Raw genomic sequence first — 115,343 nt, forward strand, 5'->3', positions numbered from 1 at the left:
GCAAAAGAGCATAATAGCATAGATGCGCACAAGGCGAGAAACGCTTTATGTTTCATGCGAATTCCTTTCGGATGCCGAATTTGCAAATTTAACTGCAAATTCGGCTTTAAATTTAAAAAGCATTGCAGATCAAATTTAATCTGCAATGCAACGATTTACAAGTATTTCGAGGCGATTTTTAGGGTTGCGCGGCTAAAATTTTGCGCAGGCTAGACAAAATAGTCTGCCAAGCAAAATTTTAGCAAGCTCCGCAAAAAGCGTCCGAAAGACGCCGCAAATTAGCCTATATTCTCACCGGCTATCATACCAAATGTTAAGCAGTCTGCAATCGCCACGCTACCTAAGCGGCTAGCTCCGTGTACGCCGCCTGTGATCTCGCCTGCGGCAAATAGTCTAGGAATCGGCATCTCGGTTTGCAGAGATATAACCTGAGCTTTGGTATTGATATCGATACCGCCCATAGTGTGGTGAAGTTTTGGCGTACCGCGCATAGCATAGAAAGGCGGTTTAGAGATATCTACGCCGTTTGTAGTGGTTTTATCCATCGGTTTGCCAAAGTCTTCGTCTTTGCCTGATTTAACGAAGCTATTGTATCTCTCGACGGTCTTTTTTAGCTCTGCAGCAGGGATTTTATAAGCTGCAGCTAGTTCGTCTAGGGTTTCAAATTTCTTTAGTACGCCAGATTCTAGCGGTTTAGTGTAGTGCTCAGGTATGACCATATTTTTTACGCCATCACTATCGCAGAAGTTGATCGGATAGATATCAGCTTTTGCGTCGATTACTTTAAACATAGCTTGAGAGCGAGTGCGGCGGTCTGCTAGCTCGTTCATGTAGCGTTTGCCGGTTCTTGGATCTACTGAGATACCGTAGCGGAAGCTTCCGTTTACGTTAAACATAGAGCCTACGCCAAAGCCTTTTTCATCAGGGCATGCCCATGGACCAAACTGTATCCAGCTTAGCTGCACCGGAGTTGCGCCGATTCTTAAAGCCTCTTTCATAGCGCCTGCGGTAGCTCCTGGGTGGTTGGTGCTATCTGTGGTAGGTAGGATAGATGGATCTTGGACTTGTCTAAAGAATATGTCGCGGCAAAATCCTCCTGCTGCTAGCACTATGCCTTTTTTAGCTTTTATAGTCTTTTTAGTTCCTGTAGTGTTTTCGGCGTCGTCTTTTTGACTCTTTGAGTCGAATTTATAATCCTCTCTGATGATCACGCCGTCTACGCCGCCGTCTTCGCCTAGAACGAATTCGTCAAATTTAGCTCTTTGTCTTAGCTCGCAGCCTTGTAGGTTTTTAAAGTATTCTACCATCGGCTGAACGATACCCGAACCCGAGCCGTTAGCTGTTTGAAGCGATCTAGGTACGCTGTGTCCGCCTGCGTGAGTAACTTTATCTATGTATTTAGCGCCGCATTTTAGAGTTAGTTTATATGCGTCTTGAGCGCGAGTAGCGATGGTGTCGATGAGATCTACGTGGTTTAGTCCGCGGCCGGCTTTTAGGCAGTCTTTGATAAATAGCTCGTTGCTATCTTTGATGCCTTCTGCTTTTTGTTTGTCGCTGTTTGGAACGGCAAATATGCCGCCATTAATTACGGAGTTACCGCCGACGCGTCCCATCTTTTCTAGGATTAGGACTTTATTGCCCTTTTCGGCTGCGGTGATACCGGCTGCTAGTCCTGCAAAACCGGAACCAACGATAACTACGTCCCACTCCTCGTCAAATTTGACGTCTTTAGCGTTAACAGCTGCTTGTGCATTTACTCCGCCTAGAGCCAAAGCTCCGGCACCTACCATACTTAACTTAACAAAATCCCTTCTTGAAACGTTTGAGTTTTTCATAGCTTCTCCTTAAATTTATTTAGCTATTACCTGTAAATCTTTAATTTACGACTCTACTCTAAATACCTTTATTACTATTGGTGTCTTTTGAGCGTCCTCCTTGGATTAAATTTATTTTAGCTAGTGTTATTATAGGACTTAACTTTAAAGAATAAGCTTAAATGAAGTTGTAATTTATAATTTATTTGTAATATTAAAGGATATATTTGTCTTGAGAGGAGTGATTGTATCGGGCTAAGGATGGTGAAAAATAAAATTCAAATTTACAGGATTAAATTTGAATTGTGACGTTAAATTTGGAGGTAGAGAGCGGCGGTTGGATGGTAAATTTAAATTAATCGGCAAAAATTTGCAGATGAAACGGCGGCAAATTTAACCATATTTGCCGCTTGAAAGCTAAATTTAGCCTAGTCTTTTATGTAAAATTTGAGAAAATCCCCATAGAAGTCTTGCCTGCGCGAGTTCGGTTTTTTCGAGTTTTGCTACCATCATCTCTTCGTTTTTGCCTAGGCGCGAAACCACCTCGCCAAATGGGCTAATCAGCATCGAATCGCCGTAAAAGCTCCACTGCTCGCCGCTTGCGGCCTTGTGATTGCCGACGCGGTTTACGCGCAGAACATAGACGTTGTTCGTAAAGGCGCGGGTTTTTAGCAACTCTTCCCAGCGCGACTCGCTAAAAAACGTGCATGCGGTAGGGACTACGACGGCATCGACCTTCTTGCGCGCCATATACGCCCATGCCGCGTCAAAATGCGCCTCAAAGCCAAACATCACGCCGATTTTAAATTTCTCGTAGCTAAAAACTGGCAAATTTAGCTCGCCCTCGGCCTTGTTGTCAAAAAATTTCGTCTCGTTCCAGTGCAGGTAGGGCATCAAGATCTGCTGCTCGTAAAAGCGCGACGACGCGGGGCTAAATCTCGCCGCAACCTTAATGAAGCCTTTGCCTTTTGGTAACACGAGCGGGGCTAGGATTTCTAGATTGTATTTTTGCGCCATCGCGGCAAGCGCGTGCTTTTTGCGCTCGCTTTGTTCCTTGATGAGACTTTTTGGCATTAGCTCTAGCTCTTTAAAAAAGCTGTTTAGCACGTACTCGCCAAGCACCACGAGCCTGGCTCCCTCATCGGCACAAATCCTAAAATAATAATCAAGCCGCGACTCGCTCATGGGCTGCGTGGGTAGCTGCAGGGCGCAAACGGCCGCGGTAGCGTTATTCATCGTCTGCATCCTTTACCACTAGCTTTGCGTTTTGCAGGATCTTGTCTGCTTCCTCGAGTAGCTTTTTGCCTTCTTTATGTAGCTTGACGCTTTGTTCTAGGCTCAAATTTTCATCGCCTAGCTGTTTTAAAATTTCATTTGCTTTGGCGAGTTTGCTTTCAAAATCCTCGCTTAAATTCTCACTCATCTAAAACCTTTTTTATGATTTTTTCAAATTTATCTACTTCGACCAAAAACGCGTCGTGGCCGTAGTCGCTGTCTATCTCGTGATAATCGCACGCCTTGCCGATACCGCACAGCGTCTCGTGCATTTCGCGCATGCAGCTTGGCGGAAACAGCATATCGCCGCTAAATGCGACCAGCGTAACTTTAGCGCAAATAGGCAAAAGAGCGTGCGCAAGGTCATCGTAGTGGCGCGTGCAGTCAAAGATATTCATCATCTTTACGATATAAAGGTAGCTCAGCGGATCAAAGCGCTTTGGAAAGCTGTGGCCGTTGTACTCCATATAGCGATCGACCTGAAACCGCCCCGTAAGCTCGTAAAGGCCGTCGGTTTCTACGTAGTTGCGGCCAAATTTGGAATCCATGGAGCTAGGCGAGAGAAAGCTGATGTGCCCCGCCATACGCCCTAGCGCCATGCCGGTTAGCCCCTGAGCGGCGATGTCGTTTTCGTCGTATTGTCCGTCTTTGAAACCTGGATCGCGTAGGATGCCCTCGATCGCTATTTTGTTAAACGCGATCGCCCAGGCCTTGCTCTGATAGGTGCTGGCTAGGATGATGACGTTTTTGGCGAAATTTGGAAATTCGATCGCAAAACAAAGCGCCTGCATGCCGCCTAGGCTACCGCCCACGACCGCATGCGCTCGCTCTATGCCTAAGTGCTCAAAAAGCCTCATCTGCGCCTTTACGACGTCGCTGATGGTTAGCACCGGAAAGCGTAAACGATACTGCTTGCCCGTGCTTTTTTCGATACTTAGGGGATTTGTAGAGCCGAAATTTGAGCCGAGGATATTTACGCAGATGACGAAAAATTTGCTCGTATCTATGCCTTTGCCTTCGCCCACTAGCGCGTCCCACCAGCCAAATTTCTGCTCGTTTTCGTATCTGCCTGCGGCGTGGTGGCTGCCAGTTAGCGCGTGACAGACGACTATGACGTTGCTTTTATCTTGGTTTAGCTCGCCGTATGTTTCGTAGGCAAGCTCAAATTCGGGTAAAATTCGGCCGCTCTCCAGATAGAGCGGCTCGTCAAATTTTACTTTGCCGGTTTGTAAATTTAGCACTAATTGACTTTGTAGTTAGGGGCTTCTTGCGTGATGACGACGTCGTGAACGTGGCTCTCTTTTAATCCAGCGCTCGTGATCTCAACGAACTGGGCTTTTTCCTGAAGGGTTTTGATATCTTTTGAACCCATGTAGCCCATCGCGCTTCGTAGGCCGCCAACTAGCTGATGTACGACCTCTTTTATACTGCCGGCGAACGGTACGCGGCCCTCGATGCCTTCTGGTACGAGTTTATCTTGCGCGGTGCCTTCTTGGAAATATCTATCGCTGCTGCCTTTCGTCATCGCGCCGATACTTCCCATACCGCGGTAGACTTTATACTGGCGTCCTTGGAAGGTTATCACCTCGCCCGGAGTCTCCTCGCAGCCAGCTAGTAAGCTACCCGCCATCACGCAGCTAGCGCCTGCGGCTAGGGCTTTGGCTACGTCGCCTGAGTACTTTAGTCCGCCGTCTGCGATGACTGGGATACCGTATTTTGCAGCTTCGGCCGAGCAGCTATCGACGGCGAAAATTTGAGGTACGCCAACGCCCGCTACCACGCGAGTGGTGCAGATGGAGCCCGGTCCTATGCCTACCTTGATACCGTCGGCGCCTGCTTGCGCTAGGTCTTTGACGGCAGCCGGGTTTGCGATATTTCCCGCGACGACGTCCACTTTTAGCTCGGCTTTAACCTGTTTTAGCGTGTCTAGTACGCCTTTTGAGTGGCCGTGAGCGGAGTCTATGACGATGACGTCTACGCCGGCTTCTGCTAGAGCTTTTGCTCTGTCCATTTGACCTACGCCGATGGCTGCGGCTACGCGGAGTCTGCCGTAGGCGTCTTTGTTCGCGTTTGGATACTCTTTGCGTTTTTTTAGATCTTTTATGGTTATGAGACCTTCTAGGTGGCCGTCTTTATCGACGATAGGTAGTTTTTCTACGCGGTTTTGAGAGAAAATCTTCTCCGCGTCGTCTAGCGTGCAGCCCTTTGGAGCCGTGATTAGCGGGGCTTTAGTCATCCTGTCTTTTACGAGGACGCTTCTGTCGTTTTCAAATCTCAAATCGCGGTTGGTTAGGATTCCTATCAGTTTATTTTCCTCATCTACAACAGGAACGCCAGAGATATGCAGATCCGCCATCATATCAAGCGCCGAGCCTACGCTAGCGTTTGGCGAGATGGAGATAGGATCGATGATTACGCCACTTTCGCTTTTTTTGACGCGGCGGACCTCTTTGACCTGGCTTTGTATGTCCATATTTTTATGTATGACGCCAATACCGCCCAGGCGCGCCATCATGATCGCCGCGCGGTGCTCGGTGACGGTGTCCATCGCAGCCGATACGATCGGGATATTTAGCTCCACGTTTCTGCTAAAGCGCGTTTTTATATCTACTTGTTTGGGCAAAATTTCGGAGTACTGTGGGACGAGTAAAACGTCGTCAAAGGTGAGAGCCTTTGTAACTATCTTCATGCGTTTATCCTTTTATAGAGTTTTCTAAACTAAGTGCGCCTTCTAGCAGCGTTTTTTCATCCCACGCCTTTGCGATGAGCTGAGCCGAGACGTTTAGGCCGTCCGCGTCTTTTGCCACCGGAACCGAGATGGCAGGCAAGCCGGCTAAATTTACACTGATCGTATAGATATCTGACAGATAGGAATCTAGCGGGTTTTTTAGCTCGCCAAATTTATACGCGGTGCTAGGGGCGACAGGCATCAAAATGAGGTCGCATTCGCTCAAAATTTGCTCATACTTGGCCTTGGTGTGAGCGCGAGCTTTTTGAGCCTTGATGTAATACGCGTCGTAGTAGCCGCTGCTAAGCACGAAAGTACCGAGTAAAATTCGCTTTTTTACTTCTTCGCCGAACCCTTCCGAGCGCGAGTTGATGTAGAGTTCTTTTAAATTTTTAGCTTCTGCCCTGCGTCCGTATCTCACTCCGTCGTAGCGGCTGAGATTTGCGCTGGCTTCGGCGGTGGCGATGATGTAGTAGGTCGCGATGTCGCATTTTGAGTTTTCTAAATTTTTATAGATTATTTTGTGGCCTGCGGCTTTTAAAATTTCGACCGCTTTTAAAAGCGCCTTTTTGGTCTCTTCCGAGGCTTCGTTTATGTAGTTTTCGATGACGCAGATCGTGAGTTTTTTGTCCGCGTTTAGTTTGTCCGCTACGCTTTCAAATTTGATATCCGCGCTCGTGCTGTCTTTGTCGTCGTGTCCTGCGATGATGTCGTACAGGATCGCGGCGTCCTCGACGTTTTGCGTTATCGGTCCGATCTGATCGAGCGAGCTAGAGTAGGAGCCCAGGCCGTATCTGCTGACGCGTCCGTAGGTCGGCTTTAGTCCCACGCAGCCGCAAAATGCAGCAGGCTGGCGTATTGAGCCGCCCGTATCGCTTCCTAGAGCAGCCACCGCTAACCCTGCGCCGACCGCGGCAGCCGAGCCGCCCGAGCTACCGCCCGGTACTCTCTCGCGGTTTAGAGGATTTAGCGTTTTGCCGTAGTAGCTGTTTTCGGTCGTATTACCCATGGCAAATTCGTCCATATTCGTACGGCCAAACGGCGCCAAGCCCGCTGCTAGCAGCTTTTCTATAACCGTCGCGTTATAAGGCGCGATGTAGCCTTGTAAAATTTTAGACGCACTCGTTACGCTCCAGCCCTTTACCTGGATGTTGTCTTTTATAGCGATCGGTACGCCCGCACCCAGTTTATCAAGCGGCAAATTTGCCAACTGCTCGACGTAGGCGCCAAGCTCTCTATCTGCGAAAATTTTCTTTTCCAGCTCGTTTCTAAGCTCGGTTACTTCGCCGGCGCTTAGCTTTAGAGCCTCTTTTAAAGTTATCATTTTTTATCCTTAAATTTTATTACCGCTACGATACCCGCGGCTGTGACCGCGAGGATGGCCGCGATAGTCGCCGCGACGAACCAAGCGGAGATAGGCTCAGACATTTTTTAGTACCTTTTCGCATCTCGGGCAGGTTTCGCCGTCGTGCTTAGCGGTAAATTTCCAACATCTCGGGCACTTGTGACGCGTTGATAAAACGAGTTTAAATTTATTGTTTCCGACGTCAAATTCAGCTAGACTGTCGCTGCCGTCTAGGCTCTGGACGTCACTAACCATATACCAGTCGCTTATCTCGTTTATATCTTCGCTCAGGATCAAATTTGAGCTGGTTTGTAGCACGAGCTCGAGGGTTGATTTTATCTTTTTGTCTTTTTTGAGTACGTCGATTAGTTCGAAAAATTTCTCGCGGCTAGCGACTAGTAGTTCGTCGTCTACGTTAAACTCAAAATCTAGCGGTGCGTACTCTAGATCAAAGGCGTCCGCCGCACCGTTTTTGATGATCTCAGGTGCATAGTCCATCACCTCGTCCACGGTGTATGTGAGCGTCGGAGCGATGAGCGGTAGGAGCGCTCTAGTAATTAGCGCCATCGCGCTTTGAGCCGAGCGGCGAGTATCGCTGTCTTTGGCGTCGCAGTATAGGCGGTCTTTGCAGATATCAAGATATATGCCGCTTAAATCCGCACTTAGGAAGTTCATCAGCAGGCTAAAGCCCTTTGAAAAGTCGTAGTTTCTAAACGCCGCTTCGGCCTCGTCGAATGCCTTTTTCGCGCGGCTTAGTATCCAGCGGTCTAGGATGTTGAAATTTGATGTTTCGATATCTTCTAGATCGTTTACGTTGGCTAGCAGAAATCTTATTGTATTGCGTATTTTTCGGTATTGCTCGCTTACTTGTTTTAGGATATTTTCGCTGATTTTTAGGTCGCTAGAGTAGTCGCTAAGCGCAACCCAAAGGCGTAAAATTTCCACGCCGTAGGTTTTAGCGACGTCTGCGGGAGCTACGACGTTGCCCTTGCTTTTACTCATCTTTTGACCGTTTTCGTCGACGGTAAATCCATGCGTGAGCACGCTTCTATACGGCGCTCTTCCTTGCGCGGCGCAGCTTAGCAGTAGCGAGCTTTGGAACCAGCCTCTGTGCTGATCGCTGCCCTCTAGATACATATCAGCAGGATAGCTACCCGCATCGTAGTCGCCGCTTTTTAGCACAGCAGCCCACGTCGAGCCGCTGTCAAACCAGACGTCTAGGATGTCCATAACTTTTTCTAAATTTTGCGGGTCATATTTGCAGTTTGCCGGCAAGAGATCTTTTATCTCACTGTCCCACCACGCGTCAGCGCCTTTTTGCTCAAATATCGCTGCGACGTTATCTAAAATTTCATCATCAAATATCGGCTCTTTGGTATCCTTATGCCTAAAAAACGCTATCGGCACGCCCCAGTCGCGTTGGCGCGAGATGCACCAGTCAGGACGATTTTCTATCATCGAGCCTATCCTTTTTACGCCGCTTGCAGGGTAAAATTTGACATTTTCAAGTTCTTTTAGCGCGACTTCTCGTAGCGTTTTGCCCTCGATTTTCGGTTCGTCCATGGCGATAAACCACTGCTTCGTAGCGCGGTAGATGACCGGCTTGTGCGTTCTCCAGCAAAATGGATATGAGTGGACGAATTTGCTAACTTTTAGCAAATTTGAGCCTAGAAGCTCTAAAATTTTCTCGTTCGCTTTAAAGATATGCATGCCGATTAGTTCGTCCGCTACGCCGTCTGGAAATAACTTTTTGGCCTTTAGCGTTTCGTCGTATAGTCCGCCCTCATCGACGGGCATGATGACTTCGATACCGTATTTTAGGCTGACGTGGTAGTCGTCCTCGCCGTGTCCCGGAGCGGTGTGCACTAGTCCCGTACCGCCATCCATAGTGACGTGATCGCCTAGGATAAATAGCGATTTTCTGCCGTTTAGCGGATTAACCGCGTGCAGGTTTTCAAGCTCGGCCGCGGCAAATTCTTTTAAAATTTCGCCCTTAGTTAGACCTTCTTTTTCCAGCTCGCTTAGCATCTCTTTGGCAAATATCAAATTTTCAGCCGTTAAAACGTAAATTTCATTTGGATTTAGCGAGATGGCTTGGTTTGCCGGCAATGTCCAAGGCGTGGTCGTCCAGATGACCGCGCTGGCGTCTTTTGTGCCGATTTTCGCCGCGGCTTCTTCGCCTAGCTTAAACGCGACGTAGATGCTGTAGTCCTCTTTGTCCTCGTACTCGACCTCTGCCTCGGCTAGAGCGCTTCTAGCCGCCCAGCTCCAGTATACCGGCTTACTGCGCTCGATCAAAAGTCCGCGTTTGGCGACTTTGCAAAGCGTTTTGTAAATCTCGGCTTCAAATTTAAATTTCATCGTCAGATACGGGTCGTCCCAGTCGCTAGCGACGCCTAGCTGCTTAAAGCTCTCCCTTTGCACGTCGATAAATTCTCTCGCGTGCTCGCGGCAAAGCTCGCGGATCTGCGTTTTGCTGAGGCTCTTTTTCTTGTCGCCCAGTTTTACCTCGACTTGCTGTTCGATCGGTAGTCCGTGGCAGTCCCAGCCCGGCGTAAATCTCACGTTTTCGCCGAAAAAGTAGTGCGTTTTTAAGATGATGTCTTTTAGGGTTTTGTTTAGCGCGTGTCCGATGTGGATGTTGCCGTTGGCGTAGGGAGGGCCGTCGTGCAGAGTGAAGCTTTTGGCGGCTTTTTGCCTTTTAGCTTTCATTTTTTCGTAGATTTTTCTATCATCAAACCACGATTTTAAGCGTTTGGGTTCGTTTTCGGGCAGGTTGCCGCGCATGGGAAATTCTGTGTTTGGAAGCAATAATGTATCTTTGTAATCCATAGGTTCGCCTTGAAGTAAAAAATTGGTAGATTCTATCCAAACGGCGATTAAATGCTACTGAAAAAACGCTATTTTAAGCTAAATTTATGTAAGATGTTTTTGGTTTTTAAAGGAGAAAACAGTGAAAAACGCACTACTGATCATCGGCGAAGATATCGGCGTAAACGCGCCTTTTTTGGATTATATTTTTTGCGCTTACAAGCGGCATTTCGGCGAGCTTGGCGAGTTTAGGTTCGTTAGCAAAAGCGACAAGGAGCTACCATTTATTATAGAGCATATTCTCGCACGCTCGGATAGTCTTTGCATCTACGCGTCGAGTCAAAACTGCTCCGTCGCGGCTAAAATTTTAGCTACGTTAAGCGGCGATATTTTGGAACTAAAATCCCCGCAAATGCTAGCTCCCAGCAGAGCCGAAAAATTTAGCGACGATGGATTTTTAATTAAACTAAATCAAACTTACGTAAATTTATTAAAGGCGGACGCGAACCAAAAACTGCCTGCCATAGATATCAAAACGCAGCGAGATTTCGACTATTTTCATCTTGTAGATATCGACGAGGAGAGCGCGAAAATCCTGCTCGAACCGCTGGCAAAAACCTATGATGTGCAGATTTATCCTTCTCAAATTTTGTCAAATTTGACGCTACTTAGAGTGGAGGCGAACAAATTCGGTCAAACCAGCGGCTTTATAAACGGCGCGAAAAATCTCTTTTCGGGCAAATTTGTTGAGGGCGAGGATGTTTTTCGTCACGTTGCGAGCACGCTCATTGAAAGCGGGCTAAAGCTTACATTTGCCGAGTCTTGCACGGCCGGGCTTGCCGCAGCGAAATTTGGCGCTTTTGCCGGAGTTTCTGCTGCATTTAACGGCTCGCTAGTGACCTATGCAAACGAGATGAAACGCGACTGGCTGGGTGTTAGCGATGAGATTTTACAAACTTACGGTGCGGTGAGCGAGCAGTGCGTGATGGCGATGCTAAAAGGCGCGCTAAAAGCGAGCGAATCGGACTTTTCTCTAGCTATCAGCGGTATCGCCGGGCCTGACGGCGGTAGCGAGGCAAAGCCTGTGGGGACGGTATTTGTGGGAGCCTATGCAAAAGACGGCGAGTGCATCATCGAGAGGCTAAATTTAAACGGAGATCGCAACTATATAAGAGAGCAAAGCGCGCTGGCGGCGTACGTTTGCCTGCTAAAGCTAAAGCCGAGGCTATTTTTGGCGTAAATTTGGGTTAAATTTGATGAAATTCGTCAAATTTGTGCTTGCTAAAATTTAAAGTAGATGGGTTTTGTTCTATTAAATTTGTAAAAAAGACGCCGACAAATTTAAAATTTACCGCCGTTTTTCACTGGAGCAGAGTGACAAATTAGCTCCGCCAAACTTAAAATTTAGCGTAAATTTAAGCCTGACGGACGAAATTTATAAAGTAAAACCGCGAATTATTTTTGATACGGCGTCGTCTCGTAGCCTTGATTTATGAGGCTGCCCATGCCGCCGTCAAGATTTATTATATTTAGTTCCGGCGAATCTATCATCGCCGCCGCCGCAGCGCTTCTGCGTCCGCTTCTGCATATGAGCGCGACCGGTTTTTTTAGATCGACATTGGCTTTTAACTCGTTCAAAAAACCCTCTTTATCGGTTGCGTTAAAAGTGATAGTCTTTGCGCCCTTTATTACGCCCGTTTCCATCCATTCAGCAGGCGTTCTTATATCAACGATCTGCTCGTAGTTTTTGATCGCCTCGGGACTAACTTGCACCGTAGAAATTTCCGCAAAAGCCATCGCAGCAGCCGCTCCTAAAAGTAAAATTTTTCTCATTTTCTCTCCTTAAATTTGACGGCGTGAATATTAGCACTCAATTTTAAATATTTTGTCATTCTAAAATCACTCCAGCATAAATTTTTCTTTTTTAATAATTAATATTTTCATAGGACAAACGCTATAATCGCAAATCCATATCAATACAAAGGATAAAAATGAAAAAAGTTTTTTCGCGCTTAGCTTGCTTTCAAGCTTTTTGTTTGCCGCGGAGGTAAATATTCTGCGCGCCACTACGACGCCGACAGCGAGCTTTATAAGCTTTTTGAGCAAAAGACGGGTATCAAGGTAAACGCCACGCAGGCAAAAGCGGGCGAGCTAATCAAAAAGCTCGAAGTAGAAGGGGGTGGCTCTGCGGCGGATATCTTTATCACCGCAGACGCTGGAAATTTCTACACCGCAAAGACTAAAGGCGTGCTACAATCCGTCAAATCAGAAACTCTGGAAAAAATCGTACTGGAGTAGTATAGAGACAACGACGGCCAGTGGTTTGCTATCTCAAAACGCGCCAGAGTCATCGTTTATGATAAAAGAGACTTCGATCCTAAAGGCATCAAGGACTACGAGGATCTAACAAAGCCTGAGCTAAAAGGCAAACTGCTAATCAGAAGTGCGACGGCTCCGTATAGCAAGTCGCTACTAGCGGCTATCATCGAGGCCGACGTAAAGACGCGGCTACTAAATGGGCTGAGGGCACGCTAAAAAATCTAGCCCGCGATCCAAAAGGCGGCGATAGGGATCAGGCTAAGGCTATCTACGCAGGGGAGGGCGACGTAGCGGTGATGAACACCTACTACATAGGCCTCATGCTAACCTCTCCGAAAGCCGAAGACGTCGAGGCTGCGAAGAATCTGGGCATCATTTTCCCTAATCAAGACAACCGCGGCACGCACGTAAACATCAGCGGTATCGCGCTAACAAAGGCTGCTAAAAACAAAGAAAACGCCGTTAAATTTATGGAGTTTATGGTGAGCCCTGAGACGCAAAAGATACTTGCGGGTATAAATTTCGAGTATCCGATCAACGCAGAGGTCGAGCCTAGCGACATCGTAAAAGGCTTTGGTAAATTTAAAGAAGACTCCACTCCGCTTTATAAAAGTGTGCAAAACACGAACGAGGCTATTAAAATTTACGACGTAGCCGGCTGGAAAATAATGAAAGTAAAATTTGGGGCGATTTTTATCGCCCTTATCGTTTTTGATCCCCATTTTTAGCATATTTTTCGAGATCGCTTTGGGCGACTACTCCTTGCTCGAGCATTTTTTAAGTATCTTTTTATGGGGTATATCCAAGGTACTTTTGCCGTCGCGGCGGGCGTTTTGGCGCTTAGTCTGGTTATCGCCGTGGTTTCGGCGTGGCTGGTGGCGAACTACCGCTTCGCGCTCTCAAATTTCTTTGAATATGCCCTCATTCTTCCGTTTGCGATTCCTGCTTATATATTTAGCTTTTGCTACGTCGGGATTATGGATTACGGCGGATATTTTCATCAAATTTTCGGCTTTAGGCTAGAGTTTATGAATATCTACGGAGTGATTTTCGTGCTGTCGTTGTCGCTTTATCCGTACATCTATATGTTTGCCAAAACCTTGTTTAAGATGCAGTCCGCGGCTATTTACGACGTTTGTAAAATTTACAAGCTCTCAGGCACCGCCGTGTTTTTTAGGGTCGCGATTTTTCTGTCGCGTCCGGCGATCGTGGGCGGAGCGATGCTGGTGCTCATGGAGACGCTTAGTGACTACGGCACGGCGGCTTATTACGGCGTAGAGACTTTTAGCGCGGGCATTTTTAAGCTATGGTTTGATATGGGCGACTCGTACTCCGCGTCCGTGCTAGCGGGGCTTTTGATGATGTTCGTGTTTATTTTGATGATATTTGAGCACGTTAATAAAAACTCTAAAAAATACAGCTTCTCCACGCACGATACCTCCAAATTTACGCAAAAAAAGAAGCTTGGTAAATTCGGCTCGGCGGCGGCGTTTTTGTGGTGCGCGAGCGTGTTTTGTCTAGCATTTGCGTTTCCTTTTACCTGGCTTTTGTACTGGAGCATTCACGAGCTAGATAGTTTTAAATTTGAGTTCGTGCAGATGGCGGCAAATTCGCTTCTGATGGCTGCTGGCGCGGCGATACTCATCACGGCGATTAGCTTTTTCCTAGTTTTTGCTACGAGGCTTATAAAAAACAAAGCGTTAAATACCTTTTTGCTAAAATCCGTCTCTCTAGGCTACGCGCTGCCTGGCGCTAGTACCGGGCTTTGCGTGATGATAGTTTTTGGCTACATTGACCGAAATTTCGGTACGCATCTGCTCTCATCGAGCTTTGTGGTGCTGATTTTCGGATACGTCATGAGGTTTTTGGCGACCTCGATATATTCTGTTGAGAGCGGATACGCCAAGATCCCGGCAAATATCGACGACGCCGCGCTTTTGCTAAACGGCTCGCGGTTAAATTTGTTTTTCAAAGTTCATTTTCCGCTACTTCGCCACTTTTTCTTTCTCTCGCTCATCGTCGTTTTTATCGACATCATTAAGGAGCTACCGCTTAGTCTCATTTTGCGGCCTTTGGGCTTTGAGACGCTTAGTATTAGGGCGTTTTTCTACGCCGCCGACGAGAGGCTTTACGCTGCGGCTCTGCCGTCGTTTCTCATCGTTTCGATGTCGCTAGTCGCCGTCCTTTGGTTCGAGATAATCTCCAGAAAAAAACAAGAAAGATAAAAATATGGCTGAAATTTTAAAAATCGTAAATTTAAACAAGAAATTCGGAAATTTAGAGGTTTTAAAGGACGTAAATTTAAGCCTTAACGAGGGCGAAATTTTAAGTGTCCTGGGCGATAGCGGCTGCGGTAAAAGCACGCTTTTGCGCATTATCGTGGGACTTGAGACGCCAAGCGGCGGGCAAATCGCCTCAAAGATGGCTACAGTACGGCGATGATGTTTCAGAGCTACGCGCTTTTTCCGCATTTAAGCGTTTGTAAAAACGTAGAATTTGCGCTGTGGCGACTCCCTAGCGCCGAGCGAACCACAAGGAGCGCGCAGCTGCTGGAAAAATTTAAAATCTCCGAGCTAGAAGACAAAACTCCAGATCAAATTTCGGGCGGTCAGGCGTAAAGAACGGCCTTTGCCAGAGCCGTAGCAAACCGCGAAAAGCTACTTTTGCTCGACGAGCCCTTCGCTAATCTCGATCGCAACCTAAAAAGCGCGCTAAGAGGCGAGCTAAAACAGATGATAAAGGCAAACGGCATCAGCGCGGTAATGGTAACGCACGACAAAGAGGACGCCTTTTTGCTAAGCGATAAAATCGCGCTGATAAAAGGCGGCAAGGTTTTGGCTTTCGGCGCGTCCAGAGAGCTGTATTTTAGCCCCGCATCTTACGAGATAGCCTGCTTTTTGGGCGATATGAATTTGATCGATGAGCGGGATGCGCAAAATTTGCCGGATGAATTTAGATCGTGGCTAGAGGAGAGAAACTTTATGTTTCGTCCGGAGCTAATAATAAGCGGCGAGAAATACGAAGCAGACGTGACGGAATCAAAATTTTTAGGCGCATTTTACGAGTTAAATTTGGACTTTTGCAGGGTCAAATTTAAAGCCGTAGTTAGCTCAAATTTGCAGATTTGCGATAAATTTAAATTTGACCTGGCATAAATTTGGACGGGCTTAGTATAGCCGCGCGAATTTTTTATCGTCTAAATTTGCCTGAAACGCAAATTTGGCGAACTCGGCTTAGTCTTGATTGCGATTTTCAACGTAATCCACCCTCGACCAAGCAAGCACGTAGATAAACCCTAACGCTAGATAGATGCCAAGCACCGCAAACTCGATAGGGTATGGATCGCGCAGGGCTTTGGTGAGTGAAAGCTGATTAGCATGCCGACTACGCAAAGCACCGCGTAGCCTGAAAACAGGACGTTTTGCGTGACGGCGCCGAGTTTTAAACTTATCTTTATCCAAAGCAAAAACGCAAGCACCGCCACGGCGCAAATGACGAAAAATAGGACCTTGTGCGTGCTAGCCGGTGTATAGTTTGCGCTAAAGCTTAGCAAAATCATCGCGCTGCTAATAGCGATAAAAAATGTGGTAAAGCTTAAACACTCCTTCGCCGGCGAGTCTGTTTACCTTTGATATCGCGCCGTAAAGGCAGATGACAGAGACAAATAGCATCGCTACGCGTGCGCTCGTTGCGATATCAAAGAGGCTTTTTGGTAAAATTATCTCTTGCGAGAGTAAATTTAAAATAGCTAAAATCCCCGACGTCATACCCAGCGCCCTTGCCGTGCTTATGCGTCTTATAAAGTTTTCTTGCATATTTTACCTTTTGTTAATTTAATAAAAATTTTACACAAACAAGCTTAAAATTTTTATTAAATTTGGTCCAACCGATCCTTTAAATTTGCTTTAAAGGCAGCTTAAATTTAATCCAAGCGAGCAGATATATGAAAATCGGCGCAAAGTATAAAATTAGCGACGCAGCGAAGCTGTATCTGTGGGTGATGAACGCAAACTCGAAGCTAAACATCATTAGCGCGTTAAAGGCTGCTAGTGTAAGCACGCAAATGATTTGCGCCACGACGTAAAGTATAAAATGTAAATTTTTACCCAAACGGCTTAGTTTGACGTTTATGACGATCCAAAAAATAAACGCCGCAAGCGCGCAAATGCCGAATTTTACGGCTAAGGCTCTATCTACGTTGACTTCGGGCAACCTAGCGTAAAACGCCATCAAGATCAAGATAACGACGCACGCTGAAAAAGCCAAATAAAATTTAAAAACATTGCTTTTAAAAATCGCTCCTATGCCTTTGATCGCGATCCAGCCGCAGACGAAAGAAGCGATCTGCATGCAAATCAGCAGCACCAAAAATACCGTCGCAAGGCCATCCGTAATGCTTGAACCGGAGTTTAAGACTACGGTTAAAATAGAAACCGCAAGCCAAAGCGCGCTTGAGACGATACCGTAAAATTTGATGCGGGCTGGGTCATAAAATTTGACGCGAGCGACGCTTTCTTGCGCTAACTCTTGCGTGCCAATATTATCAAGCTTATAAAAAGCGGCCGCTAAAAACGCGTAGCCGATGAATTTGACATAGTCGCCGCATAAAAAATAGTAATAATCCAGCGCGTCGCCAAAGCTATTGAGATTAGTTGCTCTAAGTAACGTTGTTGCTGCATTGAGCGTTACGAAGGCGCAATAACCCCAAAAGAGTTTGTTTGTATTTTTGTGATATCAAACGTGCCTAAAACGAGAAATATGGCGGGAATACAAAGCGCCCAGTTGTTAAAGTCCAACACCAAATAAGCCAGATAGCATAAATACGCCAGAAATTCGCCGACATCGGCCTCAATATCCCCCATAAACATCGTAAACATAACGCCTGCAAAGACGTATAAAACAAAAATAACGCCGTAAGTCGCGGCAAATAGAGTAAAATATCTGCAGGTTTTGACGCCACTCACGTGCAAGGCGATGAGCCTAAAAGCCGCGTATATCGGGGCTATTGCGGCCGCCTCGCAGGCAAGCTTAAGGACTCTGACATCAAAGTAAATGTACAAAAAGGAGATTTCCGTCCTGCCAAAAAGAATAAAGGATATCGCCGTTAGTGCAGAAGCCCAAATACCGAGCCTTCTGGCCTCTGCGGGCGTTGCGGCCATTTTTGAAAAGGCGCTTGAAACCGAGTTTAAAATTTCCAAATTTTTCCTTTTAAATTTTTGATTTGTTTGAGTCGAATTCGGCTGATTTTCGTAGTTAAATTTGCTTATTGTTAAATCATTATTTTAACTTTTTAGCAAGAAATTTGAACTTAAATTTAGGACGATTTTACGAGATTTGGCGGCTTAAATTTAAAATCAGACAATGTTTGGAGTTAAATTTGCGGTAAATTTGATCGTCCAAATTTTGACGCTAAATTTTGGATAATCGTCGCTTTTTTGTAAATTTGTCGTCGTATCTATCGTCAGTGGTTAAATTTAAAACCAAAAGAGCGCGGGCATTTATCTCACCTGCGCGCTGAAAATCTGCGTGATGCTGCTTATCTGCTCGCCCGCGACATCAAATTTCGCCGTTTTCATTCGCACGCGGTAAAGCGCGTTTAAATTTTCCTCGTTCAAAACCTCGGCGCTGCGGCCGTAAACGTAGCTAAGATCGTCCTTTAAAATAAGCGTGCGGTCCGCCACCGCAAGAGCGTGGTTTGGCTGATGCGTGGTAAAAACGATGCTGGCGTTGCTTTTTTGCTTTAGATTTACGATGAGGCTTAGCACGCGGTCTTGGTTTTTTATATCAAGCGCACTGGCAGGCTCGTCCAAAAACAGAATTTCGCTCTTGCTCGCGATCGCTCTGGCAAAGAGCACGAGCTGCTTTTGACCGCCTGAAAGTGAGTTGAAGCGCTTGTTTTTTAGGTGCGAAATTTCAAGGCTCTCAAGCGCGTCCAGGCAGATCTGCACGTCGCGTTTGCTCGGCTTTGAAAATAGCGAAATATCGCGCACGCGCCCCATCGCTACGATGTCCTGCACGCTGTAATCAAACGCCACGCTAAAGCTTTGCGGCAGAAAGCCAAATTTCGCCTGCGTGCTAAGCTGCCCCTCTTTGAGGCCTAAAATTCCCATCATGCACGACATCAGCGTGCTTTTGCCCTGACCGTTTAGCCCCAGGATCGCTAAAATTTGACCCCGCTCAATCTCAAAGCTTAAATTTCTAAAAAGAAATTTGCCCTCTTCGTAGAAAAATCCAGCGTCTTTGATAGAGAGCAAACTACCTTCTGTTCGCATCGGCGCTCCTTTTTAAGAGGACGGCGAATATCGGGCTACCGATGAGCGCGGAGATGATGCTAAGCGGCACTTCGCTAGAGCTTATCGAGCGCGATACGTCGTCGATAGCGAGCATAAAACGGCTCCTGCGACGAAGCAAGCGGGCATAGAGCGCAAGTGGTCGCTGCCAAATATCATCCTGGCGACGTGCGGCACCACGAGGCCGATCCAGCCGATGTTTCCGCTGACGCTGACCTGCGCGGCGACTAGCAGCGTGCAGATGACGAGGATGACCGAGCGCAGCCGCACGATGTTTACGCCGAGCACCTTTAGATCGCCGTCTTCTAGGCTGAGTAGATTAAATCTCCACCGCATCGCGATGAGAGCTACGACGCAAGGCGCCGAAACGGCGGCGAGCATGATTAGCTTGTCGTAGTCTGCGCGCACGAAGCTGCCCAGCAGCCAGTAGATGATGTTTGGTAGCACGTCTTCGTTGTCGGCTAGATACTGCACGAGGCTAGTTAGCGCGGCAAACACGCCGTTTATGACGATGCCCGCTAGGATGAGCGAAAAGACGTCGCTGCGCGAGACGAATTTGGCGATAAAATAGAGCATAAAAAGCGCTGCAAGCCCGAAAAAGAAGGCAAAAGCCACGATAAAATAGGAGCCAAAGCCAAGCATGATGCAAAGCGCGCCGCCGAATGCCGCCGCGGTGCTCACGCCCACGATGTGCGGGCCTACGAGTGGGTTTTTAAACACCGCCTGAAGCGCGAGACCGCTAAGCGCCAGTATCCCGCCGCAAAGGCTCGAAAGTAGGGCGCGCGGAATGCGGATATCAAGCACCACGCTTTTTGCCGTCTCATCGGCGGAGGAGCCGAGTAAAATTTTACCCGTCTCCTCTAGGCTCACAGGATACTGCCCGATGCCCAGCGATACCGCAAACAGCAGAACCCAGAGCAGCAGCAGGGCGGAAAATTTCATTTATAGCTCGTGCGGTAGAATTTTTGATAAAATTCCTCTACTTTTTTGTTAAACTCAGCCTCGTCAAAGTGCTTAGGATAGAGCTTCATCGCTAGCCACCACTCGCCAAGCGCCATAGCTTCGGCCGTCGGATAGCCCCACGCTTTGGCGTATTCGGGCATCATATAAATTTTATCCTCTTTGACTGCGCTTAAATTTGCAAGCTGCGGGTTGGATTTAAGCTCGGCGGGCACCTGAGGGTAGCGATCCTGCACGAAGATCATCTGCGGCGCCCACGCTAAAACCTGCTCTGCAGATACCTGCTTGTAGCCCTTGATACTCTCTGCCGCGACGTTTTGTGCGCCGGCTCGCATAAACATTATGCCCGTGTATTTGCCGCTGCCGTAGGTCGTGAGATCGGGATTTGCCATGTAAATTTTAGGTCTTTTATCGACGATGAAGTCGCTAAATTTAGCCTTTAGTTGCTCTTGCGAGGTTTTAACGAAGCTTATGAGCTCGGCGGCTTCTTTTTCGCGGTTTGTGACCTTGCCAAGAAGCTCGATCCCGTCGTAAAAGCCCTCGGTGTAGGCCGCTTCGTCGTCCTTAAAGGTCGGATTTAGCTTGCCCTTATCGGTGGCGTCGCTGCGCTGAAAGCTAACGGCGACGACTGGGATTTTGAGCTCCGTCATTTTGTCGATGTATTCTTGCGGGATGCAGTTCGTGACGATCACGACGTCGGGCTTTAGCTTAAGCACCGCCTCGTAGTTGATGACCTTTAGATCGCCCGATGTGGGCATATCTTTTAGGCTCGGCGCTAGGCGGATGTAGTTTTTGCCGAGCGACTTTTCCCACGCTCCTGCACGCCGACGACCTTATTCAGCGCGTTTAGCTCATTTAGTGCGTTTAGGCTTTGGTGCTGAAGCACGACTATGCGCTTAACTTCGTCCGGTAGCGTAACATCGCGGCCTAGTTGATCGGTTACGACGCGGTCTGCAAAAAGCGAACTCGCGCACAGCGCAAGAGCCAGCGCGAAAGAGTGAAATTTGCTCATGTTTTTTCCTTAAGTTTTTAAATTATATTTATTTATAGGCTTGAAATAAACATTTTTGGCCTATAAATAAACAATAGTATATTACAAAAACAGCGATGAATTTATTATAAAATTTGAAGTTTATAAATTTTAAGGCTGCACAGGAATGATATTTTTGATCCTAGCCCAAGCTGCTAGTTCGCAAAGCGGGATCAAAAGCGCTATCGTAAGTAGTGTATATGGAGTTACCGAACCGTTAAGGGACGAAATATCGATAAACTGAAGCGCTGTGCACATAAAGGCTAAGCCTGAGTAGATGTAGAAAGCACTGTTCTGCGTATCTTTGCCGAGTAGGTAGTACACAACGCCGAGTATAAGCCAAAAGTAGATAGTAAGAATAGAGTCTATAGTAAGAAATATCGTAAGAGGCGTGCCTTGTATATTTAAAAAATTATTTGCGACTGCTCCGATTATAGAATAAGCATTATCTACAAGAGAGCCTCCGATCTGCGCCGCGGCATACTCTACCACGCTAAAACCGACTTGACTTACCGAATACAATGCCATAGATAGCCATAAAATCGCTAGTAGCGCCGCCGTGACTAGTGCGGAGGAAGTTCTCGTAAAAAGCTTGCTTGCAGAGAGTTTGGAAATTTGTCTAGCGGCAAGAAGCCTAAAGATCATCGACGCTAGAAAGATAAGGCAAACGAAAAACACGGCGGTCAAAAATCCAGCCAGCGAGACGCGGCCACAAAATTTGCACAAAGCCCAAATGGACATACTGCCGCCAATCAGTAAAACATTAGAAACTATGCCGCGGAATTTTATCTCGGCCAGGAGCTCTTGACGCATCTTTTTGCGCTTTTGGATTTTTCTTTAAATTTGGTAGCAGGTTTTATTTGCCGATCGGCTATAAAAGTGAGGGCTAAATTTAGCCCTCGATGTAGTTTTTGAGTTTTCTACCGACTTTTGGGTGTTTTAGTTTTTTGATGGCAGAACTTTCGATCTGGCGGACGCGCTCGCGGGTTACGTTTAGCTCCTTGCCTATCTCTTCTAGCGTGCGGTCGCTCTCGTCGTCGAGTAGGCCAAATCTCATCCTGATGACGGCTTTTTCGCGCTCGTTTAGCTGGTCTAGGACTTCGTCAATCTGCTCTTTTAGGTCGTTTTTTAGGATGTGATCCATAGGGCTTAGAGAGCTTCTATCCTCGACGAAATCTCCAAATTTACCGTCGTCTTCGTTGCCGATAGGGGCTTCTAGACTGATAGGCTCTTTTGTGATTTTGATGACCTGTTTTATCTTGTCCGCGCTTAGTCCGACCTCGGCTGCGATTACGTTTATATCCGGCTCTTTGCCTTCTTCTTGTAGGTATTTTCGGTTGATTTTGTTGATACGGTTTATCGTTTCTATCATATGGATAGGGATACGTATCGTGCGTGCTTGATCGGCGATGGCGCGGCTGATAGCCTGACGTATCCACCACGTCGCATAGGTAGAAAATTTATACCCTTTTTTATATTCAAATTTATCGACCGCTTTCATTAGTCCGATGTTACCCTCTTGAATCAAGTCTAAAAACGGTAAACCGCGGTTCGTGTAGCGCTTGGCGATACTTACGACTAGGCGTAAATTTGATTTTGCCATCCTGGCTTTTGCTTCGTCGGATATCTTTTTGCCGCGTTTGATCTGCTCTAAAATTTCCTTTAAAAGTATCGGATCGAGGTTAAATCCGCTCTTGCTCGCTTCCTTGGTCGCAAATAGCTTTTTGATCTCCACGTAGGTTGATACCATCGTAGCCTCGGGCACTCGCGCGATTATATCTTCTTTGCTGAGCTTGATGATATCTTTTAGGATCGACTTGTGATTTTTCTTTAGCTCGTCGCTAAACATAGGTAGCTTATACTCGAGTCTTTTTAGCTCTCTGTCAAATTCATCATCGCTCTTTAGCGCCGTTTCCATAGACTTTACGATCTCGGTTATGAGCTTGCTCGTCGGACCTAGATCCATTAGTTTGTCTTTTAAAATTTTCTTTTTAAATGCGAGCGTAAGCTTGGCTAAAAATTCATCCTCTATCTCGGCGTCATTTTGTTTATTTGCCGTCTTTAACCACTCTTTTTTGGCCTTTTCGAGCGCTTTAAAACTCTCGATCACTTTTTCAGCTCGTTTGTCGTCTTTTTTATTGTGTTTTTTTGGCTTGGCTTCTTTCTCTTCGCCTTCCTCGACATCATCCTCGACTTCTTCGTTTTCTTCCTCTTCTTCGACCTCTTCGCTACCTTCCTCACCTTCGTCGTCAAAGCTTCTAAAAAGCTCTTTTACGCGGCGTTCGCGGTTGATGAGAGGTTCTTTGTAGTCAAGAATAAAATCGATAAGGTATGGTACCGAGCAAAACGCGTCGATGATGATATCTTCGCCAAGCTCGATTTTTTTGCTGATTTCTACTTCTTCCTCTTTGGTTAGTAGTGCGATTTGACCCATTTCGCGTAGGTACATACGCACGGGACTATCCGAGCGCGACCACTCGAGTAGATCCGTTTCGCTGGCGAGATCAAATTCTTCCTCTAGATTGTCGTCGGCTAGTTTTGCTAGCTCCTCGCGACGCTTCTTAGCATCTTCGATGTTGCGCATTTTTGCGATTTCAGCCGAGGTTATGAGCTGGACTTTATTTTCTTTTGCCAGCGATTCTAGTTTTTTTGCTATCGCTGCCGTCGGCGCTTTGTCTAGAAATTTAACAAGTTTTTCGTAAGTGATATAGCCTTTGGCATTTTCTTTGAAAAGCTCTTCTATGAGCGACAATGCCTCTTTTTTTGCGGTACTCATTCGGGATTCCTTTTTTTTGTAGAAAACGAGGATTATACCCAAATTTTTTTAAACATTAATAAAAAGGCGATCATTTGAGTATTTTTTAAGTAAGCTAAATTTGCTGAAAATTTTATTAAATTTGAGTTGGAACGGAAGTTGCTATTTAATGCTCAATAAAGCAAGCGGAAGTAGCTTGTGACGCAGACGAGGCGGGTTTTTGCGAGGCGAGGGCGCGTATATATGATACGTAACCGAAGCTGAGCAAAAAACCAACGAAGTATGCGTTTAAGATACGACGCGTAAGATAAGGAAAAGTAAATGAACAACGGCTACTACCAAGCAACCGGCGCTATGGTGACGCAGTTTAACCGCCTAGACGTCATCGCAAATAACCTAGCAAACATAAACACGATCGGTTTTAAACGCGACGACATCGTAGTCGGGGACTTTGAGAGGATTTTTAAAGAGTACCGCGACGAGCTACCGATAGAAAATCACACCAAAGATGCGGCGAAATTTCTAAACAGAACTATCGACAGGGTGCCGCAAATCTCTGAGCAATACGTCGATTTTAGCCAGGGCGGACTTAAATTTTCAAACAACGACCTTGACTTTGCGATGAAGCGTGAGGATCTGTTTTTTCTAGTCGAAGTAAAACCAGGCGATGTGCGCCTAACCAAAAACGGCTCGTTTAATCTCGACGAGGATGGATTTTTGGTAACAAAAGAGGGCTATAAAGTGCTACCGAGCGATTATTTTACGAATAATTTTCAAGGTATCCAAATCCCGCAGGGAGAGCGCTTCTCCGCTGATAAAAACGGTAATCTCTACTCAAACGAGGAGCCGCTAGCTAGGCTTTATATCGCGCAGCCAAAAGAGATACGAAATCTAACAAAAGAGGGCGATAATCTCTATGTTTTGCCGAATTTAAAGGAGCTTGAGGACGTGGGCGGCGAGATAGACGCGGTCGCGTGGAAATACACTCAAATCTCCAACGTAAACGCCGTGACCGAGATGGTCGGACTGATCGAGACGCAACGCTTTGTCGAGATGTATCAAAAGGTGATGACGTCGCATATGGACGATCTAAATCAGGAAGCCATAAGTAAGCTTGCTAACACGAAAGTCTAAATTTAGCGTCATCTCTTTGACGTATTTGCGAGAGATTTAATTTTACTCGCGGCGACAGGCTACGTGCCTAGTCTTGCTAGTAAAAATTTGCACGACTCGCAAATCCGCTCAAAGATATTTCCGCTAAGGTTTTTAAATTTTAATAAACACAAATCGCTATGCATTAAAACCCTGCCGCTGATATAAATTCAAAATACTTCCGCCAAAATATTTTCAGTTTTTCCCAAAATTGCAAATTTGGAACGCCTTTTGCTAGACAGTTTAAGAAATGCGAGAAATCGCGCCGAATTTGCGAATTTTAGACGTTTGTCCGACATAAAAACAGTCGGCAACGGTTTTACGCAGAAGCGTAAAATTTAAGACTGCAAATTTGGAATATTTTTTGCAATGGTAAAAAGTGATGAGCTGCTTATTAGGTGCATAAAGATAAGCGGCAGTAGCTTGAGATGGAGACTAGGCGGTTTTTTGCGAGGCGAGGGCGCGTATATATGATACGTAACCGAAGCTGAGGAAAAAACCAACGAAGTATACGCTCAAGATACAACGCGCTAAGAAAGGAAAACACGAGAATGATGAGGTCTATTTATTCTGCCGCCACCGGCATGATCGCCCAGCAAACCCAGATCGACGTTACGTCGCACAACATCGCAAACGTAAACACTATCGGCTATAAGAAAAACCGCGCCGAGTTTGCCGATCTGATGTATCAGGTCATGGAGTATGCTGGCACGGCAACCAGCGCCACGACGAAAAGCCCGACCGGTATCGAGGTGGGTCTAGGCGCGCGTCCGACGGCGATAACGAAGATATTTTCGCAAGGTTATTTTAAAGAAACGAGTAACAACCTCGATATGGTTATCGCTGGTAACGGCTTTTTCCAGGTGCAGCTTCCAGACGGCACGACGGCGTACACTAGAAACGGCGCCTTTAAGCTAGATAGCGAAGGCACGATCGTAAACTCCGACGGCTATGTGCTTCAGCCGCAGATGACTATCCCGGCTGATGCCACGCAGGTTTCAGTCGGCACTGACGGCACCGTCTCCGTGCTGCAGCCTGGCAACACCGAGATGACGCAGGTAGGCCGCATCGAGCTAGCAAATTTTATCAACCCAGCAGGCCTGCACTCTATGGGCGACAACCTCTATCTGCCGACGGGCTCTAGCGGCGAGGTCGTGGTCGGTACGGCGGGTCTTGATGGTCTTGGTACGATCAGGCAGGGATTTGTCGAGATGAGTAACGTGCAGCTAGTCGAAGAGATGACCGACCTCATCACGGGTCAGCGCGCGTACGAAGCCAACTCAAAGGCGATCACAACGAGTGATGATATGCTCTCGATCGTAAATAGCCTAAAGAGATAGCCTAAAGTAGGCTAAATTTGAGCCGCTCGGTCTTTCAAATTTACAAATTTGACTGACTAGGCGGCTTTTTAAATTTGAGTTAAATTTAGAGCTTTTTGTCATATTTTGGCTTATCAAACTTGCTCGTTTAGTATTTTATAACCATCGCAACCTCTTTGATCCCCTAAGTCGCAAGCTTTACCAAAGTATTCTTTTGCTATTTTATTATCTTGCCTTATACCATGCCCACTAGAATATAGATTTCCAAGGTCAATACAATCAATACTGCTTTTCATGTCACATGCTTTAGTATATAGTTCTATGGCTTTTTTATAGTTTTGTCTTACGCCTTTCCCCTCTTTATATAAATCGCCAAGAGCTCCGCAGCTTAAGTTGTATCCTAAATTGCAGGCTTTAGAGTATAATAGTCTTGTGTTACACCCCTTCCGTTGGCATATAAAACACCAAGATAGCCACAGCTGGTAACAATTCCAGTATCGCATCTGCTTTTCAATGCTTGTATATCCTCGCCCGCTCCAAACAAAACCGCCGCGCACGCTACCGCTATGACTACTTTTTTCATAAATTTACTCCTATAAAAAGATTAGAGCTATTTTATAAAATTTAGGATTAAAAGGCGGGTAATTTTATATTAAACGCTAAATTTGATCGGGTTAAATTTGCCCACCGCATGTTGGCTCAAATTTGCTCAAATTCCCGGTCTTTATCCTAAATTTTTAAATTTTTAGCTATCATCGCGCTTTTATTAAGGAAAATTTTTGCATTTTAGTTACGTTTTTAAGCTCAGCATTCCCATTTTTATGGGCTATTTTCCCCTCGGCGTCGCCTTTGGGATACTGGCTAAAAGCATGGGTGTTAGCGCATTTATCGCCATAGCGCTCAGCACGCTAGCATACGGCGGCGCGGCGCAGTTTATGATGCTCTCGCTTTTTAGCGCTGGCACGGGGCTTTTAGAGGTTTTTATCGTGAGCTACCTTGTAAATTTACGCCATACTTTTTATGGACTCGCGCTTTTAAAAGAGTACAAAGATCTCAAATTTCGCCTTTTTAATATCGCAACTCTCACGGACGAAACTTTTGCGATATTTAAGGCGCTTAATATCTCGGACGCGGCGGAGCGTAGCTATGTTTTTACTCGGCTAAATTTGCTCTCGTGGCTCTACTGGGCGGCAGGAACGGCGGTCGGATGTTTAGCCGGCGAGCTGATAAAGGTCGATATGAGCGGGCTTGAGTTTAGCCTAACCGCGCTTTTTATCGTGATCGTGATGGAGATGTTTAAAAACGATAAAAACTATAAAGTGCTGGGTGCTGCGTGCTTGTTTGGAGTCGCCGGCGTAGCGCTCATGCCTGCTAAAGCGATGCTGGTAGGCTCGATGGCGCTTTGCTTTATTTTTATTTTAGTTTTTAAGGATAAGCTTTGATAAGCGTGAGTTCTAGCGAGTGGGTGATATTCGCCGCCGTTTTGCTAAGCGCGTTTGCGACCTTTTTGACGCGCGCTGCACCGTTTTACGTCATCAAAAACTATAAGCCTCGTCCGTGGCTAACGGCCGTGGAGCGACACATGGGACTGATGATAATGGTCATCTTAGTGTGCTACGGGCTAAAGGACGTCAAATTTTACGTCTATCCGTACGGACTAAACGAAGCGCTAGCTGTTTTTAGCGCGGTTTTGATTCATCTGAAATTTAAAAACACCTTGCTTAGTATCGCGGCTTCGACGGCGATATACATGACGCTTATTAGAATTATTTAACTGAAAATAAAAATTAAGAATTAATAATAAATTTAAGTAATAAACGCTAAAATCCTCGTAACATCTCAATACAAGGAGCAAACATGCGTTTTGCAGTAAAGGCGGTGATTTTCATGCTTTTAGGAGCGACTTTGGCTTTTGCAAAGCCGACGATTTACATTTTAGCCACGGGCGGCACTATAGCCGGCAGCGGCTCGGGGGCTCTTGATACGAGCTATACATCTGGAACCGTTACGGTCGATAAACTGATCGCCGCGGTACCTGATATCAACAAGATAGCGACCATCAAAGGCGAGCAGATCTCAAATATCGGCTCTCAAGAGATGAACAACGAAGTTTGGTTTAAGCTAGCAAACAGAGTAAATGAACTGCTAACTAGCGGCAAGGCCGACGGCGTAGTCATCACGCACGGAACCGACACGATGGAAGAGACGGCGTATTTTCTAAATTTAGTCGTCAAAAGCGATAAACCTATCGTTATGGTCGGCGCAATGAGAAACAGCGGCTCGCTAAGCGCGGACGGCCCTCTAAATATCTTTAACGCCGTAAACGTAGCTATGAACAAAGAAGCAGTAGGCAAGGGCGTAATGGTCGTGATGAACGACGAGATCCACGCAGCTAGAGAGGTAACTAAAACAAACACTACCGCCGTCGACACATTTAAATCTCCAAACAGCGGAAAGATCGGCACTGTGTTTTACGGCAACGTCAAATTTTACATGAATCCTACGCGCAAACACACCGTAAATTCGGCATTTGACATCACAAAGATCAAAGAGCTTCCAAGAGTCGATATTATCTATAGCCACTCAAACGGCAACCCTGACTTCGTAAACGTAGCCGTGAAAAACGGAGCTAAAGGCATCATAAATGCCGGCATGGGTAACGGAAATCCATTCCCAAACGCGCTTGAGGCTCTAGGCGAAGCAGTCAAGGCCGGCGTAGTAGTCGTGCGTGACTCCCGCGTAGGTAGCGGCGAGACCACGCTAAACGGCGAAGTGGACGACGGCAAATACGGCTTTTTAGCCAGCGACAACCTAAATGCGCAAAAAGCCAGAGTGCTTTTGATGCTTGCGCTTACGCAGACTACGGATAAGGCAAAGATCCAGGAGCTTTTCCTAACTCACTAAAATTTGAGTTTGAGCGGATATCTCGTGAGCGCTTTTAAAAGAGTTAGTAAAATTTTGGCTCGATGAACTATGTGTTCTATCTGCGCCAAAATTTTACGTCGCAACTCTCTTCGCTTTGGCGTTACGAGCAGGCGGCGGAAACCTGGCTAAAAGCGCGATTTTCAAGCGTAAATTTTAGCTATCGTTGGGTATAATCGATTATTTTAATTTAAGGAGCAAAAATGGGAATGAGCGCGCACTACTACGCCTATGCGCAAGACGTTATCGAGGCGATCAAAAACGGCGGCGGTGACGATGCCTGGGCGCTGGATGAATACGACCTGGATAAAATGTGGGACGCGATGCATAAAACGCTAACTGGCAAAAATATGTTTGAGGCGATGAGTGCGGGCGAGATTTTCGCTACGCCAAACCCGCTTAGTTGGGCGATTTTCGGACGCGGCATGGCGGGCGAAGAGGGAAGCGAGGCGATATCTTACGTGGACGCAGATGACGTAAAAGCCGTAGCCAAAGCGATGTCTGATACCGATATCGACGCGCTTTTGGCAAACGTAGATTTTGCAGAATTTGGCGCTGCAGGCACCTATCCCGAGATATGGGAGTATGAGAGCGAATTTGAAGATATTAAAGCCGAGCTAAAAGAGCATTTTAACGGGCTTTTGAGCTTTTATCAAAATGCCGCCGACAAAGGGCTTGGCGTGCTAATCGTAATAGCCTAAATTTTGCGGTAAATCCCGTTAGGCGCTTGGCTACGGCGGAGCCGCTTTTGGGATAATTTTAAACCCGCATCTATAAAGTTAAATTTGCGGGTTTAAATTTGTGCGCTCAAAAGATAAGCTTGTTAAATTTACGCTCTGCACCTCAAAAACGCAAGCAAAATGCCGCCGCCAAATCCGCTAAATTTCCGCACCCGCGCATAACAAATCAAATTTCCGCCTCGATATAAAAACAAAAACGACGACTGAAGTAAATTTTGCTAAATTTCCACCGCACGCCTGCCGTTTTTATTTTAAATTTATCAAATTTGATTTACTATTTCTTCAAAATTTAAGGCCCGCCATGAACTATCTGCTTTTTATCGTCACATTTTTTCCGATTAGCCTGATGCCGGGTATCAACATGACCTACGCGATGAGTATCGGCATGAGCCTGGGCTACGTGCGCGCGCTACCGATGATGGCAGGACAGCTCACATCTTTAGCATTCGTTGGGATTTGCTGTATGCTGGGCGTTGGCGCAGTTTTGGCGCATTATAGCTTCGCGTTTAAGGCTCTAAATATCATCGCGGGGCTTTATCTGCTATATCTTGGCGCTATGCTGTTTTTTAGCAAGGGGCAGCTTAGTATCACGAAGGTCTCGCAGCTGCCGAGCAAAAAGCAGATGTTTTTAAACGGCGCCGTGGTCTGCATCTCAAATCCTAAGGCGTGGATTTTTCTATCGGCTTTGCTGCCGACTTTTTTGGACGCGAACGATCCTTTTAGCTTGCCGCGCATGCTCTCTATCACGGTTACGCTCGTTTTTATCGAGTTTTGCTCGCTTAGCCTCTACGCGCTGGGCGGAGCGATACTAAAGAAATTTTTGCAAACTCACCTGCGACTTTTGGAGATTTTTACGGCCGCCATCATCTGCGTCATCGGCATTTTGATGATGCTTCGCTAAATTTACCCGCCCATTTCTCGTTAAATTTGATAAAATAGGACAAAATTTATCGCCTTGCCCGTTAAATTCGGGGCAAATTTAAGGAAAGTAAATGTTTAAAATTTTAGTCGCCGAGGATGACGAAAATTTAAATAAAATCATCTGCCTAAAGCTAGCTCAGGAGGGCTTTTCGCCTCTTGCGGCTTTTGACGGAGAGCTGGCTTTGCAGCTACTAGAGAGCGAGCACGCCGATCTTGTCGTCACCGATATCATGATGCCCGGACTTAGTGGATACGAGCTAACCAAACAAATCAAACTGCTAGACGAGTCGCTGCCGGTGCTGATGATAACGGCAAAAAGCGGCATGGAGGGCATGGAGAAGGGCTTTGTCACGGGGGCGGACGACTACATGAGCAAGCCTTTAAATTTAAAGGAGCTGATCTTACGCATAAACGCGCTTTTGCGCCGAGCCAAGATCGCTAGCGGCAAGCGGCTGAGGTTTAAAAACTCCGAGCTCGACTATACGGCCCTTAGCCTAAAAATCGGCGGCGAGGCCGTGGAGCTCGCACCAAAAGAGTTTTATTTACTCTTTTTACTGCTCTCAAACCCGGGCAAAATTTTCACTCGTCTTGAAATCATGCAAGAAATTTGGGGCTACGACACGGATAGCGACGAGCGCGCGGTCGATACGCACGTAAAAAAGCTACGCCGCAAGCTAGAAAGCTGCACGGACTTTGAGATAGCTACGGTGCGCGGCATCGGCTATAAGGGCGAAATTTACGAGTGAGGGGCGGGGAGACAAAGTGAAAATTTTAAAAGCTATTTTAGCGGCAGCATCGGCGGTTTGTTATCTAAACTCGGCCGTTTTACCAGAAAGCGACTGGAGCAAAAAGGATCTAAAAAGCGAGGTCAAAAGCATGACGGCTACGGAGTACGAATACTCTATGGATGGCTCTGGAGTGCTAGAAAATACGCGCGTAAAGCGGACGGAGTTTAACGAAAACGGCTATATACTGCAAGAAACCGAGCATATAAACGGTGTGCCAAACAGCTCGGTATCGTTTGAGTACGGCAAAGACGGGCTAATCCGCAAAAAATACCAAGACAGCGCCGTTTATCTCTACGAATACGAATTTGACGGCGAAAATTTAGTCGCGACGGCCAAAGAAAAGTATGTCGAGGATAGATTTTACCCCCGAACGGAGAAAACCACCTACGGCAAGGACGGCAAAATGATCGCTCGGGCTGTGTATTCGGGCAGGGAACTAGTGATAGACGATAGCTACGTCTACGACGAAAAGGGCGTTTTAACGCGGATAGAAGATAATATGGAGCCGCGGCACGGCATAGAGATAAGCTTCGAGCGCAAGCCAAACGGCGAATATGAAAAAATCACGCAAGCCCCAAACTCAAAATGGGTTTATTACTACGCAGCAAATGGTGATGAAATGGAGTATACGTCGGTAAATTACTTCGGCTCTGAGGCAAAAATCTGGCAAATTTTGCAGTTTAAAGACATAATCAGGGACGAGCGGGGAAATTTGACGCATAAAACCTCGGTCAAATTTAAGCCCGCGGACAAATACTACGAAAACGGCGACATAAAAGAGGTCGGTTTATACAAAAAAACGGAAATAAAATATGAATACTACGCAAAATAAGAAAAAATACCTAATCAGTCTAAAAACCTACACGGCGGCGATGTTTATCTTCGTCTTTTGCGTACTTTGCGTCGCGGCGTCGGCGGCGATCATAGCTTACGAGCGGATATTTGAGATGAAGCTTGGGATGTTTTGGGGCATTATCAGCTTTTGCGCGATCGTGATGGGCGCGGGCGGAGCGATATTTTACGCGGTATCGGCGTATTTTTTGCGGTATGTCGAGAGCTTTAGGCTAGCAGCCGGAAAGATCGCTAGAGGCGACTTTGCCGTTAGGGTCGCGCGCAAGAACTGCAAACGCGGCGCAGATAGCGAATACCTGCACGAGCTAGACGAGCTGGCGGCAAATATAAATTTGACCGCGGCGGCGCTGGAAAAAATGGACTACATGCAAAAGGACTTCGTCTCAAACGTCTCGCACGAGCTAAAAACGCCTCTAAGCGTCATCAGCGGCTACTGCGAGATCGCGCAGGACGAGACGGACGAGGCACGCAGAAACGAGTATCTGGACCTCATAAAAGAGCAGGCAAAATCGCTAAGCAGGCTGTGCGAGGATATGCTGCTGCTCTCGCGATTAGATAGCCAGGCGGGCGTAAATTTAGACGAAAACGTGCGCGTAGACGAGCAGCTACGAAAGGCTGCGGCGATGCTAATGCAAAAGTACGACGGGCGGGAGTTTGATCTGGATCTAGCCGCCGTAAGCGTACGTAGCAACGCCTCGATGCTAGCGCAAATTTGGATAAATTTGATGGATAATGCGCTAAAGTACTCGGCCGCGGACGTCGGCGTGAGCTGCCGCGAAGAGAGCGGTCGGCTCACCGTGCGCATTAGCGACGAGGGTGCGGGTATCGAGGCAAAAAAGCTGGGAAAAATCTACGATAAATTTTATCAATGCGAGGAGTCGCACAAGGGCAAAGGCAGCGGTCTAGGGCTATCTATCGTGCGGCGCATCGTTCATCTTTTAGGCGGGGAGATAAGCTACGAAAGCGAGCCAGGACGCGGTACGACCGTGAGCGTAAAGATCCAAAACGCACGTAAAATTTGAGGCAAAGCGCGGCTAAATTTGATTAAATTTGTGCTTTTGCGGCGGGTAAATTTGACTCTCAGGCTCGGCTGATTGTGCGGCAAATTTTACTTGCGGGCGCGAAATTTGACGGAATAAGCGTAAATTTCAAGCGAAATTTTAAAAAGTCATACAAAGGACACATTGAGGACACAAAAGGTCATTATAATTCTCCAAAAATAAAGGAGAAAAAGATGAAAGATTCTGCAGTAACTCACGTAACTATGGCTATCGGAGCCGTGCTTTGGGGCTGTCTAACCGCAGCGGTGGTTTTGTTTTAACGGGAAAAAACGTAAAAACAAAAATCTACGGATGAGTATCGCGGCAAGACGCTCGCAAGTACGGCGATAACTCGTCCAATCTCTAAATTAAATTTAGCCGCAGTCTCCGCATCAAAAAACTCAGCTAGTTTTCGTCTCGGCGAGCTTGTTTTTATATAAAATTTAAAATTTGACTCGCAAGCCGAACCGTTTAAATTTAACCTCAAATTTACCCGCACCGACCGCTACCCTGCGCGCTTTGATTGTTTATTTAGCTTCTTTTGGATAAAATCGCCCAAATTTAATCTTAAGGCAAATCATGAAACAAGCAAAAGTCTGGAAATTCGGCGACAATATCGACACCGACATCATCATAGCCGCGCGCTATCTCAACACCTCGGACGAAAAAATCTTGGCCACTCATATCATGGAGGACGCAGATCCTGAGTTTAGCAAAAAAATCTCCGCGGGCGACGTCATCGTAGCTGGCGAAAATTTCGGCTGCGGCAGCTCGCGCGAGCACGCTCCTTTGGCGCTTAAGGCCGCAGGCATCGGCGCTGTGATAGCTAAGAGTTTTGCTAGGATTTTTTATAGAAACAGCTTTAATACGGGACTTTTGATACTAGAAATCAAAGAAACAGACGAGATAAACGCGGGCGACGAGCTAAAAATCGACGTGGATAACGGCGCGGTCGTAAATTTGACGAGCGGCAAAGAGTATAAATTTAGCCCGATACCGCCGTTTATGCAAGAGCTTTTAAAAAGCGGCGGCCTCATAGAATACGCGAAAACAAGGATATAAAATGGCTAAAATTTATAATATCGCAGTGATAAAGGGCGACGGCATCGGTCCTGAGATAGTGGATGAGGCGATAAAGGCGCTAGATGCGGCTAGTGCGGAGTTTGGTTTCGAGCTTAGCTATAACTATTACCTGATGGGCGGCGCTGCAATCGACGTGTTCGGCGAGCCTTTGCCTAGCGAGACGCTAAACGGCGCGCTAAACTCGGACGCTGTGCTTTTTGGTGCTATAGGCGGGCCTAAATGGGACGGCTTGCCGCGTCATCTGCGCCCTGAAAGCGGGCTTTTAAAACTACGAAAAGGGCTTGGCGCGTACGCGAATTTGCGCCCTGCGATGATATTTGACGAGCTAGTAGATGCTAGCACGCTAAAACCATCAGTCCTTCAGGGCGTCGATTTTATCGTAGTTCGCGAGCTAACCGGCGGGATATACTTCGGTCAACCGCGCGAGAAAAAAGAAAACAGTGCCTACAACACTATGACCTACACGAGCGAGGAGATCGAGCGTATCGCAAAGGTCGGGTTTGAAACCGCGATGAAGCGCAAAAAACGCGTCTGCATGGTCGATAAGGCAAATGTGCTTGAGACCAGCCAGCTGTGGCGCGAGGTCACGAGCGAGGTCGCAAAGAGCTATCCGGAGGTAAGTTTGGAGTTTATGTACGTCGATAACGCGGCGATGCAGCTCGTGCGCGCGCCTAGTAAATTCGACGTGATTTTGACGGAAAATCTCTTCGGCGATATCTTAAGCGACGAGGCTAGTATGGTGTGCGGCTCGATAGGGCTCCTGCCAAGCGCCAGCATCGGGGGCAAGGTAGGTATCTACGAGCCTATCCACGGCAGCGCGCCTGATATCGCGGGGCAGGGCATCGCAAACCCGGTCGCTACAATACTAAGCGCTGCGATGATGCTTAGGTATTCATTTGGCGAAAACGAGGCGGCAAAAGCTATCGAAAACGCGGTAAAAGCCGCGCTCGCACAAGGATACAGGACGAAGGATATAGCGCAATTTGACGCTAAAGAAATTTGCACTACGAGCGAAATGGGCAGTATCGTGGCCTCGCTCGTAAAAAAAGCGTAAAGATGAAAGATACGATTACCGAAGCCCTAATCTACGAGGCTCAAGGGCTAAAAGACGACGCGCTGATAGTTTATAAAAACATCCTAAAGCGCGAGCCGACAAACGCCGCCGCGATCGCCGCGATAAGGCGTCTAAGCGGCCTTAGTAGAAAAAAAACGGGCGTAAACGAGCAGATGAAAGATTTTTTCATCAAAATGAAAACCGACGAAGAAATAACCGAATTTAAAAGGTGGCTGATAAAACTATGAAACTAGAAGAAATAGCAAAAATGGCGATAGACGAGGTGGCGATGGAGCTAGAGCGAATGGGCACCACGCAGGAAAGCTTGGTCTCGGAGGCTGAAAATGCGGCAAATTTGACGAGCGTTCCGACCTCAAGTGGCGACGTAAATTTAACCAACGCCGCGGGTCTTGCAAATCTAGTTAGCGAGATCAGCATAGACGAAGCTAGCGAGTTTGAAGCCGTTTTAGAAAGCGCGGCAAACTCGCAAAACATCGCACCCGAATTTGACGGAGTGGGGGAGATCGCCGCGACTGCTGCGCCGCAAAAGGCCTTTGAGGTGGAGGTTGCGAATTTTACGGGCGAGGAGATATTTCTAAAAAACCTAAAAGAGCGCATTTTGGTGCTTTTTGAGGGGCTTAACGCGACGAGCGAAGAAAATCTGAAAGACAGGCTCTCGCTCACGCTTAAATTTTTAGAATTCGTGCTGGCAAATGTCGAAAATCGGCTCGAAAATCTGCAAAAATAAAAATCTAAAATGGGTGCGAGATTTTCTAGCACCCCACACCAAGCGCGCGTATATCGTCGGTGGCTGCGTTCGCGATGCGATGCTAGGTAAAAAAATCTCCGACTTTGACGTTGAAATTTACGGTATCGACCCTGCTAAATTTGACGCTCTGATGGCGCAAATCGGCGCTTGCGGCGTGGGCAAAAACTACTTCGTTTATAAATTTAAAAACTTCGACCTTTCTTTGCCGCGAACCGAAAACAAAACGGGCGAGGGTCATAAAGCATTTGAGGTCGCCTATACGGACGACGAACGTGCGGCATCTTTGCGCCGAGACTTTACTGTAAATGCGATGATGATAAATATTTTTGACGGCTCGTTTTTGGACTTTTACGGCGGCGAGAGCGACCTAAAGCGAGGCATCTTGCGCCATATCGACGATGAAAAATTCGCCGAAGATAGTCTGCGCGTACTGCGGGCGGTGCAGTTTAGCGCGCGGCTAAATTTCCGTATCGCGCGCGAGAGTTTGCGGCTGATGAAGCGCCTAAGTATCAGAGATCTTAGCCGCGAGCGCATAAACGGCGAGCTAATGAAGCTTTTTGGCGCCAAATTTCAAGAGGTCGGCTTTTTGTATCTTTATAAACTAGGGCTTTTGGGCAAAATTTTTGGGCTAAATTTGAGCCGAGTCGAGGCGGAAAAATTTGCCGCAAAACTAAAAAGCGCGGTCAAATTTCTACCCAAACAAAACGGCAAAAAAGACGAGCGCGAGTTTTTGTATCTTTTAAACGGCTATTTCGGCATTAAAAATTTTTACGATTTAGGACTGCCTAAAAGCTTTGAAGCCTGCGTCAAAGAGCCGTTTTTTGCTGGTCGTCCGAGCGACAAAGACTTGCTAAAAATCGCCCTAGATAAACCGCTAAAAAGCTGGCTCGGGCTTAACTTGCCTAGCCTAATAAAAAGAGCTAAAAATTTAGGCGTTTATGAGGCTAAATTTGAGCCCGCTATCGATACGGCGGAGATTTTAAAGCAAGGCTTTAAAGGAGCTGCGATCGGTGCTGAGATAAGGCACAGGCAGGATCTAGCGATAGATAAATTTTTAAACGAAAAGTCAAGCTCGGCTAAAAATTAACCTAGTTAAAAGCGCAAATTGGCTAAAATCAAGCCCTATTTTAAAGAGGCGAAAGTGGAAAAAATCTCAAATATAAATTTTCAAAATAAAAGTATTCTTTTTAGTATAAGTTTTGCAAAAAGCCTAAATTTGAGCGACTTGGCAAGTGCTTGTGCGGCTGTTAAAACGCAGGCTAAGGCGGCTTTTTAAATGTTCAACATCGTCCTCGTTCATCCTCAAATTCCCCAAAATACGGGCTCGATCGGGCGCATGTGCGTAAATGCTAATCTTAAGCTTCATATAATCAAACCGACCGTTTTTGACATCAGCGAAAAGGCCGTTAGGCGCGCGGGGCTTGATTACTGGGCGCGGTTAAATCCCGTTATTTGGGAGAGTTTGGACGAGTTTTTACGCGCAAACGCCGCTTACGAGGATAGATTTTTTTACGCGACGACGAAGGCGCATAAATTTTACTTTGAAGCGGAGTTTAAAAAGGGCGACTTTTTGTTTTTTGGCGGCGAAAGTACGGGCCTACCTATGGAGCTGATGGAGCGAAATTTCGCAAACGCGATCAAAATCCCGATGGGCGAGCAGGGCAGAAGCTTAAATTTAGCCACGAGTGCGGGCATCGTCGCGTATGAGGCTATCAGGCAAAATTTCGCCGAGTCAGGTTTTGGAAACGCGATATGAAATTTACGGCAAATAGGCTCTTTGCCCTCATTTTTGCGGCTCTGTTTTTTGCTGTTTTTGCGGCGGGTGCCGAGCTAAAGATCGCTACGTTTAACGTGCAAAATTTATTTGACGCCAAAAACGACGGCAGCGAGTACAAGGATTTCATCGTCGGAAAATCAGAGTGGAGCGAGAAAAAAGCGAGCGCCAAATTTAAAGCCGTAAGCGCAAAGATAAAAGAGCTAAATGCCGATATCATCGCGCTTCAAGAGATAGAAAACGAGCAAATTTTAAAAGAGCTGATGAAGGAAGCGGGCTATAAATATTTTGCCTTTTCTAAAGGCAAAAACGGTCCCGTAGGCCTAGCCGTGCTGTCTCGCATAAAGCCTGAAAAAACGCAAATTTTCAGCGTGCCAAACGTAAAAACAAGAGATATTTTAAAGCTTGATTTTGAAGTGGATGGGCAAAAATTTAGCCTCTTAAATTTGCATTTTCCCGCTAGAAAAAATCCTCTAAAGCAGCGAAAAACAGCTTTTATCACGCTAAAATCAGCTTTAGCGGATACCCAAAAGGTCGTGGTTTTGGGCGATTTTAACACGCCTTACGGAGATAAAGAGCTGCTGGGCGATTTTGAAACTAGTAAAAATTTGGCTAATCTTTGGGCGTTTTTGCCAAAGCACGAGCGCTACTCGCACACGAGCCTAAACGCGCTCGATCACGTCCTGCTCTCAAAGGACGCGCTTAGTCAAAACTATGTCTTAAATAGCTTTAAGGTTGAGCGAGACGGGGCGCAAATTTCGGATCACTTCGCTCTGGTTTTTAGGCTAAATTTTGATAAAAATGCTAAAAATACGCTGCAAAATATCGCCGAAGCGCGGGTCGGCGAGCTATCAAAGAAGTCAAATTTGCCTGTTTTGCTAAAACGCGCTACGGTCGTTCAAAAAGATAAAAAGGGCTTTACGCTAGCTAAAGATAAGCGCGGTATCTACGTATACGAGCCAAAAAACGACGCAAAGCCCGGCCAAATCATGGACGTAGCGGTAAACCGCCTAGACGAGTTTAAGGGAAATCTTGAGATTAGCTCGCATTATGCGGTAAAAATTTATGACGAAACGCAAGATCCGCATGAGCAGATGCTGGAGGCTAAAAACCTAAAACAAGCGCGCGCGGGCGACGTGTTTGGTCGTATCGGCGGCGAAGTGCGAAACGGCAGGCTCTATACGCCGTACGGAGATATCAAAATTTACGGCGCTAAGGGCGAACCGCGCAACGAAAAAGAGGCGATTTTTACGTCCGTTCGCGTAGTGAATTATAAAAATGAACCTCAAATTTGGATAGAAAATGAGAATAATTGACGCGTTGGTGCTGGGCGCATTCGTGCTTTTCGTGATATTTTTGATGCGCGGATTTGTCACGCAGACGCTTGAGAGAAGCAAAAGAAGACAAAATTTAAAAAAGGATAAAAAATGAACGAAACAAAAGAACTGATCGTGGAGATCGGCGTCGAGGAGTTGCCGGCGATCCCGTTTTTAAAAGAGTGTGGCAACGTCGCGGCAAAGTGGCGCGAGACTCTAGCGCAAAACGGCCTAGATAGCGAGTGTGAGTTTTACTATACGCCGCGCAGGATAGCGTTTTACCACCCGAAATTTGCGGTGCGTCAGGAGGACGGATTTAGCGAGTTTATCGGTGCGCCCAGGCAAGTCGCACAAAAAGACGGCGCCTGGACGCCGGCTGCGCTGAGTTTTGCTAAAAAATGCGGTATCGAGGAGTCTGAGCTAAAATTTGAAACCGTCGGCGGCAAAGAGGTGCTCTACTACAAAAAGCCAGTCGCGGGCAAGCCTAGCTCTGAACTTCTTGGCGATATGATCGAGAAGTTTTTGATGAGCTTAAATTTTGGCAAATCTATGCGCTGGGGCGATGGTAAATTTGAGTTTATCCGTCCGATTCGCTCGTTTTTGTGCCTACTTGGAGACGAGGTTGTTAAATTTAACAAATTTGACGTTGAAAGTGGCGATACGATTTTTATGCACAGAAGCATCGGCTACGATAAATTTACCGTCAAAAACGCGAAAGATTATTTCGCCGCGATGCCTAAAATCGGCGTAATCCTCGATCAAAACGTGCGCAGAGAGAAAATTTTGAGCGAGTTTAAGCAAATCGAAGCCAAAAACGGCGTAATGGTCGAGGTGGACGAGGCGCTGTTAGACGAAGTCGTAGCGATCACCGAGCATCCGACCGCGCTGCTTGGCGGCTTTGAGCGGGAGTTTTTGGAGGTGCCTAGCGAGGTCATCATCACCTCAATGAAGGAAAATCAGAGATATTTCCCGGTTTTTGAGGGCGGCAAGCTCGCCAATCGCTTCGTAGTCGTTAGCAACGCCATCTCTCCCGAGCCGGCGCTCATCGTAAAGGGCAACGAAAAGGTTTTGCGCGCTAGACTTAGCGACGCGATGTTTTTCTGGCGCAGCGACCTGGCGCATGAGTTTGGCCCCGAAAAGCTAAAAAACATCACCTATCTAAAGGAGCTAGGCAGCACATACGACAAAAGCGTACGCGAGCTAGGCGTCGCAAAACGACTAGCTAAAATCTGCACCGATAGGCTAAAAGAGTGCGCGGGAGAGGACTACGAGGCGCTACTGGAGCGCGCCGTGATGCTGAGCAAGGCTGATCTAACCACGCAGATGGTGTATGAGTTCACCGAGCTACAGGGCGTGATGGGCGGCTACTACGCGGCGGCTAAGGGCGAAAACGAAAACGTCGTAACCGCGATCAAGGAGCAATACTTGCCAAGCGGCGAGGCCAGCGCGCTACCTAGCACTATCTTTAGCTCCGTCGTCGCGCTCGCGATAAAGCTTGAGACGCTAATAGGGCTCTTTAGCGCGGGTAAGATCCCAAGCGGCAACAAGGACCCGTATGCGCTGCGCCGCGCGGCTAACGGCGTCATCAAGATCATTCAAAACGAAAATTTAAACCTTGATATCGCGGCGTTTTTGCGCGAGACGGCGGAGGGGTATGCTAAATTTGACGTCGAGGCGCTGATAGGATTTATATTTGATAGGCTTTATACATTTTTTGACGTGAACCCGTCCGTCGTAAAGGCTTGTCTAGCTAGCAAAAAAGGCGATATACTCGCACAGTGCGAGGCGATCGAGGCTCTGGGCGCTATATGCGCGGCGGATGACTTTAGGCAAAATTTTAGCACGTTTAAGCGTCTGGCAAATATCATCAAGGATGAAAATTTCGGCTCGGTCGATGAAGCTAAATTTGAAAACCAGAGCGAGATAAAGCTAAACGATGCGTTTAAGGCTGCGGTAAAAGCTGGCGGCTCATACAGTGAACGCCTAAAAAATCTTTTCGGACTAAGAGCCGCGATAGACGAGTTTTTCGACAACGTAATGATAAATGCCCAGGACGAGCTCGTGCGTAAAAACCGCCTTGCGCTTGTTGGGCAAATTTACGCGGAATTCCTCAAGATCGCCGATATAAAAGAGATAAGCTTGTAAAGGCTAGAAGCGGTGCTGCCGCTTCTAACTCGGCTATACTCTGGCTTGGCATAGGAGCTAGCGGTCTAGGATACTTTTTATGGAACAAAGGCGCATGCGAGGTAGATAGCGGAACTCTAGCCATCATGAATAACGCTCTCATACCTGCAGCCATCATCGTAAATTTAGTATTTTGGCATAAGGATGCGGACATACTAAGACTATGCCTTGGCGGCGCAGTGATTTATATATCGCTACTTATTCACAACAAAATCATCGCACACTACGAGCGAGCAAGCGTAACTGCAAAATAGTCAAATTTGAACCAAATTTAGCTAAATTTAAAACTAGCGCGACGTTTAGGCTTGTTGTCATACAGTTGTTTAGTGGTTTGATTTGCAACCGTAAATCCATTTTCTTTAATTTAAAAAATATAATTTAACGAGTTTGTGGATTATTATGAAATAGCCTTGAAGCTTGCAAAAGAGTTTTAAGGCTCTAAAACTCTAGCCTCAAATTTTCTCTCTTTTCTGAAATATTTAAAATACACGTAAATACAAAATAGCGGGATAGAAATATACCAAAAAGCGCAAACTAAGACATAAAAAACCGCAAACCCTATCAATCCTATACCTATCACTAAGGCAAGCAGCAAATCGTCCATCTTTGGCGCCTCCATTGTATAAATTTGCACTTCAATTTTAATAACATCAAGATAAAAAAAGGCTGAAATATGGCAAAATTAGCAGGACGCTTTTGCATAGCGAAAGATTTCTAAAGGAGCGTAGCGGGATGGCAAAAAATGCAACTCTGACCTTTTGGAATAGACTTAGAGCTATATAAACAATTTTACGGCAATAAAACATAGGTAAAATGGCTTTATGATAGTTAAAATCAAATAGTATATACGTTGTGGTTTATGAAAGCACAAAAAAATTATACTTCGTCAGCCGGCAGTTAGCATAGAATGTTCTATTTTATTTTTAAAGATACTTTTTTAAGCATTTATATGTCGGAGATAGTGGGCTTTTTAGATATTTGTGTTTCATATGGTGCCCGAGGTCGGACTCGAACCGACACAAGGTTGCCCTTACCAGATTTTGAGTCTGGCGCGTCTACCGGTTTCACCACTCGGGCTAATTAAAGAATTGAGATTTTACCCTGAAAGATATAAAAAAGAGATTAAAAACATGAAAGCCCATAATAGAGCTTTCATAAAAAGGTATTATTTCTTTTTGCCTTTTTTTACAGCACTAGCTACTACGGCTTCTTTTAATTTTTTGCCTACTTTAAATTTAACCGCTTTGCTAGCAGGAACATCGATAACTTTAGTGGTTCCAGGCACTCTTGCTTTTCTAGCGGCTCTTTCGGCTGTACCAAATGTACCAAAGCCTATAAAGCTAATGCTGTCGCCGCTTTTAAGAACCTCTTCGATAGTCTCTAACGCGGCATCAACTACCTTTAGAGAATCTTTTTTAGAAAGACCGGCCTTGTCGGCAACAGCTTGAATAAAATCAGCTTTTTTCATAGAACCATCCTTAATAAGAAGTGATATGCGGGCATTTTACAACGTTTTTATAAAAAATACAATAGTTTTTAGCCGAAAATTTAATGATTTTTACGCGAATTTGACGAAAAAGCTCGAATTTTAGACTATTTGCACCAAAAACTCGCTTTTTAGTCCAGTTTTTTTGATGTCTATAAGGCGCAAATTTTCTATATCAGTTTTGCAAAGTTCGCTGAAGTTTTTTACCCCGTTTTGCGCTACTTGCCTCAAAACTATCCCGCGGTATGCTTTGGCATAGTGACTGACGACTTTGCCGTTTTTTAGAAATTTAAATGTCGCAAACGGTTTTTGTATGCGGTAAAATTTCTCGTAAAACTCGGCTCTAAGGTCTAAAATGTCGTCATCCCACAGCCACTCATCTATCTCGTCGCTAAAATTTTGCCTATAAAATTCCTCCAAATTTAACCCGTTTATGCGCTCGCCTTGCTTTAGTTTGTATTCAGGTAGCGCATCCGCTGCCGTCACGGGGCCGAATAAATTTGAAAAAATCAGCGTATTTTTATCTATAAATTCCTGCGCCGTGCTATCAAGGCTGCGGTAATCAAGGTGCTTGTAGGCTACTCCGTCATATCGCAGGATGGCTTTTACCGCGCCTTTTTTAAATAAGCTTTCACGCAAACTCGGCTCATTGGTTAAATTTTTTACGCCGAAAAGTTTTGAGATTTGCTCTAAGTTTGCCGTTTGTAGAAAATCATCATAAATTTTTAAAATTTCACACCGCTTTTCATATAAATCCGGAAAAATAAAGGCGTCCTTATCTATAAATTTATTTGGACTCACGGCGGTTTTGGCTTCGCTCGGCGAAAAGAGTATTTTCATTTATTCTCCTTAAATTTGTCAAAATAATATCTAAAACTAAATAAATTTTGAAATTTGACGATATAACGAGTGGAACTTTATTTGCTTGCAAGAGCTCAATTAAATTTAAGGAAAAATGCGATGAGAATGACGAATCAGCTGATGAAATTTACGAATAACTACGACTATCAGACCAATATGAAAGCGCTTTACAAGCTAAATACGCAAATTTCAAGCGGCCTAAAAATCCAAAATTCTTTTGAGGATAGTAGCGTCTATAACGATGGCATGAGGCTTGATTACGAGGTTGCGACGCTTGAGCAGGTGCAAACGGCGACTTCAAAAGCGCAGCACTTTTCAAAAAATACCGATAAGGCTTTGGGTGAATTTAAGCAGCAGCTTGAGACTTTTAAAACAAAGCTAGTTCAGGGTGCAAACGAAATCCACTCGCAAACTTCGCGCGAAGCCATCGCAAACGACCTTCAAGGTATCAAAAATCATCTAGTAAACATTGCAAACACCTCGATAAATGGACAGTTTTTATTTTCTGGAAGCGCTATAAACACAAAACCTATAAATGGCGACACGAATGAATATTTCGGCAATGCGCAAACAATGAAAGCAGTAGGCGGAGCTCAGGTAAATTTGACCTACAACCAAAACGGGCAGGAGCTATTTTTGGGTAAGGACGGCGACTATAATAAAAAAGTCACCTCCAACACAATGCTAAAAGCGCAAAATTTAGATGATAGAAATAAGACCGTTTATATCGATAGCGAGCATAAAATGCGCGATCTAATCGGTTTTAAATATGTAAAAGACGAAAAAACTTTGACTAATCAAGACTTTACCGGTACGGGCGTGCGAGAGTTTCAAAAGACTACATTTTTCTTGCAGGGTAAAAAGCCAAACGGCACGAGCTTTACGAGTAAATTTAAGATGACGTCAGACGCTTCGATAAACGACCTACTAGAAAAAATCGGCACCGAATACGGCAACACTCCGACCAATAAAGTCGTCGAAGTAACGATAAATAACCAGGGTCAAATCAACGTAAAAGACCTAAGCAAAGGCAATCAGGTTATTGATTTTCACATGATAGCGGCGACGAAAAAGGTTGCGGACGCAGATGCTCTAGCGGGCGGTATAGCAGGAGCATCTAGTGCGTTTGATGCGATCAATAGTCTAAAATCACTAGAAACTTTAGTAAATGCAACGCCTACTTCTCATAAAGATTATGAAATCACGGAATTTGTTAAAAGCAAATACGAAGACTTAGGCGGAGCCGCCACTAACGCATATGATTATGACAAGATAAATTTTAACCAAGATGGCAGAAATCTAGTTGGAACCGTATCACAAGTAGAGCGCGGTAGCGGTAAATTTGCCGATGATAACACTACTCTAAGCCAAGTGGTTGGCGCAAAAGAGTTGTATCAAGGCGAAAGAGATAAATACAATATCGACGGACAGCGCATAAGAATGGAAATCAAGTCAAAGAGCGGCGGAAAATATACGGCTGTAGTAAATTTTGATGATACCACTGTTCCGAGTACCGCCAAGGTAAAAATAACTAGACCTGATAATTCCACTTATACAACAAACGTTTGGGATAGTTTTTATAACGACACCACAAACCCGCCGACCACCGAAGGTATTGATACGCAGTCAAAAAATATGACTTTTAGACAGCTAAACGACATCATCGGTATGGTAGCTAGTGACAATGTTCCTGCGGGCGCCGGCGGTAATACGCAAGCTGATTATGTCGCCTACAAACAAGCTATCTCAAAATCGCAAGGTAGCGTTGAGGCAAATATGGATCATAGGGGTCGCATAAAAGTAACCGACAAGCAAAACGCCGTCACGCCGATAAAAGTAGGTATATACGATAGCGGAAATGCCGATAAATTTGCGGGCGACAGTACGGGTACGACTCCTGCGACAAGGCAAGGAGAGGGTTCGCTATGGAGTTTTTCCGCAAACAACGGTATCGAGATAGATAGTCCGAGCGTGGATATTTTTGAGGACTTAGATAGGATGATAGAGGCTGTAAGAAGCGGTCAATACCGCGCCGATAGCGAGGGCGAATATCCGCGCAATTCAGGTATCCAAGGCGCGATAGAGAGGCTGGATCATATCGCAGACCACGTAAATAAAATCCACACTAAAGTGGGCAACCAAACAAATACGCTAATACAAACCAATACTCACGCTAGCGTCATGGAGGTAAACGTAAAAACCGTCAAGGCCGATATCACAAACGCCGACTACGGCGAGACCTATATGAACCTCATGCAAAAAATGATGTCGTATCAGGCGATGTTGCAGTCCGTGGCTAAGATAAACCAGCTCTCGTTATTAAACTATATGTAAAAACTCGCTATAATCTACGGTTTTATTAAAGTTTCGTTATCAAAGCGGGCGGAGCAAAACGAGGCCGAATTTTACGAATTCGGCCTTAAATTTAGTGCTCTCCCGTAAATTTAAATTTACTCAATTTAAAAGGACGCGCCATTTTAAGAGAATCGGTTTTAGTAGTAGTCGTTTGCTTTTTGATATTTTTCGGGATCGCTACCGTCGCGCCTGCGGCAAATTTCGTCGGTAGTTTTGGCAACGCGATAGGACTTTGGAACTTCAAACTTTTCGGCTTTATTGCTTACGTTTACCCTTTTGTTTTTATATTTTTTGCGTATTATATTTACAAATATTTTAACGGCTTTAACGCCGAATTTGCCCAGACGACACTTGGAGCGACGCTACTGTTTTTGGCGTTTTTGATGTTTCAATCAGGCTCTAACGCTAACTACGGCGGACTGGTTGCAAACAGCATAAATGATGCGCTAAAAGACGTGGCCGGCGTGATAGGTATGTGGGTATTTATCTTGATGCTTTTTGTGCTGAGTTTTGGTCTTATCGCACAGGATAACATCGTAGCTATCTTAAAAAAGGCTTTCGTTGAGCCCAGCTCCAATGAGGATAAATTTGAAAACCCAGCCGAGATTAAGCCAAAATCGCAAAAAAAACCTAGACAAATCAAAAAGCCCAAAGCTCAAAGCGAGTCAAATTTGAGCGAGGAAAACGGCGAAAAGCTAGAGGATGAAGACGAGCCGGACGATGAAGACGATGCGCAGGATGAAAGCGAGTCAAATTTAGAAGAAAAAAGTACTACTATAAACGGCGTCGAGATCCTAAATGAAGTCGCCGAAAATAAAAAACTGCTCGAACAAATGGAAAAAGGCAAGGTCGAAAAACCTAAGGATTTTGCGTTGCCGCCGCTTAAATTTTTAGCCGATCCGCCGAGGCGCTCAAACAGCGTAAATGAGGCTGAGATCGATCAAAAGATCTCCGATTTGCTCGATAAACTGCGCAAATTTAAAATAGACGGCGATGTCGTGCGAACGTACACGGGGCCGATCGTTACGACGTTTGAATTTCGTCCTGCGCCGCATATCAAAGTAAGTAAAATTTTAACCCTGCAAGACGATCTAGCGATGGCTCTGCGCGCGCAGACTATCCGTATCCAGGCGCCGATACCGGGCAAAGACGTCGTAGGCATCGAGGTGCCGAATCAAAATATCGAAACCATCTATCTAAAGGAAATTTTAGATAGCGAGGTTTTCAAAAACTCGAGCAGTCCGCTAACTATCGCGCTAGGCAAGGATATCGTCGGCGCACCCTTTATCACCGATCTAAAAAAGCTACCTCATCTACTAATCGCGGGCACGACGGGATCTGGCAAGAGCGTGGGCATAAATGCGATGCTACTAAGTCTGCTGTATCGCAACAGCCCGCAGACTCTGCGCCTGATGATGATAGATCCCAAGATGCTTGAGTTTAGTATCTATAACGACATCCCGCACCTGCTCACGCCCGTCATCACGCAGGCTAAGCAGGCCATAACCGCGCTATCAAACATGGTTGCCGAGATGGAGCGTCGCTACAAGATCATGAGCCACACGCGTACCAAAAATATCGAAAGCTACAACGAAAAGATGAAAGAGGAGGGCGGCGAGCAGTTCCCGTACATCGTCGTGATCATCGACGAGCTGGCTGATCTCATGATGACTAGCGGCAAGGACGTGGAGCTATATATCGGGCGTCTAGCGCAGATGGCGCGCGCTAGTGGCATACATCTCATCGTAGCCACCCAGCGCCCGAGCGTAGACGTCGTGACGGGGCTCATAAAGGCAAATTTGCCTAGCCGCATCAGCTACCGCGTCGGTCAGCGTATCGATAGTAAGGTGATCCTAGATCAAATGGGCGCGGAGAGCTTGCTAGGACGCGGCGATATGCTATTTACGCCTCCTGGAAGCCCGGGCGTTATCAGGCTGCACGCGCCGTTTGCTAGCGAAAAAGAGATCGACACGATAGTAAATTTCCTAAAAGCGCAACAAGATGTGGTCTACGACGAGAGATTTTTAGCCGAGGAGGGCGCTAGCGGCGGTGGTGGAGCAGGCTCTGGCGTGGTAGCGGGCGAGCTAGACGAGCTCTACGAAGAGGCTAAAGAGATCGTGCTAAGCGAGCAAAAAACCTCGATCAGCTATCTACAACGCCGCCTAAAAATCGGCTACAACCGCGCAGCTACGATCATCGAACAGATGGAGCAAATGGGCGTGCTAAGTCCGATGAATACAAAAGGGCAGAGGGATATTTTGTAAATTTGGCTCAAATTTACTAGCGAATGCTGGCTGTATTTATTTTTAGCTTAGCGCCGTTAAACTTGAAAATAGGCGTCCGTTGGGGGCGACAGGCTTTGCACGGCGTTGCGAAGTTTTGCGCGTTTAGCTAAAATCTATATTTACGCTCAAATTTTAAGTTCATCGTTGGCGAAATTTACCGCCGAAAAAGCAAAATCATTTATTTATAAACGTCAATGCTCAAATTTAGCTCGTCTATGACGCGTAATAGCCGCAAGACCTCGTCTTTTATGGCCTGCGCATCAGAAAGGCTTAGCGGCGGGTCTAATAGTGAACTTTCAAAACGGTTTTTTGCACCGTTTAAAAAGAGATAGAATTTATCATCCATAAACACCGCGCTTAGCGATACGGCACTGTCAAAACCCTGCTTAACCTCGCGTAGGCGTTGCATAAAACCAGGGCTTAAAAGATAGCGCGCTTCTATCTTATCGTCGGTAAATACGCGAAATTCGTTGTTAAACTCCGTATCGTCCAGCACCTCTTTTTCGCCAGATATTTTCGTATTTAGCACCTTCTTATCGGCTAGTATCGTTTGTCCTTTGAAATTTTTATAAAACTCGCAGACTAGTACTGTACCGTTAAAGTCCATATATTCGTCGTATATGACTTTGCTTACTCTCAAAAGCGCTAGATAAGGGTTTTTTGAGCCGTTTGAGTCATATGTTTTTTCTATTTTTATAGCCTCGCTTAATTGAAATTTGACATTAGCATAAGTACCGCTTATTTGGTCTTCGCCGTAAAAATTTACGCGCCTGTATATTCCGCTTTTATAAAATTCGTTTGCGCTGATGCCTTTTTGAGGCTCGTATGTAAAATTGCTATCTATATCGGCAATTACCGTGCTAACAAAAACATTTTTGTAGAAGCTTCTATACTCTTCCAGCGTTTTTTCTACTTTTTGGAATCCTTGGCGTGACGTATATTGGGATGACTGCAAATAAAAGAAAGAATATTTCAAAGCGTCGCTCCATAATAATAAAAATTAGTATCGGTGCGACAAATGTCGTTATAGTCATAAATGTAGCGTATTTTTTGACTATTTTTTTACACTCATTTTGCTTTTGCGTTACGGCAGCGATGGCTTCTTTTATTTTTTGATTTCTCATTCGTAAAAAACTCGGTTTAGATAAAGACCATTTGGCGGTGCGGGGATTCGCGTGAGCGGCTTTTGCTCGTGGATAGCTTGGCGCAAAAGCTCTTTTGCTTTGAGGAAATTTGCATCGCAGCAGTTGTTTGCGACTTTGTTTAAATTTGAGTTTTTAGCGTCAAATTTTGAAGCGACGCACTCTGCACGTTCGGCGGTTAAATTTGCATTATTTTCAAATTTCGCCAAATTTACGCTTTCGTGACTTTTTGTCAGGATATTATCGTGGCTTTTTTTGTTTAAATTTGTGTCCAAATTTGCCACCTCTGCGCGCTCAAATTTAAACTCCTGCGCCTGCATTTGTCTAAATTTACCGCTTTTAGCAAGCTCAAGCGCCTTTAAAACGCTAGCGACCATGAGGCGAACCTGGGCGCGCAAAAAGCCGTTTGCTTTAAAAACGATAATCGTTCGTTCGCCGCGCTCGTAGCAAAAGGCCTTTGAAACGTGCCGCACCGGGCTTTTGATGTCGCTACCGAGCTTCATAAACGCACTAAAATCGTGCTCTCCGACAAAAAGCGCGAGTAGTTCGTTTGCTAAATTCAGGTCAAATTTGGGTAAAAAAGTCTCGTAAGGCGACAAAAAAGGCGAAAACTCGCCGTGATTGATGACGTATCGATATGCACGCACGGTAGCGTCGTATCGCGGATGAAAGTCGTCTTTAACGCTGCTTATAAATTTGACATGAATGGCCGGATGAGCGTGGCGGTTGATGAGAGCTTTTAGACGCGTAAAGTCTTTAAAATGCTCGCCGCACTCCACGCAGGCGACTTGATTGTTTGCGTGCACGCCCTTGTCTGTGCGCGAGCTGGAGATTATCTTGCTAAAAATACCCACGTGCGCTAGAGCCACACCCAGAGCGTCCTCGACGCCGTTTTCGTGCGGCTGGGTCTGCGAGCCCTGAAATTTCGACCCGTCGTAGCTAAAAACGAGTTTAAGCCGCACTTAGTATCTTTTTAAAATTTTAGCCCTAAAGCTAAAAATCGAGGCGATAAAAAATAGCGAAAATATCGCCGCAATCGCGATAAAAACGCGCGAACTAAAGAGCATAATGAGTGTAAAATACCCGAATAGTACGCCAAATATCCCAAAATACACAAAGCCCTTTTCGTAGCGGTAGGTCACAATACCTAGGCTCAAAGCAAAAAGCGTCGTCGCTAGTGGGAAAAGTGCTATGAGAACGTAGGTTGCGAAGTCTTTGGCGCGCTTTTTATCCTCGCTCATCGCTTGCCAATACTGTACAAACGACTTCGTCTGCGCGACGCTGTCCTCTTGGGCGGTGCTGATTTTCATCGTGCCAAAGTCGGTTTTATGCCACGAGGCGTCTCTTATATCGTAAATTTTGCCCTCCGATAGCGTAAACTCAAGCACAGCGTTGTTGTTGGTTAGGCGAGCGTTTTTAGCAAGGACGAATCGGTGCGCGTCTTCTTTTGGTGAATAAAGCGTCACACCCTCATAAAGAGTGCCGTTCTCGTCGTTTTTTTCGTTTTGAATAAAGACCATCCAGTCGGAAAATTTTTGCCCAAATTCGGTTGTTTTTAAATTTAGCTTGGCGACGGTTTTTTTGTACGAGACGAAATTTGAGTTTAGCTCTGCGGCCGTAGGGATCAGCACTATCGCGGTGACGATTAAAAAGGCCGAAACCGCGCCGCTAACGATGAGGAAAAATTTAGCGATCCTAACGGGCGAATATCCGAGCGTAAAAAGCACGATGCTCTCGTTTTCGCGCGAAAGTCTGAAAAACATGAGCGCAAGCGATGCGAAAAACGCGATAGGTACGGTAAAAAGCAGCACTCTAGGCAGCATAAACATATAAAGTTTAAAAAGCTCTATAAAGGTGATCTCGATGTACGACGTGATGCGCGCTATCTGGATAAAAAACACGATCGACATGATGAGAAAAAGCGTCGCAAATAGCGATGCAAACGTACTTAGGAAGTTTGAGAAAAGATAACGCGCTGTCCTATCCATAAATCAGTCCCAATATGTAGATAAATTGCTCCTTAAACGCGTAAACGATGAGCGTAGCAAGGCTTAAAAACGGCACGAAAGGCAGCTCGTATCCGTACTTTCGCACTATGAGATATGCAGGCAGCGTCAGTAGCGCCGAGACATAGATCGCCATGAGGCCAAGCTTGATGCCCAAGATCGCGCCCATAACGCCCGCTATAAAAATATCCGCAGAGCCCATGGCTTCGCGCTTGAGAGCCAGACTGACGACCGCGCGAAGTAGCCAAAATGCAAACATAAAAATCGCAGCGTTTATAAACGAATCAAATGCAAATAAAAGCCCATCCGAGTCAAAAGAGGCAGGTAGATTAAAGCCGTAAAGCAGCGAAAATGCGACGCTGGCAAAAAGTAACGGATCCGGAACGGCTTTGTAGCGAAAGTCGATCAGGCTAAGCGCTAGCAGCAAGATAAAGCAGATACCAAGCATCGCCGCCTTGAAAATAGCGGCGTAAAAGCCGTCCGTAAAAGGCTCAAGTCCGTGCATCTCAACGCAATACGCAAGCACGCAAAGCAGGCCGCTAGCAAGCTCAACCAAAGGATACTGAAAGCTGATTTTTTCGCCGCAAAACGCGCACTTGCCGCGCAAAAACAGCCACGCAAAAATCGGGATGTTATGATACGGTTTTAGCGGTGTTTTGCAGCTTTGGCAGTGCGAAGCGGGAAAATTTACGCTCTCGCCGCGCGGCATGCGGTAGATCAGGACGTTGCTAAAGCTGCCTACTACGGCGCCCAAGATAAAAAATAATAAAATAAAAAATACAACGGCGAAAATCATAACTCTCCTAATTTAATTTATAATGCATTTGGCTGCTGCGATTGTTTTGAGCTAGCGGCGACGTTTTTAAGCAATATTTGCGCAAATTTGCCGCGCTGATTTGAACTAAAATTTGACTAGTTTTAGCGCCTCAAAAAGCATAAAACACAAAATTTAAAGGCGATTTTAGCGAAATATTGCCTTGAATGATTTTAAATTTAAAGATTTCGGCTCAAAATTTATGGAAAACGGCGTTGCGGCAAGATTTTTATTTATCAAATTTAAAAAGCTTTTTGTCGCAAGCGGATAAACAAAAACGACGTAAATTTAACAAGACGACGCCAGTTAAAAATGTCAAATTTAAAGTCCGCCAAACCTTCTATCTTTTTTCTTAAACTTAGCCGTTATCAAGGCTAGCTCCTCGCGCGTAAAATCGGGCCAAAGCGTGGGCGTAAAGGCAAGCTCGGCGTAGCTAGCTTGCCAAAGCATGAAATTTGACAGTCTCTGCTCGCCGCCGGTGCGCACGAGAAGGTCGATGGGTGCGGGCTCATCGAGGCACTCTTGCAAGCTATCTTCGCTCAAATTTTGAGCTAGGTTTTTGGCGTCAAATTTGCCACCGTTTTTTTCGCAAAATCTCCTAAAAGCTCTTAAAATTTCATCTTTTGCGCCGTAGTTTAGGGCTAAATTTAGCTTTAGCCGCGAGTTTTGCGCGGTCGCGTTTTTGATATCATTTATCTCGCTTTTTAGCTTATCGCTTAGCGGGCTTTCGTCGCCTATGACGTTAAATTTGATGCCATTTTTGATAAAGCTCTCGCGTTTTGAGAGTAAAAATTTATGTAAAAGCTCCATCAAAAACGCCACTTCACTCTTTGGGCGCTTCCAGTTTTCGGTGCTAAATGCATAAAGGCTCAGCACAGCCACGCCCTCGTCGATGCAAAACTCGCACATTTGCTCCACGACGTTTGCGCCCGTTTCGTGCCCTTTGGTGCGTAGCAAACCGCGGCGCTTAGCCCATCTGCCGTTGCCGTCCATGATGATCGCGAGGTGATTTAGCTCGTTCATTTTATCCCTTAAAATCAATTATTTTTCCGCTTGGATCAAAGAAAGCGGCGATGTTTTGAGTCGTTTGCACTTCGCTGCTAAACTCGTCCCGCAAGAGCCTGGCAACCTTGTCAAACGGCGTTTGAGCATTGATTATTTGAGCGCCTTTTAGTGTAAAAATAATCGGAGAGAAATTTGAAAAAACAAGGTAAATTTGACTCGTTTTAGCGCCGTCAAATTTCATCTGAAAAACGCCTTTTACACCGTTATAAACAAACGAAATATTAATGATGTTTTTTTGTAGCGCAAGCAGCATTTGAGCTAGATTTTCAAAGGTTTCTCGCGAGTCTGCCGCGCTAAGACCGTTAAATATATATTCATAAAACCAGTTTAAATCTGGCTCGCTTATCAGTCTTTCTATGAGTGCCAGCCCGTCAGGCGCGGCGTAGGCTAAACTTGGCTTTTTAAAGAGATTTCTTATCACGATATTTTCGGTGCCGCTTGCGATCTCGCCCCAGTATTCACCCTCCACGTCGAGGCTTTTCATGCTTTTGGTGCTTAGGATTTTGTTGCCCATTTTGAGATTGTATCGATTGTAGCCCGTCTTTTGCGCGACTTTGATACTGATGGGCAGGCTCGCGTTTAGAGCCGTGCCTGCGCCGCCGCTTGCGATTTTTTGCACTCGTGAGACGGGATTTATCATAGCTTGGTTGCTAAATTTACGATTTGCCGCGCCGCGTCCTCTTTGGATGTTAGCGCGATATTTTGCGCGTCATGGCGCGTGATAAAGGTTATTTGCGTGCTATCCGAGCCGAAATTTATATCGCCGCCAAGCACGTTTAGGCAAACGGCGTCAAGGCTCTTTTTCTCAAGCATATTTTTTGCGTTTTGTATAGCGTTTGCGGCGTCCATTTCCATTTTAAAGCCGATTTTTTTTACGTTTTTAAAATCCGCCAAAGAGGCCAAAACGTCATCGTTTTGAGCGAGCTCCAACGTCCAAATTTCGCCTAAATTTTGCTTTTTTAGCTTGCCTTCAAATTTGGTTTTTGGGGTGTAGTCGCTAACCGCAGCAGTCATCGCGAGTAAATTTGCGTCCGTCAAATTTGCGTGTAGCAGCTCTTTTAGCTCCGCCGAGCTTTGAAATTTTAGCGTTTTATAAGGAGCGTTTGCTGTCTCAAAGCTAGCTATCAGCGTCACGTCCGCGCCCGCGTAGTAAAATGCGTTGGCAAGCGCTCGCGACATCTTGCCACTAGAAAAATTCGTGATCGCCCGCACGTCGTCGATCTTTTCGCTCGTAGCGCCACCCGTTACGATCACCTTTTGTCCTTTAAATTTTGGCTCCGTTAGCATTCTTTTTGTTTCGTAGATGATCGTAGAAACGTCTGCCAGCGCGCCTTTACCCATGTCGCCGCATGCTAGGATTTTTTCTACCGGCTCGATAAAACTCGCGCCGTTTTCCGCTAAAAACTCGAAATTTTTGCGTGTGGCGAAGTGATTTATCATTTTGTCGTTGGCCGCTGGCGCGATGAGTAGGGGAGCCGGGCTAGCGATCAGAGTCTGCATAAATACGTTGTCGCAAATGCCGCTTGCAAGCTTGTTTATCGTATTTACGCTCGCGGGCGCGATGAGGATTAGATCGGTTTTGGCGTAGGCGATGTGATTTAGTCCGTCCTGCCAACTCTCCGTGCGCGAGGTTAAAATTTTATGCTCGCACAGCGCTTCAAAGCCCGCTTCCGAGCAAAATTTGAGCGCTCCTTCGCTAAGCATAACCCGCACGTCCGCGCCCTCTTTTTTTAGCGCGGATAAAATTTCATAAGCTTTATAAAACGCGATACTGCCGCAAACCGCGAGCAAAATTTTTTTATTTTTTAGCATTTTCGTCGCTTTTCGCGTCGTTAAAAAATTTATAAAAAAAGCCTTCTTTATTTACCTGTTTCGTGCGGCTGATGGCTAGCGCGCCGCTTGGTACGTCGCTAGTTACGGTGCTTCCCGCCGCGATTAGCACGTCGTCGCCGACTTTTACGGGAGCTACTAGCTGCGTGTCCGAGCCGATAAAGACGTTTTTGCCGATTATAGTTTTATGTTTGGCTTTGCCGTCGTAGTTGCACGTGATCGTGCCGCAGCCTACGTTTGAGCCAGGGCCTATCTCGCAGTCGCCCAGATAGCTTAAGTGGCCTGCTTTAACGCCGTTTAGCCTGGCTGCCTTTAGCTCGACGAAGTTTCCTATGTGGGTGTTTTTGATCTCGCATTTTGGGCGCAGGTGCGCTAGAGGGCCTATGTTGGAGTCCTCGATGACGGAGTTTTCTACGACTGAGCCGCTTTTGATGACGGAGTTTTTGATTACGCACTCTCCGATGACACTTACGTTTTCTTCAATGACGCATTCGCCTTCAAATTTGGCTCTAGAGTCGATGTAAATGCTATTTGGTAGCCGCATTAGCACGCCGCTTTTCATCAAATTTTTCTTGATCTCGTCCTGCATCAAATTTTGGGCGATACTAAGCTGAAATTTATCGTTTATACCCATGAAATTTTGCTCTTCGACGTTGATTGCCCAGCATTTTAGACCGCGCTCGTTTGCGATTTTGATCGCGTCGGTTAGGTAAAATTCTTTCTGCGAGTTTTCGTTGCCGATGAGAGGCAAAATCTCGCGCAAAACTTCGCTTTTAAAGCAGTAGCAGCCGGCGTTTGCGCTTTTTATCATTTTTTGCGTCTCGGTTGCGTCTTTTTGCTCTACGATGGCCTCTACTTTGCCGTTATTTATGATCACGCGGCCGTAGCCGTACGGATCTGCCGCCTCAAAAACGCTAAGAGCAATGTCTGCGTTTCCCGCGCTTAGGCGGATTAGGTCGTTGGTTTTGATAAGCGGCATATCTCCGCACAAAATCAGCGTTTTTTCGCTATTTAGCGGGATGTTTTTTAGCGCGCCCGCAGTGCCCGGGAAATCCTTTAAATTTTGCTCGTAAATTTTAGTTTGAGGGAAAATCTCTTTGATTTTGGCTCCTACTAGCTCTTTTTGATAGCTCAAAACTACGCTCACGTCGCTACTGATCTCGTAAGCTTTGCGCAAAATATGGATAATCATCGGCTCTCCGCAAAGCTCGAAAAGCACCTTTGGTTTGGTTGATTTCATCCTCGTGCCAAGCCCCGCGGCAAGCACCACTACGCCGATATCGCTCATCTTTTTTCCTTATTTAAATTTGAGCGATTTTATCTCAAATTTGCTAAATGCGCGATTAATGCTTTTTGGACTTAACAATTTCTTAAGTATTAATCAATATAATCACGAGTTTTAAAAATAATCAAAATCAAAATATAAAGGATGCGGCTTGCTTTCGTTTGTTAGAAAACTCTTAAGAAGAAATCAATTTTTGTTTAACCTTCACCTGATTTTATCGATTATTTTTGCCGTTCCGCTACTCGTTATCGGCGTTACGGGAGCGATTTTATCGTATCAGCACGAACTTGAGGAGCTTATAAATTTAAACGCCGCCAAGGTCGAAAAAACCGGTGAAATGCTAAGCGTTGAGAAAATCTTGCAAAGCTTTAGCGAGCAAACGGGCGTTAAGCAGCCAGCAAGGCTCGTGCTACCAAAAAGCGAAAACGAAGCGATCAAAATTTATGCTAGCAATAGCGATGCTTATCTGGTCGATCCATATACCGCGCAGATCATCGGCAAGGACTACGGAGTCGCCTTCGTGCGCGTGGCGATGTCGCTGCACCGAAATTTGGGCCTTGCGCTAACTGGAAATAAAACCGCGGGCGAAGTGGGCAAGCAGATCGTGGGCGCTAGTACGGTTGCGATGATAGTGCTCGTGATAAGCGGCGTTTGGCTGCATTTTCCTAGGCTAAAACGTAAATTTGCCGAGGCGGTGAAGCCAAATTTTAAACTCAAAAAATACGCCCTTTTTCATAACCTGCACACGAGTTTTGGCGTCCTAAGCGCAGCGATCTATCTCATCATCTGCTTAACAGGGCTCATGTGGTCGTATCGCTGGTATAACGGCGCTGTGACGGGGGTTTTTGTTAGCGAGCAAAATTTGCCAAAAGAGACCGCGCAAAAAGACGGAGCGCCCGCAAAAGCAGAGGGTAAAAAGAGCGCCGAGTATAAATTTAGCGATGTGCAGAAGGCTTATGAGATATTTAGATCAAGCGGCATAGAGTATAAGGAATTTAGCCTGATGCTCGCGGCCGGAGATAAGATAAACGTCAGATACTACGAACCTGACGCGCCAAACACCGCTCGTCCGAAAATGACCGCCGTGAACGTAAAAGATGGCAAGATGGCCGAGCAAAAGCAAACTGAGGGCATAACCGTAGGCATGGTAAAGAGCACGAACTATCAGCTGCATACGGGATATTTTTTTGGGATTGCGGGTAAAATTTTGTGGTCGGTCGTTTCGCTTTTGATGGCGCTATTTATCTTTAGCGGCTTTTATATGACGGCAAAAAGGGCGTTTAAGCCGAAAAAGGCCTAGTTAAATTTGCCCTTTACGCGTGCGAGCTATAAATTTATCAAAATTTGCCCTCGCCGCAAGACGCTGCCTTTTGTTTTTGTTTAAAATTTTGCTTCGCTTTTTAAATCAAATTTTAGTAAAAGCAAGCATTCAAAATTTGGTCAAGAAAAGTGCCAAAAAACGAAATTTGAACAAAAATACAAAATTTGAAAAAATTTATGCCGATTTGGAACGCCTTTTGCAAAAAGCTAATCTAAATTTAACTGTTTTTTCAACTAAAAAAAACTAAAATACAAACTAAAATTTTTAAATAGAAAGTTGCAAGATGGATTTAGGTAGCCTCGTCGGTTGGATAGTTATTATGGTGCTTTTGCTAGGTTCCATGCAGATGGGCGTCGGAATCGGAGCTTACATCGATATTCCCTCTGTTTTGATCGTTTTTGGCGGTACGATTTGCGCGCTGATGATCGGCTTTAAGATGGAGCAGATAAAAAAGCTAGGCACGTTTTACGGCATCGCGGTAAAGCCAAAGACCTACAATCTCCCAGAAATAGTAAAAAAAATGGTCGAATACTCCACAAAAGCTCGCCGCGACGGTATCTTGGCGCTTGAGAGCGATGCAAATAACGAAACCGATCCGTTTCTAAAAAAAGGCCTATCTATGGCGGTTGACGGCAATGAACCAGACGCCATCAGAACGCTACTTGAGATAGATATGGAGCAGTCTAGCTCGAGGCATGGCGATAATATCAAAATTTTCGAACAAATCGCGGGTTTTGCGGGCTCGATGGGTATGATCGGTACGCTCATCGGCCTGGTTGCGATGCTTATGAACATGTCAGATCCCTCAGCTATCGGTCCTTCGATGGCGGTCGCGCTCATCACGACGCTTTACGGCGCGATGATAGGAAACATCCTTGGCTCGCCCGTGGCAAATATCCTAAGCATCCGCGACAAGGACGAAGGCACGGCGAAAGTGCTGATGCTAGAGGGCATAATGGCGATCCAGGCGGGCGACAACCCTAGGACGCTCGAGATGAAGCTGCTATCGTTTTTACCGCCTAAAGACCGCGTCAGTCAGTTTGATAAGTAGAAAAAATGGCTAAAAAGTTAATCGATCCAAGCGACTGCCCCAAATGCTTGCCCGAGTGGCTCGCGGCGTTTGGCGACTTGATGTCGCTGTTGCTTTGCTTTTTCGTACTGCTTCTTTCTATGAGTACGATGGACGCAAAAAAGCTAGAAGCTGCGATCGGCTCGCTAAGCGGTGCTTTGGGTGTGCTTGAGGGCGGCACAAAACCCGACGTCAGCGCCGAGCAAAACCAAGATGATCACGCCACCTCAAATAAAGAACGCACGGGCGTAAAGTCAAATTTCGAGCAGACGCTACGCTCTATCAACGAGCTTTTGCACGCTAGCGGCTCGCCTGAGGTTACGTTTGAGGAGAGCGAGAGCGGATTTGTGATCAGGCTACCTGCAAATTTACTCTTTGCAAAAGATAGTGCCCAGCTGCAAAACGACGACGCACTGCTGTTTTTAAAACGTATCGCGATGGTGATAGCCAAGCTACCGCCAGATGTCGTAGCAAACGTGATCGGACATACCGACAGCGAGCAGCCGGGCTCTGCCGAGTTTAAAGACAACTGGCAACTATCATCGGCTAGAGCTATCAGCGTGGTTAGCGAGCTCATCAAAGACGGAGTTGATCCTAAAAAGCTAACTGCATCCGCAAAGGCTGAATTTGAGCCGTTTGCAACGAATTTTACCGAGCAGGGCAGGGAGAAAAACCGCAGAGTCGAGATACACTTCGTTTCGTTAAATTTAGACGACAAAGCCAAAACGCAAAAAAGCATACTGGACGCGCAGGAGTAAATTTGAAAAAACTGACGTTTTTGCTGTTTTTTATCTTTGCGGCGGTCGCGATCGGCGAGGATAACGTCACTATCCCGACCGTAAATCTCAGCCTAAGCGCGCCCACTACGCCCACCCAGCTAGTTAGCTCGCTAAACGTCCTACTCGTCTTAACCGTCCTCACGCTAGCTCCTTCGCTAGTTTTTATGATGACGAGCTTTTTGCGGCTCATTATCGTTTTTTCGTTCTTACGTCAAGCGATGGGCACGCAGCAGATGCCGCCTTCTACGGTGCTTATTAGCCTTGCGATGGTACTTACGTTTTTTATCATGGAGCCTGTGGGCAAGCAAGCCTACGAAGCGGGCGTGCAGCCGTATCTCAGCGAACAAATCGGCTATCAAGAGGCATTTGAGCGCGGCGTGAAGCCGTTTCGCGAGTTTATGATAAAAAATACGCGAGAGAAGGACCTAGCGCTATTTTTACGCATCAGAAATATGCCAAACCCGCAAAGCTTCGACGATATTCCGCTCACGGTCGTGATGAGCGCGTTTATGATCAGCGAGATGAAAACGGCGTTTGAGATAGCGTTTTTGCTCTATCTGCCATTTTTAGTCATCGATATGGTCGTTAGCTCCGTGCTCATGGCGATGGGCATGATGATGCTACCGCCGACGATGATTTCACTACCGTTTAAGCTACTTATTTTCGTGCTCGTCGACGGGTGGAATTTGCTCGTCATGAATCTCGTTAAAAGCTTTCATTAGGTTTTTTGTCGCTATAATCTTAAAAAAGCTCCGCGCGCCGCTTAAATTTTCATTTTATTTTACCTACGGCGCCAGACTTCAGACGGCGCAAACCCGCTCAAATTTAGCCCGCGCCGCCCAGAGCTAATAGGGAAGGCTTTAGATGAAAAAAGTTTATATATTTTTGAGTTTTTGCGTTTTTTTAGGCGGATCGGAGGTTAAATTTGACGGAAATTTACACGAGCTGATTTTGGCCGCACAGAGCTCAAATTTGGCTCAAATCTCAAACTACGAACCGCAAAAAGCGCAGCTGCAAAAAGATGCCGTAAAAAGCGCATATATGCCAAGCCTTACGGTTGAGGGCGGATACAGCTTTTTAAGCGGCGACATAAACGTCCTGCGCCCGCAAAGAGCCGCCACGGCAAGGGCGATTTTGGAGCTTGCAGTTTATGACGGCGGCAAGCGCGAAGCCCTTCTAAGCTCGCTTTCGCATCTTGGCGCGGCTGAGATTTTAAAAAACGAGGATTATCAAAACCTGCTCGCGTTTAACGCGACCAAGCTTTATTTTAGCTTTTTGTCGCTGGGTGAGCTCGCGACCGCAAAAGAAGGCGAGATAAACTATCTAAAAAACGCGCTAAATAGGTTGGAAAAATACTACCGCGCGGGACTTAGCGACGAGAGCGAGTATGAAGCGGTAAACGCTAGATACGCCATGGCGCTAGCCGAACGCCTCGAAATCACGCAAAATCAAAACGAGATAAAAAATCAAATTTACGCGCTAACGGGCAGAGATATAGAGCCTGTGGCTGGCTCTAGGATCGCGTTTGCAGACGACGACTTCGCACCGCAAAAAAGCGCAAAGCCAGAGCTTGAGGCGCTTAGGCTAAATTTCGCCGCGGCTTTGGAGGATGAAAAAATAACCGCGTCCGAGACGAACCCGCAAATTTTCATCAAAAACACCTACACCTTTATGCGCACTCACTACGATAGAAATTTGCTGCCGGCACATTATAGAAGCGTGCTGGAGCCCTATTTTGACGACTTTTTTAAGCCGAATTTAAACACCAACGAGCTGATTTTGGGCTTTAGCTGGAAGGCGTTTGATTTTGGCGCGAACAAAAAGCGGCGTGAGATAAAGCGCATAAACGCGCTGCAAGCGAAGCTAAATTTGGATCAAAAGCGATTGCAAAATGAGCTAAATTTGACGAATATCAAAAACGATCTAAAGACGCTCGAGCAAAAGATCGCCGCAGGCGAAAGCGCGGTAAATTCGGCGCAAACCTCGCTAAAAGCCGTCAGTAAAAAGTACGAGGCTGGACTGCTTGGATACGTCGAGTTTTTAAACGCGACCGCGCAGAGCTTTAGTGCAGGCAGCGCGCTGGAGCTAAGCAAGAGTAAATTTGAGATCAAAAAGGCGGAGTATCTGTATGAACGCGGCGGCAAGATCGCCGAAAATATCGAAAAAACGGAGCGCAAATGAATAAAATTTTACTTTTTTTACTGAGTGCGGCGGTTGCGCTTTGCGCGCAGGATAAAATTTACGCGAGCTTTGACGTCACGGCCGCAAAAGACGCGCAGCTCGCGCTAAAGGCCGTGGGTATCATAAAGACCGTAAACGTAGAAATAGGCTCCGCGGTAAAGCGTGGCGACGTGCTGCTAGAGCTTGAAAACGAGAGCGAAAAGCTAGCCGTCAAGCTCGCTCAAAACGACCTAGAGAGCGCGCAGACGGCAAAAGCCCACGCAAAAAGCGTGCTGGATAAATTTAAGCTTGTTCAAAGCGTGAGCTCCAAGCAGACTTTTGAAAATGCGGAATTTGATTTTAAAAACGCGGCGCTAGCCGAAAACAGGGCGCATCTGGCGCTAAATTTGGCGCAAAAACGGCTCGAAGACACGCGGCTACTCGCGCCTTTTGACGGGACGATCTCGAGCAAGAGCATCGAGGTCGGCGAGGGCGTGGGCGGCGTAGCGCAAAAGCTGATGTCTATATTTTCCTATCCAGAGGTTAAGCTCAAGCTTAGCTTTGATGAGAAATTTAAAGACCGCGTAAAAATAGGTAGCGAATTCGTCTATAAAATAGACGGCGAAAATGAGGAAAGACGCGGTAAAATCAGCCTCATCTACCCGACTATCGACACGAAAAACGGCAAAATTTACGCCGAAGTGCAGGCGCGAAATTTGACGCCTGGGCTTTTTGGCGAGGGATATATCGTCCCAGACTCGCAGGTTGAAACGGAAGCCGAGCCTAAAAAAGAGGACGCAAATAAAACATTTGGGCTTAAATTTGACGGCTTTAAAAACGGCGGGCTTGCGAGCGCGAAATTTGACGCAGAAAAAACTAGCCTTGGCGTAGCTTGGTTTTCAAATTTGACGCTGCAAACAAAATGCAAGGTAAATTTGAGCTCAAATTTAGCGAATGTAGTTAAATTTGACGCCGTCGCGAAAAAAGCAAATTTGATGAAAGAGGCGGACGACGGATTAAATTTAGCGCACAAAAAAGGCGACATAAATTTAAACGCCGAATTTAACTTGGCGAAAATTTTGCTCACCGCTAAATTCCAAACGCTTTTTGCAAAGCAGGGCGGACGGGTAAATTTGACGCAAAAGCCCGTTTTAGCGAAGGCGCGAAATGTATAAACTAGCCATAAATCGCCCGATTACGACGCTGATGTTTTTCATCGCGCTCGTATTTTTCGGCGCGATGTCGCTTCTTAGGATGCCGGTAAATCTCTTTCCCGAGGTCGTCATCCCGCTGATTAAGATCACGACCTACGCACCGGGCGACATGAGCCTCATCGAGAGCAGGGTCACTAAAAAGATCGAGGACGAGGTCTCGACGATAGACGGTATCAAAAAGATTAGGTCTTATACATTTAACAACCTCAGCATCGTCACGGTCGAGTTTAATCTCAAGAAAAACATCGACGTTGCCGCAAACGACGTGCGCGACAAGGTCGCAAAGGCAAAGCTGGACGTCCAGCCCGAGATAGAAAAAATCAACAGCGACAGCGGCAAGGTGGCGAGCTTTTTTGTTAGCCGAAAGGACGAAAATTTAACCGCGCTCATGCAAACGGTAAAAGACGAAGCAAAGCCGTTTTTACAGCGCGTAAAAGGCGTGGGCAAGGTCGATGACAAGGGCTTTTTGGAGCCTGAGATTAAAATTTACCTAGATCCGTTTAAGCTCGATAAATACGCCCTAACCGCGGCCTCGGTCATAAATATAATCAAATCACAAAATTTAAAAGCGCCTTTAGGAAAGCTGGAAAACAGCAAGTTTGAGATATTTTTAAAGAGCGAATTTGACGCTAAAAGCGTGCAGGAGCTAGAGGAGATACGCCTGCAAAAAGATGTGTTTTTAAAAGACGTCGCGCGCATAGAGCTATCTCATCACGACACCGACGCCGTAGCGATGTATAACGGCAAGCGCGGAGTGCTACTCGACGCTATAAAAGTAAGCGGCGCAAACACTATCGAGACGATAGACGCGCTCAAGGCTAAAACGGACGATCTAGCGGCAAGACTAGGCGAGAACTACGAAGTAGAGCGGGTTTATGAAAAGAGCGAAAGCATCCTAAAGCACATAAATCAGGTCAAATTTGACATGATGCTGGGCGTCGCGCTCACGGTCGTCATCGTCTTTTTCTTTTTGCGAAGCTTTAGCGCGACCATCATAGCCGCGCTCGCGATCCCAGCTAGTATCGTGGGGACGTTTTTTATCATCGACGTTTTGGGCTTTGATCTAAACCGCCTCACGCTGCTGGCTCTCACGCTTGGTATCGGTATATTTATCGACGATGCGATCGTGGTCGTGGAAAATATCTCCAAAAAGATGCAAGAGGGCGATAGCAATCCGCTAAAAGCTAGCTTTGAGGGCGTGCGCGAGATCGCCTTTAGCGTGCTTAGTATTAGCGCGGTGCTGCTTTGCGTGTTTGTGCCGATTGCCTTTATGGAGGGCATCATTGGGCAGTATTTTAACTCCTTTGGCATGAGCGTGAGCGGCGGTATCGTGGTGTCGTTTTTGGTTTGCATTATGCTGATACCTAGCCTCGCGGCGAGGTTTTTGAGTGAGGGCGAGAGTAAATTTTACCGCGTGACGGAGCCATTTTTTGAGGCGCTTGAGAGCGGTTATGAGCGGCTTTTGAAGCTTATTTTGAGGTTTAAAACTGCGTTTGTTATACTCACTTTGGGCGTGCTGGCTCTTTGTATGAGCCTAGCCGGCAAGGTCGGCATGGACTTTTTACCCGTCGAGGACGAGGGCCAGTTTGAGATATTTTTAAAAGCAAGCCCGGGTATCTCGGTCGAAGCTATGAGCGCGAGAGCTAGCGAGGTCGTGCGCGAGGTAGATAGCGATCCGCGCGTCGAGTACTCCTATATGATCGCTGGCTACACGGACTCAAAGGACGCGTACAAGGCTAAAATTTACGTCCGCTTAAAGGGCTTTGAGTCGCGAAAAGAGCGCCAAACGCAGATAATGGACGAGTATAGAAAAAAGCTTAAATTTGACGATCTCTCGGTCAAGGTTCTGCAGATACCATACGTCGATACGGGCAGCGACAGCGAGCCGGTGCAACTAACGATCACGGGAGATAGCCTAGAAAAGCTAGACGAAATCCTGCCAAAAGCCATCGCCATGGTGCGCGCGATAGAGGGTACGACGGATGTGGGCAGCGATAACGAAGACAAGATAAACGAGCTGCAAATCAGCGTAAACAAAGACAAGGCCAAGCGCCTAAGCGTCGATCCTAGCGCGGTCGCGCAGGTGATATATGCGTCCTTTGGGCAAAATAGGCTAGGTAGCTTTGATAACGGCGACGCGCAGTACGATATGATACTGAGGTTTGACGACGAGTACCGCAAGGACGTGCAGGCGCTACAAAAACTAAAGATCAAAAACGCCCACGGCGAGAGTATAAGCCTAAGCGCGGTGGCGGAGTTTAAGACGAGCAAGACCTTTTCTGTGATAAACCGCTTTAACAAACAACGTCAGATCAGGATCGTCGCAAACGTAGATAACGTCCCGCTAGGTGCCGTGCAAAAGGGTATCGACGAAAATATCGGTCAAATTTTGCCTGAGGGCTATGACTACGTGATGACGGGCTTTATCGAGATGATGAACGACACGAACGCGGCCTTTGTCTTTACGATCAGCCTTAGCGTCGTGCTCATCTATATGATCCTAGCCGCGCTTTACGAGAGTTTTATTTTGCCGCTCATCATCATGATCTCGATGCCGCTTGCCTTTGGCGGCGTAGCGGTCGGGCTGTATCTTAGCGGCAACTCGTTTAGCTTGTTCGTCATGGTCGGCGCGATCTTGCTTTTTGGTATGGTGGGTAAAAATGCGATTTTGGTCGTGGATTTCGCCAATCGCTACGCAAACGAGGGCGTGGAGCTAAACGAAGCCATTGTGCGCGCGGGCGTTAAGAGGCTACGAGCGATACTGATGACTACTTTTGCGATGATATTTGCGATGCTGCCGCTAGCGCTTAGTAGGGGTGCTGGGTACGAGGGCAACTCCCCGATGGCGATCTCGGTGATCTCGGGGCTTATTAGCTCGACACTGCTAACGCTACTTGTTGTGCCTGCACTCTTTGGTGCGGTATATAAGATAGATAAATTTGTGAGTAAAATTTATAAAAGGGAGGAAATTTAGGGCCCAAATTTGAGCTTGCCTTGGGCGAGACCTGCGTAAAATTTGCGCTCGGCAGTTGCTCGACCGTTGGGCGCTAATTTTGCTTTGAGACCACATTAAATTGATTTCCGTAATTTAACGTAACAAATTTGTCGTTTTGCATTCGTCTGCCTCTGCTAAACCCTGTTTTTAAATATCTAGCGCAAAATATAGATTCCTTATTTATTTGATAATGGTTTTAGAAATTATTAACTTTTAAAATGTTAAAATCCGCGCCGATTTAGAGTAAATTTTAAAAGGGCAAATTTTAAACGTGAATATACTTGACAAAAAGGCAATGTATAAAATTCATACCTATATTTCGCTGATATTTTGCATTCCGCTAGTTATCGTTTGCTTTACGGGCTCTGTTTTGGTTTATAAAGACGAGATAAATAATATCTTAATGCCAGGCGTCATCTACGTCGTAAAAAATAGCGACGAAAACGAGCAGAAAAGTAGATTAAAATTTGACGAGCTAAGAGAAAAAATAGAAAAAGAGTATCCGCATCACGAGATCGTAGGGTGGAATATCGACGCAGATCCCCAAAAAACGGACAAAATTTGGCTGTTAAAGCACGGAGCGGGCGAAAAAGAGTGGGCGTGCGTGTATCTGGATGCTTTTAGCGGAGAGATAAAAAGCGACCTCGTGCCGCACGATAGCGGATTTATCGGCGTTATAACCGAGCTTCACGAAAATTTGCTTCTTGAAAAAAGCGGTCAAATTTTGCTTGGGCTAACGGCGATTTTTGCTTTTATTATTTCGATCAGCGGCTTTATCGTTTACCGAAACTTTTGGGCAAATTTGCTGCGTCTTCGGTTTGCGCGCATGACTACTTTTATGAGCGATTCGCACAAATTTATCGGCGTTTTTTCTACGCCCGTTATCTTTGCGGTCGCGCTTAGCGGGGCTTGGTGGGAGCTTAGGTTTATGTTTATGCCACCTTTTGATAATTCAAAATTCGTAATCGGGCCGGAAATTTATGACAAAAATATCTCTATCGACGCCCTGGTACAAAGAGCGGCCTCGGATATGCCCGGATTTAGGACGCACTACGTTAGCTTTCCGTTTTTTGATGGCGCAAATATCACGCTTTACGGGCAAAAACCGAGTCAAGGTTTCCTGCATAGCCAGTACTCAAGCACCGTTACTTATGATAAAAATAGCGCAAATTTAATCGATGTAAAAGATATAGAGCTAGCAAGCAAAACGGATAAATTTTTATCGACGTTTAGGCGAGCTCACTACGGCGACTATAACGCCGCGACCAAGTTTATCTGGTTTTTGTGCGGTTTAGCGCCGCTTGCGCTTAGCGTTTCGGGGATTTATTTATGGATAAAAAGATCAAATTTTAAAAGGGGAAAAAGATGAAAAATAAAATTTTACTTTCGGTTGCGGCGATAAATTTGCTCGCGTCCGTTCAAATTTTAGCCGCTCAAAACGGCGAGAGTTCAGCCGGCAAAGAGACGCTACAGGCCGTCGAAGTCACTAGCGAACAAAGGCGCGACGACATCAAATACAACGCAAAAGAGCTTGTAAAAAGCACCACGAGGCTAGACCTCACCTCGCGCCAAACGCCTCAATCGCTAACCGTCATCACCGAGGCCAGACTAAAGGATCAAAATATCAACGACTATCAGGTGCTTTTACGAAATATCCCCGGCGTCACGCTTAGCAAGTGGGATGAGCGCGTATATCCTACGGCTAGGGGCTTTAAGATAGATTATTATTTGCTTGATTCGATGCCTAGCTTTGGCGGATTTAGCCTAGGCGCAAACGATATGAGCTTGCTACCATATGAACGCGTCGAAGTCGTAAAGGGCGCAAACGGCCTGCTAGCGGGTGCCGGCAATCCGGCGGCTAGTTTAAATTTTATCCGAAAAAGAGCAAATTCTAAAGAATTGACGGGAAATTTCAAACTAAGCGCGGGCTCGTACGATAGATACGGCGTATCGGGCGACGTGCAGACTCCAGTGACTGCTGACGGCAGCGTGCGGGCTAGAGCGTCGTTTATGCATGAAAAGTCGCATTCGTATATGGACTACTATAACCGTAAAAACACCGCTATCTACGGCGTTGTTGATGCGGATATCATGGATAGCTCGTGGCTAAGCCTAGGCGCTTTTTATCAGGAGCTAAAGCGTCACGGCATACGCTGGGGAGGAATGCCGGCATTTTACAAAAACGACGCTAGGCGCGAGTTTAGTAAAAATGAAATTTTCTCTCAGCCTTGGACTAGGTGGGATATCAAGACTTTTGACGTTTATGCCGATTTTAGGCACTACTTTGAAAACGAAGCCAGCCTAAATCTCTCCTACTCCTTCCGCCGCGCAAATACGGACTCAAATCTACTCTACTACGGCGGCAAGGTAAATTTAGACGGTACGGGCGATGTTAGCGGACTTAGCGTCTATGCAAACAAACGCGAAGAAAATATCCATAACATAGACGCTTACGTAAATCTGCCGTACGAAGCGTTTAGCTTGCCTCACGAGGCGGTTTTTGGCGCTATGTACAACAACTATAAAAAAAGCTCCGACAACGTCAGCAGCTACTGGAATAGCCGCACGACTCCGGCAGGCCTAGCCTATGCGGCGCGCACCAGGATAGATTTTAACAACCTACACCTAGACGACCCGAAGCTACCTTACGCCGATCAAAACAACGCCGATAAAACGGTGCAAAAGGCGGTCTATTTCGCTAATAAATTTTCTATCACGGACGAGCTTAAGTTTTTGCTAGGAGCCAGAATGAGCTACTATAAGTACCGCATCACGGGTGGCAACGGAAATAGAAATTTCACTCAAGAAATCACGCCGTATCTAGGTATCACTTACGATATCGGCGAAAACCACACGCTTTATGCTAGCTATACAAGCATCTTTAAACCCCAAACCGTAAAGGATATCAACGACAAATACTTAGACCCGGTCCAAGGCAAAGACTATGAGCTCGGCATAAAGGGGGATTATTTTGACGGCGCGCTTTCGGCTTCGTTTGGCGTATTTAAGGTTGTTCAAGATAAACTAGGCGCAAGAACGGGGCAAAAGATCCCAGGCACTACGACCGATGCGTACGAAGCTAAAAAAGGCGTGACGAGCAAGGGCTTTGAGGTAGACGTAAATGGCGAGATAAATCAAAACTTAAGCCTAGGTCTTGGTCTCACGCACTTTAACGCAAAGGACGCAGACGGTAAGAAATTTGACACCGAAAGCTCGCGCACTACGGCAAATCTCTTTGCTAAATACTCTATAGCGGACTTTAGAGCGGGTGCGGGAGTGCAGTATAAAAGTAAAATTTACGTCGGTAGCGGCGCAAATGAAATCACGCAAAAGGCCTATACGCTGGCAAATTTGATGTTTGGCTACAAGATAAGTAAAAATTTCGACATCCAGCTAAACATCGATAACGTATTTAACAAAAAATACTTCGAGGGCATCGGAAACAACAAGATGGTTTACGGCGATCCGCGAACGTTTAATCTAGGCTTTACGTATAGTTTCTAAGTGATTTTTGGATTTTGCCGCGCGGCTTGGTTTGCGAGCATGATATAAATTTGGCGCTTTTTGTCGGTATTAAATTTGTAAATTTATGAACTACGATAGGCGCCGAATTTAGATATAAAATTAAGCGTAAATTTATCTTAACGTGCTAGAAATACTCTTTTAATGAGCAATAAATTTGTTACAAACTCGGTACAGTTTGATTGTAATTAAGTTTTTAAAGTTTATTTTAAGCATTATTTTGGCGAACGTAAGGTAAGATTAAGGCAAATTTCTCTTAAGGCTAAATTTTGAAACGCGCTCTTGTTCAAGCTATCTCGCATGTTGTCGTTTTTGCGCTGGTTGCGGCGTTTGCTAGCGGTTGCGCCGCTCAAAAAAAGGCGACTCCCGCACCCCAAAAGCCGGTTACGCAAGCTGAAGTTAAGCACATCTGCGACGCCAAAACTCCAAAAGAGTGCAATGATACGGGCGTAAAATTTGAAAACAGTAAAGACTACGAGCGCGCGAAGCTCTACTACCAAAAGGCCTGCGACGACAACGAGGGTATCGCCTGCTCAAATCTAGGTTCGCTACATCAAAAGCTAAAAAGCAAGGAGGAGAGCGAGATTTTGACGATATTTGCGAAATCCTGCAAGCTCGGTAACAAGTACGGTTGCTATAACGCGGCTAACTTTTACCGCCTCGGACGCGGTACGGAGCACGATTTTGCCGCAGCGCGTAAGCTATACGAAAAGTCGTGCTTAGAGCTAAATCACGCGCAAAGCTGCTCAAATCTGGGCGGTATGTATCAGTTCTCGCTAGGCGTAAAAACCGCCGATTCTAAAATGGCAAAAAAATTTTACAAAATGGGCTGCGAGATGGGCGATGAGATAGGATGCAGGAACCTTTCTCTTGTCGGCGGTGAGTAAAATTTATTTATACTTTCTTGATTTTACCGCCAAATTTGACGATTCTACAAGTATCCTAATCAAAATTTGACTGAGAGTGTTTGTGATTTGAGCCAAATTTGCCAGTTTGGAGAAAAGCACCGTCGCTTTTATGACGCAAAATCTAAATTTAAGACTTCCACCTAAGCGTGAAGGTTGTTTCTTTACCAGGCTCACTTTCGCAGGTTACGGATATGGCGTTGTTTTCACAGGCTCTTTTTACCAAATTTAGCCCTATGCCAAAGCCGCCTTGGTCTTCGTTAAACCGCGTGTATCGCTCGAAAATTTTATCTTGCTGCTCTTTACTTAGCCCCTCGCCGCTGTTTGATATTTTTAACTCGCCGTTTTTAAGGCTAACGGCGACGTAGCCGTCTTGGTTTGCGTATTTTACGGCGTTGCTTAGTAGATTATCCACCGCTCGTTTTAGCTCGTAGCCGTTTGCATTTATGAGAGCGTCATTTAAATTTAACCTTAGACCAAGCCCTCGCTTGGCAAAAAATGGAGCGAAAAACTCGAGCCGCTCGTTTAAAATATCTTTCAAATTTAGCTCTTCTTTAGGCGCGCAGCGCTCGGCGCCAAACGATAAATACGTGAGATCCTCATAGGTGCGGCTTAGCGTTTTGGCGGCGGTTTGGATGTTGTTTATGCGTTTTAGATTGCGCTCGCTTAGGCTGCTTTTATCCGCCGTTTCGATGCTCATGAGTATCACGCTAAGGGGCGCGTTTAGCTCGTGGGTTGAGTCTTTGATAAAACGATTTAGCGCGGCGATCTTGGCGTGAAGCGGCGCTAGTGCGGTCTTTGCTAGATAAAAGGCGATTATCATGATGACGCCTAAAACGATGAGCGAATTTAATGCCGTTCGCAGCCGTAGTAAATTTAGCTCGCTCGTGACGTCCTTGCCGCTTAGTGCGATTTTTGCCGTCGCTAGCTCGTCCGCGCCGCCTTCGTCCATGTTTTGCAAGGCTTCAAATATCGTCACCTTGCCGTCTGCTGCGACCGAGCTACTCTGTGCGTCGTCAAATTTAGCGCAGCCCGCCTCGCCGTATAAAATTTGACCGCTTTTGGCTACGATGCAGGCTTTGACGTCTTTTTCTGCGGTAAAGCTTTCTACCGCGCCAAGCCCATCCATACGCGCTTTCATATAGATACCCATCTTGATCTCTTTTAGGTTTTTGACCTCGTTTGAGACGAGGGATTCTTTTTTCATCTTATAGTCGTTCGTGAAAAAATATCCTAAAAATAGGGTGCTAGTGATGAGATAAAGCGAGAGAATTTTGGCTATAACGGCGGAGCGCTCAGCCATAGATATAGCCGTCGCCTCGCCTGTTTACGATCGCGTCCTTGCCTAAAATTCGGCGTAAGTTTTTAACGTAAACTCGCAGGCTTAGCTCGCTAGGCTCCTCGCCGTAGTTCCAAATTTTCTCAAATATCGCCTCTTTGCTAAGCAGCGTGTTTTTGTTCTCCAAAAATAGCGCCAAAAGTTCGCTTTCTTTGTTTGAGAGGCTTACGATTTGCCCGTTTTGCCGGAGCGTTTTGGAGCTTGGATAAAATTTATATCCGCCATTAAGCTCGATAAATTCGTCATTTACGTGAGAAAATTTGCGCTTGATTAAAATTTGAATACGAAGCAAAAGCTCTTTTAGCTCGTACGGCTTTTTAAGGTAGTCGTCGCAGCCGCTTTTGTAGCCGATCTCTAGGTCTTGCAGTGCATTTAGCGAGGTGGTAAAGATCGCAGGCGTGTCGTCGCCAAGCCGCCTAAGTTCGCGCAAAAGGGAGAAACCGTCGCCTTTAGGTAGCTTGACGTCAAGGATGAGGATATCAAAATTTCGCTCGTAGGCGGTATCTAGAGCTGCTTTAGCATCGGCGCGAACGGTCACGTCGTAACCTTGTTCGCTCAAATACTCGCTGATGAGTTCGCTTAGCGTCTCATCGTCCTCTACGAGCAAAATTTGCGTCATTACATCTTATCCTTTTTCATATCTTTCATATCGTCTTTCTTTTTACCCATATCGTCTTTCATCTCTTTCATGTCGCCCTTCATTTCGTCCTTTTTTATCATCATATCGTCTTTTTTCTCCATCATGGCGTCCTTCTTTTCCATCATGGTATCTTTTTTCTCCATCATATCGCCTTTCATCTCGGCGGCAAAGATAGAACCTGTAACGAACAACGCGCTAAGCGCAACTAAAGCTAACTTTTTCATAGCATCTCCTTTGGGAAAATTTATGATGGAAGTTTAGCTAAGAAATGTGAAACGAGCGTGAAATTTAAGCCATCAGGCTAAAAACAAACGATAAAAGCGGCAAACTAACGAAGCTAAACGCGACTCCGACGGCCACTGCGGCGACAGCTAGCTGGCTATCTAGCTCTGCTTTCATGATCATCGCGCTTGCTAGCACCATCGGCGGCATGGCGCACTGCAGGATGCCTATCATCCAAATTTGACCGAAATTTACGCCAAAAACTATCGTGGCTAATATAAAAATAAAAGGCGCTAGCAGCATCTTGCCGATGATAACGACGGCGGTTGATTTATAGCAGCTTTTGATACTGCGAAAACCAAGCCCGATGCCGATCGCAAAAAGCGCGACTGGAACGACGCTCTGAGCAAAAAGAGTAAGCGCGTCAAATAGCACGCTTGGAAGCGGAACGCCGCGGAGTAAAAAGCCTAAAATAAGTGCGACAAACGGCGGAAATTTGACCACTTTCATCACGTTTTGCACGATCGAAACCTTTGCCGGAGCACCGAAAGCTAATACAAAAGGCCCAAAAATGCTAATCGGGATCGAGGTAGCTAGCTGATCGTAAAAGATAACTTCGTTCATCGCATCCTCTCCGAAAAAGCCCTTAATGATAGGCATGCCCATAAATACGGTGTTTCCAAACATTCCTAGCAGTACGGCGCTCACGGTCGTGGCTTTGTTAAATTTTAAAAATTTGCACGCTAAAAATATCGCCGCAGCGCCCAGCATCGAACAGGCAAAACCCGTGGCGATGACGTTTATAAGCGTGGTGTCGATGTTTACGTGGTAAATTTTATCGAAAATCAGCGCCGGAAGCGCGAAGCAAAGCGCGTAGTTTATGAAAACGGAGGCGTTTTTTTGCTCAAAGACCTTAAATTTTTTCGCCCCGTAGCCGGAAGCGATAATGATAAAAATGGATAATAATTGCGTAAACATTTGCGTAATCCGAGTTATAAATTTTAAAAAACCGATTATACGGCGGCTTGCATTAAAGAAAAATAAAATTTAATTGAATTACTTAACATCGCCTTAACGGGTTTTTGTATATAATCTCGAGTTAAATTTAAAAAAGCGAGAAATAATGAAAAAACTTATCAAATTTATCGCGGTTTTCGCCGTGCTAGCAGGGGTTGGTTACTATTTTTACGATAAAAATTTTAACATCCCGCAAGTCGATCAGTTTATCACCTCAAAAGCCGTTCGTGGCGAGCTGGTAAAAAGCATCGAAAGTAACGGCGAGATCTACGCTACCGAGTTAATCGACGTTGGCGCGCAAGTCGGCGGTCAGATCAAAAAACTATACGTCAAACTAGGAGATGTCGTAAAGGCTGGCGATATGATCGCTGAAATCGACTCGGCGACCCAGCAAAATAACGTAGATACAAAAAAAGCGCAGCTTGGAATTTATGAAGCGAAGTTAAATTCGGCCAAAGTCGCGCTTGAGATTTCAAAGACCAAATTTAAGCGTGAGCAAGAGCTTTTTGCCAAAAACGCAACCTCGAAAGAGGAGTTTGAAAACGCCAAAAATACCCTAGCCGCAAACGAAGCCTCGCTAAAAGAGATCGAGGCGCAAATCGTGCAGGCTAAAATCTCTCTAAACACCGCTCAAATCGACCTTGGTTATACTAAAATCACCGCTCCAAAAGGCGGCGTCGTGGTCTCCGTGCAGGTTGAGGAGGGGCAAACCGTAAACTCAAACCAAACTACGCCAACTATCGTAAATATCGCCGATCTAAGCAAAGTCCAGCTAAAAATGGAGATCGCCGAGGGCGACATAACTAAAATCAAGGTCGGCTCGAAAGTCGAATACTCGATACTCTCCGAGCCAAACCGTAAATTTCACGCTCATATTAGCTCGATAGACCCTGGCCTAACCACGCTAAGCAATGGCAAATACAAAACTACCTCAAGCTCGGGCACGGCCACCTCTAGCTCCAGCAGCTCGGCGATCTACTACTACGCTAAGGCCGTTGTAGATAATCCTGACGGCACGCTAAGGATCGGCATGACTACGCAAAACACAGTCATCCTAGATAGCGTTAAAGACGCCGTCATCGTACCATCGATCGCTATCAAAAAAGAGGACGGCAAAAGCGTAGTTTACGTATTAAAAAAAGGTAAAGACGGACTAGATACGGCTGAGCGAAGAGAGGTACAGACGGGACTAATAGATAGCCTAAAAACTCAAATTTTAAGCGGAGTAGAGGAAGGCGAGGAAGTCGTGACGAAGCGAAATTCGGCGGCTGAGATCAGCGAAATGCTTGAAAAAGAGAAAAGAAAAATGGGCTTTTAAGGTAGTATCTTGAAAAATTTGATAGAACTTAAAAATTTAAGTAAGAAATTTAAACTCGGCGATAACGTGTTTGACGCGCTAAAAGACGTAAATTTAACCATAAAAAAGGGCGAGTTTATCGCTATCATCGGACAAAGCGGATCTGGTAAATCCACGCTCATGAACATCCTTGGCTGCCTAGATAACCCAAGCGGCGGACAGTATCTGCTAGAAGAGCGCGACATATCTAAATTTGAAGGCGACGAGCTGGCGCGTCTGCGCAGAGAAAAATTCGGCTTTATCTTTCAGCGCTATAACCTTCTATCTACGCTAACTACGCTGCAAAACGTGGCTTTGCCTAGCGTATATGCGGGCGTTTCTAAAAAAGATCGCGAGAAAAAGGCCGGCGAGCTTTTAGAAGGACTCGGTCTTGGCGAAAAGCTGCAAAACTTACCCAGCAAACTTAGCGGCGGACAGCAGCAGCGAGTCTCGATCGCTAGGGCGCTCATAAACGGCGGCGAGATCATCCTGGCAGATGAGCCAACGGGTGCGCTAGATAGCAAAAGCGGCCTCATGGTCATGGATATCTTGACAAATTTACACAAAGACGGACACACGATCATCATCGTCACGCACGACCCAAATATCGCCGCATACGCAAACCGCGTCATCGAGATAAAAGACGGTAAAATTTTGAGCGATACGGTAAAAAGCGAGGAAATTTTCGCCTCCGAAAAGCCAGCCGTAAAGCAAAAAAATATCTTTAGCTTTTACAAAGATCAGTTTATCGAGAGCTTTAAAATGTCGATAAACGCGATCCTTAGCCACAAACTGCGCTCGGTGCTAACGATGCTTGGCATTATCATCGGCATTACCTCCGTTATCTGTGTAGTGGCGCTAGGGCAGGGGTCGCAGGAGCAGATACTCTCCGATATACGAGGTATCGGCACAAATACGATCGACATCTACAACGGCAAGGGCTTTGGCGATAGATCAGAGCGCATAAAGGCTCTAACAATCAGCGACGCGACGCTACTATCAAAACAAGACTATCTTGATAGCGTCACGCCAAACGCTTCAACCTCCGCGACTCTGACATATAGAAACAAATCCGCTAGCGCGACCGTAAGGGGCGGCAGCGAAGATAGCCTCGATGTCATGGGTTACAAAATGGAGTCTGGGCGTGAATTTACCGCTGATGACGTGAGAGACTCAGCCTCTGTCGCGATCATCGACCAAGCTACAAAGAATGAATTCTTTAAAAATGCCGACCCAGTTGGAGAGACACTACTCATCAACCGCCGTCCGTTTAAGATAATCGGCGTCTTGCAAAAGCAAGAAAAGGGCTTTGACGATGGTAGCACATTAAAGGTCTATACGACCTACACGGCGATCATCAATAAACTAACTGGCGACAAGCACATAGCCTCGATCACCGCAAAGGTAAAAGACAATATAAATGCCCAAATAGCCGAGCAGAGCATAACTGAAATTTTGACCGCAAAGCACGGCAAAAAGGACTTTAAAACAAGAAATTCTGACAGCATAAAAGTAACGATAGAAGAAGCGACAAAGACGATGACGCTACTGATCTCTTGTATCGCGTTTATCTCGCTGCTAGTTGGCGGTATCGGCGTGATGAACATCATGCTGGTCTCAGTCACCGAGCGCACCAAGGAGATCGGCATCCGTATGGCGATCGGCGCGCGTCAGGGAAATATCCTGGAGCAGTTTTTGATCGAGGCCGTGTTGCTGTGCCTGATCGGCGGGCTTATTGGCGTCGGGTCGGCGTTTAGTATCGGCTATCTAACGGAAAATTTCGCACCCGATATCAAGATGATATTTTCGCAGACCTCTATCGTGGTCGCACTCGTCGTTTCTAGCGCAATAGGCGTGATATTTGGCTACATGCCGGCTCGCAGCGCCTCAAAGCTAAATCCGATCGACGCTCTTTCAAGGGAATAAAAATGAAAAAAATCTCCATAATCCTAGCCGCTTTTTTGCTCGGCGGCTGCGCAGTAACGCAGATAAACGAAAACTACGAGCAAATTTTGCTAAAAGACGATGCAAATTTGACGGCGAATTTTAGGCTGGAACGCGAGTGGTGGCGAGGCTATAACGAGCCCGCGCTAAACGAGCTAATCAGCCTCGCGCTAAAAAATAATATAGATCTGGCAAAATCAGCCATCGTCGTAAATAAAGCCCTCGCGCAAGCAGGCGTCTTGCAGGCCGATCTCGTGCCTAGCTTTAACGCAAATTTGGGCGCGGAAACGGGGAAAAATATAAAAACGGGCGGTAGCTGGAGTGAAAGCTATAAAAGCGGCATATCGCTAAGCTACGAGATAGATCTATGGCGCAAGCTCGCAAACTCCGCAGACGCCGCCATGTGGGAAGCAAACGCGACCAAATACGACCTAGAGGCTGCTCGTCTCGCACTCATTAACTCCGTCTCAGATGCGTATTTTGAGGCAAAATATCAAAAAGAGAGCATAAATCTATACGAAAAAACTCTAAAAAACTACGAGGAGCTTGAAGCCATCATAAAGGCTAAATTTGAGCTCGGTAAGGAAGAGGAGCTAAGCTTAAAACAGGTAAAAAGCTCTGTAATCTCGGCTAAAAATAGAATTTTAAACGCAGCCAAGAGCCTTGATGCGGCAGAAAAAACGCTAAGAAATCTGCTAAATGTTAGGCCCGAGTTTGAGTTAAATTTGAGCGGAAATTTGAGCGATATCTCGCCGCAGGGCGTAAATTTAAATGTGCCGCTTTATGTTATCGGCGCGCGCCCTGATTTGCAGGCTGCGATATCGCGTATCAAAGAGGCGCTTTTGGGGGTCAAGGTTAGCGAAAAAAGCTTTTATCCAAGCATCACGGTAGGAGCCGGCCTTAGCGGTAGTGGAGATAGCGCGAGCGAGGGGCTTAAGTTAAATTTTTTAAGCGGAAATATCGCGATAAATTTGCCGTTTTTAAATTACTCCAAGCTTAAATCAAAGCTAAAAATCTCCGAGCTAGAGTTTGAAGCAATGAAGCTAAACTACGCGCAGACGCTAACCACCGCGCTAAACGAGATAGACGCGAGCTATAAAAATCTGCAAAAAGACGAGGCGGTCTTGCGAAATTTAAACGAAAATTTGCGAAATCTAAGCTCTATCAGCGACATATATAAACTCAAATACGACTACGGCAAAACCGAGCTAAAAAACTATCTGGAGGCGCAAAATTCGCTACTTGAAGGCAGGATCGGTGCGCTAGCGCAAAAGTATAAAATTTTGCAAGACGAAATCGGTATCTATAAAGCTATGGCGGGAAAAGCGGAGTAAATTTGACTATGTCGCGCCTGATTTGCAGTTTTGATTTGGGGCGAGTTAAATTTGCAGCGAATTTGACGGTGAGCTAAAATTAGCTAGCTGCAAATGACCTGACAAATTTACTCGCGTCGTTTGCCTAGAAAATAAAACAGTCCCGCTAGCGTCGCAAAAAGAGCAAGCATAGATCCGGCGACTACTGCCGTGCCGTTTTGAAAGCCGTTTAAAAACATCCCGTTCGTGTTCATTCCGAAAAATCCCGTGATCAAATTTAGCGGCAAAAATAGCGCCGAAAGCAGCGTCAGTATATAGATGTTTCGGTTGATTTTGTCGTTTTTTACGCTTTGGATATGCGCGTAGATATCGTCCAGCTCCGCCCCGCACTCGGCAACTACGCTTTTTGCGGCGCCGGTTTCGGCGATGAAGCGTTTTAGCGGTTTTTTAAGCGCGGTTTGCTCGTTGGCGCAGGTTATCAGCGCGTCTTGCAGGCGCGAAATTTTATTATAGAATTTGCTAATTTCGTATTTTAGCTCGGCGTGTCGCTTCATAAATTCAGGATATTCTTTTGGCTTTTTGTAAATCGTCTCGAAACTCTCCAAATGCCCTAAATAGCGTGAAATTTTCTCCTTATGAGAGTTTAAAATTTTTTTGATCGCAGCCGTTAGCTCGTCTATACTCGTGCGCTCGCTTAGCGCTTCGTCGGTAAAAATTTCGCCGTCTTTAAAGAAAAATTTGTAATGCGCCAGCTGCGCGGAAGTGGCGAAATTTAAGTATTCGTAACTCTCGGCGTAAAAATATCCCGTAACCGCTCTGGCGCCGGGCTTTAAATTTTGCGAATTTTCGCTCATTTGGCTTGCCTTTTTGCGTAAAATTCTCTTCTAAATTCGGCGAATTTCCCGTCCTTTATCGCCTCTCTCATTTGCTTCATCAAATTTAAATAATAGTGCAAGTTATGCAAGCTCGCTAGTCGGAAAAACGTCAGCTCGCCTGCGCGGTAAAGGTGACTAAGATATGCGCGCGAGTAGTTTTGGCATGCGTAGCACTCGCACTCGGGATCTATCGGAGCGCGGTCGGTTGCAAATCTCGCGGACTTGATATTTATCTTACCAAAACTCGTAAATAGCGTGCCGTTGCGAGCGTTTCGCGTCGGCATCACGCAGTCAAACATATCCACGCCGCGAGCCACGTTTTCTACGAGGTCTTCTGGGGTGCCTACGCCCATGAGATAGCGCGGACGCGCCGCGTCGATGTATGGCATCACGGCCTGCACGGTGTCGTACATCTCTTGATTGCTCTCGCCTACGCTAAGACCTCCGATAGCAAGCCCGTCAAAGGGCATCTCGCACAGCGCCTCAGCGCAAAATTTACGCGCCGCCTCGTCCGTGCCGCCTTGGATTATGCCGAATATATTTTGCGTGAGCCCTTCGCCTTTGTTTTGCTTAAATTTATGATAGTCTATCGCCTCGCGCGCCCATTTTATCGTGCGTTTGATACTTAGCTCCACGCGCTTTTTTTCAGCCGGAAGCGCGACTAGATCGTCTAGGATCATCATGATGTCGGAGTTTAGGTCGTACTGGGTATCTAGCACCGAGCGCGGCGTGAAATAGTGCGTGCTGCCGTCGATATGGCTTTTAAATTTGATACCGTTTTCATCGGGCTTTGAGATTTTACTTAGCGAAAAGGCCTGAAAACCGCCGCTATCGGTTAAAAACGAGCGGTTAAATTTAGTAAAGCCGTGCAGGCCGCCAAGCTCTTTTACGACCTTGCTGCCGGGGCGCAAGTAGAGGTGGTAGGTGTTGCCTAGGATTATTTGGGCGTCTAAAATCTGCATCATATCCACGGCATCTAGGCTTTTTACCGCACCTACGGTGCCAACTGGCATAAACACGGGCGTTTTTATCGTCGAGTGGGCGGTCGTTAGCGTGCCCGCGCGCGCCGCACCGTCCGTTTTATCTATACTAAAAGTCATTTTGATATAATAGTCCCTTTAAATTTGGAGTTTTAATGAAAAATATCTTGATAGTTGCGGACGGCATTGTAGCGAAACATTTCTTAGAAAGACTATTTGTAAGCAGAAGTAGCACGCATCACTACGTAGTTATCGCTTGCGGAGACGAGGATTACTCGGACGTAAATTTAGAAAATTTTACCTTTTACCGCTTTGATCCCACGAGTCTTGATAGACTGAGGCAAGTAGCCAGCGGTTATTTCAGCCAGTTTATGATAATGCTAAAAGACGGCTTTGATACGGTCAGCGTCTATAATAACCTGCGTCAAATCAGCAAAAAAACAGAAATTTTGATGCTCGATCTTTGGGGGCTAGGCGGACTAGAGGACGACTCGCATCTAACCGTCTTGGACGCGCGAGCGGTACTAACGGCTAGACTCATGGACTTTTTACCCGACATCCCCGTCGTAGCCGATAACGTAGGCCTTGGCAAGGGCGAGATAATGGAAGTAAAAGTACCCGTGGGCAGCTCCTTTATGTACCGCCACATCAGCTCGATAACGCAGAAAAAATGGCGCATAGCGATGATTTATCGCGGTTCAAATTTTATGATTGCAAAGCCAAATTTAATGATCCTGCCAGGCGACGTTTTGCTAATAGTGGGCGAACCAAGCGTGCTTTTAAGCGTGTTTAGAAGCGTAAAAAAAGAAACGGGGCAGTTTCCAAGCCCTTTTGGACATAACACTTATCTGTTTTTAGATATGCGCGCTATGGGCGAAGAGGCTTGTTTGCGACTGCTAGAACAGAGCTTAAAACTGCACGAAAAGCTAAATAGCAAACGCCTCTACGTCAAGGTCGTAAATCCGACGTTAAATTTAGCCTACGAGAGGCTAAAATCGGTCGGAGACGAGAGGGTTGCGGTAACGTTTGATTTTTTCGGCCGCGGCGTAGAACAGATAAAAGACGACGTATTTAAAAACGACGTCGGGTTAATAGTAACCGATAATAAATTTTTCTCGGCTCATAAAAGGATGCTTTTTGAGCTTAAAAGGCCGGTAACTACTATCGGCCGAGGCGACGTGGACGAAATAAAAAAAGGCGTGATATTAAGTAGCGGTTTTGGCGACGAGATAGAAAACCAATCAGCCGTCATTATGGACTGCTGTGCGCAGCTAGATACGCAAATCTCGCTATATCACTTCGGCGCGCCTAGCGGCGGCGAGGGCGCGGAGGAGCATTTTGATAGTCTTTCTAAAATTTTTGGACGTAAGGTCGAGATAGTCGAGGATAGAAATATAAATCCTATTTTAAAGCTAAAAAATGAGCAAAATTTGCTTCAGTTCGTGCCTTTTAGCAAAAAAATAAGCAGGCCCGATCCGTTTGCGGCGTTTTCAAATGATATGAACCGTCTGCACTCGCGCCTTAGCGACAACTATCAGATTTTTATACCGATAAATTAGGCTATTTTGGATAAAATAAAATCGGAGAATAAGATGAAAATAGATATAAAATTTGACGGCAAGCCTGGCTATGGCGTCTATATAAACGAGTTAGAAGAGCTTAAATTTGACGCTAAAGTCGCTATCGTGACAAACGCAAAAGTAGGCGGGCTTTATCTGCAAAATTTACTCTCGCTCATAGACTGTCCGCAAAAATTTATCATCAGCGTTCCAGACGGCGAAGAGTATAAAAATATGCAAACGATAGAGGCGATCTTGGAGCAGCTTTTCGTTAGCCGCCTTGATCGCAGCAGCGTGATCATCGCGCTTGGCGGCGGAGTGGTGAGCGATATGGCGGGCTTTGTTGCGAGTATTTTTGAGCGCGGGATCAAATTTATAAACATCCCCACGACCCTGCTAGCGCAAGTGGATGCTAGCGTAGGCGGAAAAACGGGCGTAAATAACAAATTCGGCAAAAATCTAATCGGCTCGTTTTATCAACCTAGCGCCGTTTACTGCGAGACAGGGTTTTTAAAGACGCTTGAAAAGCGCGAATTTGCCGCGGGACTTGCAGAGGCTGTAAAGATGGCGGTAACCTTTGACGAAAATCTATTTTCATGGATGGAGGGCGCAAATTTGACGGATGAGGCGAATTTGCAAAATTTGATCTACCGCTGCGTGCAGATAAAAGCTGCCGCCGTAGAAGCCGACGAGCGCGAAAAAGGAGTGCGTGCGGTGCTAAACTACGGTCACACCTTCGCTCACGTGATAGAAAACGAAACGAACTATAAAAAATATCTACACGGTGAGGCGGTGGCGATCGGGATGAATATGGCTAATGCGCTAGCGGTGAAGCTTGGCCTTATGAGCGAGGAGCAAAAGGCGCGCGTGGCGGAGCTTTTAGTTAAATTTGACTTGCCAACAAGCTACAAGGTGCCAAACGCAGACGGCTTTTACGAGGCGTTTTTTCTCGATAAAAAGGCGGAAAACTCAGCGATCAAATTTATCTTGCCGCGAGGTATCGGAGACTACGAGATACGAAAAGACGTGCCGCGCGAGCTCGTGATGGACGTTTTAAGAGAGTTTAAATGAGAAAAATTTTATTTATTTTATTTTTTGCGATCTTTGCTTATTCGCTAGATGATATACCTAGCGATTTTAACGGGACAAAAGAAGCTCAGTTATCCGAGCTAAACGCGTCTTTGTCGTTTATCGAGGACGAGTTAGCCGATAACATCTGGGCGACTCGCTACTCAAACTACAACACCTTTCAAAAGCTAAGCGCGGAGCTCGATGAAATCGAAGCAGCGATAAAAAGACAGGCTAAAAATACCGAAAAAGTTCTCGAGCTACAAAAAAAACAAAGCACGCTAAAAGAGCAGATTGAGCTTTTAAGAGAGTTTCAAAAAGCGCCGTTTTCTAGCATGATAACGGCTCCCGAGATAGAAATTTTACAAAAGATAACCAATCCCGTCGCCGTGATCTCGGGCTTTTCGCACATAAAGCAGCTAAAAAGCGAAAAAGACGAGTATAAGCGCCGACTAGATGGGCTTTCTAAGACGACCGACGAGCTAGCTAGAAAAGAGCAAATTTTAACCCAGATCGTAAATTTGAGCGACGACGCGCGCTTTCAAGCCGAGCTTGCCGAGGCCAGACAGGAACTAGCGGAATTTAACGCCGCGGCCGACATCGCAAAAACAACCTACGGCGTGTATGAAAAGCGCGTAAACGAGGCGATAAACCGCACCAGCGAGGATATCAAAGCGCAGATGAAAAAGGCGCTTGATATCGGTATATTTATCGTCGTCGTGATCGGGCTTTCGTTTTTGTTTAAATTTATCATCAAAAAGACGATTACCGACAATGAGCGCCTATACACGGCGAACAAATTTATAAACCTAGTAAATATCACGCTCATAATCATGATCTTGCTTTTTGCTTATATAGAAAACGTGACCTATCTCGTTACGGTGCTGGGCTTTGCGTCTGCGGGTATCGCGATTGCCATGAAAGATATGTTTATGAGTATGCTCGGCTGGACGGTCATCGTTTTTGGCGGTAGTTTTCACGTCGGCGACCGCATAAAGGTGCGCAAAGACGGAGAGGATGTCGTGGGCGATATCATCGATATCTCGCTACTTAGGATGACTATTTACGAGGATGTCACGATCGTCACGGTAAACTCAAACCGCAGAGCGGGGCGCATTATATTTGTGCCAAATAATTATATCTTCACCGATCTGATCGCAAACTACTCGCACCACAGTATGAAGACCGTTTGGGACGGTATAGACGTCGTTTGTAGCTTTGATTCTAATCACAAAAAAGCCGCTCACATCATCAAAGATATCGCGCGAAAATACTCCAAAGGCTACACGGAAATCGCCAAAAAGCAAATGAGCAAGTTGCGAAATCAATACAGCATAAAAAACCCGAACGTCGAGCCGCGCGTGTTTACCTTTATCGAGCCTTACGGTGTGAAAATTTCGGTCTGGTACATGGCAAACACCTTTGCCACGCTATCTTTGCGAAGCACGATAAGTGCGGAGATAATGGAAGCCATCGCCAGCCATGACGACATCGTGATAGCCTATCCGACGCAGACTTTATATATGGATAGACGCGTAAAAGCAGGCGAAACAAAGCCGATGGGCGAAGGCGACAAGGAAAAGCATGAATCCTAACTCAAATTTGACCCAGCAAGAGCCGCGCCGAGAAAAGGTATTTTTTAAAACCTTCGGCTGCCGCACGAACATCTACGACACCGAGCTGATGAAAAGCTACGTCAAAGACTACGATATCGTTAGCGACGAAAACGAAGCTGACATCGTAGTGGTAAACTCCTGCACGGTCACAAACTCCGCCGATAGCGGCGCGCGCAGCTACATAAACGGCATAAAAAAACGCGGCGCTAGAGTGATACTAACGGGCTGCGGCGCGGTGAGCAAGGGTAAGGAGCTGTTTAACAAAAGCGCGGTTTTTGGTGTGATAGGCGCGAGCAAAAAAGAGGATATAAACGCGCTGCTAAAGTCGCAAGATCCGTTTTTCGAGCTGGGAAATTTAAAAAGTATCGACAAAAATATCGTAACAAACTACGAAAATCACACCAAAGCCTTTATCAAAATCCAAGAGGGTTGCGACTTTGCGTGTAGCTACTGCATCATCCCGGCCGTTCGCGGCAAGGCGCGCAGTATGGATGAGGAGGCGATTTTAAAAGAGGCTAAAATTTTAGCCTACAACGGCTACAACGAGCTAGTGCTAACGGGCACAAATATCGGTAGCTACGGCAAGGATACGGGCTCAAGCCTGGGCCGCTTGCTAGGACAGCTCGGTAAAATAGGCGGCATAAAGCGCATAAGGCTTGGTAGTATCGAACCAAGCCAGATAGACGAGAGCTTTCGCGAGATTTTAAAAGAGAGTTGGCTAGAGCGGCACCTGCACATCGCGCTTCAGCATACGAGTGAGGCGATGCTACGTATCATGCGGCGGCGAAATCAAGCCTTTAGGGACTTGGAGCTGTTTTTGGAGCTTAGCCAGATGGGTTTTGCGCTAGGAACCGACTACATCGTTGGGCATCCTGGCGAAAGCGAGGAAATTTGGAGCGAGGCGCTAGACAATTTTAAAAAATTTCCGCTCACGCATCTGCACTGCTTTGCGTATTCGCCGCGCACGGGCACGCACTCGGCGGATATGAAAATGGACGTTAGCGGCGACGTGGCGAAGGCTAGGCTTAAGGTTTTAAAGCAAATCGTAGCGGAAAATAATTTTAAATTTAGGCAAGAGTACGCTAAAAAGGGCGGGAGCCTAAACGTACTCGTCGAGCAGCTAAACGGCGAATTTTACGAAGGTTTCGATCAGTTTTATAACAAAGTAAAAATCAAAACGGATAAGCAAATTTTAAAAGAGTGGGCGGTCATAGATAAATTTGAAGTAAAAAGCGAGGGCGACTATGCACAAATTTAAGCTAAATAAACAAAAGATCATCGTGATTTTGACGGCTATTTTGGCGGTTTTGCTAGCCGTTGCGGTAGGTAGAAGCCAGCCCAAAAGCATAATGTACGAAAGCTACGAAAAGCTGCTAGAAGGCGACATGATCGCAAGCGCGACCGTAAACGGCGGCGAGCTAGAGCTCACGACAAAAGGCGGTAACAAATATATCATCGTGAAAGACGGCGTAGATATGCGTGCTCTAGTGCAAAAAGTGCCAGTCGATCTAAAAAAAGAGACGCCAGTACTGGATGAAATTTTAGCCGTGCTGACGCTGCTTGTTATCTGTTTTGCGGGGCTTGCGGTTTATGCGAGGTTTAAAAAACAAAAGCTCGCTGCTCAAAACGAAAATCAAAAAGCAAACGTCTACGAGTACGATAATATCGCCGCTAGCTCGGTAGCTCCTGCTATCTCAAACGTCAAATTTGACGACGTGGCGGGCATAAAGGACGTCAAATTTGAGCTAAGCGAGATCGTGGATTTTCTAAAAAATCCGACGAAATATAAAAAATTCGGCATCAAAATGCCAAAAGGCGTGCTGATGGTCGGGCCTCCCGGAGTGGGCAAGACGCTAGTGGCAAAGGCCGTCGCGGGCGAGGCGGGAGTGCCGTTTTTTTACCAAAGCGGCGCTAGTTTCGTGCAAATTTACGTCGGCATGGGTGCAAAACGCGTGCATGAGCTGTTTTTAAAAGCTAAAGCCTATGCGCCCTCCATCATCTTTATCGACGAGATCGACGCCGTGGGCAAGGTACGCGGCGGCAACCGAAACGACGAGCGCGAGGCTACGCTAAATCAGCTGCTAACGGAGATGGACGGCTTTGAGGATAACTCGGGCGTCATCGTGATCGCTGCGACTAACCGCATCGAGATGATAGACGAGGCGCTACTGCGCTCGGGGCGATTTGATAGACGAATTTTTCTTTCGATGCCTGATTTTGCCGATAGGGTCGAGATTTTAAAATCCTATCTAAAAGATAAAAACACGAGCGTAGAGGCGCAGGACGTGGCGCGTATCAGCGTCGGTTTTAGCGGGGCGGCGCTTTCTACGCTGGTAAACGAAGCCGCGATAAATGCGCTAAGGCGCGGCGGCGAGATAATCGAATTTAGCGATTTTGAAAGCGTTTTAAACAAAGTCCTGCTCGGTAAAAGAAGGATTTTAAGCTACAACGACGAGGAAAAGCGCATCCAAGCGCTCTATCAGGGCGCAAAGGCTTTGGCTGCGTATTGGTTCGGGATAGAATTTGAAAAAATTTCGCTCGTCGAGGAGCAGTTTATGCGCCCCGAGCGAGAGATAGAGTCGCGCTCGCAGATGTTTGCGCGTATCAAGGTCTGTTTGGCGGGCATGAGCGCGCTAAAGATGGTCAAAGACGATACCTTTTCAAACTCCAACGCCGATATCCAAAAGGCCCGTGAGATAGCGCAAAACATGGTTTTTGAGTACGGCATGGGGCATACTTTTACGCCGAGTGCGGCTGAGGCCGAGGAGCTACTGCAAGAGGCATACGCCGAGGTCGGAACGTTTTTAGCGGGTATGAAAACGCAGCTAGAGCGTATCAGCGAGCATATTGAGATATATGAAAGTATCGACAAAGACGCGCTGGGCAAAATTATCAAAGAGTATTACAACTAAATTTAAGGAGAAAAAATGAAAGCAAAAATAGGCATATTGACGCTGAGCGACCGCGCTAGCGAAGGCAAATACGACGATCTGTCGGGCGCGGCGATAAAAGAGGTTTTGGATGGCTGGATAACGAGCGAGCGCGAGTATTTTTACGAGGTGATTCCCGATGAGATCGAGCTCATAAAAGAGCGCCTAAAACAAATGATAGACGTGCTAGGCTGCGATCTAGTGCTAACGACGGGCGGCACGGGACCGGCTCCTCGCGACGTGACGCCTGAGGCGACCGAGGCCGTATGCGAAAAGATGATGCCAGGCTTTGGCGAGCTAATGCGCGCAGCCAGCCTAAAATACGTCCCCACAGCGATCCTATCGCGCCAAACGGCCGGCATCAGAGGGCACGCGCTCATCGTAAATTTACCCGGCCAGCCAAAGGCGATCAGAGAGTGCTTGGAGCCCGTATTTCCAGCGATTCCGTACTGCATTGACCTCATCGGCGGCGCATTTATAGAGACTGATGAGAGCGTGATGAAGGTGTTTCGCCCGAAACAAAAGAAAATTTCATAATCCACGCGTGCTAAACTTTTTTGAAAATATAAATTTAAAGGCTACAAGGCTGCTTGAGGGCTATTATTCGCTCTTTTGCGGCCTTTTTACGCTTTGCATCGGCGTTTACGCGCTCGCACTCGTTTTTAGGGTCGAGTGGCTTTTGCTTGCCGCTAGCGCTTGTATCTATGCGTGTTTCGTCCTACTTGCGTTTCGTTCGCTTTTTTGGTTCGTCTTGAGTCTGATTTTCTCGCCTGTTTTTGCTATCGTAGTACGCGAGCGTTATGATGAAAATTTGCTTTTAGACGCCGTTTTTGCGCTTATGTGGATATTTTGCTGGCTGTTTTTATCGCTAGCCGTGAGTGAAAATATTTCAAAACTAGGTAACGAAATCGTATCTAAAATTTTACGCATCGCCGCGCTTGTTGCCGTGATCGGCGTTTACTACGTCAGTATCGAAAATAGCCTAAATTTACAAGCTATTTTAAAAGATACCGTTACGCTTCGCATCGTGCTTATTGCCATAAATATCTACATGTTTCCTTCCCTTATCACGCTTTTGGCGCTTGATTTGCGTGGGTATTATTTGGAAAACAAAGACATAAAAAGGGCTAAATTTTCATTTTTTAATTTCACTAAAGAAGCTTTAAAAGTAATCAAATTTATTGCCTTAAGGCGTAGAATTTAAACGCATAAACTTTTTATACAGTCTCTAAAAACGCTATTTTTGTAAATTTGAGAGATAGAAAACTGTTCCGCTACTTTTGATTGGTAGCGGCGAAGTTAAAATTTTAATGTTTTTGCAGTTAAATTTGATAAAGTAGACCTTGCAACGTAAAGCCGTAATTTAAATTTCGGCTTTACTTGCCGGCTTACTCGGCGTCTTACTCTAGCTCTTTTGCGCCGATTTTTGATTTTTTGCTTAGGCGTTTTACGTAAACGATATAAAGCGTAGTGAGCAGGCCGACGACGGCGAGTAGGGCGACAACGATGTGGCTAAACGCACTCTTGTCGTAGTTTTTGCCTAGATACCAGCCCACTGCTAGTAGTATAGCGACCCAGATGCCCGCACCAAGAGTCGTGTAGAGGCTAAATTTAAAAAGGTTCATCTTGGCAAGGCCAGCAGGCAGGCTGATATACTGGCGGATGCCCGGGATCAGGCGGCAGTTAAAGGTCGAAATTTCGCCGTGTCTTTTGAAAAACGCCTCAAATTTTCGCATTTTTACCTTCGTGATGCCGACGTATTTGCCGTATTTTAGTACGAGTTCGCGACCGAAAAAGTAGCATAAATAGTAGTTAAACACTGCTCCTGCGAGACTGCCAGCCGTGCCTGCGCACCATGCCAGCACTAGACTCATCTGCCCTTGGTGCGCAAGGTAGCCCGCGGGTATCATCGCCACTTCGCTTGGAAACGGGAAAAACGAACTCTCTAAAAACATCATCAAAAATATGCCCGCATATCCCCACTCGCCGACGGTTTGGACGATAAAATTTATAAAATCGCCTAGCATTTTTCTCCTTAAATTTAAAATTATGATTTTAGCAAACTACGTTAAATTTTAGCTTTAGATGGGCGTAATTTGGGGTTAGGGCTGTCTGCGGCGATTAAATTTAACGGCATTACGGGCGAGTTTTTAATTTGCTTGGAGGATAAATTTAGAAGATAAAGATTTGGGTTTAACCCGCGCCTTGATAAAGTTATCGAGTTTAAAAAGTGAGTCGCAGTTAAATTTGAACTCTAAATTTAACCGCGTCCGCTTGAGAGTCAAATTTGACGATAAAACCCAAATTTGACTCAAATTTTATCGACCGACTTTAAAATCGGCCAAAAAGCTTCCGTCCTGCGCTAAAACGCAAGCGGCACGTAATCAAAACACCGGCAGTATCGCTCCATCGTATCTTTTTAGGATAAATTCCTTTGTCTCCGGGCTGGTTGCGGCTTTAACTAGGGCTTTGATTTTCGGGCTGTTTTCGTTGCCCGCTTTGACCGCGATGATGTTGGCGTACGGGCTTTCAGTGCCCTCGATGGCTAGCGAGTCTTTTTTGGGATTCATACCGATGTCAAGGACAAAGTTTGTGCTGATGGCGGCTAGATCGACTTCGTCCAGAGTGCGAGGTATCTGCGCACCCTCGAGCTCGACGAAATTTAAGTGCTTTGGATTTTTCACGATGTCTTTTGGTGTGGCGAGTTCGGCGCTTTTATCTAGCTCTATGAGGCCAGCTTTTTGCAGGATGTTTAGAGCGCGGTTGCCGTTAGTCGGATCGTAGGCGATCGCGACTTTAGCGCCGTCTTTTAGCTCGCTTAGGTTTTTTATCTTTTTTGAGTAGAAGCCCAGCGGCTCGAGATGTATCGCTGCGGCAGTTATCAAGGTCGTGCCCTTGGTTTCATTATGATTTTTTAGATACGGCCAGTGCTGAAAGAAATTCGCGTCCAAATCGCCGTCTTGCGTCGCTAAATTCGGGATCGAGTAGTCGTTTATCTCTTTGATGACTAGATCGTAGCCCTCTTTTGCTAGGACGGGTTTGATAAACTCCATGATTTCTGCGTGAGGTACAGGCGAGACGGCTACTACGATAGTGTGATCTTTATCTGCTGCATAGAGGTTAAAGGCTAGCGCCAAACTTGCTAAAATTTTAAAAACTTTCATTGTATTTTCCTTTTTTGTTTTGAAAAACGACGCTAAAAAGGTAAAAGCTTTTACGCCGTTTTGTTTTTGGAGATTTTTCTCGACTATTTTTCTTTATTTAGCCAAATTTGAGCCATAAAATTTAGGTAAAAAACGCCTATGGCGATTTTTAATACTAAAATTTACGATGGCAAACGAGTCAAATTTGACGCGATCAGAAGCTCGGTATAACCGCGCCTTGATAGCGCTTTATGATAAAGTCTTTAACCTCGGGAGTTAGTATCGCTTTATCTAAAGCCTTGATTTTTGGGTTGTTTCCGTTGCCGGCCTTAGTCGCTACATAGTTGGTGTACGGGCTGTCTTTATCCTCGAGGATTAGCGCATCTTTGGTTGGTTGGAGGCCGACGTCTAGGGCGTAGTTTACGTTGATAAAGGCTAGTGCGACGTCATCGAGAGAGCGGGGCGTCTGTGCGGACTCCATCTCTTTAAATTTGAGATTTTTCGGGTTTTCTATGATATCGAGCGGGGATTTGTATTCGTCATCTTTAGCCTTTACGATGCCCGCTTTTTCTAGCAAATTTATAGAGCGGGTCGAGTCTGCGGCGTTGTTTGAGATAGCGATGATATCGCCGTTTTTTAGCTCGCCAAGGCTTTTTATCTTTTTAGAATACGCACCCATAGGCTCGACGTGTACGCCCACAGTTGGTACGATGTGGGTGCCGTTGTCTTTGTTAAACGACTTCATATACGGTAGGCCCTGGAAGTAGTTTGCGTCGAGTTCGCCGTTTTCGACGGCGAGGTTTGGTATCACGTAGTCGTTAAAGATTTTAACTTCGAGCTTGTAGCCTTCTTTTTCTAGTATCGGCTTTACGACCTCTTCTAAGATCTCTGCGTGAGGTACGGGAGATGCGCCTACGGTGATGGTTTTGTCGCTAGCATACAGGCCGCTAGCTAGAAGCGCGCCAAGAAGTATTTTTGAAAATTGCATTATTATTCCTTTTTTGATAAAAAACGGCGCTAAAAAGGTAAAAGCTTTTACGCCGTTTTATTTTAATAGCGGTCTCTAAACTAAATTTGGATTCGTCGTTTTGCTAAATTTGCCCGTGCCGCTAAATTTGAGCGGGCGGAGTTAAATTTGATTAAAACGTCGGGATTATCGCGCCTTTATATTTTTCCTCGATGAATTTCTTTACCTCCGGGCTTGTTACGGCTTTATCTAGAGCTTTGATTTTCGGGCTATTTTCTTTACCGACTTTGACCACGACGTAGTTGGTGTACGGACTATCTTTGCTCTCAAGCACGAGCGCGTCTTTTGTCGGGTTTAGGTTGGCGTTTAGAGCGTAGTTCGTGTTGATAACTGCGATAGTAACGTCATCTAGCGTACGAGGAACTTGAGCGGTCTCGATCTCTTCAAATTTTAGCTTTTTTGGGTTTTCCGTGATATCAAGCGGAGTTTTTAGAGGGTTGTCGTTTAGCTTGATAAGACCTGCGCTAGCTAGCACGTCAAGTGCGCGGCTCTCGTTTGTCGGATCGTTTGGTATCGCTACGGTGCTGCCGTCTTTTAGCTCTTTGATATCTTTTATCTTTTTAGAGTAAACACCCATAGGCTCGAGGTGAACGCCTACGGTTTTAACTAGATGAGTGCCTTTGTTTTTGTTAAATTCCTCAAGATACGGCAGGTGCTGGAAGTAGTTAGCGTCTAGATCGCCGTCTTCGGTGGCTAAATTTGGAGTAGAGTAGTCGTTAAATTCTTTGATCTCAAGAGTAAAGCCATCTTTTGCAAGGATTGGTTTTACGACTTCTAAAATTTCAGCGTGCGGAACCGGCGTAGCGCCTACGACGATTTTCTCGGCTGCATTTGCTGCGACTGTTAGGCTTAGAGCGACTAGAGAGTATTTGAGTAGATTTTTCATTTTATATCCTTTTTAAAATTTGGCTAGCATTTAAAAAAGGATATGAGCGGAGGCTCAAATTTCTTTTTAAATGCTTAGCAAGACTAAGCGCTTAAAAAGAAATTTGCGCTTAGCGTTAGTCTTTCGACGACTTAAGTTGAGTGAAGCGACGCATTTCGCACATATCTGATTTCATTTTCTATCCTTTCTTTGTAAAATTAATTTCGCGCATTGTAAATAAAAAAAGTTTAAAAAAAAATAAATTTTAGGAATTTATCTTAGACTTTTTATGACGCCTCTTGCATTTTCTGAGTTTTTGGCTGCTTTTTCCTCTAAAATATTTTTTAAACATTCCAAAAAATTTGGCAAACAGCAAATATCAACCGAGTAAAAAACATTAAGTCCGGACTTCTCGCTTTTTAAAATTCCCCCATTTTTTAATACCCCAAGATGCTTTGAAACCGTTGTTTGTTCTTTGTTTAAAAGCTCGCAAATTTCACCTACGCTCATCTTTTTTTCACCTAAAATCTCAACTATCCCAATCCTAAGAGGATGAGCTAAAACTCTCATAAATTCGCTTTTTAGCGCAAGAATATCAACATATTGCATTTTTATACCTTTTTTATGATTTTAACTTAAAAGAGCTAAATTTATACTTGACTATATTCCTATATTAGTATATAATCATATAAAAAATTTAAAGGTAAAAAATGCTCGATCTTTTTAATCAACACAATATATTTGAGTTTATCAAATTTTTCATACTTTATTTTACAGAGATTTCACTACTATTTTTTTGCGTCTCTTTTTTAGTATTTATCGTATCTGAAAAATTTAGTCAAAAACTCAAAAAACACCTTATAAGCACAAGAATTTCAAGCTTTATCAAGGCGTTTTTGGTTGGCGCAATTACGCCGTTTTGTTCGTGCTCTACTATACCGCTTTTAAATGGGTTTTTAAAAAGCGGCGTATCGCTTGGCGTTAGTAGCGTATTTTTGTTAAGCTCTCCGCTTGTTAATCCTGTAATTTTAACGCTTCTTTTTATGAGCTTTGGGTTTAAATTTGGCATTATTTATTTTACAGTCATTTTCATCTCATCGCTTGCTTTTGGTCTTTTGTTATCAAAAGCAGATCAAAATCTATTTTTAAAAGATGATTTTTTAAAACCAAAATTTAGCCCAAACAATCCAACTAAAAGTTTTGTTTTTACACCCGTTAATCAGACGCAAGCTTGTTCTTGCAAGGATATAAAAAATAGTAAAAATATTTACAAAATGGCGCTTTTAAACTCGGTAAAAGAGTATAAAAAGCTATTTTATTACATACTGCTTGCGATGTTTATCGGCGCCGCTATGCACGGATTTGTTCCGCAAAAGCTTATCTCAAACTATCTTGGTTCTAGCGACATCACCTCGATATTTATTTCGGCATTTTTTGGAATTTTACTCTATGTTAGAGTAGAAGCGCTAGTGCCAATTGGCTTAGCGCTTCTTACCTCGGGTGCTAGCGCGGCCGCATTTGGAGCGTTTGTAATAACGGCGGCAGGGGTTAGCCTGCCGGAAATCATACTTCTTAATAGGTTTTTTAAGCCAAAATTTATGGCAATTTTTATCGCTTTTATCTTATGTGTAGCATTAGCATTTGCAATGTTTTTAAAATCATTTTTTTGAAATTTTATAGAGATAGTTGCCTAAAATTTGAAAAATTTGCACCATTATGATGAGAATAACCACGGTATAAAGCATGATATCTGGGCGAAATCTCTGATAGCCGTAGTTTATAGCGACAGATCCTAGTCCGCCACCGCCAACTGCGCCAGCCATCGCCGAAAAGCCGATATTTACGATAAGCGTTAGTGTAAATGCCGAGATGATGCCAGGAAGCGCCTCAACAAACATCACGCGAAAAATGATCTGAAATTTTGAGCTACCAAAGCTTTGCGCAGCTTCGATGATGCCTTTATCAACCTCTTTTAGCGCATTTTCAATGAGCCTTGCGACAAAGGGAGCCGCTCCGATAGTTAGCGGAACGATCGCAGCAGTCGTGCCGATACTGGTGCCCACGATCAGGCGCGTGAGCGGGAAAAGCACAATGATGAGGATGATAAAAGGAAAGCTCCTTAGCGTATTTACCGTGATATCAAGCGCGATAAATAGCGGCTTGTTTGGCTTTAGACCGTCCTGCGCGGAAAGAACGAGCAAGATAGCGGGCACTAGACCTATGAGAAACGCTAAAAGCGTCGAAACCACGCTCATATAAAGCGTCTCGCCGATAGCCGGTAGCAAAATGCGCTCGAAAACGTCGGGAAATTTAGAAAAATCTATGCCAAACATCACGCCACCTCCCACAATACGCCGCTTTGCTTGATATACTCGGTCACGCGCGCTTCGTCTTTTGGATCGACGTTGATGACGAGCGAGCCAAGTACGTTTTCGTTTAGCTTTTCAAGCTTGCCCCAGACGATGTTAAAGTCGATGTTTAGCGTGCGCGCCATATGCGTGATGACGCTGTTTTGCGCGACTTCTTTTGGGAAAAAGAGCCTGATATTTACGCCCTCGCTCGGCAAAATTTCATCCTCGCCGAGGAATTCCTTCATCTTTTCATCTGGCTTTAAAAATAGCTCCTCAATCGTGCCGCTACCGATTATCTTGCCGCTTTCTAGTAGCACTGCGCGGCGCGCGATGCTTTTTACGACCTCCATCTCGTGCGTGACCAAAACGACGCTGATATTTAGCGTTTGATTGATCTGTTTTAAAAGCTCGAGTATAGAATTTGTCGTGTTTGGATCAAGTGCCGAGGTCGCCTCGTCGGAGAGTAAAATTTTGGGACTTAACGCAAGCGCGCGGGCGATAGCGACTCGTTGTTTTTGCCCGCCGCTTAGTTCGCCCGGGTAGCTTGCCGCCTTGTTTGCAAGACCTACGAGTTCTAGTAGTTCGCTCACTCTTTTTTTGATATCGCTGTCTGAGTAACCCCAAAATTTAAGCGGAGTCGCGACGTTTTCAAACGCCGTTTTTCTAGCCATCAGCGCAAAGTGCTGAAATATCATCCCCACGTCGCGCCTAAGCTCTCTTAGTTCTCTATCTCTTAGCGCCGAAATTTCTTTGTCAAATACCTTTAGGCTGCCGCTTTGATAGTCCTCTAGGCCGTTTATGCAGCGCAGCAGCGTACTTTTACCCGCGCCGCTGTGGCCGACGATGGCAAAAATTTCGCCCTGTTTCACCTCTAGGCTCACATCGTCGATCACGCATGTCTTGCCGTAAAATTTCTTTAAATTTTCTATCTTTATCACTAATTTTCCTTGTTTTTAAAACCGCTTAATTTATAAAATTTCACGCCGTAGCTCATCGGCGCTCTTTGGCGAAAGAAGCGCCGGAGCGATGTCAAACACACTAAATGCGCCACTCTCACCTCTTTGCGCCAAACGATAGGCTGCTCTGGCGTAGGCAACGAGCACACTAGCGGTAAATTCGGGATTTGAGTCAAGCTTTAGCGAAAACTCGATCAAATGTTTGTTTTCGCCGCGCTCGTCCGTCGCTCCGCTTCGCAAAACAAATCCTCCGTGAGGGATGCCGCCATGCTCCTTTTTGAGCGTTTCAAGACTTACGAAATGCACGCTCGTGTCGTAGTCGGCGAAGTAATTGGGCATCGTTTTTATCTCTTTTTCGATGCGCGCTTTATCGGCGCCCTCTTCGGCTACGACATAGCACTCGCGCAGGTGTTTTTCGCGCGTAGTTAAATTTGGGTTTTCGCCCGCGCGGACTCGCTCCAAGGCGCTTTCTATCGGTACGGTGTATTGGCGCGCATCCACGACGCCCTCGATCCTGCGGATAGCGTCTGAGTGGCCTTGACTCACGCCTTTGCCCCAAAACGTGTAGCTGCTGCCGTTTTCTAGCACACTCTCGCCAAATAGTCTATTTAAAGAAAATAGCCCCGGATCCCAGCCAACGGCGATGATGCCTACGTTTCCGCCTTTTTTAGCGGCGGCGTCTACCGCGGCGAAGTGCTCAGGGATTTTCGCGTGCGTATCGAAGCTATCGACGACGTTAAATTCCTTTGCAAACTCGGGCGTCTGAGTCGGCAGATCCGTCGCGCTACCGCCGCAAAGAACTAAAACGTCAAATTCGCCCTTGTGCGCTAAAATTTCATCCGCGCTAAATACAGGTGCGCCGCATGTTTTTACTTCGATTGGATTTCTGCGACTAAAAACTGCCAAAAGCTCTAAATCCTTGCTATTTTGCGCAGCAAGCTCTACGCCGCGACCTAAATTTCCATATCCTAAAACTGCTATTTTTATTTTTTCGCTCATTTTTTATCCTTCAAATTTTAAAATTTAGCGCGTAAAACGGCGCGCTGCCGATGAATTTTCACTTCATTAGCAAATAATAAATCACGTATATCCAGCTTAAAAATCCGTGAATTATCGCCCACAATATGCTTTTGTTTGCTCCCCATGATAGTGCGACGGCTATGACCGTGCCTAAAGTAAATCCGCCGATACTGCCTTTCATTTTTCTCCTTGATTTAAAATTTAGGCTCAAACGAGCGGACTACTTGCCAAATACCTTTAGTTCGTCGCATACCTTGACGAATTTCTCCTGCGCGCTTTGCAGCCCTTCACGGTTGGCTTCGACTACGGCTTGCGGGGCGGAGGCTACGAATTTCTCGTTATTTAGCATACTTGATAGCTTTGCTATCTCTTTTTCTAGTTTGGTTTTTTGCGACCGCAGTCGCATGATCACCGCACTCATGTCCACACCTTCAAGTGGAACAAATGCCTCTAAATTTTCACTCACGTCGCGCGCGGCGTTTTCGATCTTAGCGTCGCAAAACTCGATCTGCTCGCATTTAGCTAGCAGCGCGATGTAGTTTGTCGCCTCGGTCAAATTTTCGTTTCCGTTTAGCTTGATGAAAGCTTTTGGGATTTTTGAGTTGCCTTGCTCGATGGTCGCCTTTGCGCGGCGGATAGCTACTATGGCCTCGATCACTAGCTCAAAGGTCTTTTCTATCTGCAAGTCGCGCTCGTTAGCTTGCGGATACTCTTCCACCATAATCGAGCTTGCGTTTTCTAAATTTGAGCCGCTAAGCTCGTGGAAAAGAAATTCTGAGATAAACGGCATAAAGGGACTTAGTAGTCTCATCGCCTCTTTAAATATGCTTCCAAGCTCTTTTACGCTGCCTTTGTCTGCTTTGCTAAGCTCGATGCCCCAGTCGCAAAACTCATCCCAAAGGAATTTATAAAGTGTGTTTGCCGCGTCGTTAAAGCGGTAAGCGTCTATGTTTTCTCGCACCTCGCGCACGCACTCGTTAAAGCGGCTTAGCATGTATTTACCAAGCTTAGTTTCGATTTTGACATCGCTTAAATTTGCAAATTTAGACTCGTTTAGCAGTAGATATTTGCTTGCGTTGTAAAGCTTGTTTGTAAAATTTCGCACGAGCTTCATCTTTTCGTCGCTTAGCTTTATGTCGCGTCCCTGTACGGCTAGCAGCGCAAGCGTAAAGCGCAAGACGTCGGCGCTGTACTCCTCGATGCTAACGAGCGGATCGATGACGTTGCCCAGGCTCTTGCTCATTTTTCTACCTTGCTCGTCTTTAACTAGCGCGTGCAGGTAGATGTCATCAAACGGCAGCTTGCCAAGGGCATTTTCACCCTGAAACATCATCCTAGCAACCCAGAAAAATAATATATCAAAGCCAGTTATGAGAAGGTTGTTTGGATAAAACTCAGCGAGGTCTCCCTCAAACCACTTTTCATTTTTTAGCTCATTTTCATTGCCCCAGCCAAGCGTGCTAAATGGCCAAAGACCAGAGCTAAACCACGTATCTAGCACGTCTGGATCTTGGTGGAAATTTTTACTTTTACACTTTTTACATTCACACGGCTCGCCCTCGTCAGCCCACATATGACCGCACTCATCGCAGTAAAATACTGGAATTTGGTGCCCCCACCAAAGCTGACGTGAGATACACCAGTCTCTTAGCTCTCTCATCCACGCATTAAAGCTGTTTATCCAGTGTGGCGGGTAAAATTTAGCAAGACCTTCTGAGACTTTTTGTATCGCTTCGTCTGCGATCTCTTTTTTTACAAACCACTGCTTTGAGATGTATGGCTCGACGACATTTTTGCAGCGGTAGCAGTAGCCCACTTGGTTTTCGTAGTCCTCGATTTTCTCGACATTGCCAAGTTTTTCAAGCTCGGCCACAACAATATCTCTAGCCTCAAGTCTCTCAAGACCTGCGAATTTATCGCACTTGTCGTTTAAAATGCCCTTTTCATCAAATACAGTGATAAACTCAAGGTCGTGCCTTTTGCCAACCTCGTAGTCGTTTTGATCGTGCGCAGGCGTGACCTTAACAAGGCCTGTTCCAAACTCCATATCGACGTGCTCATCTGCGATGATCTCGATCTCTCTATTTATGATAGGTAGCACCACTTTTTTGCCGATTAAATTTTTATAACGCTCGTCGTTTGGATTTACCATTACCGCCGTATCGCCGAAGTATGTTTCAGGTCTTGTCGTTGCCACAACAACAAATTCGCTTGGCTCATCTGCGAAGTAGTATCTTAAATGATAAAGCTTGCCTTTATTTTCTTTGTGCTCTACCTCGATGTCAGAGAGTGCGCCATCATGCGTACACCAGTTTATCATGTAGTTTTTCTGAACTATCAGACCTTTGTCGTATAAATTTACAAAGGCTTTTTTCACAGCTTTCCTTAAGCCCTCATCCATAGTAAATCTCTGGCGTGACCAAGCCGGAGTGATGCCAAGTTTTCGCATCTGATGAACTATCATACCGCCGCTTTTTTCTTTCCACTCCCACACTTTTTCTACAAATTTCTCACGGCCAAGCTCTTCTTTTTTTATCCCTTGTGCTAGGAGCTGCTTTTCAACGACGTTTTGAGTAGCGATACCAGCGTGATCAAGGCCTGGCTGCCAAAGTGTCTTGTATCCGTCCATCCTTTTATAACGAGTCATGATATCTTGAAGTGTGAAGGTTAGGGCGTGTCCGATGTGAAGCGAGCCAGTCACGTTTGGAGGTGGCATCATAATGCAAAATTTACGTCCATCTTTTTGGATATCTTTGTTTGCGTCTATCTCGAAGTATCCGCGTTCTTCCCAAATTTTATAAAATTTATCTTCTACTTCTTTTGCGTCGTAAAATTCCGCCATATTTTATCCTTAATAATTGTTTAAAAAATGTCGGATTTTACTACAGATTTGCTAATAGTATGTTTAAAATAGGTTGTTTTTAAGAATAGGCAAAGAAAGCGAAGCGGCTAAAAAACCGCTTCGCAAAGGATCATTTGACGATAAATTCGTGCTGAGCTAGATCGTAGTCGCTCATACTCTCGTCGTACATGTTTTCCGTGATGACCGCAGGTAGCATGCACTTGCCGCTCATAACGACTCGTAGAGGCGTATAAAGCGTATCTTCATCGTCATTATAGTAAAGACTGTAAAAGCTCAAAACTCTGTCGTCCTCGATGTTTTGGTGCTCGAGCGTTAAAGAGCTTTTTGTAGCTTCCGTTCTTGCGTTTGGTACGATGTTTTCGTTTATCACCTCAAAGCAAGGGCTAATCGTCTCGTTTATCACGCCGTTTCTAATAAATTTATCCGTTCTTAGCGTAAGTTTAGAGTAGATGATGTCGTTTACTTTGAGAGCATTAATATCTATCTCTTTACCGTCTTTATCGACGAAAGTTCTATAGATATCAAGCCCTCTTTTGTCAAATTTATGATTTACGCCTAGCTTTTTGTAGCCTGACGCGCTAACGCCTAGATACACGCTAGCGTTACCCTCCGGCACGATGGTGATTTCAGATTTTTTCGGAGTGACGTTGATAGCGCCTCTACCGCTAAAGTCTAGCTCGTGGCCGTCTGCTATGAGCTTAAATTTATTCTCGCTTGAGACGTCCTTGATATAGGCTCTTAGCGCCCTTAGCGTAAACGCGCGCTCCTGCGTGGAGTAAAGCTTGTCTACGTTTTTTATCAAGAAATCAGCCAAAGAGTCGCTAAATTCATTCTTCTCGAAGTGATTGGCATGAAGAAGCAGGATAAAGGCTTTATTTCTCACGTTTGAGCCAAAATCCGAAGGATCGTCCGACTGCTCGTTAAAGAAATTATCGCTGACCCCTTTTAGCACTTTTTTGCTCTCTTCGGTTAGTCCTTCGTTTTTGAGCGTGGCCGCCATCAAGTAACCCTCTAACGCGCCGCCTTCGTATCGTTTTTGATCGTAAAGCGCGTTTAGTTTTGATCTATCTAGCTTGCCTTGCGTACTTAGGATGTATGCGGCGTATAGCGCTTGGAAATTATTTACCGGATCAAAATCCCTAAGCCAGCCAAGTGCCTTGCTTTTTACTCCGCTATCTAGCGCAAAGCCTGATTTTTCAAGCGTTAGTAGCATATCTATAGCGTAGACGGAGGCAAAGTTGTTCGTATAGCTTAGCTGATTCCAGTAGCCGATGCTGCCGTCTGTTTTTTGCATTTTGATTACGTCTTGCATGCCGGAAAGGACGAATCTTTTCCTGTCGGCCTCTCTTGCTTTTGCCTCTTTAGAGTCGCCGCCCCCAAGCGTTAGGAAATTTAGCTCAAAAAGCTTACTAGAGCGCTGTTCGGCGCATCCGTAAGGGTAATTTACGAGTTTATCGCTATTTGTGCTTAGCACGCCTTTGATAGAGCTTGAAGCGTCTATCGTGATATCGTTTAAACCTTCATCCAGTTTAAAGGTCTTTTTCTCGCTCGCGTAAAATGTCTTAGCGTAGGTGCTTAGCGGATAGGCGCTTATGACGTCTAGTTTTTGCGAGTAGGAGTAGCCCTCTTTGCCGTCATTTGCGGTAAAATTTATATACGCTTTGCCCGTAGCGTTAGCATCGACCGTAAAATTTAGCTTAGCGTTTTCCTCGGGTTTTAGCTCGATACTATCTACGCCTAGTTTCGCGTTCAGGTTGGTATCTAGGCTTAAGGCCACCTTTTTTGGCTCTTTGGTCGTATTTATCACCCTTAGAGAGTAGTTTATCTTATCACCCTTGATAAGATACGCCGTTTGAGTCGGTTTTAGGATGATATCGTCTTTTACCTTGACGGCGTTTACGCTAAAGCCGAGCTTATCGCCGACTACGCTAAGCGCGGCTAAATTTATCTCTGAGTTAAAGTCACTAGGTACTTCTATCTCGAAATTTGCTATGCCGTCGGCACCGGCTTTTGCCGTTTGCATTTTGATATAGGTTTGTATATTTTTCTTATCTACCGGGCTAGCAAATTTAGCCATTCTCATCTCCTTGAGAGCAGCAGCCGCGTCGCCGCCGAAGCTTAGCACCTTGCCGTCTTTTTTAAATCCGCTCAAATTTGCGTAGATGTCGTAGTCAAGCACGCCGTCGTTTAAAATTTTGTCAAAAAAGTCAAGCGGGCTCTTTAGCTTTTGATTTGTTACTTGTAGCACGCCTTCATCAACCGCAAATAGCGTAACCTCCGCATTTGGCTCGGTTTTTACGGTAGTTTTAAATTTGGAGTTTGACTTGACGACTTTTGGCGCTTCGATGCTAACGTTTGTCGCTCGGTATGATTTATCCGCTTTTGCATAGACTTTATCGTAGGTTCTAAACGGCAAGACGTCGTTATCGGCTACGCGCATGATGGATGCAGTTACATAAAGTCCCTCAAAATCGAAGTCAAGGTCAAATTTAGCGTTTGCGACGTTGTTTTCGATATTTACGACTTTATACTTTTTGACGTTTTCGGACTCTACCGTGATGATGCCGATGCCGCTTTTTAGCACGGAGCTAACGTCTACGTTTAGCGAGTCGCCTTTTTTATAGACTTTTTGATTTAGCTTGATTTTAGCTTTTGCTAGCTCTTTTGTCGGTTGCAACGTGCCGCCGTAGTCCCAGCCGCTGACATAAACGTTTAAATTTGCCGAATGGCCGCTAAGGATGTCTGAGACCGTGACGACGTAATCGCCGCTTTGCTTAAAGTCATAGACGAACTCGTTTCCGCTAAGGGTATCGCTAAAGACCTTTTCATAGCGACTGTGCCATCTTAGATAGCCGTCTTTATCGTAGTTGTAGTCCCAGATTTCTTTTTTTATCTCTATAGCTTTTTGCCTGTCTTTTAGCTCCTCGTCTTTAAGCGGATCGACGCTGACGAAATTTAGCGTTAGCTTGGAGTTTGCGTCGATGTAGGTATCGTTTGCTCTTATTCCCACCATCGCGTCAAACGGATAAACGCTAAAGCTCTTGCTAGCGCTTACGTTTTTGCCGTCATCGTTAATGGTAAATACTGCGGTGCCTTTTAAAATGCTTGCGATTTTGGATTTATTTTCCAGCCTAAACACGGTTTCGCCTTTGCCCTCATCGTCTAGTTCTACTTGCTTGACGCTTTGGTCTAGGCCGTTTGCCGCGTATTCGCCGTTGCTAAATTTATACTCTTTAAATTTATCGTTTTTGTAATCTTGCTGATATAAATTTATCGTTACGTCGCCCTTTAGATTTGCCGCCACACCGCCGAAAAGATACGCGCTTTGCAATTTAACGTCCATAACGTCGCCTAGAGCGTAAATTTCTTTTTCGAGACTAACGTCGTTTTTGATGCGTTGCGGAGTAAAGGACTCGACTGAAAAGTCGTAGCTATCGATGATTTTATTTGCAAAGATCACTTCAAATTTAAACGTTCCGGTTAGGCCGGAGTTTACCGGCTCGTCGAAATTTATAACGCCAAGCTCGGTGGTGTTTACGCTTTTATCTAGGATCGTTTTGTTTTGCGGATCTTTGATTTTTAGCTTAACGGGCATATTTGAGAGGCTCTTAAACAGCGCGTTTTTGATGATGATCTCGCCTTTTATGTTTTCCTGCGGGCGGATGATGTTGCTAGCAAAGTGCAAATACGCGCTATACGTTTCGCTTCTATCTTTGGCGTCTAAATTTGATTCCTCGTTTAGGCGTTTGTTTTGTGATAGGGCGATGAAGCTTTGCTCTTTGCCTAGCGTTAAAACTGCGCTTGAGACGTCTTTGCCGATATCTTTTTTGTTAAATTTAAATACGCCTTCGTCGTTTGTGATGCCGCTTGCGATGAGATTGTTTTTAGTGGAGTAAATTTTGACGTCCGCGTTTGCGACTACTTCGTTTTTGCTCAAGCGGTTGGCAAACAAAAATACCTCGTCTTTTGAAACCTTCATGCTTAGGCCGATATCGGTTAGATAGACCGCTTTTTGTACGCTTTTATCTTTGTCGTAGTAGACCGTAACTAGATAAACTCCATCTCCGCCCTCGGCAAAGTCAAGCTTGATCTTGCTTTTTTGCATTTCGTTTTGAGCGCCGCCGATCTCGTAGTTTTTGCTAGCTACTTCCTCGGCGTAGTTATCCAAAGGAGTCTCGATGAAATTTAAAAAGTATCTTAAATTTTGCTCTTTTAGCTTCTCGACGACAACTTTAGCGGTGTTTGTGTTTACGCTTTTTATGCCGATCTCGCCCAGGCTAGACATATACGTGCCGCTATCGGTAAACTCCAAAAACGGCTTTAGATCGCCAAAAGCTACGTTAAATGAGGAGTTTTCTCGTAGCATCGAGTAGTCGTCGCCAAAGCCCTTATAGAAAGTGACTTTGTAGGTTGTCTGCGGTTTGAAGTCTTTACTGGTAATGTCGATATAGTAGTAGTAATACTCGCCGTCGGCGTCTTGGTGGCTAGTGTACTCCATTTCGCCAACTTCAAAGCTATTTACGCCCTCGACCTTGATAAATTTTTTAATATTGTCAGAATCTATCCAATCTTTAAGATAGAGTCTAGCCGCTAGTTTGCCGTTATCTAGGCTGATGCCTTCGACTTCGTTTAAAAACATAGTCTTGGCTTTTGGTTTATCGACGAAATTTTCATCTGGATTTGAGACTTTTTGCACTACTTCAAAATCGTCGGCCAAATTTATACCCGAAGTATTTTTGAGATTTTTTGAGATTGCAAATACTAAATTGTCGCCGCTTTCAAGTAACTTTATCTGAAAGCTTTTAGGCGTTTTGGCTACGATTTTATATTTGATGTTTTGCTTAGCCAAATTTTGCTTGTCGTAAATTTTAAAATTCGCGGCAAACTCATCCTCGCTAACCTCGTCGTTAAATATCGCTAAAAAGGTATCTCCGGAGTACTCGATCATATTTGATAGCACGAAATCTCCGCCGTAAAATTTAACCTTACTATCGCCTTTTTTGCACGAGTAACTTATGCCTTTTGCAAGAGGCTTTTTAGGGTAAAATAAAATCGAGTCTGATCCGTACTCAAAGGCTCCCGTTATCTCGGGCGAACACTCGATTATTTTTTTGTGTGTGACCTTGCCGATGAGAGACTGTTCGTTTTGGGCATATTTGACGCCAATGCTTACCGAGCCATCGTCTAATGCTCTGCTTGAACCGTCAAGTGTAAAGGCGCTTAAATTTGCTACCAAGATGCAGCTTAGGCTTAAGCCGACTAGCTTTAAACGCATTAAAACCTCCTTATTTCGATATTGATTTCGCTTAAATTCGAATTTTCGTCTAGACATCCGAGCTTGTGTTTGCCTTGTGTTAAATTTAAGGTATTTTCGCTCGCGTTGTTTACTTTTTCCCACTCGTTTTCGTCGATCTTGAGATATATCTCATCGCCGATATAAGCGTAGCATTTTAGCATAACTTTAGTTAAATTTTCATCGCTTAGCAGAATTTGATTATTTGACGGCGTTGCAACGAGAGGTTTATAGCTTTTAAATTTATAGTAACAAGGACTCTCTTTGATATCTTCTTGAGTGATCGCGCCGTTTTTTAGTAAAAATCCTACCTCATCGCCTCTGATACTCTCGCAGATATCTTTTAGTGCAACGCCCTCTATCTGCCAGTCGTCCTCCTCGTCTCTACACTCTTTAAATTTAAACGCATCAAGGCATGTTTTTTTGCTCTCAATGCCGCCTGGCGCGCTCATGAAAGACAATTTTTGCTTTTGAGCTAGCAGCTTAAAGACGTCAAAAACCGTGCGCGAAGCGTCGCTAAATCCGCTTAAATTTTGCGTCTTTTTGCCGTTAAAGTTACCAAACCAAACAGCGACCGTGTAGTCGCTATTTACGCCGATCGTATAGATATCGCGCGAGCCGTAGCTGGTGCCGGTTTTAAAGGCGATTTGAGGCGTGTCTTTTGCGTATTGCCACGCGACGCCTAGATAGCTTCTTGACGCGCTTGAGAGCATTTTTGAGGTTAGATACGCGCTTTGCGGGCTGATTAGCCGTCCGTAGCCTAGTATCGTCTTGCCGGCCGCTTCCAGCGGTTTTAGCTCGCCGCCGTTTGCGTAGATCGTGTAGAGGTGGGCTAAGCTTAGCAGGCTCATCTCCGCACTTCCAAGCGCGATACTGTCGGCGTAAAATTCCTTTGAATAACTCACTAAATGCACGCGAGAAAGCAGCTCGTAAAGAGATTTTTCGCCTAATTTGTTGTTTAGGCTAACGGCCGGGATATTTAGGCTAAGTGCCAGCGCCTCGGTCGCTGAGATGATACCAAAAAACTTGCTGTCGTAGTTTTTAGGCGCGTACTCTCCGAGGAAAATTTCTGTATCTATCATCTGGCTTTTTGGCGTGATGAAGCCCTCGTCGAGTCCTAGCGAAAATATAAACGGCTTTAGCGTCGAGCCCACGTTTCTACTCATCGTTACGCCGTCGTTTTGCCCCTGCGGAGCGTACCAGTCGTGCGAGCCCACGTATGCCGCTACACTCATATTTTTGTTGTCGATTATTATTCCCGCTGCGCTGTAGGCGTCTTTTGATTTTAGCGAGGTAGCCGTATTTTTTAGCGCGTTTTCTAGTAAAATTTGCAAATTTAGATCCAAATTTGAGTGCGTAACGCCGTTTTTTAGAGCTTGCGCGGCGTAGTGCCTGGCCTTATAAACGGCGTCGTAGCGTTTGTTTTTAAACGGCTCTCTTTGCGCCCTTTGAAATGCGCTTTGATCTATCACGCCCGCTTTATAAAGCAGCTTTGCGACGCGGTTTTTTAGCGCGTTGATGTTTGATTTTTTATCTAGGCGGTTGGCGTTTGGATTTTTTGGGATCGTGCTTAAAAGCGCGCACTCGGCGATACTAAGCTCGCTTAAATCTTTACCGAAATAAAACCTCGCCGCAGCCGCCGCACCCTCGATATTTCCGCCGTAGGGAGCGAGATTAAAGTAAAAATTTAAAATCTCGTCCTTGCTATAGTGCCACTCAAGCTGAAGCGCGGTAAAGATCTCTTTAAATTTGTTCGCGTAGGTGCGCTCCTCCCGCTTCATCATGCGTGCGACTTGCATCGTGATAGTGGAGGCGCCGATACGGTTTTTGTGCGTGAGGTTGTGCGCGGCCGCGCGGATCATGGCAAAGGGATTTACGCCGATGTGATAGTAGAAAAATTTGTCTTCAAACAAAAGAACGCTATCTTTTAACGTCTGCGGTATGTTTTTAGCCTCAAATCTCCAAATTTCGTCGCTGCTCGGCCGAAGGGCGACGATACGGCCGTTTTTATCAAAAAGTATGAACGAATTTTCCCGCTTTAGCGCTTTGACGTCGAGCGGATAGGCAAAGTCAAGCGCCAAAAAAGCTACAAAGCAAAGCAGGGCAAAGGCGGCGGTAAATTTGACAAATTTAGCTAAAACTCTTTTCATTTCGCGATTATATCGAATTTACGCGTAAAATCTCGAAAGATTAAATTTATGATAATTGATATATAATTTCAAATACTAATTTAAGTAAAGGAGATAAAGACATGGAATATAGAATAGAAAAAGACACGATGGGTGAGGTGAAAGTTCCGAATGAGAAATATTGGGGAGCGCAGACGCAGCGCAGCCATGAAAATTTCGAGATCGGAGTGGGACTGGAGACGATGCCAAGAGAGGTCATAGAGGGTTTTGCCTATCTAAAAAAGGCGTGCGCGCTTGTTAATCGCAAGCTAGGCCGCCTAGACGAGCCTCGCACCGAGGCAATAGCGCAGGCGTGCGATGAAATTTTAAACGGCAAGCTGGACGGAAATTTTCCTCTAGTCGTGTGGCAGACGGGCTCGGGCACGCAGTCGAATATGAATTTAAACGAGGTCGTCTCAAACCGCGCGATGGAGATTTTGGGGCTAAATTTCCGCGATAAGGCGGCGCTGGACGTTAAAGACGCAAAATTCGTGCATCCAAACGATCACGTAAATAAAGGTCAGAGCTCAAACGACACCTATCCTACGGCGATGCGAATAGCTTTTGTGCTAGAGCTTCAAAAAAAGCTACTGCCCGCGATCGAAAAATTAGAAGCGACGCTGGATAAAAAGACCGCCGAGTTTGCGCGGATCGTAAAAATCGGCCGCACTCACCTACAAGACGCCACGCCGCTCACGCTCGGGCAGGAATTTAGCGGCTACGCGCATATGCTAAAGGCGAGTAAGGCGCAGATCCTAGCTACCGTGCCGTTTTTGCAGGAGCTTGCCATCGGCGGTACGGCGGTCGGCACCGGGCTAAACTCGCACCCGAAATTTAGCGAGATGGTAAGCGACGAGCTAAATGCGCTAACGGGCACGGCGTTTAAATTTAAATCCCATCCAAATAAATTTCACGGCCTAACGAGCCACGACGCGGAGGTATTTTTAAGCGGCGCGCTAAACGGCCTGGCGGCAAATTTGATGAAGATCGCAAACGACGTGCGCTGGCTGGCAAGCGGGCCTAGGTGCGGTATCGGCGAGATAAACATCCCCGAAAACGAGCCGGGAAGCTCGATAATGCCGGGTAAGGTAAATCCGACGCAGTGCGAAGCCGTCACGATGGTAGCGGCGCAAGTAATGGGCAACCACGTCGCGATTTCCGTCGCCGCAAGCCAAGGAAACTTCGAGCTAAACGTCTTTAAGCCGGTGCTTACGTACAACCTCATCCAAAGCATCCGCCTGCTAAGCGACGCGATGAACAGCTTCGATAAACACTGCGCTTGCGGTATCACGGCAAACGAGGCTAAAATCGACAAGCTACTGCACGAGAGCCTGATGCTCGTAACCGCGCTAAATCCGCACATCGGCTATGCAAATGCCGCCAAGATCGCGAAAACCGCGCATCATAACGGCACGACGCTGCGCGAGGAGGCGATAAAATCAGGCATACTGACCGCCGAGGAATTTGACGAGTGGGTGGTGCCTGAGGATATGATCGCGCCGAAGGAGTAAATTTGGTTGCTTGACTTTTTGGGCTCGGTGAGATTTGGGCGATTTTGCCGAGCCTAAGTAAAATCCGTAAATTTAAGAGCGAGATTTTACGGTTGCGCCTTAAATTTTACTCAAATTTGCCGATATACTTTTAAATTTAAAGGCGCGGCGATGGATGTAAAACTAAACATAAATTTAAACTCAAATTTGATGAATTTAGGTAAAAGTGGCTCAGCGGTCGTGGCAAATTTAAGCGCTGGCACGCTAAATTTGAAAAATGAAAATCCACAAAGCGGCGATAAGGTCAATATTTTACGTGACGCGTCAAATTTGGCGATCGGCGCAAACGAGGGCGAAAGTAGCGCCGATATCCTAAAAAAGCAGCTAGAAAAACTTCAAAAACGGCTAAAAGAGCTTGAAGCGGCGATAAAGCGGGTAAATGCCAGCAAAAATCCGTACGCAAAAGATATGGCGGCCTCGCTCGAGACGCAAAAGGGAGCGGTTTTTGCGCAGATAATGCAAATAAGCGCGCGAATTTTAGAGATGCAAGTCGGCCAGAGCAAAATTTGACGCCGTAAATTTTCCGTTCGCTAGAGTCAAATTTAAGTAGCGTAAATTTGCTTTTCAAATTTTAAAAACAAAAATCTTGAAGCCTTAAACCTAATTAAGAAATAGGGCGATTTTGATTTTAAAATATCAAAATGCAAAAAATAATTTGTTAAATTTATTTTTTTATACTTTAATTATTTTTAGGACTCTTCTCACAAAAATAACACTAAAATAATAATATACTTAATCATAAAAACTAATACTTTTACTAAATATAGAATTTTAATGTTTAGTTGTAATATTTCAATATTTAAAGCTATTTGATAATAATTAAAAACGAATTTATGCCGTTGTTAAATATGCTAAAAATACACATTTTACCCCAAGGAGAGAGCATGAGAGATGACGTCCTAGTTAGGATAAACGAGAGGCTTAACGTGCTTGCCGCGCTTCCGACTCTAAAAAACGGATCGATCGGTGAAGCTTTGAAGAAAAGCGGATTTAGCAGGCGCGATTTTATGAAATGGGCCGGCGCGATGACGGCGTTTATGGCGTTGCCTGCGTCGATGACGCCAACCGTGGCTAGAGCCGCCGAGCTTAGCGATAGATTGCCCGTGATATGGCTACATATGGCCGAGTGCACCGGATGCAGCGAGAGCTTGCTTCGCACAGATGCGCCGAGTATAGATAGCTTGATTTTTGACTACATCAGCCTCGAGTATCACGAAACCGTGATGGCTGCGGCAGGCTGGCAGGCCGAGGAAAACCTAGAAAGCGCAATCGAAAAATACAAAGACAGATACATCCTGTTAGTCGAGGGCGGCATACCTACGGGCGATACGGAAAACTATCTAACCGTCGGTCCTTTAGGTCTTAGCGGACTTCATCACGCAAAGCATGCGAGCGAAAACGCCGCGGCGATATTTGCCATCGGTACCTGTTCGAGCTTTGGCGGTATACAAGCTGCAAAGCCAAATCCGTCAAATTCCGTCGGTCTATCAAAAGTAACTTCAAAACCGGTCATAAATGTCCCGGGCTGTCCTCCGAGCGAGAAAAATATCGTGGGCAACGTCCTTCACTACATACTTTTCGGTACTTTACCCGCACTTGACGTATTTAACCGTCCAAAGTGGGCTTACGGGCTTAGGATCCACGATCTTTGCGAAAGACGCGGTAGGTTTGACGCGGGTGAGTTTGTGCAGACCTTTGGCGACGAGGGCGCAAAAAACGGCTATTGCCTCTACAAAGTCGGCTGTAAAGGCCCATATACGTTTAATAACTGCTCTCGCGAGAGATTTAACCAGCACACTAGCTGGCCGGTGCAGGCGGGTCACGGCTGCATAGGTTGCTCGGAGCCTGATTTTTGGGATACGATGGGGCCTTTTGAGGAGCCGATGGCAGATAGGCTGTTTAACACCGTTTTAGGCCTAGGCGCCGATAATGTCAGCGATAAAATCGGCATCGGAGTGCTGGCGCTCGCAGGTATCGGTATAGCAGCGCACGCCGCGATAAGCATTTTTGCTAAAGACAAAGAGGAGGCGTAAAAATGAGCGAGCAAAGAATAGTAATAGACCCGATAACCAGGATAGAAGGCCACCTGCGCATAGAAGTCGTCGTAGATGAAAATAACGTAGTTAAAGAAGCCTACTCGGGCTCGACGCTTTGGCGCGGCATAGAGCAGGTCGTAAAGGGGCGCGATCCGAGGGATGCGGGATTTTTCATGCAGAGGATTTGCGGAGTTTGTACGTTTTCGCACTACCGCGCGGGCATCATGGCCGTCGAGAACGCGCTAGGCATCGTCCCTCCGCTAAACGCTCAGCTAACGCGCACGCTGATGAACAACGCCCTTTATATGCACGATCACGTAGTGCATTTTTATCAGCTTCACGGCCTTGACTGGACGGACGTGGTTTCGGCTCTAAGCGCGGACGTACGCAAGGCTAGCGACGAGGCGTTTAAATACTGCGATACACCTTATGCGACCGGCGCAGATAAGCTAAAAGAGGTAAAAGAGCGCGTCGAAGCCTTTGTGAAAAAGGGAAATTTAGGACCTTTTGCCAACGCCTACTGGGGACATCCGACCTATAAATTTACGCCGGAGCAAAATTTGATCGTGCTTTCGCACTATTTAGAGTGCCTAAGGATACAAAGAACGGTAGCGCAGATGATGGCGATATTTGGATCCAAAAACCCGCACCCGCAAAGCCTAACCGTAGGCGGCGTGACCTGCGTCATGGACCTACTTGATCCTGCAAGACTGGGCGAATACCTAACCAAATTTCATGAAACGGCCGATTTTATTAACAGGGCATATTATCCAGATCTCGTCATGGCTGCCAAAGCCTACGGTAGCGAGCCTAGCGTGCTAAAAGACATCGGCGTGTCAAATTTGTTCGCTTATGACGAGTTTTTAGTCGGTAGAAACGAGTATCTGATCCAGGGCGGTGCTATCCTAAACGGCGATATCAGCAAGGTTTACGAAGTGAACGGCGATAAGATCACCGAGGAAGCCACTCGCGCATGGTATAAAAACCCGGCCCCGCTGCATCCGTATGACGGCGAAACTGAGCCAAACTACACCGGCCTAAAAGATATGAAAACTTTAGACGGTTACGGCAAAGAGGTGGATACTAAAGTCTTTGACGAAAAAGGCAAATATAGCTGGATCAAAGCTCCTCGTTATGAGGGCAAACCTATGCAGGTGGGCCCGGTAGCTAGCATCGTGATAAACTACGCCAAAGGCAACGAGCGCGTGGTAAAGATCGTAGATAAATTTTTAAAAGACACGGGGCTTCCGCTCGAGGCGGTATTTTCTACGCTGGGTAGAACCGCAACCAGGATGCTAGAGGCCAAACTAGTAGCCGATCACGGACTAACCGCCTTTAATAGCTTAGTAGAAAATCTAAAAACCGATCAAGAAACCTGCGCGAAGTACGTCATAGATAACGGCAAAGAGTATAAGGGAAATTTCCAAGGTAATGCCCCTCGCGGAGCGCTCAGCCACTGGTGCCGTATAAAGGGCGGCGTGATAACCAACTGGCAAGCCGTCGTGCCTAGTACGTGGAACGCCTCGCCAAAAGACGCCTCAAACGTACGTGGAAGCTACGAGGAGTGCCTCATCGGGCTAAAGATCGCCGATCTAACCAAGCCTCTTGAGATCATACGCAAGATCCACTCGTACGATCCTTGTATCGCATGCGCCGTGCACGTGATGGATGCGCGCGGCAAGCGGCTAGGCGAATACAAAATCAACCCGAATTTGTGAAAGGAGCGACTATGAGCGAGCATAAATTTGACTGCAAAAGCGAGTATGAATTTTCCATCGGGCTTAGAGCGACGCACTGGATCAGGTTTTTTGCCATCACATTTTTAGTCGTGAGCGGATACTATATATCGTATGTTTTTGTTAGCCCCGAGGTCGCGACCGAGCCGGTGCTGTTTATGAACGCCAAGTTGCGCGCGGCTCATCAGATCGCGGGATTTATCTTGATAGCGTGCTTTATTTTCAAGCTCTACCTATTTATATTTGATAAATACAGCCGTAAAGAGGTCGTTAGTATCGTCGATTTTTTTAATCCCAAAGTCTGGATAGCGCAGATAAAATACTACCTGTTTTTAGGCCCGCACCCGCATCTAAGGGGCGTTTATAACCCGCTTCAGTTTGCGTCGTATTTTTTCTTTTATCTGGTGCTTTTTCTGATCTGCCTAACGGGCCTCGTGCTCTATGTCCACGTCTATCACGAGGGACTTGGCGGGCTACTTTACGAGCCGATGAGGCAGTGCGAGGAGCTCATGGGCGGGCTGGCAAACGTCCGCACGATACACCGCATATGCATGTGGATTATCATGGTTTTTGTCGTAGCGCACGTGTATATGGCAGTATTTAACGCTGTAAAAGGCAAAAACGGAGCTATGGACGCCATCGTAAGCGGCTATAAATTCGTAAAAGACGAGCACTGATGCGCGTTTTGGTGCTAGGTATCGGCAACGTGATGTTTGGCGACGAGGGCGTGGGGGTGCATTTTGTCAAAATGATGGATCGAAACTACAAATTTAGCCCTAAAAACGGGGATAAATTTGACTCGTCAAATTTGAGCGGTAAATTTCGCTCGTCAAATTTGGACGTCGCAAACTCAAATTTAAGTAGCGATCTCGCTCGTAGCGACGGCTCTAAATTTAACGCAGACGGCGCAAATTTGGAGCTAAAATTTATTGACGGCGGTACGCTAGCCATGGCGCTCACGCCCGTTATTGCTTGGGCGGATGCTTTGATAGTTGCCGACTGCATCAGCGCCGAGGGCGGCGAGACGGGGGACGTGTACTTTTTCGGTTACGAGCAGATGCCGCCCGCCGTCTCGTGGAACGGCTCCGCGCACGAGGTCGAGATGCTAGAGACCTTGCGGCTCATGGAGCTTGCGGGCGATTTGCCGCGGACGAAAATTTTAGGTATCGTGCCAAAGCGTATCGAGCCTATGAGCTTTGAGCTCTCCGCGCAGGCGCAAGAGGGGGCAAATTTGATGGAAAAGACGCTTTTAAACGAGCTTTCGCAGCTTGGATTTAACTACGAAAAGATCGCAAATTTTAGCGTCTCCGATATCGCTTTAGAGTTTTCAAAAAAGGGCGCGATATGATTTTAGCTTACGAGTTTGACTGTGCGAGCGAAAATTTTGCATTTTTTCTTAAATTTTACGCGCAAAAAAGCGGGTTAAATTTTAACCTTAAAAAGGAGCATGATTTAACGACGCTTTATACTGAAGGCTCGCAAGAGGAGCTTTTGGCGTTTTCTGATTTGCTCTCTAGCGCGCTTCCTCACAGCGTGTTTTTGCGAGGTTCAAAGGTTTGCGCGAGCGAAAATTTGCCCCAAGGCGAAGCAAACGAGCCCGTAAATACTTTCTCAAATATCACGCCAAGCGTCGTTAGCGCCTATCTAAAGGGTGAGCTAAAAGAGTGCGAAAACAGCGTTTTTAGCGACATTTGCGTTTTTGTGGATGGCAAATTTACGCCTGTTACGAAGGCAAATTTTAACGAGCTTTTGGAGTTTGCTTTTAAAAATTTATGCGCGGGCGAAAGCGTTAAATTTAAAGATATTAGCGGCGAATTTGAAGCGTCAAATTTTACTGAACTAAATGAAAATTTTAATCTTTTAATGCCGACGAATCTTAAAAATTTACCTAAAATTTTTATCGCAAATGAAGCTGAGCAGGTTGCCCTAGCAAGCTACGAAAAACCAGTCGTTACGCTAAAAACGACGGCCATTTACCGCGGCAATCACCCGAGCTCGCCTAGATTTTTTGACGCCTGCGCGGCTAGAGACATTTTCATCTACGCGCTTTGCGACAAGCTTTCTAAAGCGGGCGTAAATTTTATTGCGTTAAAGGCGCAAAAGCCGCCGTTTAAGGCCGTAGTGCTTGAAAACGGATATATTTTTAGCGGCTCTAGGATTTATTATGCGCGCTCAAATTTGAGCCAGATAGAGGGCGCTGCGGATAAAAATCTAGCCGCTTTTAATCTCGCAAAAAAAGAATTTGACGCAGACGGCGGGATAGCTAGGATATTTTTAAGCAGGTTTAAAGACGATGAAGTTAAAATTTACCCCAAATTTGATGATTTTAACGTCTTAAATTTCGCCTTGCCTGCGAGCTTTGAAGAGCTTTACGCGCAGATAAAGCGCGAGGAGGGCGGCGAGAGATTGCTTCAAAATTATGGCGAAAACTTTAGCTTGCCGCGCGGCGAGCTTGGCGTACAAAACGGCTTTTTTGGGCTATTTTGTATGGCTGGAGCGCTGCTTGGATTTGATAGCGATGCGCAAAAAGCGGGAGAGATTTTGCTGCAAAACGCGAGCGATTTTAACGGCGCAAAAGGGCCTAGGCTCGATTTTAAAATGCTAAACAAAACGCATTTTGACGTCGTTAAATTTGCCAGAAGCGGCATGAGCTTTAGGCTAGCTGGCGTCGATGCTAGGCTGCTTAGCTACGGATACGCCGAGTCGCTGGCGTATTTTTTGAGCGATTTTGCAGACTCGCTAAAGCAGGATTTTGGCGTGCAAAACGCGCTGCTTTGCGGCTCGCTTTTTGAGAACAAGACGCTTGCAAATTTGACGTTAAAGCATCTAAAAACAGGTTTAAACGCCAAATTTAGCAAAGAGTTTTTGATTGAAGAGATGTTTTAAATATGAAATTTCAGGCCTTGTTCAAGGTGTGGGTTTTCGCCCTTTTGTTTATAATCTAGCCCTTAAATTCGGCCTAGCAGGCGAAATTTATAACGACGACGAGGGCGTAAAACTAACGCTTTGCGGCTCACACGAGCAGATAGAAGAGTTTGAAAAAGCTCTGTATGAGGAGCTGCCAAGCCTCGCTCGTATCGACGAGATGCGAAAAACCGAGCTAGCGGACGTAAAATTTGATGACTTTCAGATAGTCGCCTCAAAATCAGCCAAAAAACACG

107 protein-coding genes, 1 tRNA gene and 3 pseudogenes (1 of these 111 running past the window's edge) are annotated in these 115,343 nt (G+C 45.8%); 61 read left to right on the forward strand and 50 right to left on the reverse strand.

Features of this window, described 5'->3' with window-relative positions; all coding sequences use genetic code 11:
• Positions 1–213: hypothetical protein (locus CSUNSWCD_RS11525; protein ID WP_034964300.1), on the forward strand; the 213-nt coding region annotated here is incomplete at its 5' end.
• Positions 214–278: 65 nt separating this feature from the next.
• Here the strand turns inward: CSUNSWCD_RS11525 and CSUNSWCD_RS03415 are convergent.
• The 7 genes from CSUNSWCD_RS03415 to ileS form a co-directional block, all read right to left on the reverse strand.
• Positions 279–1,835, reverse strand: a complete 1,557-nt coding sequence (locus CSUNSWCD_RS03415) for a flavocytochrome c (protein WP_009494240.1) — start codon at positions 1,833–1,835, stop codon at positions 279–281.
• Positions 1,836–2,237: 402 nt separating this feature from the next.
• Positions 2,238–3,050: a carbon-nitrogen hydrolase family protein gene (locus CSUNSWCD_RS03420; protein ID WP_009494241.1), complete on the reverse strand. Its 813-nt coding sequence runs from the start codon at positions 3,048–3,050 to the stop codon at positions 2,238–2,240.
• The gene (gene xseB, locus CSUNSWCD_RS03425; protein WP_002948190.1) at positions 3,043–3,237 is read right to left on the reverse strand and encodes an exodeoxyribonuclease VII small subunit; all 195 of its coding nucleotides are present in this window, start codon (positions 3,235–3,237) and stop codon (positions 3,043–3,045) included. The genes CSUNSWCD_RS03420 and xseB overlap by 8 nt, the downstream gene beginning before the upstream one ends.
• Entirely contained in the window at positions 3,230–4,330 is a 1,101-nt protein-coding gene (gene metX, locus CSUNSWCD_RS03430; protein ID WP_009494242.1) for a homoserine O-acetyltransferase MetX, read from the reverse strand. Before metX ends, xseB begins: the two co-directional genes overlap by 8 nt.
• Positions 4,330–5,778 (reverse strand): IMP dehydrogenase, encoded by a 1,449-nt coding sequence (gene guaB / locus CSUNSWCD_RS03435; RefSeq protein ID WP_009494243.1) that lies wholly within the window; start codon positions 5,776–5,778, stop codon positions 4,330–4,332. Before guaB ends, metX begins: the two co-directional genes overlap by 1 nt.
• 4 nt (positions 5,779–5,782) lie before the next feature.
• A complete protein-coding gene (gatA, locus tag CSUNSWCD_RS03440) occupies positions 5,783–7,141 on the reverse strand; it encodes an Asp-tRNA(Asn)/Glu-tRNA(Gln) amidotransferase subunit GatA (RefSeq protein ID WP_009494244.1) in 1,359 nt (452 codons plus the stop codon).
• 96 nt (positions 7,142–7,237) lie between these two features.
• Positions 7,238–9,994 (reverse strand): isoleucine--tRNA ligase, encoded by a 2,757-nt coding sequence (gene ileS / locus CSUNSWCD_RS03445; protein ID WP_009494245.1) that lies wholly within the window; start codon positions 9,992–9,994, stop codon positions 7,238–7,240.
• Between the two features lie 121 nt (positions 9,995–10,115).
• Between ileS and CSUNSWCD_RS03450 the strand changes: the two genes are divergently transcribed.
• Positions 10,116–11,213, forward strand: a complete 1,098-nt coding sequence (locus CSUNSWCD_RS03450) for a CinA family protein (protein WP_009494246.1) — start codon at positions 10,116–10,118, stop codon at positions 11,211–11,213.
• Between the two features lie 215 nt (positions 11,214–11,428).
• Here the strand turns inward: CSUNSWCD_RS03450 and CSUNSWCD_RS03455 are convergent, their stop codons facing one another.
• Positions 11,429–11,806, reverse strand: coding sequence for a rhodanese-like domain-containing protein (locus tag CSUNSWCD_RS03455; protein WP_009494248.1), 378 nt, complete (start codon positions 11,804–11,806; stop codon positions 11,429–11,431).
• Positions 11,807–12,088: 282 nt separating this feature from the next.
• Between CSUNSWCD_RS03455 and CSUNSWCD_RS11970 the strand changes: the two genes are divergently transcribed.
• From CSUNSWCD_RS11970 to CSUNSWCD_RS11670, 7 genes and pseudogenes are all read left to right on the forward strand, one after another.
• Positions 12,089–12,271, forward strand: a complete 183-nt coding sequence (locus tag CSUNSWCD_RS11970; protein WP_425277319.1) for a hypothetical protein — start codon at positions 12,089–12,091, stop codon at positions 12,269–12,271.
• A gap of 51 nt (positions 12,272–12,322) precedes the next feature.
• A complete protein-coding gene (locus CSUNSWCD_RS11975) occupies positions 12,323–12,508 on the forward strand; it encodes a hypothetical protein (RefSeq protein ID WP_425277320.1) in 186 nt (61 codons plus the stop codon).
• Positions 12,509–12,528: 20 nt separating this feature from the next.
• Positions 12,529–13,020 (forward strand): annotated as a pseudogene (locus CSUNSWCD_RS11980) (extracellular solute-binding protein); the annotation flags it as partial.
• A gap of 63 nt (positions 13,021–13,083) precedes the next feature.
• Positions 13,084–14,517 (forward strand): ABC transporter permease, encoded by a 1,434-nt coding sequence (locus CSUNSWCD_RS03465; protein WP_009494251.1) that lies wholly within the window; start codon positions 13,084–13,086, stop codon positions 14,515–14,517.
• A gap of 4 nt (positions 14,518–14,521) precedes the next feature.
• Positions 14,522–14,734: an ATP-binding cassette domain-containing protein gene (locus CSUNSWCD_RS11660; protein WP_009494252.1), complete on the forward strand. Its 213-nt coding sequence runs from the start codon at positions 14,522–14,524 to the stop codon at positions 14,732–14,734.
• Positions 14,734–14,910 (forward strand): Ferric iron ABC transporter, ATP-binding protein, encoded by a 177-nt coding sequence (locus tag CSUNSWCD_RS11665; RefSeq protein WP_009494253.1) that lies wholly within the window; start codon positions 14,734–14,736, stop codon positions 14,908–14,910. The genes CSUNSWCD_RS11660 and CSUNSWCD_RS11665 overlap by 1 nt, the downstream gene beginning before the upstream one ends.
• Positions 14,911–14,955: 45 nt before the next feature.
• Positions 14,956–15,447, forward strand: coding sequence for an ATP-binding cassette domain-containing protein (locus CSUNSWCD_RS11670; protein ID WP_009494254.1), 492 nt, complete (start codon positions 14,956–14,958; stop codon positions 15,445–15,447).
• A gap of 146 nt (positions 15,448–15,593) precedes the next feature.
• Here the strand turns inward: CSUNSWCD_RS11670 and CSUNSWCD_RS11675 are convergent, their stop codons facing one another.
• The 11 genes from CSUNSWCD_RS11675 to rpoD all read right to left on the reverse strand — a co-directional run bounded on the left by CSUNSWCD_RS11675 (position 15,594) and on the right by rpoD (position 23,348).
• Entirely contained in the window at positions 15,594–15,851 is a 258-nt protein-coding gene (locus CSUNSWCD_RS11675; protein ID WP_009494255.1) for a hypothetical protein, read from the reverse strand.
• A gap of 7 nt (positions 15,852–15,858) precedes the next feature.
• Complete coding sequence (locus CSUNSWCD_RS11680; RefSeq protein WP_009494256.1) at positions 15,859–16,107, reverse strand: hypothetical protein; 249 nt, start codon at positions 16,105–16,107, stop codon at positions 15,859–15,861.
• Between the two features lie 79 nt (positions 16,108–16,186).
• Positions 16,187–16,657, reverse strand: coding sequence for a hypothetical protein (locus CSUNSWCD_RS03490; RefSeq protein ID WP_157788737.1), 471 nt, complete (start codon positions 16,655–16,657; stop codon positions 16,187–16,189).
• A gap of 320 nt (positions 16,658–16,977) precedes the next feature.
• Complete coding sequence (locus CSUNSWCD_RS03495) at positions 16,978–17,490, reverse strand: hypothetical protein (RefSeq protein WP_034964305.1); 513 nt, start codon at positions 17,488–17,490, stop codon at positions 16,978–16,980.
• 300 nt (positions 17,491–17,790) lie between these two features.
• Positions 17,791–18,564: an ABC transporter ATP-binding protein gene (locus tag CSUNSWCD_RS03500; RefSeq protein ID WP_009494262.1), complete on the reverse strand. Its 774-nt coding sequence runs from the start codon at positions 18,562–18,564 to the stop codon at positions 17,791–17,793.
• Positions 18,548–18,679, reverse strand: a complete 132-nt coding sequence (locus CSUNSWCD_RS11865) for a hypothetical protein (RefSeq protein WP_009494263.1) — start codon at positions 18,677–18,679, stop codon at positions 18,548–18,550. The genes CSUNSWCD_RS03500 and CSUNSWCD_RS11865 overlap by 17 nt, the downstream gene beginning before the upstream one ends.
• Positions 18,646–19,524 (reverse strand): FecCD family ABC transporter permease, encoded by an 879-nt coding sequence (locus CSUNSWCD_RS03505; RefSeq protein WP_009494264.1) that lies wholly within the window; start codon positions 19,522–19,524, stop codon positions 18,646–18,648. Before CSUNSWCD_RS03505 ends, CSUNSWCD_RS11865 begins: the two co-directional genes overlap by 34 nt.
• A complete protein-coding gene (locus CSUNSWCD_RS03510; protein WP_009494265.1) occupies positions 19,521–20,300 on the reverse strand; it encodes an ABC transporter substrate-binding protein in 780 nt (259 codons plus the stop codon). The genes CSUNSWCD_RS03505 and CSUNSWCD_RS03510 overlap by 4 nt, the downstream gene beginning before the upstream one ends.
• A 17-nt stretch (positions 20,301–20,317) precedes the next feature.
• A complete protein-coding gene (locus CSUNSWCD_RS11870; RefSeq protein ID WP_009494266.1) occupies positions 20,318–20,554 on the reverse strand; it encodes an ABC transporter substrate-binding protein in 237 nt (78 codons plus the stop codon).
• Positions 20,555–20,683: 129 nt separating this feature from the next.
• Positions 20,684–21,385, reverse strand: coding sequence for a hypothetical protein (locus tag CSUNSWCD_RS03515; RefSeq protein ID WP_009494267.1), 702 nt, complete (start codon positions 21,383–21,385; stop codon positions 20,684–20,686).
• 79 nt (positions 21,386–21,464) lie between these two features.
• On the reverse strand, positions 21,465–23,348 hold the full coding sequence (gene rpoD, locus CSUNSWCD_RS03520; protein ID WP_009494268.1) for an RNA polymerase sigma factor RpoD: 1,884 nt from the start codon (positions 23,346–23,348) through the stop codon (positions 21,465–21,467).
• Positions 23,349–23,648: 300 nt separating this feature from the next.
• On the opposite strand from rpoD, the gene CSUNSWCD_RS03525 reads away from it, so the two are divergent.
• A complete protein-coding gene (locus CSUNSWCD_RS03525) occupies positions 23,649–24,461 on the forward strand; it encodes a flagellar hook-basal body protein (RefSeq protein ID WP_009494269.1) in 813 nt (270 codons plus the stop codon).
• A 569-nt stretch (positions 24,462–25,030) separates the two neighbouring features.
• Positions 25,031–25,819, forward strand: coding sequence for a flagellar basal-body rod protein FlgG (flgG, locus tag CSUNSWCD_RS03530; RefSeq protein WP_002948143.1), 789 nt, complete (start codon positions 25,031–25,033; stop codon positions 25,817–25,819).
• Between the two features lie 113 nt (positions 25,820–25,932).
• Here flgG and CSUNSWCD_RS11245 read toward each other — a convergent pair whose 3' ends face one another.
• Positions 25,933–26,094 carry an SEL1-like repeat protein gene (locus tag CSUNSWCD_RS11245; RefSeq protein ID WP_157788738.1) on the reverse strand — a complete coding sequence of 54 codons (162 nt, stop codon included), beginning with the start codon at positions 26,092–26,094 and terminating at the stop codon, positions 25,933–25,935.
• Positions 26,095–26,103: 9 nt separating this feature from the next.
• Positions 26,104–26,301, reverse strand: a pseudogene (locus tag CSUNSWCD_RS11985) (hypothetical protein); the annotation flags it as partial.
• A 276-nt stretch (positions 26,302–26,577) separates the two neighbouring features.
• Between CSUNSWCD_RS11985 and CSUNSWCD_RS03545 the strand changes: the two are divergent.
• From CSUNSWCD_RS03545 to CSUNSWCD_RS10990, 19 genes and pseudogenes are all read left to right on the forward strand, one after another.
• A complete protein-coding gene (locus CSUNSWCD_RS03545; protein ID WP_009494273.1) occupies positions 26,578–27,240 on the forward strand; it encodes an AzlC family ABC transporter permease in 663 nt (220 codons plus the stop codon).
• Positions 27,237–27,572 carry a branched-chain amino acid transporter permease gene (locus CSUNSWCD_RS03550; protein ID WP_009494274.1) on the forward strand — a complete coding sequence of 112 codons (336 nt, stop codon included), beginning with the start codon at positions 27,237–27,239 and terminating at the stop codon, positions 27,570–27,572. Before CSUNSWCD_RS03545 ends, CSUNSWCD_RS03550 begins: the two co-directional genes overlap by 4 nt.
• Positions 27,573–27,655: 83 nt before the next feature.
• Positions 27,656–28,702 (forward strand): type II asparaginase, encoded by a 1,047-nt coding sequence (locus CSUNSWCD_RS03555; protein WP_009494275.1) that lies wholly within the window; start codon positions 27,656–27,658, stop codon positions 28,700–28,702.
• A gap of 221 nt (positions 28,703–28,923) precedes the next feature.
• Entirely contained in the window at positions 28,924–29,421 is a 498-nt protein-coding gene (locus tag CSUNSWCD_RS03560; protein WP_009494277.1) for a YfbM family protein, read from the forward strand.
• Between the two features lie 340 nt (positions 29,422–29,761).
• Positions 29,762–30,361, forward strand: coding sequence for a LysE family translocator (locus CSUNSWCD_RS03565; RefSeq protein ID WP_009494279.1), 600 nt, complete (start codon positions 29,762–29,764; stop codon positions 30,359–30,361).
• A 91-nt stretch (positions 30,362–30,452) separates the two neighbouring features.
• On the forward strand, positions 30,453–31,127 hold the full coding sequence (locus CSUNSWCD_RS03570) for a response regulator transcription factor (RefSeq protein ID WP_009494280.1): 675 nt from the start codon (positions 30,453–30,455) through the stop codon (positions 31,125–31,127).
• Positions 31,128–31,143: 16 nt separating this feature from the next.
• A complete protein-coding gene (locus CSUNSWCD_RS03575; protein ID WP_009494281.1) occupies positions 31,144–32,001 on the forward strand; it encodes a hypothetical protein in 858 nt (285 codons plus the stop codon).
• Complete coding sequence (locus CSUNSWCD_RS03580) at positions 31,982–33,043, forward strand: sensor histidine kinase (RefSeq protein ID WP_009494282.1); 1,062 nt, start codon at positions 31,982–31,984, stop codon at positions 33,041–33,043. The genes CSUNSWCD_RS03575 and CSUNSWCD_RS03580 overlap by 20 nt, the downstream gene beginning before the upstream one ends.
• Before the next feature lie 74 nt (positions 33,044–33,117).
• Positions 33,118–33,342 carry a hypothetical protein gene (locus CSUNSWCD_RS03585; protein WP_009494283.1) on the forward strand — a complete coding sequence of 75 codons (225 nt, stop codon included), beginning with the start codon at positions 33,118–33,120 and terminating at the stop codon, positions 33,340–33,342.
• Positions 33,343–33,640: 298 nt separating this feature from the next.
• Positions 33,641–34,123: a 3-isopropylmalate dehydratase small subunit gene (locus CSUNSWCD_RS03595; RefSeq protein ID WP_002952075.1), complete on the forward strand. Its 483-nt coding sequence runs from the start codon at positions 33,641–33,643 to the stop codon at positions 34,121–34,123.
• A 1-nt stretch (position 34,124) separates the two neighbouring features.
• On the forward strand, positions 34,125–35,198 hold the full coding sequence (gene leuB, locus CSUNSWCD_RS03600; RefSeq protein ID WP_009494285.1) for a 3-isopropylmalate dehydrogenase: 1,074 nt from the start codon (positions 34,125–34,127) through the stop codon (positions 35,196–35,198).
• A gap of 2 nt (positions 35,199–35,200) precedes the next feature.
• Positions 35,201–35,446 carry a hypothetical protein gene (locus CSUNSWCD_RS03605; protein WP_009494286.1) on the forward strand — a complete coding sequence of 82 codons (246 nt, stop codon included), beginning with the start codon at positions 35,201–35,203 and terminating at the stop codon, positions 35,444–35,446.
• The gene (locus CSUNSWCD_RS03610; protein ID WP_009494287.1) at positions 35,443–35,946 is read left to right on the forward strand and encodes a CiaD-like domain-containing protein; all 504 of its coding nucleotides are present in this window, start codon (positions 35,443–35,445) and stop codon (positions 35,944–35,946) included. The genes CSUNSWCD_RS03605 and CSUNSWCD_RS03610 overlap by 4 nt, the downstream gene beginning before the upstream one ends.
• Positions 35,912–37,054: a tRNA nucleotidyltransferase/poly(A) polymerase-related protein gene (locus tag CSUNSWCD_RS03615; protein WP_009494288.1), complete on the forward strand. Its 1,143-nt coding sequence runs from the start codon at positions 35,912–35,914 to the stop codon at positions 37,052–37,054. The genes CSUNSWCD_RS03610 and CSUNSWCD_RS03615 overlap by 35 nt, the downstream gene beginning before the upstream one ends.
• 189 nt (positions 37,055–37,243) lie before the next feature.
• Entirely contained in the window at positions 37,244–37,723 is a 480-nt protein-coding gene (locus CSUNSWCD_RS03620) for a tRNA (cytidine(34)-2'-O)-methyltransferase (protein ID WP_009494290.1), read from the forward strand.
• A complete protein-coding gene (locus tag CSUNSWCD_RS03625; protein WP_009494291.1) occupies positions 37,720–39,057 on the forward strand; it encodes an endonuclease/exonuclease/phosphatase family protein in 1,338 nt (445 codons plus the stop codon). The genes CSUNSWCD_RS03620 and CSUNSWCD_RS03625 overlap by 4 nt, the downstream gene beginning before the upstream one ends.
• Positions 39,044–39,172, forward strand: a complete 129-nt coding sequence (locus CSUNSWCD_RS11875; protein WP_009494292.1) for a hypothetical protein — start codon at positions 39,044–39,046, stop codon at positions 39,170–39,172. Before CSUNSWCD_RS03625 ends, CSUNSWCD_RS11875 begins: the two co-directional genes overlap by 14 nt.
• Positions 39,169–41,202 (forward strand): glycine--tRNA ligase subunit beta, encoded by a 2,034-nt coding sequence (gene glyS, locus CSUNSWCD_RS03630; protein WP_009494293.1) that lies wholly within the window; start codon positions 39,169–39,171, stop codon positions 41,200–41,202. The genes CSUNSWCD_RS11875 and glyS overlap by 4 nt, the downstream gene beginning before the upstream one ends.
• Before the next feature lie 35 nt (positions 41,203–41,237).
• A pseudogene (locus CSUNSWCD_RS10990) lies at positions 41,238–41,495 on the forward strand (hypothetical protein); the annotation flags it as partial.
• 736 nt (positions 41,496–42,231) lie between these two features.
• Here the strand turns inward: CSUNSWCD_RS10990 and CSUNSWCD_RS03635 are convergent.
• From CSUNSWCD_RS03635 to CSUNSWCD_RS03645, 3 genes are all read right to left on the reverse strand, one after another.
• A tRNA-Leu gene (locus CSUNSWCD_RS03635) sits at positions 42,232–42,318 on the reverse strand.
• A gap of 88 nt (positions 42,319–42,406) precedes the next feature.
• A complete protein-coding gene (locus CSUNSWCD_RS03640) occupies positions 42,407–42,709 on the reverse strand; it encodes an HU family DNA-binding protein (RefSeq protein ID WP_009494297.1) in 303 nt (100 codons plus the stop codon).
• A 120-nt stretch (positions 42,710–42,829) separates the two neighbouring features.
• Entirely contained in the window at positions 42,830–43,567 is a 738-nt protein-coding gene (locus CSUNSWCD_RS03645) for a YaaA family protein (protein ID WP_009494298.1), read from the reverse strand.
• Between the two features lie 120 nt (positions 43,568–43,687).
• Between CSUNSWCD_RS03645 and CSUNSWCD_RS03650 the strand changes: the two genes are divergently transcribed.
• Together CSUNSWCD_RS03650 and CSUNSWCD_RS03655 are read left to right on the forward strand one after the other, a co-directional pair.
• Positions 43,688–45,922: a flagellin N-terminal helical domain-containing protein gene (locus CSUNSWCD_RS03650; RefSeq protein WP_034964308.1), complete on the forward strand. Its 2,235-nt coding sequence runs from the start codon at positions 43,688–43,690 to the stop codon at positions 45,920–45,922.
• 179 nt (positions 45,923–46,101) lie between these two features.
• Positions 46,102–48,207, forward strand: a complete 2,106-nt coding sequence (locus tag CSUNSWCD_RS03655; protein ID WP_009494300.1) for an FtsK/SpoIIIE family DNA translocase — start codon at positions 46,102–46,104, stop codon at positions 48,205–48,207.
• A gap of 199 nt (positions 48,208–48,406) precedes the next feature.
• On the opposite strand, the gene CSUNSWCD_RS11685 is transcribed toward CSUNSWCD_RS03655, so the two are convergent.
• The 8 genes from CSUNSWCD_RS11685 to glmU all read right to left on the reverse strand — a co-directional run bounded on the left by CSUNSWCD_RS11685 (position 48,407) and on the right by glmU (position 56,373).
• Complete coding sequence (locus tag CSUNSWCD_RS11685; protein WP_009494301.1) at positions 48,407–49,204, reverse strand: DUF3137 domain-containing protein; 798 nt, start codon at positions 49,202–49,204, stop codon at positions 48,407–48,409.
• A gap of 144 nt (positions 49,205–49,348) precedes the next feature.
• Positions 49,349–50,332 carry a tRNA pseudouridine(38-40) synthase TruA gene (truA, locus tag CSUNSWCD_RS03665; RefSeq protein ID WP_009494302.1) on the reverse strand — a complete coding sequence of 328 codons (984 nt, stop codon included), beginning with the start codon at positions 50,330–50,332 and terminating at the stop codon, positions 49,349–49,351.
• Positions 50,333–51,358, reverse strand: a complete 1,026-nt coding sequence (locus CSUNSWCD_RS03670) for an LptF/LptG family permease (RefSeq protein ID WP_009494303.1) — start codon at positions 51,356–51,358, stop codon at positions 50,333–50,335.
• Positions 51,351–52,172 (reverse strand): prepilin peptidase, encoded by an 822-nt coding sequence (locus CSUNSWCD_RS03675; RefSeq protein WP_009494304.1) that lies wholly within the window; start codon positions 52,170–52,172, stop codon positions 51,351–51,353. The genes CSUNSWCD_RS03670 and CSUNSWCD_RS03675 overlap by 8 nt, the downstream gene beginning before the upstream one ends.
• A gap of 339 nt (positions 52,173–52,511) precedes the next feature.
• A complete protein-coding gene (gene uppS / locus CSUNSWCD_RS03680; protein ID WP_034964309.1) occupies positions 52,512–53,213 on the reverse strand; it encodes a polyprenyl diphosphate synthase in 702 nt (233 codons plus the stop codon).
• Between the two features lies 1 nt (position 53,214).
• Positions 53,215–53,874 carry a hypothetical protein gene (locus tag CSUNSWCD_RS03685; protein ID WP_167536546.1) on the reverse strand — a complete coding sequence of 220 codons (660 nt, stop codon included), beginning with the start codon at positions 53,872–53,874 and terminating at the stop codon, positions 53,215–53,217.
• 17 nt (positions 53,875–53,891) lie between these two features.
• On the reverse strand, positions 53,892–55,067 hold the full coding sequence (gene coaBC, locus CSUNSWCD_RS03690; RefSeq protein WP_009494308.1) for a bifunctional phosphopantothenoylcysteine decarboxylase/phosphopantothenate--cysteine ligase CoaBC: 1,176 nt from the start codon (positions 55,065–55,067) through the stop codon (positions 53,892–53,894).
• A complete protein-coding gene (glmU, locus tag CSUNSWCD_RS03695) occupies positions 55,054–56,373 on the reverse strand; it encodes a bifunctional UDP-N-acetylglucosamine diphosphorylase/glucosamine-1-phosphate N-acetyltransferase GlmU (protein WP_009494309.1) in 1,320 nt (439 codons plus the stop codon). Before glmU ends, coaBC begins: the two co-directional genes overlap by 14 nt.
• A gap of 148 nt (positions 56,374–56,521) precedes the next feature.
• Between glmU and CSUNSWCD_RS03700 the strand changes: the two genes are divergently transcribed.
• The 10 genes from CSUNSWCD_RS03700 to CSUNSWCD_RS03750 all read left to right on the forward strand — a co-directional run bounded on the left by CSUNSWCD_RS03700 (position 56,522) and on the right by CSUNSWCD_RS03750 (position 70,317).
• Entirely contained in the window at positions 56,522–57,670 is a 1,149-nt protein-coding gene (locus CSUNSWCD_RS03700; RefSeq protein ID WP_009494310.1) for a PepSY-associated TM helix domain-containing protein, read from the forward strand.
• A 304-nt stretch (positions 57,671–57,974) separates the two neighbouring features.
• Complete coding sequence (locus CSUNSWCD_RS03710) at positions 57,975–58,742, forward strand: motility protein A (RefSeq protein ID WP_009494312.1); 768 nt, start codon at positions 57,975–57,977, stop codon at positions 58,740–58,742.
• 5 nt (positions 58,743–58,747) lie between these two features.
• A complete protein-coding gene (locus tag CSUNSWCD_RS03715; protein ID WP_009494313.1) occupies positions 58,748–59,518 on the forward strand; it encodes an OmpA/MotB family protein in 771 nt (256 codons plus the stop codon).
• Between the two features lie 11 nt (positions 59,519–59,529).
• A complete protein-coding gene (gene fliP, locus CSUNSWCD_RS03720) occupies positions 59,530–60,261 on the forward strand; it encodes a flagellar type III secretion system pore protein FliP (RefSeq protein WP_376826371.1) in 732 nt (243 codons plus the stop codon).
• Positions 60,262–60,403: 142 nt separating this feature from the next.
• A complete protein-coding gene (locus CSUNSWCD_RS03725) occupies positions 60,404–61,720 on the forward strand; it encodes a TolC family protein (protein ID WP_009494314.1) in 1,317 nt (438 codons plus the stop codon).
• Positions 61,717–62,874, forward strand: coding sequence for an efflux RND transporter periplasmic adaptor subunit (locus tag CSUNSWCD_RS03730; RefSeq protein ID WP_009494315.1), 1,158 nt, complete (start codon positions 61,717–61,719; stop codon positions 62,872–62,874). The genes CSUNSWCD_RS03725 and CSUNSWCD_RS03730 overlap by 4 nt, the downstream gene beginning before the upstream one ends.
• Positions 62,867–65,887, forward strand: a complete 3,021-nt coding sequence (locus tag CSUNSWCD_RS03735; protein WP_009494316.1) for an efflux RND transporter permease subunit — start codon at positions 62,867–62,869, stop codon at positions 65,885–65,887. The genes CSUNSWCD_RS03730 and CSUNSWCD_RS03735 overlap by 8 nt, the downstream gene beginning before the upstream one ends.
• Positions 65,888–66,203: 316 nt before the next feature.
• Positions 66,204–67,277: a PepSY-associated TM helix domain-containing protein gene (locus CSUNSWCD_RS03740; protein ID WP_034964310.1), complete on the forward strand. Its 1,074-nt coding sequence runs from the start codon at positions 66,204–66,206 to the stop codon at positions 67,275–67,277.
• Entirely contained in the window at positions 67,274–69,412 is a 2,139-nt protein-coding gene (locus CSUNSWCD_RS03745; protein WP_009494318.1) for a TonB-dependent siderophore receptor, read from the forward strand. Before CSUNSWCD_RS03740 ends, CSUNSWCD_RS03745 begins: the two co-directional genes overlap by 4 nt.
• 287 nt (positions 69,413–69,699) lie before the next feature.
• Positions 69,700–70,317, forward strand: a complete 618-nt coding sequence (locus tag CSUNSWCD_RS03750; protein ID WP_009494319.1) for a tetratricopeptide repeat protein — start codon at positions 69,700–69,702, stop codon at positions 70,315–70,317.
• A gap of 148 nt (positions 70,318–70,465) precedes the next feature.
• Here CSUNSWCD_RS03750 and CSUNSWCD_RS03755 read toward each other — a convergent pair whose 3' ends face one another.
• The 4 genes from CSUNSWCD_RS03755 to CSUNSWCD_RS03770 form a co-directional block, all read right to left on the reverse strand.
• Positions 70,466–71,638, reverse strand: a complete 1,173-nt coding sequence (locus CSUNSWCD_RS03755) for a sensor histidine kinase (protein ID WP_009494321.1) — start codon at positions 71,636–71,638, stop codon at positions 70,466–70,468.
• Positions 71,631–72,293: a response regulator transcription factor gene (locus CSUNSWCD_RS03760; protein WP_009494322.1), complete on the reverse strand. Its 663-nt coding sequence runs from the start codon at positions 72,291–72,293 to the stop codon at positions 71,631–71,633. Before CSUNSWCD_RS03760 ends, CSUNSWCD_RS03755 begins: the two co-directional genes overlap by 8 nt.
• Positions 72,293–72,538, reverse strand: a complete 246-nt coding sequence (locus CSUNSWCD_RS03765; RefSeq protein ID WP_002944746.1) for a hypothetical protein — start codon at positions 72,536–72,538, stop codon at positions 72,293–72,295. The genes CSUNSWCD_RS03760 and CSUNSWCD_RS03765 overlap by 1 nt, the downstream gene beginning before the upstream one ends.
• Before the next feature lie 64 nt (positions 72,539–72,602).
• The gene (locus tag CSUNSWCD_RS03770; RefSeq protein ID WP_009494323.1) at positions 72,603–73,514 is read right to left on the reverse strand and encodes an AEC family transporter; all 912 of its coding nucleotides are present in this window, start codon (positions 73,512–73,514) and stop codon (positions 72,603–72,605) included.
• A 145-nt stretch (positions 73,515–73,659) separates the two neighbouring features.
• Here CSUNSWCD_RS03770 and CSUNSWCD_RS03775 point away from each other — a divergent pair, with 145 nt between their 5' ends.
• The 3 genes from CSUNSWCD_RS03775 to CSUNSWCD_RS03785 are packed head-to-tail and all read left to right on the forward strand — an operon-like array spanning position 73,660 to position 78,167.
• Positions 73,660–74,871 (forward strand): efflux RND transporter periplasmic adaptor subunit, encoded by a 1,212-nt coding sequence (locus CSUNSWCD_RS03775; RefSeq protein WP_009494324.1) that lies wholly within the window; start codon positions 73,660–73,662, stop codon positions 74,869–74,871.
• A gap of 18 nt (positions 74,872–74,889) precedes the next feature.
• Entirely contained in the window at positions 74,890–76,815 is a 1,926-nt protein-coding gene (locus tag CSUNSWCD_RS03780; RefSeq protein WP_034964340.1) for a MacB family efflux pump subunit, read from the forward strand.
• A gap of 2 nt (positions 76,816–76,817) precedes the next feature.
• Complete coding sequence (locus CSUNSWCD_RS03785; protein WP_009494326.1) at positions 76,818–78,167, forward strand: TolC family protein; 1,350 nt, start codon at positions 76,818–76,820, stop codon at positions 78,165–78,167.
• 107 nt (positions 78,168–78,274) lie between these two features.
• Here the strand turns inward: CSUNSWCD_RS03785 and CSUNSWCD_RS03790 are convergent, their stop codons facing one another.
• Positions 78,275–79,000, reverse strand: a complete 726-nt coding sequence (locus tag CSUNSWCD_RS03790) for a CorA family divalent cation transporter (protein WP_009494327.1) — start codon at positions 78,998–79,000, stop codon at positions 78,275–78,277.
• The gene (tgt, locus tag CSUNSWCD_RS03795; RefSeq protein WP_009494328.1) at positions 78,997–80,121 is read right to left on the reverse strand and encodes a tRNA guanosine(34) transglycosylase Tgt; all 1,125 of its coding nucleotides are present in this window, start codon (positions 80,119–80,121) and stop codon (positions 78,997–78,999) included. Before tgt ends, CSUNSWCD_RS03790 begins: the two co-directional genes overlap by 4 nt.
• A 35-nt stretch (positions 80,122–80,156) precedes the next feature.
• Here tgt and CSUNSWCD_RS03800 point away from each other — a divergent pair, with 35 nt between their 5' ends.
• Genes CSUNSWCD_RS03800 through CSUNSWCD_RS03830 form a run of 7 tightly spaced genes read left to right on the forward strand, consistent with a single transcriptional unit; the run spans position 80,157 to position 88,378 of the window.
• Entirely contained in the window at positions 80,157–81,560 is a 1,404-nt protein-coding gene (locus CSUNSWCD_RS03800; protein WP_009494329.1) for a COG3400 family protein, read from the forward strand.
• 33 nt (positions 81,561–81,593) lie between these two features.
• Positions 81,594–82,631, forward strand: a complete 1,038-nt coding sequence (gene aroB, locus CSUNSWCD_RS03805) for a 3-dehydroquinate synthase (RefSeq protein ID WP_034964311.1) — start codon at positions 81,594–81,596, stop codon at positions 82,629–82,631.
• Complete coding sequence (locus CSUNSWCD_RS03810) at positions 82,628–84,223, forward strand: mechanosensitive ion channel domain-containing protein (RefSeq protein ID WP_009494331.1); 1,596 nt, start codon at positions 82,628–82,630, stop codon at positions 84,221–84,223. The genes aroB and CSUNSWCD_RS03810 overlap by 4 nt, the downstream gene beginning before the upstream one ends.
• On the forward strand, positions 84,213–85,502 hold the full coding sequence (mtaB, locus tag CSUNSWCD_RS03815; protein ID WP_009494332.1) for a tRNA (N(6)-L-threonylcarbamoyladenosine(37)-C(2))-methylthiotransferase MtaB: 1,290 nt from the start codon (positions 84,213–84,215) through the stop codon (positions 85,500–85,502). The genes CSUNSWCD_RS03810 and mtaB overlap by 11 nt, the downstream gene beginning before the upstream one ends.
• A complete protein-coding gene (locus tag CSUNSWCD_RS03820) occupies positions 85,489–87,156 on the forward strand; it encodes an AAA family ATPase (protein WP_009494333.1) in 1,668 nt (555 codons plus the stop codon). Before mtaB ends, CSUNSWCD_RS03820 begins: the two co-directional genes overlap by 14 nt.
• 15 nt (positions 87,157–87,171) lie before the next feature.
• The gene (gene mog / locus CSUNSWCD_RS03825; protein WP_009494334.1) at positions 87,172–87,711 is read left to right on the forward strand and encodes a molybdopterin adenylyltransferase; all 540 of its coding nucleotides are present in this window, start codon (positions 87,172–87,174) and stop codon (positions 87,709–87,711) included.
• Positions 87,712–87,718: 7 nt separating this feature from the next.
• Positions 87,719–88,378 (forward strand): hypothetical protein, encoded by a 660-nt coding sequence (locus CSUNSWCD_RS03830; protein WP_009494335.1) that lies wholly within the window; start codon positions 87,719–87,721, stop codon positions 88,376–88,378.
• Between the two features lie 196 nt (positions 88,379–88,574).
• Here the strand turns inward: CSUNSWCD_RS03830 and CSUNSWCD_RS03835 are convergent, their stop codons facing one another.
• From CSUNSWCD_RS03835 to CSUNSWCD_RS03855, 5 genes are all read right to left on the reverse strand, one after another.
• On the reverse strand, positions 88,575–89,201 hold the full coding sequence (locus CSUNSWCD_RS03835) for a DedA family protein (RefSeq protein ID WP_009494336.1): 627 nt from the start codon (positions 89,199–89,201) through the stop codon (positions 88,575–88,577).
• A 357-nt stretch (positions 89,202–89,558) separates the two neighbouring features.
• The gene (locus CSUNSWCD_RS03840) at positions 89,559–90,338 is read right to left on the reverse strand and encodes a MetQ/NlpA family ABC transporter substrate-binding protein (protein WP_009494338.1); all 780 of its coding nucleotides are present in this window, start codon (positions 90,336–90,338) and stop codon (positions 89,559–89,561) included.
• Between the two features lie 193 nt (positions 90,339–90,531).
• Positions 90,532–91,305 carry a MetQ/NlpA family ABC transporter substrate-binding protein gene (locus tag CSUNSWCD_RS03845; protein ID WP_009494339.1) on the reverse strand — a complete coding sequence of 258 codons (774 nt, stop codon included), beginning with the start codon at positions 91,303–91,305 and terminating at the stop codon, positions 90,532–90,534.
• Between the two features lie 151 nt (positions 91,306–91,456).
• A complete protein-coding gene (locus tag CSUNSWCD_RS03850; protein WP_009494340.1) occupies positions 91,457–92,230 on the reverse strand; it encodes a MetQ/NlpA family ABC transporter substrate-binding protein in 774 nt (257 codons plus the stop codon).
• A gap of 252 nt (positions 92,231–92,482) precedes the next feature.
• Positions 92,483–92,818: an ArsR/SmtB family transcription factor gene (locus tag CSUNSWCD_RS03855; protein ID WP_009494341.1), complete on the reverse strand. Its 336-nt coding sequence runs from the start codon at positions 92,816–92,818 to the stop codon at positions 92,483–92,485.
• Positions 92,819–92,919: 101 nt separating this feature from the next.
• On the opposite strand from CSUNSWCD_RS03855, the gene CSUNSWCD_RS03860 reads away from it, so the two are divergent.
• On the forward strand, positions 92,920–93,879 hold the full coding sequence (locus CSUNSWCD_RS03860; protein WP_009494342.1) for a permease: 960 nt from the start codon (positions 92,920–92,922) through the stop codon (positions 93,877–93,879).
• On the opposite strand, the gene CSUNSWCD_RS03865 is transcribed toward CSUNSWCD_RS03860, so the two are convergent.
• The 7 genes from CSUNSWCD_RS03865 to pbpC form a co-directional block, all read right to left on the reverse strand.
• Positions 93,868–94,542 (reverse strand): methionine ABC transporter permease, encoded by a 675-nt coding sequence (locus tag CSUNSWCD_RS03865; protein WP_009494343.1) that lies wholly within the window; start codon positions 94,540–94,542, stop codon positions 93,868–93,870. The genes CSUNSWCD_RS03860 and CSUNSWCD_RS03865 overlap by 12 nt on opposite strands.
• Positions 94,542–95,498 carry a methionine ABC transporter ATP-binding protein gene (locus tag CSUNSWCD_RS03870; protein WP_009494344.1) on the reverse strand — a complete coding sequence of 319 codons (957 nt, stop codon included), beginning with the start codon at positions 95,496–95,498 and terminating at the stop codon, positions 94,542–94,544. The genes CSUNSWCD_RS03865 and CSUNSWCD_RS03870 overlap by 1 nt, the downstream gene beginning before the upstream one ends.
• Before the next feature lie 30 nt (positions 95,499–95,528).
• On the reverse strand, positions 95,529–96,515 hold the full coding sequence (locus CSUNSWCD_RS03875) for a diaminopimelate dehydrogenase (RefSeq protein ID WP_009494345.1): 987 nt from the start codon (positions 96,513–96,515) through the stop codon (positions 95,529–95,531).
• Between the two features lie 58 nt (positions 96,516–96,573).
• Positions 96,574–96,717 carry a hypothetical protein gene (locus CSUNSWCD_RS11395; protein ID WP_002952601.1) on the reverse strand — a complete coding sequence of 48 codons (144 nt, stop codon included), beginning with the start codon at positions 96,715–96,717 and terminating at the stop codon, positions 96,574–96,576.
• Between the two features lie 39 nt (positions 96,718–96,756).
• Complete coding sequence (locus CSUNSWCD_RS03880) at positions 96,757–99,378, reverse strand: valine--tRNA ligase (protein ID WP_009494346.1); 2,622 nt, start codon at positions 99,376–99,378, stop codon at positions 96,757–96,759.
• Between the two features lie 130 nt (positions 99,379–99,508).
• The gene (locus CSUNSWCD_RS03885; protein ID WP_009494347.1) at positions 99,509–104,674 is read right to left on the reverse strand and encodes an alpha-2-macroglobulin family protein; all 5,166 of its coding nucleotides are present in this window, start codon (positions 104,672–104,674) and stop codon (positions 99,509–99,511) included.
• Positions 104,674–106,842: a penicillin-binding protein 1C gene (gene pbpC / locus CSUNSWCD_RS03890; RefSeq protein ID WP_009494348.1), complete on the reverse strand. Its 2,169-nt coding sequence runs from the start codon at positions 106,840–106,842 to the stop codon at positions 104,674–104,676. Before pbpC ends, CSUNSWCD_RS03885 begins: the two co-directional genes overlap by 1 nt.
• Before the next feature lie 101 nt (positions 106,843–106,943).
• Between pbpC and fumC the strand changes: the two genes are divergently transcribed.
• From fumC to hypF, 8 genes are all read left to right on the forward strand, one after another.
• Positions 106,944–108,371: a class II fumarate hydratase gene (gene fumC, locus CSUNSWCD_RS03895; protein WP_009494349.1), complete on the forward strand. Its 1,428-nt coding sequence runs from the start codon at positions 106,944–106,946 to the stop codon at positions 108,369–108,371.
• 150 nt (positions 108,372–108,521) lie between these two features.
• A complete protein-coding gene (locus CSUNSWCD_RS03900) occupies positions 108,522–108,920 on the forward strand; it encodes a hypothetical protein (RefSeq protein ID WP_009494350.1) in 399 nt (132 codons plus the stop codon).
• 374 nt (positions 108,921–109,294) lie between these two features.
• Positions 109,295–110,443: a hydrogenase small subunit gene (locus tag CSUNSWCD_RS03905; RefSeq protein WP_002952686.1), complete on the forward strand. Its 1,149-nt coding sequence runs from the start codon at positions 109,295–109,297 to the stop codon at positions 110,441–110,443.
• A gap of 2 nt (positions 110,444–110,445) precedes the next feature.
• On the forward strand, positions 110,446–112,164 hold the full coding sequence (locus CSUNSWCD_RS03910; protein ID WP_009494351.1) for a nickel-dependent hydrogenase large subunit: 1,719 nt from the start codon (positions 110,446–110,448) through the stop codon (positions 112,162–112,164).
• 11 nt (positions 112,165–112,175) lie between these two features.
• Complete coding sequence (gene cybH / locus CSUNSWCD_RS03915; RefSeq protein WP_009494352.1) at positions 112,176–112,859, forward strand: Ni/Fe-hydrogenase, b-type cytochrome subunit; 684 nt, start codon at positions 112,176–112,178, stop codon at positions 112,857–112,859.
• Positions 112,859–113,530 carry a HyaD/HybD family hydrogenase maturation endopeptidase gene (locus tag CSUNSWCD_RS03920; RefSeq protein ID WP_009494353.1) on the forward strand — a complete coding sequence of 224 codons (672 nt, stop codon included), beginning with the start codon at positions 112,859–112,861 and terminating at the stop codon, positions 113,528–113,530. The genes cybH and CSUNSWCD_RS03920 overlap by 1 nt, the downstream gene beginning before the upstream one ends.
• The gene (locus CSUNSWCD_RS03925; protein WP_009494354.1) at positions 113,527–115,068 is read left to right on the forward strand and encodes a hypothetical protein; all 1,542 of its coding nucleotides are present in this window, start codon (positions 113,527–113,529) and stop codon (positions 115,066–115,068) included. Before CSUNSWCD_RS03920 ends, CSUNSWCD_RS03925 begins: the two co-directional genes overlap by 4 nt.
• On the forward strand, positions 115,052–115,343 hold the start of the coding sequence (gene hypF / locus CSUNSWCD_RS03930) for a carbamoyltransferase HypF (RefSeq protein WP_009494355.1). 1,934 nt of this gene lie beyond the right edge of the window; only the first 292 of its 2,226 coding nucleotides appear in the window; the start codon lies at positions 115,052–115,054; the stop codon falls past the right edge of the window. Before CSUNSWCD_RS03925 ends, hypF begins: the two co-directional genes overlap by 17 nt.

Source organism: Campylobacter showae CSUNSWCD, from assembly GCF_000313615.1.
In the GTDB taxonomy this organism is placed as follows: Bacteria; Campylobacterota; Campylobacteria; order Campylobacterales; family Campylobacteraceae; genus Campylobacter_A; species Campylobacter_A showae_A.

Coding starts and splice junctions, on each gene's coding strand:
- CSUNSWCD_RS03415 (WP_009494240.1), bottom strand. CDS start 1,835: ATGAAAAACTCAAACGTTTCAAGAAGGGATTTTGTTAAGTTAAGTATG.
- CSUNSWCD_RS03420 (WP_009494241.1), bottom strand. CDS start 3,050: ATGAATAACGCTACCGCGGCCGTTTGCGCCCTGCAGCTACCCACGCAG.
- xseB (WP_002948190.1), bottom strand. CDS start 3,237: ATGAGTGAGAATTTAAGCGAGGATTTTGAAAGCAAACTCGCCAAAGCA.
- guaB (WP_009494243.1), bottom strand. CDS start 5,778: ATGAAGATAGTTACAAAGGCTCTCACCTTTGACGACGTTTTACTCGTC.
- gatA (WP_009494244.1), bottom strand. CDS start 7,141: ATGATAACTTTAAAAGAGGCTCTAAAGCTAAGCGCCGGCGAAGTAACC.
- ileS (WP_009494245.1), bottom strand. CDS start 9,994: ATGGATTACAAAGATACATTATTGCTTCCAAACACAGAATTTCCCATG.
- CSUNSWCD_RS03455 (WP_009494248.1), bottom strand. CDS start 11,806: ATGAGAAAAATTTTACTTTTAGGAGCGGCTGCTGCGATGGCTTTTGCG.
- CSUNSWCD_RS03465 (WP_009494251.1), top strand. CDS start 13,084: ATGGGGTATATCCAAGGTACTTTTGCCGTCGCGGCGGGCGTTTTGGCG.
- CSUNSWCD_RS11660 (WP_009494252.1), top strand. CDS start 14,522: ATGGCTGAAATTTTAAAAATCGTAAATTTAAACAAGAAATTCGGAAAT.
- CSUNSWCD_RS11665 (WP_009494253.1), top strand. CDS start 14,734: ATGTTTCAGAGCTACGCGCTTTTTCCGCATTTAAGCGTTTGTAAAAAC.
- CSUNSWCD_RS11675 (WP_009494255.1), bottom strand. CDS start 15,851: ATGATTTTGCTAAGCTTTAGCGCAAACTATACACCGGCTAGCACGCAC.
- CSUNSWCD_RS11680 (WP_009494256.1), bottom strand. CDS start 16,107: ATGCAAGAAAACTTTATAAGACGCATAAGCACGGCAAGGGCGCTGGGT.
- CSUNSWCD_RS03500 (WP_009494262.1), bottom strand. CDS start 18,564: ATGCGAACAGAAGGTAGTTTGCTCTCTATCAAAGACGCTGGATTTTTC.
- CSUNSWCD_RS11865 (WP_009494263.1), bottom strand. CDS start 18,679: ATGCTCGCTATCGACGACGTATCGCGCTCGATAAGCTCTAGCGAAGTG.
- CSUNSWCD_RS03505 (WP_009494264.1), bottom strand. CDS start 19,524: ATGAAATTTTCCGCCCTGCTGCTGCTCTGGGTTCTGCTGTTTGCGGTA.
- CSUNSWCD_RS03510 (WP_009494265.1), bottom strand. CDS start 20,300: ATGCCCACATCGGGCGATCTAAAGGTCATCAACTACGAGGCGGTGCTT.
- CSUNSWCD_RS11870 (WP_009494266.1), bottom strand. CDS start 20,554: ATGAGCAAATTTCACTCTTTCGCGCTGGCTCTTGCGCTGTGCGCGAGT.
- CSUNSWCD_RS03515 (WP_009494267.1), bottom strand. CDS start 21,385: ATGCGTCAAGAGCTCCTGGCCGAGATAAAATTCCGCGGCATAGTTTCT.
- rpoD (WP_009494268.1), bottom strand. CDS start 23,348: ATGAGTACCGCAAAAAAAGAGGCATTGTCGCTCATAGAAGAGCTTTTC.
- CSUNSWCD_RS03525 (WP_009494269.1), top strand. CDS start 23,649: ATGAACAACGGCTACTACCAAGCAACCGGCGCTATGGTGACGCAGTTT.
- flgG (WP_002948143.1), top strand. CDS start 25,031: ATGATGAGGTCTATTTATTCTGCCGCCACCGGCATGATCGCCCAGCAA.
- CSUNSWCD_RS11245 (WP_157788738.1), bottom strand. CDS start 26,094: ATGAAAAGCAGTATTGATTGTATTGACCTTGGAAATCTATATTCTAGT.
- CSUNSWCD_RS03555 (WP_009494275.1), top strand. CDS start 27,656: ATGCGTTTTGCAGTAAAGGCGGTGATTTTCATGCTTTTAGGAGCGACT.
- CSUNSWCD_RS03560 (WP_009494277.1), top strand. CDS start 28,924: ATGGGAATGAGCGCGCACTACTACGCCTATGCGCAAGACGTTATCGAG.
- CSUNSWCD_RS03565 (WP_009494279.1), top strand. CDS start 29,762: ATGAACTATCTGCTTTTTATCGTCACATTTTTTCCGATTAGCCTGATG.
- CSUNSWCD_RS03570 (WP_009494280.1), top strand. CDS start 30,453: ATGTTTAAAATTTTAGTCGCCGAGGATGACGAAAATTTAAATAAAATC.
- CSUNSWCD_RS03580 (WP_009494282.1), top strand. CDS start 31,982: ATGAATACTACGCAAAATAAGAAAAAATACCTAATCAGTCTAAAAACC.
- CSUNSWCD_RS03595 (WP_002952075.1), top strand. CDS start 33,641: ATGAAACAAGCAAAAGTCTGGAAATTCGGCGACAATATCGACACCGAC.
- leuB (WP_009494285.1), top strand. CDS start 34,125: ATGGCTAAAATTTATAATATCGCAGTGATAAAGGGCGACGGCATCGGT.
- CSUNSWCD_RS03605 (WP_009494286.1), top strand. CDS start 35,201: ATGAAAGATACGATTACCGAAGCCCTAATCTACGAGGCTCAAGGGCTA.
- CSUNSWCD_RS03610 (WP_009494287.1), top strand. CDS start 35,443: ATGAAACTAGAAGAAATAGCAAAAATGGCGATAGACGAGGTGGCGATG.
- CSUNSWCD_RS03615 (WP_009494288.1), top strand. CDS start 35,912: ATGTCGAAAATCGGCTCGAAAATCTGCAAAAATAAAAATCTAAAATGG.
- CSUNSWCD_RS03620 (WP_009494290.1), top strand. CDS start 37,244: ATGTTCAACATCGTCCTCGTTCATCCTCAAATTCCCCAAAATACGGGC.
- CSUNSWCD_RS03625 (WP_009494291.1), top strand. CDS start 37,720: ATGAAATTTACGGCAAATAGGCTCTTTGCCCTCATTTTTGCGGCTCTG.
- CSUNSWCD_RS11875 (WP_009494292.1), top strand. CDS start 39,044: ATGAGAATAATTGACGCGTTGGTGCTGGGCGCATTCGTGCTTTTCGTG.
- glyS (WP_009494293.1), top strand. CDS start 39,169: ATGAACGAAACAAAAGAACTGATCGTGGAGATCGGCGTCGAGGAGTTG.
- CSUNSWCD_RS03640 (WP_009494297.1), bottom strand. CDS start 42,709: ATGAAAAAAGCTGATTTTATTCAAGCTGTTGCCGACAAGGCCGGTCTT.
- CSUNSWCD_RS03645 (WP_009494298.1), bottom strand. CDS start 43,567: ATGAAAATACTCTTTTCGCCGAGCGAAGCCAAAACCGCCGTGAGTCCA.
- CSUNSWCD_RS03650 (WP_034964308.1), top strand. CDS start 43,688: ATGAGAATGACGAATCAGCTGATGAAATTTACGAATAACTACGACTAT.
- CSUNSWCD_RS03670 (WP_009494303.1), bottom strand. CDS start 51,358: ATGGATAGGACAGCGCGTTATCTTTTCTCAAACTTCCTAAGTACGTTT.
- CSUNSWCD_RS03675 (WP_009494304.1), bottom strand. CDS start 52,172: ATGATTTTCGCCGTTGTATTTTTTATTTTATTATTTTTTATCTTGGGC.
- uppS (WP_034964309.1), bottom strand. CDS start 53,213: ATGAACGAGCTAAATCACCTCGCGATCATCATGGACGGCAACGGCAGA.
- coaBC (WP_009494308.1), bottom strand. CDS start 55,067: ATGCTAAAAAATAAAAAAATTTTGCTCGCGGTTTGCGGCAGTATCGCG.
- glmU (WP_009494309.1), bottom strand. CDS start 56,373: ATGAGCGATATCGGCGTAGTGGTGCTTGCCGCGGGGCTTGGCACGAGG.
- CSUNSWCD_RS03710 (WP_009494312.1), top strand. CDS start 57,975: ATGGATTTAGGTAGCCTCGTCGGTTGGATAGTTATTATGGTGCTTTTG.
- CSUNSWCD_RS03715 (WP_009494313.1), top strand. CDS start 58,748: ATGGCTAAAAAGTTAATCGATCCAAGCGACTGCCCCAAATGCTTGCCC.
- CSUNSWCD_RS03725 (WP_009494314.1), top strand. CDS start 60,404: ATGAAAAAAGTTTATATATTTTTGAGTTTTTGCGTTTTTTTAGGCGGA.
- CSUNSWCD_RS03730 (WP_009494315.1), top strand. CDS start 61,717: ATGAATAAAATTTTACTTTTTTTACTGAGTGCGGCGGTTGCGCTTTGC.
- CSUNSWCD_RS03735 (WP_009494316.1), top strand. CDS start 62,867: ATGTATAAACTAGCCATAAATCGCCCGATTACGACGCTGATGTTTTTC.
- CSUNSWCD_RS03740 (WP_034964310.1), top strand. CDS start 66,204: ATGTATAAAATTCATACCTATATTTCGCTGATATTTTGCATTCCGCTA.
- CSUNSWCD_RS03745 (WP_009494318.1), top strand. CDS start 67,274: ATGAAAAATAAAATTTTACTTTCGGTTGCGGCGATAAATTTGCTCGCG.
- CSUNSWCD_RS03755 (WP_009494321.1), bottom strand. CDS start 71,638: ATGGCTGAGCGCTCCGCCGTTATAGCCAAAATTCTCTCGCTTTATCTC.
- CSUNSWCD_RS03760 (WP_009494322.1), bottom strand. CDS start 72,293: ATGACGCAAATTTTGCTCGTAGAGGACGATGAGACGCTAAGCGAACTC.
- CSUNSWCD_RS03765 (WP_002944746.1), bottom strand. CDS start 72,538: ATGAAAAAGTTAGCTTTAGTTGCGCTTAGCGCGTTGTTCGTTACAGGT.
- CSUNSWCD_RS03770 (WP_009494323.1), bottom strand. CDS start 73,514: ATGTTTACGCAATTATTATCCATTTTTATCATTATCGCTTCCGGCTAC.
- CSUNSWCD_RS03775 (WP_009494324.1), top strand. CDS start 73,660: ATGAAAAAACTTATCAAATTTATCGCGGTTTTCGCCGTGCTAGCAGGG.
- CSUNSWCD_RS03785 (WP_009494326.1), top strand. CDS start 76,818: ATGAAAAAAATCTCCATAATCCTAGCCGCTTTTTTGCTCGGCGGCTGC.
- CSUNSWCD_RS03790 (WP_009494327.1), bottom strand. CDS start 79,000: ATGAGCGAAAATTCGCAAAATTTAAAGCCCGGCGCCAGAGCGGTTACG.
- tgt (WP_009494328.1), bottom strand. CDS start 80,121: ATGACTTTTAGTATAGATAAAACGGACGGTGCGGCGCGCGCGGGCACG.
- CSUNSWCD_RS03800 (WP_009494329.1), top strand. CDS start 80,157: ATGAAAAATATCTTGATAGTTGCGGACGGCATTGTAGCGAAACATTTC.
- aroB (WP_034964311.1), top strand. CDS start 81,594: ATGAAAATAGATATAAAATTTGACGGCAAGCCTGGCTATGGCGTCTAT.
- CSUNSWCD_RS03810 (WP_009494331.1), top strand. CDS start 82,628: ATGAGAAAAATTTTATTTATTTTATTTTTTGCGATCTTTGCTTATTCG.
- mtaB (WP_009494332.1), top strand. CDS start 84,213: ATGAATCCTAACTCAAATTTGACCCAGCAAGAGCCGCGCCGAGAAAAG.
- CSUNSWCD_RS03820 (WP_009494333.1), top strand. CDS start 85,489: ATGCACAAATTTAAGCTAAATAAACAAAAGATCATCGTGATTTTGACG.
- mog (WP_009494334.1), top strand. CDS start 87,172: ATGAAAGCAAAAATAGGCATATTGACGCTGAGCGACCGCGCTAGCGAA.
- CSUNSWCD_RS03835 (WP_009494336.1), bottom strand. CDS start 89,201: ATGCTAGGCGATTTTATAAATTTTATCGTCCAAACCGTCGGCGAGTGG.
- CSUNSWCD_RS03840 (WP_009494338.1), bottom strand. CDS start 90,338: ATGAAAGTTTTTAAAATTTTAGCAAGTTTGGCGCTAGCCTTTAACCTC.
- CSUNSWCD_RS03845 (WP_009494339.1), bottom strand. CDS start 91,305: ATGCAATTTTCAAAAATACTTCTTGGCGCGCTTCTAGCTAGCGGCCTG.
- CSUNSWCD_RS03850 (WP_009494340.1), bottom strand. CDS start 92,230: ATGAAAAATCTACTCAAATACTCTCTAGTCGCTCTAAGCCTAACAGTC.
- CSUNSWCD_RS03855 (WP_009494341.1), bottom strand. CDS start 92,818: ATGCAATATGTTGATATTCTTGCGCTAAAAAGCGAATTTATGAGAGTT.
- CSUNSWCD_RS03860 (WP_009494342.1), top strand. CDS start 92,920: ATGCTCGATCTTTTTAATCAACACAATATATTTGAGTTTATCAAATTT.
- CSUNSWCD_RS03865 (WP_009494343.1), bottom strand. CDS start 94,542: ATGTTTGGCATAGATTTTTCTAAATTTCCCGACGTTTTCGAGCGCATT.
- CSUNSWCD_RS03875 (WP_009494345.1), bottom strand. CDS start 96,515: ATGAGCGAAAAAATAAAAATAGCAGTTTTAGGATATGGAAATTTAGGT.
- CSUNSWCD_RS11395 (WP_002952601.1), bottom strand. CDS start 96,717: ATGAAAGGCAGTATCGGCGGATTTACTTTAGGCACGGTCATAGCCGTC.
- CSUNSWCD_RS03880 (WP_009494346.1), bottom strand. CDS start 99,378: ATGGCGGAATTTTACGACGCAAAAGAAGTAGAAGATAAATTTTATAAA.
- CSUNSWCD_RS03885 (WP_009494347.1), bottom strand. CDS start 104,674: ATGCGTTTAAAGCTAGTCGGCTTAAGCCTAAGCTGCATCTTGGTAGCA.
- pbpC (WP_009494348.1), bottom strand. CDS start 106,842: ATGAAAAGAGTTTTAGCTAAATTTGTCAAATTTACCGCCGCCTTTGCC.
- fumC (WP_009494349.1), top strand. CDS start 106,944: ATGGAATATAGAATAGAAAAAGACACGATGGGTGAGGTGAAAGTTCCG.
- CSUNSWCD_RS03900 (WP_009494350.1), top strand. CDS start 108,522: ATGGATGTAAAACTAAACATAAATTTAAACTCAAATTTGATGAATTTA.
- CSUNSWCD_RS03905 (WP_002952686.1), top strand. CDS start 109,295: ATGAGAGATGACGTCCTAGTTAGGATAAACGAGAGGCTTAACGTGCTT.
- CSUNSWCD_RS03910 (WP_009494351.1), top strand. CDS start 110,446: ATGAGCGAGCAAAGAATAGTAATAGACCCGATAACCAGGATAGAAGGC.
- cybH (WP_009494352.1), top strand. CDS start 112,176: ATGAGCGAGCATAAATTTGACTGCAAAAGCGAGTATGAATTTTCCATC.
- CSUNSWCD_RS03920 (WP_009494353.1), top strand. CDS start 112,859: ATGCGCGTTTTGGTGCTAGGTATCGGCAACGTGATGTTTGGCGACGAG.
- CSUNSWCD_RS03925 (WP_009494354.1), top strand. CDS start 113,527: ATGATTTTAGCTTACGAGTTTGACTGTGCGAGCGAAAATTTTGCATTT.